Source organism: Marinobacter xestospongiae, from assembly GCF_023156385.1.
GTDB classification, from domain to species: domain Bacteria; phylum Pseudomonadota; class Gammaproteobacteria; order Pseudomonadales; family Oleiphilaceae; genus Marinobacter; species Marinobacter xestospongiae.
Genome location: NZ_JAKZAK010000027.1, coordinates 1 through 81994, shown reverse-complemented (window position 1 = coordinate 81994; position 81994 = coordinate 1). Strand labels below are relative to the sequence as shown.

The following is an 81994-nucleotide window of genomic DNA, read 5'->3' as shown; positions in this document are numbered from 1 at the left end:
TCAAGCGACCGTCGGCTGAAAACAGAACGACCAAATGCAACAAACCCCGGAAAACCGGGGTTTGTCAGCAGTCTGAAACGCCCCTTTTGGGGCGTTTTCTTATCTCGGACACCCGCCAACAACGCTCAAACCGCGCCGTGGCGGCACGGCACGATTTTCGCTTGGACTCTCCTGTCGGCTGCCATCGCAGCCAGGATGTGACCCTTGTCAGCAGGAGCAGTACCTATGACCACCCTAGCCCCCGAACAGAGCTGGTTACTGGACCCGGGTCGGCTCAAGCTGGTTCACCAGTGCCGTCGACTGATTCACTCCGAATTCGGCGTCAAACTCCATCTCACGGAAGACCGGCTGCCCCAGCTGCTCGCGGATTTCGCCGGACGCACCCGATCAACTCAACTGGTCAGAACCTGGGACAGCCTCAAGCATCAGATCCCCGGTTTTGATCCGGAGCACCCGGAGGGAGACAGCAGCCGCCGATACCGTGGCCAGCGCCTGGCGGATGATATCGAGCGCAGTGATCGGGAGCGGGTTGGCGTGGCAGCGGAACCGCCAAGGAACAAGGTGATCTATCGGGGGCAGGTGGTGGGCTGACGGCCCCGGGCTGTGCCGGAGCCGTCTGTCGAGCCTGGTAGGCGACCGGTCAGAACTGTTTGCTGAGCTGTACTGAGGCGCCCCAGGCGTCCAGCTCGTAGGTACCCTGGAAACGGGCGGCGTTGGCCAGCGGCTCGTTGTCCACGTTGTACTCGCGCTCATCCACGTCAACGTCGTCAAACAGCAGCACACCCGCTGCCACATCGACCGTCCAGCCACTGCGGGCATCGGCATACTGGGTACCCAGAGTCAGCCACTGACGGTCGTCAGACGGAATCCGCGCGGTACGGTAGCTCTCGTCCACCGGCGTCTGGTCGTAAGCGTAACCGGCCTTGAATGCCCAGGCAGGGGACGCCTGCCAGATCACACCAACGTTGGCCTGCCAGGTGTCGTTCCAGTTTTCGGAGACGTGGCCGATCATGCCCGGACGACCGAATTTGTCCTGGGCGCCAACGCCGGTGGAGATCGCGCCATTCTGTTCCCGGCTCTCGATGTCCAGCGCCACGAAACGGGACCACTTGGCCCAGGTAGCTCCGGCCAGCAACGTCACGCTGTCGGTCAGTTGATGACGGGCGCCCACGGAGATGCTCTCGGGAATCTCCAGCGGTACCCGGGCGTCTTCCTCCAGGTTGGTGAACGCCATGTTCAGACCACCGGCGCCAATCTGTGGCACCGGTACGTTGGTGAGGGTTGCCTCGCCTTCCAGTTCCAGTTCAGTACCGGTCTGGGCGGTCAGACCAAACTGGGTGCGGTCACTGACCTCCCACAACAGACCAAAGGTAAACGTCATCGCAATGTCGTCACCTTCCACATCGAAATAGCCTTCCTCAAACGCCGGACCGTCATAACCGGATGCCTGCGCCTGCTGGTAGTTCTGGCTGTAGTCCTGGAACTTCGACAGCCGGCCCTCGGCGTAGATCAGGTTGGCGCCGAAGCCCATGGAGAAGCCGTTGCCGTCATTCAGCGCAATGGAGGGGCTGAAGGCAATCGCGGTGAGCTCGGTCTTGTCGGCGAAGTAGCGACCCACGAAGTCGTTGTCGTAGTCGGCGCTGAGGCCGTAGGGGGCGTGAATGCCGAAGCCGACATCAACGCTGTCGTTCACCTCATAGGTCATGTACAGGTTGGGCAGGACCGCCAGGGGAGCAAAGTCACCACCACTGCTGCCATCCACCGGGGCGCCGGCAGCGCCGGTGGCGGAGCCGGTCGGACGGTCCAGCTCGGCGTCAATGTTGAGGATGGCGGCACCGAACGACAGGTTGTTGCCTTCCAGTTGACTCATGCCGGCGGGATTGAAGAACACCGTGGTGGCGTTTTCCGGGTTGGCGGCAGCCCCCGCGTTGGCCACACCCATGGCGCTGGCGCTTTGCTCATTGAGCGAGAAACCACCAGCGGATGCCACGACAGGCGCGGAAATCAGGGCGGCAGAGACGAGATAACGTGTTGTTTTGTACATAACTCCCCCTTTTTGGAATGCGGCGGAGTATACGCACGACACGGTAATGGCCTCAAATGCCAATACTATTCATTCAGGGACACAACCAACTACGACTAAAGTCGCAAGCCAGATAAAAGGGAGGAGGATCGCAGCCAGGCCGCCCGCACTGGCTGCGTTACAGACGACTCAGTCGCCCTGGATCGACAGCTTGTCGACGGAGGAGGACAGCTTGTCGGCGCCCTGGGCATCGGTCCCCAGCTTGATCATCAGACGCAGGTCGTTGGCCGAGTCGGCGTGCGCGAGGGCATCCTCGTAGGTCACCAGGCCGTCGGCGTAGAGCCGGTACAGCGCCTGGTCGAAGGTCTGCATGCCAGACTCGGTGGACTTGGTCATCAGCTCCTTGAGCTTGTGAACCTCACCCTTGCGGATCAGGTCAGACACCAGCGGGGTGTTGATCAACACCTCGATAGCCGCGCGGCGTCCCTTGCCATCCGGGGTCGGCAGCAGTTGCTGGGCGACGATGGCCTTGAGGTTGAGGGACAGGTCCATCCAGGTCTGGTTATGCTGGTCCGGATTGAAGAACTGGATAATCCGGTCCAGGGCCTGGTTGGCGTTGTTGGCGTGCAGCGTGGCCAGACAGAGGTGACCGGTCTCGGCAAACTGCACCGCGTACTCCATGGTCTGCTTGGTGCGGATCTCGCCGATCAGGATCACATCCGGCGCCTGTCGCAGGGTATTCTTCAGCGCCACCTCGAAACTCTCGGTATCGATCCCCACTTCCCGCTGGGTCACGATGCAGCCCTGGTGCTGGTGAATAAATTCGATCGGGTCCTCAATCGAGATGATGTGGCCCCGGCTGTTGCGGTTACGGTGCCCCAGCATCGCGGCCAGGGAGGTGGACTTACCGGTACCGGTGGCCCCCACAAAGATAATCAGACCGCGCTTGGTCATCGCCAGATCCTTGACGATCTCCGGCAGCGACAGGTCATCGATCTGGGGAATCTTCACCTCGATTCGCCGCAGCACCATGCCACACAGGTTGCGCTGGAAAAACGCGCTGACCCGGAAACGGCCGATGCCGCGGGCACTGATGGCAAAGTTGCACTCGTGGGTCTCGTCGAACTCGGCCCGCTGCTTGTCGTTCATCGCGCCGTAGACCAGCTCCCGGGTCTGCTCCGGGGTCAGGGCATTCTTGGTCACCGGCAGCACCTTGCCGTGAACCTTCATGCTGGGGGGCACGCCAGCGGTGATGAAGAGGTCGGAGCCGCCCTTGTCCACCATCAGGCGCAGTAGTTTTTCAAATTCCATGACTGTTCCCTGTACTTAGCAATCAGAAGTTGTCCGGCATCTTGGCCTTCATCCGGGCCGCCTCGCGGGAGATCAGGCCTTTCTGCAGGAGCCGTTCCAGACACTGATCCAGGGTCTGCATGCCCAGCGAGCCACCGGTCTGGATCGCCGAGTACATCTGCGCCACTTTGTCTTCCCGGATCAGGTTTCGGATGGCCGGGGTCCCGATCATGATTTCGTGGGCCGCGATCCGACCACCGCCCATCTTCTTCATCAGGCTCTGGGAGATAACCGCCTGCAGCGACTCCGACAGCATCGACCGCACCATGGACTTCTCTTCCGCCGGGAACACGTCCACCACCCGGTCGATGGTCTTGGCTGCCGAGGTGGTGTGCAGGGTACCGAACACCAGGTGACCGGTCTCTGCCGCGGTCAGTGCCAAGCGAATGGTTTCCAGGTCCCGCAGCTCACCTACCAGGATGATGTCGGGGTCTTCCCGCAGTGCCGAGCGCAGCGCCTCGTTGAAGCCGAGGGTATCCCGGTGTACTTCCCGCTGGTTCACCAGACATTTTTTGGAATCGTGGACGAATTCGATCGGGTCCTCGATAGTCAGAATGTGTTCGTAGCGACTGTCATTAATATAGTCCAGCATCGCTGCCAGGGTGGTGGACTTACCGGAACCGGTCGGCCCGGTCACCAGCACCAGCCCGCGGGGTACCGAGGAGATGTCCCTGAACACCTGACCCATGCCCAGATCGTCCATGGTCAGCACCTTGGACGGAATGGTCCGGAACACCGCACCGGCACCACGGTTCTGGTTGAAGGCGTTGACCCGGAAACGGGCCACGCCGGGCACCTCGAACGAGAAGTCGGTTTCCAGGAACTCCTCGAAATCCTTGCGCTGCTTGTCGTTCATGATGTCATAAATCAGTCCGTGGACTTCTTTATGTTCCATCGGTGGCAGGTTGATGCGCCGGACGTCACCGTCCACACGTATCATCGGGGGCAGGCCGGCAGACAGGTGCAAGTCAGACGCGCCCTGTTTCGCCGAGAAGGCAAGCAGTTCAGTAATATCCATAGAGGTCCTCGGAAGGCTTTTTCTTGGTTCCTGCGGACAACCCGGTTGGGGGCAAGGAGATACAGGCCTGGACGGTACGCCTGGCCGAAGGCAGCGCACGCGCTTGGCATTTTCCTGGCCCGGGGGTAACGTGTTGGCCAAACGCCGAATTTTGCCGGATTGACACCATGAGCAGCATAGCAGACAACATAGAGAGCGTAACCCGAAGCATACAAAAAGCAACAATCAGCGCAGGCCGCGAGGCGGGCTCGGTGACGCTGCTGGCAGTGAGTAAAACCCGGCCGGCGGATGACCTGCGCGCTGCGGTGGCGGCCGGGCAACGGGCTTTCGGTGAGAACTATCTGCAGGAGGCGCTGGACAAGATCGAGCAACTGGCCGACCTCCCGGGGCTGGAATGGCACTTCATCGGCCCCGTCCAGTCCAACAAGACCCGCGCCATTGCCGAGCATTTCCATTGGGTGCACAGCGTTGACCGTCTGAAAATCGCCCGCCGCCTCAGTGAACAGCGCCCGACGACACTGCCGCCGCTGCAGGTGTGCCTGCAGGTCAATATTGACGAGGAGGCCAGCAAATCCGGCTGCCACCCCGACCTGGCGATGACGCTGGCCGAGCAGATCCGCGAGCTGCCCCGGTTGCGGCTGCGGGGACTGATGGCGATTCCCGATCCTGATCGCCCGGAGCCGGCACTGCGTCAGAGCTTCCGGCGTCTGGCGGAACTGCAGCAGCGCATCAACGCCAGTACTCCGCAGTTACCGGCGCTGGACACCCTGTCGATGGGCATGTCCGGTGACCTGGAACTGGCGATTGCCGAAGGCGCCACCTGCGTGCGCGTCGGGACCGCCCTGTTCGGCCGCCGGCCGCCACCCGGCGAACCAAGACCGCCGGCATAATCTGCTATCATCGGCCAGACCGTTATCACCCAAACATCCGCGCGACAGACACTGGGAGCCCACCTTGAGCACAGCAACCACCATTTCCTTTATCGGTGCCGGCAACATGGCCAGCGCCATCATCGGCGGCATGATCGCCAATGGGTTCAACGCCGAGAACATCTGGGTCAGTGCCCCGGACGACCAGCACCTGCAGACCATCCGCAAGCGCTTCGGGGTCAGCATCACCACCGACAACCGTTACTGTGCGCAGCAGGCCGACATCGTGGTCCTGGCGGTGAAGCCCCAGGTCATGGCCGACGTCTGCCGCGATATCGCCCCGGTGGCCCAGAACACCCGGCCACTGATGGTGTCCATCGCCGCCGGTCTGGAAGCCGCCACCCTCGACAACTGGCTCGGCGGTGGCCTGCCGCTGGTGCGAGTGATGCCCAACACACCGTCACTGGTGGGCAAGGGAGCCGCCGGTCTGTACGCCAACAGCCAGGTCAGTGACGACCAGAAAGCCAGCGTGGAGGCGGTGTTCAAAAGCATCGGCTCCGCCCAGTGGGTGGCGGAAGAGAAATTGCTGCACGCCGTGACCGCACTCTCCGGCAGTGGCCCGGCCTATTTCTTCCTGATGCTGGAAGCGCTGGAAGCCGCCGCGACCAAGGCCGGCATCGAAGCGGGCACGGCCCGTGAACTGGCGATCCAGACCATGGCCGGCGCTGCCGAAATGGCCGCCCAGAGTGAGCACGACCCGGCCCAGCTCAAACGCAACGTGATGTCGCCGGGAGGCACCACCGAGCAGGCCATCCACACCTTCGAGGACGGTGGCCTGCGGGAACTGGTGGAGAAAGCCTACCAGGCCGCCTTCAGCCGCTCCGAGGTGATGGCCAAAGAACTGGCCGGCGACGACTGAGACTGGCAAGCGGGGTTGCATCCGCCCCGCCCTGCCCACATAACCCAGGAAATCCTTCCGTCAACGGAGACTCGGCTTCATGCTGGCGCACATTCTGATCACTGTCCTGCAGATCGTCTCGACGTTCTATCTGACGATCGTGCTGCTGCGATTTCTGCTGCAACTGGCGCGGGCAGACTTCTATAACCCCATTTCCCAGTTTGTGGTGAAGGCCACCAACCCACTGCTGCGTCCGTTGCGGCGGATCATCCCCGGCTGGGGCGGGATTGATGGCGCATCGCTGGTGCTGGCCGTGCTGATTCAGGCCCTGGCCTACGTGCTGATCCTGTTCACCCTCAATGGCGGCCTGCCCAGCATCAACCCGATCACCCTGCTGACCTGGTCGGCGCTGACGGTGCTGGGGCTGATCATCAAGATCTACTTCTGGTCGGTGATCGCCGTGGTCGTGGTGAGCTGGATCGCTCCTTCCAGCCATCACCCGGCGATCCAGCTGGTGGCCCAGATCACCGAACCGGTGATGCGCCCGGTGCGCAACCTGATGCCACCGATTGGCGGCCTCGACCTGTCACCGATCGTCGTGTTCCTGATTCTCAGCGTGCTGACCGAGGTGGTCCAGCGCATGGCCATGGCCGCCGGCCTTGGCGCGATTGGCGTAGGTTTGTAGAGCCGGTCACAAACCTGCAATCAGTTACAAAGCAACACAATTGGAAACAGTTCGCAAACCCGAATCCAGCCAATTGATTTAACAAAATTTTTCACGCACTATCCCGGATCTTTACAGGTTCATGACTGCCGCCGCCCGACCAGGGTGTCGGGGCGGCAGCAGGTTTCTGTCGGTTTTGCAGTAATATTCTGCTATTGCCCATTACAATCTGGTAAAGGTCGGTGCGATGAAGACATACGGAAGCCTGTCCCAGCAGGTGGAAGCCTACCATTCATGGAAGAAAGAACTGATCCGGCAGATCAGCCGTTACCGGCTTTGGCTGCAGGATAACGACCTGTTCTCGGACGACATCAGCAGCCGCATCCGTCACGGCCTCGAATTGCTGATCGAAGACGAGCTCACCATCGCCTTCGTCGGCGAATACTCCCGCGGCAAGACCGAGCTCATCAACGCCCTGTTCTTCTCGAGCTACGGCCAGCGCATGCTGCCGTCCCAGGCCGGGCGCACCACCATGTGCCCCACCGAGCTGTTCTTCGACCGCAACCAGAATGAAAACTACCTGCTGCTGTTGCCGATCGAGACCCGTCGTCAGGACATCTCGCTGCAACAACTGCGCAAACAGCCCCAGGACTGGGTTCGTCACGAGCTGGACGAGAACAACCCTGAGGTGATGCGGGAAGTGCTGGGAGAAGTCGCCCGTACCAAGAGCGTGACGCCCCTGGAGGCCCGCGAACTGGGCTTCGAGGAAAACATGCTGGAGACCGACCGGGAACAGCCCGGCAAGGTCCTGATCCCGGCCTGGCGCAACGCCCAGATCAGCATTCGCCACCCCCTGTTCGAGCGCGGCCTGCGCATCCTTGATACCCCGGGTCTGAACGCCCTGGGCTCCGAGCCGGAGCTGACCATCAGCCTGCTGCCCAAGGCCCACGCCGTGATCTTCCTGCTCAGCGCCGACACCGGCGTCACCGCCAGCGACATGGCGATCTGGAAGGAACACATCGACACCGAACACGCCGACCATCGCGCCGGCCGCTTTGCGGTGCTGAACAAGGTCGACGTGCTCTGGGACGATCTCCAGGGCGAGGCGCACACCCGCGACGCCATCCAGCGGGTACAGCAATACACCGCCGACCACCTGGGCATCCGCCAAACCGACGTGATCCCGGTGTCCGCCAAGCAGGGCCTGCTGGCCCGGGTTCGCAACGACGAGGCCAAGTTCCAGCGCAGCAATCTGCCGTGCCTGGAACAGCTGATCATCGATCGCATCCTGATGCACAAGGAGCAGTTGATCACCCAGAGTCTGATCAACGACCTGTTGGGAATGCTGCAGAACTCCCAGGCCGCCATCATGGGCCGGCTGGAAGTGCTGGAGGAAGAATACGACGCCTGCTCCGACACCAATGTCGACCGTGACGCCCTGCGCAAGCTGGCGGACCGCTCCCAGCGCGATTACGACTTCTACTACAAGAAGCTGATCACCCTGCGCTCCAGCCGTCGGCTGATGCAGTCCCAGGGCACAGCCCTGAGTCAGCTGGTCAGCGAGGAACGGTTTGAGGCCCACGTTGCCAAGACCCGTAACATCCTGACCACCAGCTGGACCACCGCCGGCCTGACTCGGGGCATGGATCACTTCTTCGAGCTGCTGGAAAGCGATCTCAACAACCTGCTCAGCGAAGGCCAACTGGCCGAGAAGATGGTGTCAGCGATCTATCGCCGCTACAACGAAGACACCCGCGCCCGTCACCTGGAGCCCATTCCGCTGCGGGCCGGCCGCCACGTGATTGCAGTGCGGGAGCTGCGCAAGAAAGCCAACCGGTTCCGGCTCAACCCGCGCAACCTGCTGACCGAGCAGAACCTGCTGATCCGCCGCTTCTTCAACGTGCTGGTCAGCGAGGCCCGAACGCTGCACGCCCGCGTCCGCAAGGATGTCGACCGCTGGCCCAGCGAGGCGCTGCTGCCCATCATGCAGTACTCGATGGAACAGAAGCAGCTGCTGGAGCACCAGGTACGCCGGCTGCGGGACATGGTCCGCAATGAGCGCGACAGCAAGGCCCAGCGCCGCCGCCTGGAAACCACCATCGCCGACCTGCGTCGTCAGCTCGAGCTGGCGGAAAACATGCAGCGGCAGATCCGCAAGCCTGCCCCCACCCTGATCCAGCAGAAAGTGGTGAACATTTCCGGCATCGCCTGATGCCGGCTCATCCCGCCGCCATTCCCACGGCGGTTGCAGGCTGACAGGGCCGCCGATAAACTGCATGGCTGGCAATCGCTTACCCCGTCTACAGGCGGAGGGTTGCCAGCCGTCACTGCCAACGTTTAACGGACCCAACCAGGAAGCCTTACGCGCCGATGCCCGAATCCCTGCCGCCGGACTCTGTCGGGTTAGTGACCCCTCAGACCATTGCTTTCGAAGAGCCCCTGACCCTGGCCTGCGGCCAGACCCTGGGCCGTTACGATCTGGTGGTGGAAACCTACGGCACACTCAATGCCGACGCCAGCAACGCGGTACTGATCTGCCACGCCCTCAGTGGCCATCACCACGCCGCCGGCTATCACAGCCCCGAGGATCGCAAGCCGGGCTGGTGGGACAGCTGTATCGGCCCCGGCAAGCCCATCGATACCAACCGCTTCTTCGTGGTCAGCCTCAACAATCTGGGGGGCTGTAACGGCAGTACCGGGCCGATGTCGATCAACCCGGACACCGGCCGCCCCTACGGCCCCGATTTTCCGGTGATTACCGTGGCTGACTGGGTCCACAGCCAAGCACGGCTGGCGGATCATCTCGGCATTACCCAATGGGCCGCCGTCGTGGGTGGCTCACTGGGCGGCATGCAGGCGCTGCAATGGAGCCTGACCTACCCGGACCGCCTGCGGCACGCGGTGGTAATTGCCTCCACCCCACGTCTGACCGCCCAGAACATTGCCTTCAACGAGGTGGCCCGCAAGGCCATTACCAGCGACCCCGATTTCCACAACGGCCGCTATCATGACTACGGCACCCTGCCCCGACGCGGGCTGATGCTGGCCCGCATGGTCGGTCACATCACCTACCTGTCGGATGCCTCCATGGGGGAGAAGTTCGGCCGTGAGCTGCGGGATCAGGCGTTCAAGTTCGGCTACGACGTCGAGTTTCAGGTCGAAAGCTACCTGCAGTATCAGGGCGAGCGGTTTTCCGAGTCCTTCGATGCCAACACCTACCTGTTGATGACCCGGGCGCTGGACTATTTCGATCCCGCCTATGACTTCGACAACAACCTGTCCGAGGCCCTGAAACAGGCTCGCTGCGAGTTTCTGGTGCTGTCGTTCAGTACCGACTGGCGCTTCACCCCGGCACGCTCCGAGGAGCTGGTGAATGCCATGATTGCCGCCCGCTGCAAGGTCAGTTACGCCGAGATCGACGCTCCCTGGGGACACGACGCCTTCCTGATCCCCACGCCCCGCTACACCGACGCCTTCGGCGCCTATATGAGCCGGGTTGCCCGGGAGGTGAACGCATGAGAACCGATCTGGCCATCATTGAACAATGGATTCAGTCCGGCAGCCATGTCCTCGACCTGGGCTGCGGTGACGGCACCCTGTTGGACTACCTGCAGCGGGAAAAGCAGGCCAGCGGCTTCGGTCTGGAAATCAACCCCGACCACATCACCACCTGCATGGCCCGGGGGGTGGCAGTGATCGAGCAGAACCTGGACACCCAGGGGCTGCAGAATTTCGAAGATCAGAGCTTCGACGTGGTGCTGATGACCCAGGCACTGCAGGCGGTGCGCCGGCCCGACCGGGTGCTGGACGAGATGTTGCGCCTGGGCCGCGAGGGCATCGTGACGTTTCCCAATTTCGCCTACTGGCGACTACGCTGGTATTTGATGCGCCGCGGAAGAATGCCGGAGTCGGAAGCCCTGCCCTACCGCTGGTACAACACCCCGAACATCCACCTGTGTACGTTCAAGGATTTCGAGGCGCTGTGCCATCGCAAGAACATCCGCATCAAGAACCGCACCGTGGTGGATGGCCAGCACCAGGATCGCTGGCTCAGCCGGCTGTGGCCCAATATGCTCGGCCAGATCGCCATTTACCGCATTACTCGCCAGGAGGACTGACCATGATTCCGCTTCCGCGTCTCGCCCGCCGTACCCTGGTGGCTCTTGCCCTGGCCTGGACCAGCGTTGCTGCCCAGGCCGAATCGGTGGCTTTTGACGACTACGAAGTCCACTACAGCGTGTTTCCCAGCACCTTCCTGAAGCCCGAGGTGGCGGCCCAGAACAATCTCAACCGCAGCAAGGCGATCGGCATTCTCAACATCAGCATCATGGAAGAGAACGAGCTGGGAGGCCTGCAGACCGTCAGCGGCCAGGTTGAGGGCAAGGTGCTCAACGACATCCAGCAACCGCGCTTTCTCGCCTTTCGCCGCATCCAGGAAGGCGACGCGGTGTATTTCATCAGTGAGTTCCAGTACCGCCCCGGTGAGCTGCTGACATTCCATGTCACCGCCCGCCCCACCGGCGCTGGTACCGACCTGCCCATCCGATTCGCCCACACGCTGTACGAAGAATGACCGACACCGACAACCGGCTGGTGATCGCCAGCAACAACGCCGGCAAGCTTGCCGAACTGACTGACCTGCTGTCCCCCCTGGGGCTGACCCCGGTGGCGCAGAAAACCCTCGGCGTCAGCGAGGCGGAAGAGCCGGCGGTCACCTTCGTCGAGAACGCCCTGCTCAAGGCCCGTCATGCTGCCCGCAGTACCGGACTGCCAGCGCTGGCCGACGATTCCGGCCTGGCGGTGGACGCCCTGGGCGGGCAACCGGGCGTGCGCTCGGCGCGCTTTGCCGGCGACCAGGCCAGCGACGGCGACAACATCGATGCCCTGCTGGCCGCCCTGGCGGACGTGCCGGAAACCGACCGCGGCGCCCAGTTTCACTGCGTGCTGGTCTACCTGCGCCACGCCGACGACCCCACGCCGCTGATCTGCCACGGCCGCTGGCCCGGACGGATTCTGAGCGAACGCCACGGCGATGGCGGCTTTGGCTATGACCCGGTGTTCTGGGTACCGGAACGGTCCTGCAGCGCGGCGGAGCTGAGTCGCGCCGACAAGGGCCAGCTCAGCCACCGGGGGCGCGCCCTGCGGCAACTGCTGGCGCTGCTGGACAGCTCCGCCGCACCGACGTGAGCAACACCATCCCGGCAGCACCCCGACCGGCGCTGCCGCCACTCAGCCTGTATCTGCACATGCCCTGGTGCGTGCGCAAATGCCCCTACTGCGACTTCAACTCCCACGCCCTCGACGGCACCCCGCCGGAGTCCGACTACCTCGCCGCCATTCTGGAAGACCTGCGGCACGACGCCGACCAGATCCAGGGCCGCAGGGTGGAGACCGTGTTCATTGGCGGAGGCACCCCCTCGCTGATGTCGGCGGAGTTCTATCGCCAGCTGTTTGCCGGCCTGGCGCAACAGCTGGACTTTGCCGACAACGCCGAGATCACCCTGGAAGCCAACCCCGGCACTGTCGAGCAGGGCCGTTTCGAGGGCTTTCGCGCCGCCGGCATCAACCGGCTTTCGCTGGGCATCCAGAGCTTCAATCCCGACCATCTGAAGGCGCTGGGCCGCATCCACGATGACCACAGCGCTCATCGGGCGATTGCAGCCGCCCGCAATGCCGGCTTCGACAACTTCAACCTGGACCTGATGCACGGCCTGCCGGAGCAGAGCGTCGACCAGGCCCTGGCGGACATCGAGGCCGCCCTGTCCTGGCAACCGCCGCACCTGTCCTGGTATCAGCTGACGCTGGAACCCAACACCGAATTCTACAGCCGCCCGCCGGACCTGCCAGACGACGACCGGCTCTGGGAAATCTACCGCCAGGGCGGCAACCGGCTTCGCGAGGCCGGCTTCCGCGATTACGAGGTCTCGGCGTGGGCTCAGCCCGGCCGGGCTTCCCGTCACAATCTCAACTACTGGACCTTCGGCGACTATCTCGCTCTGGGCGCCGGCGCCCACGGCAAGCTCACCAGCACCGATGGCTCGATACGCCGTTACTGGAAAACCCGCCAGCCCGACGCCTACCTCAAGCGCATCGGCAGCCGCACCGCGGGCCAGCAAAGCATAGCGACGGACGAACTGGCACTGGAGTTCATGATGAATGCGCTGCGCCTGCGTCAAGGCGTGGACGAGGCAGTGTTTGAGCAACGCACCGGTTTACCACTGCAATCGATTGCGGTATTACTGGAACAGCTACGATCCGAAGGACTGCTGGAACAGGACCGCCTGCAGGCCACGGAACAGGGTCACCGCTACCTCAACAGTCTGCTGGAGCGTTTTCTTTGAAGCACGAAGCCACCCTGCCGCCACTGCCAAGGTCTCTGAAACTTGGCTTGATGGCCACCCTGGGCCTGTTTCTGACGTTGCTGGCCATCAATCAGCTACTGGTTTCACCGGTGGCCAGCAAGGGCATTGTTGATCTGGAGCTGGCCTCCAACGCCGAGCGAACTCTCGCCATCCTCACCAGCTGGGGTGAACAGGGAATGTTGTGGGCTCAGGTCTCACTGTGGCTCGATTTCCTGTTCATCGCGATCTACGTGTTGAGTCTGCTGGCCCTGACCGGTTACCTGCTGCAAGACCGTCCCGGTATTCGCGAACGCAAGGTGGGCCATTCGGTACGGGCCCTGTTTGTCGGCGCGGGCGTCTGTGATGTGGTGGAAAACGTCCTGCTGCTCAACAACCTGTCAGCACCATCGGACAGCGTCAGCCTGGCGGCCGCGCTCTGCGCGATGATCAAGTTCACCGCCCTGCTGCTGGGCGGTGCCGGCCTGCTGGTGATTAGGGCCGAGCGCCGGCATCCACTGGAAACGTCCAGATAGCCGGCGCCCCGCACCTCACCCGCATATCAATTGGTGCGACGGAACAGCAGATCCCAGACACCGTGACCCAGACGCTCACCGCGCTGCTCGAACTTGGTGATCGGGCGATCGTCCGGACGCGGTGAGAAGCCGCCTTCCTCTACGGTATTGGCAAAGCCTTCCGACGCCTGCATCACTTCCATCATGTGCTCGGCGTAGTTCTCCCAGTCCGTCGCCAGGTGCAGAATGCCGCCAACCCGCAGCTTGTGGCGCAGTCGCTGGACGAACTCCGCCTGCACCAACCGGCGTTTGTGGTGGCGTTTCTTGTGCCACGGATCAGGGAAGAACACCATCACCCGGTCCAGGCTGGCTTCCGGCAGACACAGGTCAATCACGTCGTTGGCGTCGATGTTGTAGACCCGCAGGTTTTCCAGGCCATGATCCTCAACCTCCTTGAGCAGCGCCCCGACCCCGGGCAGGTGCACTTCCACGCCAATAAAGTCCTGTTCCGGCGCCGCCGCGGCCATGGTCGCCAGGGATTTGCCCATGCCGAAACCGATTTCCAGGTTCAGCGGGGCCTCGCGGCCAAAGACCTCACGGGGGTCAATCATGCCCTGCTCCCGGGTCAGGCCGAACTTTGGCCAGCAGCGGTCAAAGGCGTTCTTCTGGCCCACCGTCATCCGGCCCTGACGCAACACAAAGCTGCGAATACCCCGCCGCGTAGTAACCGGAGATGTAACCGGAGATGTAACCGGAGATGTGGCCGGGGATGTGACCGAAGGTTGGTCCGTTTGGTTGTCGCGATCTGTCATCGGCTGTCCTCAACCCGCTGGTTGTCAGTGTGGGAAAGATTACGTCATCAATAACCCGACAGTTTACCAGAACCAGCGGCACCGGCTCATACCGGACTGCGGCGCAATAAGTCAGCGAATGAACCGCACGGAACACTAACCCGCTGGCTTGCGATCGAGCTTGCGATACCCCAACGCTTCCACCAGGTGGCCCTGGACCAGTTGCCCTTCGCCGGCCAGGTCGGCAATGGTACGGGCCACCCGCAGGATACGGTGCAGCGCCCGCGCCGACAGCCCCAACCGTTCAATCGCCTGGGTCAGCAACCGCTCACTGCCAGCGTCGAGTGCGCACCAGGTCTGCAACTGCGCGCCCGCCAGGCGAGCGTTGATCACTCCCCGGTCGGCCTGCCGCTGGCGCGCAGCGATCACCCGCTGGCGAACGGCCGCACTGCTCTCGCCCCCGCCCTGGCGTCGCAACAGCACCTCTCCGGGTTGTACCGGCACCTCAACGTGGAGGTCGAAACGGTCGAGCAGCGGACCGGACAGCCGGCTCTGGTAGCGCTGAACCTGCTGGGGCGTGCACTGGCACTCAATGGCGGGATGGCCACGATAGCCACAGGGGCATGGATTCATCGCCGCCACCACCTGGAACGCCGCCGGAAATGCCACCTGACGGCTGGCGCGGGAGATCACGATGCTGCCGGACTCCATCGGTTCCCGCAGCACTTCCAGCACCTTGCGATCAAACTCCGGCAGCTCGTCGAGAAACAGGATGCCCTGGTGGGCCAGGGAGATTTCTCCCGGCCGGGGTCGGCTGCCGCCGCCCACCAGCGCCGCCGACGAGGCGGTGTGGTGCGGCGAGCGGTACGGCGGCTGGCGCCAGTGCCCGGCGCGGATCGGCAGGCCGGCAATGGAGTGAATGCTGGCCACCTCCAGCGCGGCCTTGTCGTCCAGTGCCGGCAGCAGGCCGGGCAGGCGACTGGCAAGCATGCTCTTGCCGGTCCCCGGCGGCCCGAAAAGCAGCAAGTTGTGGCCGCCAGCGGCGGCGATCTCCAACGCCCGCCGCGGCACCTGTTGGCCCTGGACATCGGCCAGATCGGGCTGATCCGGCGGCGTGGTGTCCTCCGCCATGGGGACGATGTCGGGCAACGGGCCACTGCCGACCAGATGCTCACACACCGCCAGCAGATGATCACCCGCCACCACTCCCTCGGCACCGGCCAGGGAGGCCTCTTCGGCATTGGCCCGGGGAATCAGCAGCGCCCGTCCGGCCTGCCGTACCGCCATCACCGCCGGCAGGATGCCGGTAACACCGCGGAGCGCGCCGTCCAGCGACAGCTCCCCCAGGCATTCCACCTCCGCCAGGGCGGCAGCCGGCAACTGACCGGAGGCCGCCAGGATGCCCAGTGCGATGGGCAGGTCAAAACGGCCACCTTCCTTCGGCAGGTCGGCGGGCGCCAGATTGATGGTGATGCGTTTGGCAGGAAACTCGAAGCCGGCATTGAGCAGGGCGCTGCGAACGCGGTCCTTGCTCTCCTTCACACCGGTTTCAGGTAAACCGACGATGGACAGGGCCGGGAGACCGTTGGAGAGATGAACTTCAACCGTGACCGACGGCGCGGTGACACCCAGGCAGGCCCGGGTATGAACAGTGGCAAGCATGACAACCTTCCCTGGTTGATAAGAGCGAAAAACCCCGGTGTGCGCCTTCCTGGCGCATCGACTCCGGGGCCGGAATCAGGCGGAGAGCACTAGTCGGCGGCAGTACCAGGTTCGGCCTGGCGTTGTTCAAGTTCGGCCACCCGCTGTTCCAGGGCTTCCAGCTTTTCGCGGGTACGCATCAGTACCGCCTGCTGGGCATCGAACTCTTCCCGGGTCACCAGTTCCAGACGGGACAGCACGGACATCACCGTGGCGCGGGCGTGCACTTCAAAGTCTTCCCGGGCGGCGCGCGCCATGTCGGGGACGAACTGGCCAAACTGACCCTGGATCTGGGACAGAAAATCCTGCGGACCTTTCACGAGTCACCTCATTGTTTGCTGTGTGCGGCGGGCATGGCTCTGCCAGATTGCTCTGCCAGAGTGTGGCACGGGATCGCCCCTGCTACCGAAGAGGGAGTGTATCATACCCCCGCGCCTGCCATACTGGGCCAGCCCGCGCCCAGAGGGTCAGCGACACGCTCTGTGATCGCCTCTGGCAGGCTCGCACCAGTATGGTTCACGACCAAAACCGGTGCGCTATAATGGAGCGCCCTGACGTCCCATTTTGGCACAGGGTTTTTCCAACTTTTTGTATAGAAAGAGATTTTTTGCGTTGGCACATCCGATGCTACTGACCTGGTACGCAATCCGCACAATTGGTGTGCGAGGTAGCAGCATCCCGACTGCAACGGCGGGCCCGGCCCCCGATTGTTGATACGGCTTCAACAAGGAGAAAGCAATGAAACTTGTGACTGCAATCATCAAGCCTTTCAAGCTGGATGATGTCCGCGAGGCACTGTCCGAGATTGGCGTTCAAGGTGTCACCGTCACCGAAGTTAAGGGCTTCGGCCGGCAGAAAGGCCACACCGAGCTGTACCGTGGCGCTGAATACGTGGTGGATTTCCTGCCCAAAGTCAAAGTGGAGGTCGCCATCGGCGACAACCTGCTCGATCAGGTTATCGAGTCCATCACCAAGGCGGCCAACACCGGCAAGATCGGCGACGGCAAGATCTTCGTGACCGAACTCGAACAGGCGATTCGAATCCGGACCGGCGAGACCGGAGAAGAAGCGGTCTAAAACCGCCACCGGAATTTTCAAGCCAGCGCAAAAACATCCAGTTACCTGAAAAGCCTCGTGCGGAGGGCTTCACATGGAAAACAATCTCTTTCACCTGCAGTACGCTATAGATACCTTTTATTTTCTTGTTTGCGGCGCATTAGTTATGTGGATGGCCGCAGGGTTCGCGATGCTCGAATCCGGCCTGGTGCGTGCCAAGAACACCACTGAAATTCTCACCAAGAACGTCGCGCTGTTTGCCATTGCCTGCACCATGTACCTGGTGTGCGGCTACGCCATCATGTACGACGGCAATGTCTTCCTCTCCGGCATGGGCGCTGTTGACGTCGACGGCGTGCTGGGGGATTTCGCCGGTCGTGAAGGCGGCTTCGAGGGCGGCTCCATCTACTCCGGTGCCTCTGACTTCTTCTTCCAGGTGGTGTTTGTGGCTACCGCCATGTCCATCGTCTCCGGCGCGGTTGCCGAGCGCATGAAATTGTGGGCCTTCCTGCTGTTCGCGGTGGTCATGACCGGCTTCATCTACCCGATGGAAGGCGCCTGGACCTGGGGCGGCGCGGAAGTGTTTGGCCTGTATTCCCTGGGTGACCTGGGCTTCAGTGACTTCGCCGGTTCCGGCATCGTACACATGGCCGGTGCGGCCGCTGCCCTGGCGGGCGTTATCCTGCTGGGTGCCCGTAAAGGCAAGTATGGCCCCAACGGCGAAATCCGCGCCTTCCCGGGTGCCAACCTGCCACTGGCGACCCTGGGTACCTTCATCCTGTGGATGGGCTGGTTCGGCTTCAACGGTGGCTCCGTACTGAAACTCGGTGACGTAGCCAGCGCCCACTCGGTTGCCATGGTGTTCCTCAATACCAACGCTGCGGCCGCCGGTGGTGCCATCGCCGCCCTGATCACCGCCCGCCTGATGTTTGGTAAAGCGGATCTGACCATGCTGCTCAACGGTGCCCTCGCCGGTCTGGTGGTGATCACCGCTGAGCCGTCCACTCCGAGCGCCCTGACCGCCACGTTGTTTGGTGCCCTCGGCGGTGTACTGGTGGTCCTGAGCATTGTGACCATGGACAAGCTGCGGATCGACGATCCGGTCGGTGCCATCTCAGTCCACGGTGTCTGCGGTCTGTTGGGTCTGCTGCTGGTGCCTTTCACCAACGACGGTTCCAGCTTCAGCGGCCAGATCATCGGCGCCATCACCATCTTTGCCTGGGTCTTCGTAGCCAGCCTGATTGTCTGGGGCATCATCAAGGCCGTCATCGGCCTGCGGGTCAGCGACGAGGATGAGTACGAAGGTGTGGATCTGTCCGAGTGTGGCATGGAAGCCTATCCGGAGTTCGTCAGCACCAAGTAATCCCATAGCAGCCGGCCCCGCCGGCTGCGCAAAACAGAAAAGGGCGCCATCACAACGGCGCCCTTTTTTATGATCGGTACGGCAACAAGGCTCAGTCTTCCAGCAGCTCCCGCATGAACTGTGGCTGCGCCAGGGCACCATGATGCGTGGCCTCATTGTAGTAGCGGGTCACAAACGGTCGCTCGGCAGCATCGGCCTCGCGGAAATACCGCAACGGGTTATCCTTGCTGCCCATGGTGCAGCTCCACCAGCCGGTGGGATACACCGGTTGCGGGAATGGCAGCGTCACTACATGGCTCAGACCGGCTTTCTTCATATCGTTGTGGATGTCGCGGATGATGGTATCGGCATGCAGCAGCGGCGACTCGCTCTGCTGCACCACTATGCCGCCATCCCGCAGCGCCAGCATGCAGTCGCGGTAGAAATCCAGCGCGAACAGGCCCTCGGCTGGACCGACCGGATCGGTGCTGTCGATAATGATCAGGTCGATGCTGTTGGGCTCAATGTCCCGCATCCACTGCACCCCATCGCCAAAGAAGAAGTTGGCCCGGGGGTCGCCGTTGGACTCACACAGTTCGGGGAAGTATTGCTCGGACAGCTTGGTGACCCGCTCATCGATCTCCACCTGCCAGGCCTCTTCCACATCGGGATGCTTGAGCACTTCCTTCAGGGTGCCACAGTCCCCACCGCCAATGATCACCACTTTCTTCGGCGCTTTGTGGGTAAACAGTGCCGGGTGGGTCATCATCTCGTGGTAGAGGAAGTTGTCGCGGCTGGTGAGCATGACGCAGCCGTCGAGCACCATCAGGTTACCGAAGGTGTCGGTCTGGTAGATTTCCAGCTTCTGGAACTCACTCTGTTCCTCGTGCAGCTTCTCCCGCACTTTGAGGGAAAACGCAGTGCCCTCGTTCTGGAATACCTCGGTGAACCAGCCTTCATTCAGTGTTGTCATGACGGACCTCCCCTTGCCAATGACAGGCCCCGACGGGGCCGAACTGGCGGTATTGTAGGTGTCCTTTCAGCATAGCTGAAGCGGTCGCCGCGAATATTGCCACGCCTATTGCCACTCCGTCATCGCTACCCTCTTTGCGAGGCCAGGGTGAAGCCCTACAATGGCGCCATTCCCGACCTCCGGGAGAGAACTTCCATCCCGCCTTCACGCCCGGGTCCACCGGCACCCGTCCAGAGGCAGGTTGCACACATTGCACAGGGTTGCGCCCGATGACCGATCTTGTCTCCACCAATGCCCGTCACACCTACAACATTCCCCACTGGAGCGACGGCTATATCGACGTCAACGGTAACGGGGAAGTCTGTATTCAGCCCGACCGGGGTGAAACCGGCGCTGCCATCAGCCTGCCAGCACTGGCCAGCGACCTGGTTGCTCGGGGCAGTCAGCTGCCGGTGCTGGTGCGATTCACCGACATCCTCCACGACCGGGTCAACCGGCTGTGCAACGCCTTCAACCAGGTGGCCGCAGACCAGGGCTATCAGGGGGGCTACACGGCGGTTTACCCGATCAAGGTCAACCAGCAGCGCCGGGTGGTGGAGGAGCTGATCCGTGCCGAACCCGCCGCCAGTCGTCAGCAGATCGGTCTGGAGGCCGGCAGCAAGCCCGAACTGATGGCGGTGCTGGCGCTCAGCCAGGTCGGCTCGGTGATCGTGTGTAATGGCTACAAGGACCGGGAGTACGTGCGCCTGGCACTGATCGGCCAGGCCCTCGGTCACCGGGTCTACATCGTGGTGGAGAAGCAGTCCGAGCTGGCGCTGATCCTGGAAGAGGCCCGCCAGCTCAAGGTCAAGCCGCTGATCGGCGTACGCGCACGCCTGGCCACCATTGGCAAGGGTAACTGGCAGAACACCGGCGGCGAGAAATCCAAGTTTGGCCTGTCCGCCAGCCAGGTGCTGGCTCTGATCCAGACCCTTGAGCAGGCGGATGCCCTGGATTCACTGCAACTGCTGCACTTCCACCTGGGTTCCCAGATCGCCAACATCCGCGATATCCAGACCGGGTTGCGGGAGTGCGCGCGCTTCTACAGCGAATTGCGCCAGCTGGGAGCCCCCGTTACCACCGTCGATATCGGTGGCGGCCTCGGGGTGGATTACGAGGGCACCCGCACCCGCAGCAGCTGCTCGATGAACTACAGCGTGGAAGAGTACGCCTACAACGTTATCCACACCCTGCAGGCCGAGTGTGACCGCGCCGGCATTCCCCACCCGGACCTGATCAGCGAATCCGGCCGCGCCCTGACCGCCCACCATGCGGTGCTGATCACCAACGTGATCGATCGCGAAAGCGCCGACAGCGCCGACCCCGTGGCCCCGCCGGAACCGGCCCCACAGCCACTGCAGGACCTGTGGCAGGCGCTGGAGGAACTGCAGGCACAGCACAGCCCGCGCTCGCCGGTGGAGCTGTACCATGACATCCTGCATGCCCTGAGCGATGTCCACGCCCAGTTTGCCCACGGCCTGCTGGGGCTGGCCCATCGTGCCGCCGCGGAACGTACCTACAGCCGCTGCTGCCAGCAGTTGCGCCAGCGCCTGAACGGCAGCAACCGGGCCCACCGGGAAATCATCGACGAGCTCAATGAAAAGCTCGCCGACAAACTGTTCGTCAATTTCTCGCTGTTTCAGTCACTGCCGGATGTGTGGGGCATTGACCAGGTGTTCCCGATCCTGCCGCTGCGGGGGCTGCAGCGGCCACTGACACGGCGGGCGGTGATTCAGGACATCACCTGCGATTCCGACGGCCGTATCGATCTCTACGTTGATGGCCAGGGCCTGGAAACCACCCTGCCTCTGCCAGAGGATGACGGCGAGCCACTGCTGCTGGGCTTCTTCATGACCGGTGCCTATCAGGAAATCCTCGGCGACATGCACAACCTGTTCGGCGATACCCACTCGGTGGATGTCCGGCGAGACGAGGACGGCAGCTACCGCATCAGCGAGACCATCGCCGGCGATACCGTGGCGAAGATCCTGCGCTACGTGAACTTCGAGCCGGAGCAGCTGCTACAGGCCTACCGCCGCAAGTTTGCCCGCAGTGACCTCGACGCCCTGAGCCAGGAGCGGCTGCTGGCAGAGCTGGAAAGCGGGCTTCACGGCTACACTTACCTGGAAGACTGACTACCTGGAAGACTGACGGGCGCGATAGGCGGAGGGGGACACCCCCTCCCATTTGCGAAAGGCACGGCCGAAGTTGGATGGATCGCTGTAGCCCAACCGGTCGGCAATGTCATCAATGGTGGCCGCGGATGCCGTCAGCAACTCCAGCGCCCGGGCATGACGTACCCGATCCAGAATGGCCTGGAACCGCACGCCTTCGGCGCTGAGTTGCCGCCGCAGCGTCCGGGAGGAGACCCCGAGACTGTCGGCCACCTGCTCCAGCGCCGGCAGCCGCCCGGTACGCACCGATTCCAGCAACCGCCGCACCCGGCCCGCCGCCGAGGCGGTCTGGGACTCCAGCTGGCGCTGCTCTTCCTCACACTGCTGCTCCGCCACCCGCCGTGCCACCGGGTTGGACAGGGCGATGGGCAAATCCAGAAACTGCCGCCGGAAGCGCAGCTGATTGGCGCAAGCGTCAAACCGCACCTGATCGGCGAACAATCCCTGATAGGCCTGCCAATGGGCGGGTCTGGGGTAGGTCAGCCGGCACGAGCCGCCTTCCAGCAGACGGGTGCCGAACAGCAGCAGATTGACCTCCATGATCGACGCCAGCACCACCTCAACGTTGAACACGTACAAATCCTGCAGATCGTGTTCCACCTTCAGCTCAATCACGGCGTCATCGCCATCGGTGTAGAAATCCAGCCCCATGTAGGGAAAGCGGATACGGAAGTACTTGATCAGCACTTTCAGCGCTTCTTCGATGGTGTCGCTGCTGATCGCCGCCTGGGACAGAGCGCCGTGGGTGGTGAACTTGAGCCGGCGGCCAAACGCCAGACCCAGGGCCGGATCGCCACTGTGCTCCAGCGCCGTCCGGCTGAGTGCAACAAACTGCTTGATGGTGATGAGATTGTCCGGATGCTCCAGAGCCGAAGACCGGATCGCCGCCGCCTTCAGCAATGGCTGACGCCGGATACCCCGCTCCTCCAGCAACTGGCAGAGGATGTCAGCGTAATGCGCTTTGATCACCGGCAGATCCACTGCCAATTCGGATGAATACCTGGACATTCCGAAACCCTGAATCGCAAACCGCAACAACACTAGACTGCATTGATCAAAACGGCAATCACCTGTCTGCCCCGGCGACAGTGTAGAAATGGTCAAAACAGCATCACCGTTCCCCCCCCGCCATGAATCCAATAGCCACGACCGGACGTAAAGCTTTTCACCAGTAGCCACTGACAGACGCCGGACGAGTGCCTAGAATGATGACTCAAACCGTAACAAGCCACGCCAAAGCCAAGGAGCGTCCAGTGACGACGCTGGAGCCAACTGCCCACCGGGCAGATAGTCCCCGTGACCCCTGGAGCCAGCTGCTGGAAAAGGTGGGCAAACACCAGGACCGGGAAGCCTTCCAGTCGCTGTTTCAGCACTTCGGGCCACAGATCAAACACTACGCCATCGCCAACGGTCTGCCCCATCAGGCAGAGGAGCTGGTGCAGGAGGTCTTTATCTCGATCTGGCGGCGCTCCTGCCTGTACGACTGGCGCAAGGCCGCGGCCTCCACCTGGATCTTCACCATCGCCCGTAACCAGCGGGTGGACCTGCTGCGCAAGCTCCGCCGTACCAATAAGGAAATCACCGTGGAGACCGAGGACCTGTGGCAGGTACCCGGAGAGCAGGAGGACGAACCGGTAACGTCCCTGCACCGGCTGATGTCGGAACGGCGGATTCGGGAGTCCCTGGTGCATCTGCCGGAAGAGCAAATCACGGTGATTGCCAAGGTCTACATGGAGCAGAAGTCCCACCAGACCGTGGCGGAAGAGCTGGACATCCCCCTGGGCACGGTGAAAAGCCGGGTCCGCCTCGCCCTGAAGAAACTGAAAGTACTGTTGCAGGACCAGAAGTCATGACGTCGCATCACCCCGACACCCTGAGCCTGATGGAGTACAGCGCCGGGACCCTGAGCGATCCCCATGCCCTGTGCATCCGCCTGCACCTGGATCACTGCCCCCACTGTCGCAGCCGCGTTGATGCCCTCGACAGCCTGGGTGCGATGATCGTTGAGAGCCAGCCCAGGGAACCGGTAGCGGCCGGTACCTTTGACGCCATTCTCGACCGCATAGACGCCGAGCCGGCGCCGGGAGCAATCGTTATGCCACGGGACCCGCGCGATGCCCTGCACAAGCTGCTCGACACCGACGACCTCAACAGCCTGCCCTGGAAACGGCAACTGGCGGACGCCAGCGTGTTCGACATCAGCGACTATTTTCCGGAGCAGTCCGAACGGGTGGTGCTGCAGAAGCTGACCGCCGGCGGCAAGGCCCCCAGCCACACCCACCGGGGCACCGAGACCACCATCGTGCTGCAGGGGGCGTTTGTGGATCACAGTGGCGTGTTCAACCAGTGGGACTTCGTGGTGCTGGATCAGAACGACACCCACAAACCGGTGGCCGTCGGCCACGACGACTGCATCTCGCTGTCGATTCTGAGCGCGCCGCTGAAGCTGACCGGTACCTTCACCCGTCTGCTCAATCCGTTTATCCGCTGAACTGAAGGCAGTTCACTGGTACCGGGCACGGCTCCGCGCTCACTTACCAAGGCAATTCGGTGCCGTCCCAGTTAAGGAAGCGGCCATTATCATCACTCCCCAAACCACTAAGGATGCGCAGCAGGTTGACCGCCGTGTCCTCCGGATCGTGCACCTCCAGCTGTCGCAGCGACTCCTGAAACGGCGCACTCAACGCGGTCCGGGTGGTGCCGGGATGCACCGCCACACAGGCCACGGAGCGATACTGGCGCTGGAGCTCGATGGCCAGATTGGCCACCAGCATGTTCAATGCCGCTTTCGACATCCGGTAGGCGTACCAGCCTCCCAGACGGTTGTCGCCAATCGATCCGACCTTGGCTGACAAGGCCATCACCCGCAGCAGCGGCACCCGACCCAACCAGGGTCGCAACGCCTGCATTACCAACGCCAGCCCCACCGCGTTGATCTGGAACGCTTTCACCAACGCCCCCGGGTCAACATCCTGCAACCTCTTCTCGGGGGCCAGGTCGTGATCGTGGAGCAGACCGGCGGCGTATATCACCGTGTCGATCCGGAGGGCCGGCGCCAGCACCCCTGCCAGTGCCTGCTGCACCTCGTCGGCGCTGGCAGCCAGTGGGTCCCAGGCCAGCGAGTGTACCCGGGCGTCGGACGAGCTGAGCGCCTGCCGCGACAGGGTGATCACCCGCTCAACCCCGGCATCCGCCAGCAACGCATTCAACAGCGCCCGGCCAATGCCGCCACCTGCGCCCACCAGCACAACGTTGTGGATCGAACGGTCGGTCATAGCGGAATCTCCTCTGCGGGCATCAATCGGGCCAAAGCCGGGCAGGGCCCGGGGTTACCAGAACGGTACGGCCGGCTGGTGAATTCCGACCACCACGTACCGGCCGGCGTGGCCGAAAATGACCGACAGCTGTCAGCTTCTGACCTTCTCCAGCCCCGGCCGATAGCAGAGAATGATTACGTTGATTAGTGTCTCTGAACTAGTCCGGCTCACCCCTCTGGGGTCGAGCAATACTGCTTTCGGCCACGCATTGCGTGGCCTTTTTCGTTTCCCGCCACACCGCTCCGGTGCTGCCCAGTACATCACTCAGCACACAGATCGTCAGCTTTTTTTACATCTCTGGAAATATTGCCCCGTCCGCCCCCGGCATTTGCCTCAAGGCCGTCAAATCAAACAGCTACAACGAACCGGCCATCGCCAGGTCCAGCGAACAGTCCGCCAGACGCAACGAAAAGTGCAAATAGCGCAACGTTATTAAAAAGAAACCTGACCTATTCTTCGATGTTAATGCGACCAGCTCCCAGGCCCATCCAGGTTCGTCAGCTTTCTTTACATGCAAAGCCACCAAGTCACCTGAAATCAACAATTTACATCGTTTAACATTTGTTTCACCCCGTATCTGCCTACCCCGTCACACACCTGCAAGGTGCGGTTATCAAGGCCCGAGCCGATGTCCGGATACTGCGAACCAGGCCAACCCAAAATTTCCTGACGAAGTTGGCACACCTTCTGCTTATGAGCCCGCCGTCATTCCACCCGGGATTGGCGCTTCTGGCCCCCAGAGCGCCGGGGCTGTCCCCGGGGCCGGGCAATCAGGAAGCAGTCGAGGACGACGGAGATAACGGCAGTATGAAAATCAGCATTCTTGGTCTGGGGTATGTGGGCGCAGTCTGTGCCGCGTGCCTGTCGAGTCGGGGTCACCACATCATTGGTGTGGATGTGTCCGAGGCAAAAATCGACATCATCAACCAGGGCCGTTCGCCCATTGTCGAGCCAGGTCTGGAAGAACTGATTCGCGAGGGCGTCCGCGACCACCTGATCAGCGCCACCACCGATGTCCAGCAGGCGGTGCTCGACAGTGACCTGTCGATGATCTGTGTCGGCACCCCCAGCAAGGCCAATGGCGACCTCGACCTGACCTACGTCCGCACCGTCTGCCAGCAGATCGGCCAGGCCCTGCGCTCGAAGGACAGCCGCCACACCGTGGTGGTGCGCAGCACCGTGTTGCCCGGCACCCTGCGCCAGGTGGTGATCCCGGAACTGGAACAAGCCTCCGGCAAGCGTGCCGGCAGCGACTTTGGCGTCGCCATGAACCCGGAGTTCCTGCGGGAATCCAGCGCCATCGCTGACTACGAGCAGCCGCCGATGACCGTGATCGGGGAACTGGACGAAGCCTCCGGCGAACCGCTGGTGCAGATCTACCAGGAACTGGACGCCCCGCTGATCCGCCGGCCCATCGAAATCGCCGAGATGATCAAGTACACCTGCAACGTCTGGCACGCCACCAAGGTGGCCTTCGCCAACGAGATTGGCAACATCTCCAAGGCCGTGGGCATCGACGGCCGCGATGTGATGGACGTGGTCTGCAAGGACACCGCCCTCAACATTTCACGCTATTACATGCGCCCGGGCTTCGCCTTCGGCGGTTCCTGCCTGCCCAAGGACGTTCGCGCCCTGACCTACCGCGCCCGGCAGCTCGACCTGTCCCAGCCGCTGCTGAACGCTCTGATGCCCAGTAATGCGCTGCAGGTGCAGTACGCCCTCGACCGCATCCTGGGCTACGGCAAGCGCCGGATCGCCCTGCTGGGCCTGAGCTTCAAGTCCGGCACCGACGATCTGCGTGAAAGCCCGCTGGTGGAGCTGGCGGAACGCCTGATCGGCAAGGGTTACGAACTGAAGATCTACGACGCCAATGTCCATTACGCCCGCATCCACGGCTCCAACCGGGACTACATCGAGTCCCGGATTCCCCATCTGTCGTCGCTGCTGGTGGACGACATGCAGGCGGTGATCGATCACGGCGAGATCATCGTGCTCGGCAACAGCGAGCCCGCGTTCCAGGCCCTGGTGGAACACCCACCGGAGGGCAAACGGGTCTTCGACCTCGTCGGCTTCATGCCGTCAGCCAGCTCCGACAGCCTCGAAGGCGTCTGCTGGTAAGTCACCCCGTGCCGAACCCGCCGACCGTCCCGGTCGGCACTCGCTGTTTGAGAAGGACCCGCAGACATGACCGCATCCCCTCCCGGCACCCAGCCGGCACCGGGCGCACGCCGCTTTATGGCGTGGATGCTGCTGTTCGGCGCCATCGCGCTGATGGCGGACTCGGTGGACGCCCGTTACCTGGACCCGGACCACAAGAAGTTCATCTTCCTGCTGGGCGTTATCGGTACCTGGCGCTACGGCAATGCCATCATGCATTACCTGCGGGGCATGTACTTCCTGTACTGGCGCTTCCCCCGAATGCGCCGGGCGGTGGAGCGGCTGGGAGACCGGGCGCTGCCCTCGGAGGTGTTCATGGTGGTCACCAGCTTTCGCATTCCCACCCACACCACCTTCAAGGTCTACCGCTCGGTGTTCCAGGAAGTGGAACGGCTGGAGCGGCCCGTTACGATCATTGCCTCCATCGTGGAGAAAGCCGACGAAGTCTTTATCAAGGACATCCTGCGCCAGACCTGCCGCCATCCTGATCGCATCAAGCTGCTGATCGTCCGCGCCCGCGGCACGGGCAAACGGGACGGTCTGGCCCACGCCTTCCGCGCGCTGTCACGGCAGATGCCGGCAGAGGACGCGGTTGTAGGGGTGGTGGACGGTGACACCCTGATGCTGCCGGGCTGCGTTGCCAACGCCATCAAATTCTTCAGCTACCTGCCCAATGTCGGCGGCCTCACCACCAATGAGTATTGCGAGGTGGAGGGCAGTGAGCTGATGCGCCAGTGGCACGCCCTGCGATTCGCCCAACGCCACGTCAACATGTGTTCCATGGCGTTGTCCCAGCGGGTTCTGACCATGACCGGGCGACTGTCGTTCTTCCGCGCCACGGTGCTCACCGATCCGGACTTCATCCGCGATGTCGAGGCGGACCACCTGGAGCACTGGCGCCTGGGCCGCTTCCAGTTCCTCACCGGTGATGACAAGTCCTCCTGGTTCAGCCTGATGCGGGCCGGCTGGGATACCTTTTATGTGCCCGACAGCCTGACCCTGACCGTGGAGCACCCGCCGGAGCCCCGTTTCCTGAAGGCCACCCGGCAACTGATGTACCGCTGGTACGGCAACTCCCTGCGCCAGAACTTCCGCACCACCCGCCTGCTGGGCCGGCGACAGCTGGGTCTGTTCACCATGTACGTGCTGTACGACCAGCGCGTGTCGATGTGGACCTGCCTGCTCGGTCTCACCGCCTCGCTGGTGGCGTCCTTGCTGTTCGGGGCCCAGTACCTGCTGCTCTACCTGCTGTGGATACTGATCTCCCGCACCATCGCCACGCTGCTGTACGGCCTGTCCGGACACGCCATCAACCCGTTGTACCCGCTGGTGCTCTACTACAACCAGATCGCCGGCTCGGCGATGAAGGTCTACTCCATGTTCCATATGGACCAGCAGAGCTGGACCCGGCAAAAAACCAAGCTGGCCGGCGGCGGCAACCTCGACGCCGCCCTCAACGCGCTGTCCTCGAAAGCCATGCTGGTTGCGTCAGTGGGCATCTTCGCGGGCGCCGTGGCCGGCCTCATTTACCTGTCACACAGCCCCTCGCTCTGAGGAATACGTCATGACTACCACCCAACAACCACACATCGTCCACGAAGCCATTGATGAGCGCCAGCACGTGCGTACCCGGGTACCGGCCAAGGCCCTGCTGATCGGCAATACCGACGTCATCGAATGCCAGATCCAGGACATCTCCCTCGGCGGACTGGGGCTGGTGTCGGAGCAGCCGCTGCACGAGGGCCAGCTGTTCAAGGCCCAGGTCACCCTCGATATCCACAACGCCAGCCTCAACCTTGAGGTCGACGTCAAAGTGGTCAAGCAACGGGGCGAGGTGACCGGCGTGGCGTTTATCGATCTGACGCCGGGCAAGCGCGACATTCTCCGCTACGTCATCTCCGCCTACCTCGCCGGTGACATCGTCGACGTCAACGGCGTACTCACGGTGATGCAGCGGGAAAACTACATCAAGCAGCGCAAGACCAAGGCCGATAACAGCCGCGACTGGGCCGGCCGCCTCAAGGCCGCACTGGGTACCCTGGTGTATCTGCTGGTCGGGCTGGGCATTCTCGGCGCCCTGGGCTACAAGCTCTACCTGTACCTGTTCCGGGTGGAGGCAGTGCAGGCCCATGTCGACACCAACGCCTACCACCTGAACATGCCGGACAACGGCTTTGCCCGCTTCCTGCTGCCTCCGGACCAGCTCAGCGTCAGCCCGGGCACGCCGGTTGCCGCGGTTTCCGGCCAGCTCGCCAGCCGTCAGGAGCTGCCGGAGCAACTGCCGGCCCTGGCCCGGCTGAGTGCCGAGGAACGCGCTCTGCTGCTGGGTGAACAGCCGCTGGAGACCGTGATCACCAGTCCCTGCGACTGCGACGTCTACTACCCCCAGGCTGCCACCGACCGCTATGCCTACCGTGGCGACAGCCTGGTGCACCTGCTGCCAAAGGATCAGCCGCTGACGGTCAGGGCCCAGATTCCCTACCGGGTGATCGACCAGATCAACACCATCGATCAGGTCTCGCTGCAGGTGTACGGCGTGGACGGGCCGCTGACCGGCGACATCGTTGGCACCCGGCTGCTGCCGCAACAGGGCACCATCGAGCTGACCATCCAGCCGGACACGCCGCTGCCGCGCAGCAGCTACCTCAGCCCGGTCACGGTGGATCTCTACCGCGGCCTGCCGTTTGGCCTGTGAGCAAGACCGCCGCCATGATCCGAGCCGTCTCCCTCCCATCCCTGGCAGTGGCGCTGTTGTTGCCGGCGCTATTGTTGCCGGCGCTGACCGGCGCCGCCGTGACCGGCCTGCCCCAGGTGCGCTACCAGCTGCATCAGGACCCGGACACCGAGGTGATCGAGCCGTTGCGACGGTTTGCCGAGCGCGGTGATCGGCCGTCCATGCGTCTGCTCGCCAGTCGGCTGGTGTCGCAGGAGCGGCTGGATACCACCCACGAGGCCATCGGCTGGTACTGGCGCGCCTTTGACCGTGGCTATGGCAAGCCCCTGGCACTGGCCGGGATGTCGGAGATTGCCGATCGCATGCCGCTGTTCCGCGAGCAGATCCGCGCGCTGCTGGAGCAGGGCCTGAACCAGCTTGACCCGCTGGCCAGCGACGAGACCCTCAACAGCGTGCTCGACCTGTTCCTGGTGTACCCCGAACTGCTGCCTTCTGATCAGGTAGAGCACCTGATCGGGCAATACCAACGTGCCTGCGTACTGGACTGCCGTGCCCTCACCTACCAAGCCCGATTACTGGAAGCCCGAGGCCAGTTGGAGCAGGCAGAACGGCGCTACCGGCAGGCTATGCTCTTGGACGCCCGGGCGGTTGGGCTGTACTCCCGCATGCTCGGCGACGACGCCTTCGATGGCCTGCTCTCGGTCGCCCAGGCCCACCAAAGCCGTTTGCCGGAGCTGCCCGCCGAGGTGGTGGAAATGCTCGCTGTGACCCTGACCCGAACACCCCGCCAGCACGACAACGCTATTCTGCTCTGGCTCGACCAGGCCATAGCCTGGGGCTCGTTTCAGGCACTGCTGGCCAAGGCCGGCTACCTGCTGGACCACCCCGATGTATTCGACCACCAGGCCGCCTTCCGGTTGATTGAACAGATTAGCCTCCGGGACCCGGACGAGGCCGGCTTTCTCCGGGCCCAGGCACTGCAGGTTTACGATTGGCCGAGCCTGGACCCGGAAGCTGCGCAGCGGCAGCTCCAGACCCTGGCACCGCGCCACCCTGACCGGGTACAACTCGCAATGGCACAGCTATACAGCAGCGGTGGCCTGGACGAACCCGATCACCGCGCCGCACTGGCGCTCTACCAACCCCTGTTAACCCGACCCAACGCCGCCGCCCATTACCGCGTCGCTACGCTGTATGCTGGCACCCGCGCCATGTGCCCGGACCCGGTCAAGGGCTATGGTTACGCCCGCATTGCGGAGCTGCTGGGCAGTGCACGCGCCCGGCTGTTACGGCAACAGCTGGAAACCCGTCTGAGCCCTGAGCAACACAGCCGCGGTCAGGCCCTGGTTCACGTTCTTCGACAACGCCTGGAGCAGTCGATATGAGCCGCCTTCACTTCCGATCTGTCTGGTTGTTCCTGCTGCTCCTGACACTGCCGGCGCTGGTCCGGGGCGCCGCCAACACTATCACCACCGAACAGCCCCGTTATCAGCTTCAGCACAAAGTTACCGCCCAGCTCGGCTATGGCCCCGGTGACGCCCCGCTGGGGAGTGACAACCGCGGATTCGACCAACTGCGCTACCAGCCGGCACTGACTGCTTACCTGCCCCAACGGGCCTGGCCCGACTGGCAGTTTCACACCCGACTGTGGCTGACCTACACCGATGACGACAGCAACAGCGCGCTGTTTGAAGGCACCAGCCCGGAGGGTGACAGCCTGGAACTGCGGGATGCCTACCTCCGCCGCGAGCGGCTGCTGGACGATCCCCGCCTGTCCCTGACCGTCGGGCGCCAGCCCTATCGGTCGCCGTTGGCGCTGTGGTGGGACACCAGCCTGACATCGGCGCGACTGCAGTGGCAGGACACCTTCGAGCGCGGCTTCGTCGCCCTCGGACAACGGCCACACAGTTTCAACAGCGTCGAGGGCCGGCTCGACCCGGAGGACAGGGACATCGGCTATCTGCTCTCGGAAGCTGCCTGGCGCTGGGCGCCACAGGGATGGACCGGGGTCCGGCTGATGGCAGAGCTCGATCACTCCGGCGCCGACTGGCGCAACGATCGGGAAGACATCCGTGCAGTCCGCACCGGGGTATTCATCGGTGAGCGCCAGCGTGAAGACCGGGCTCTGGTCACCGACTACCACCTTGAAGCGCTGTGGCTGCAGGGACAACGGCAAGACGCCAATGGTAAGGACAGTGTCCGCGGCTGGGTCCTAGCAGGCGAGGCCGGCAAACGCTTCCGCCAGCAGCCCTGGCAACCCAGGCTGGCGGTGCGGGCAGTGATAACCGACGACCGCGCTCAGGGCTTCTACCTCAACGGCCTGCAGAGCGACCGCCTTCAGTTTGAGCCAAGGGAGCGGGGGGCCATGGCGGGATCACTGGTTAACCTCAGCCTTCGCAACACGCTGTTCTACGGCCTTCGCCTGGAAGTCCACCCGGCAACTCGCCAACGGCTGGCCGTTATGCTCAGCAATCTGCACTGCCGCTCCGCCAGCGGCCCGCTGCCCCTGGAACGCATCAGTGACCGAAACGACCGCTGCCAGGGGCATGATCTGGGACAAACTTTGGACTTGGACTATCGCTGGCGGATGTTCCCACTCGCCTTCGCCGGAAGTCAGCTCAACTGGCAGGTAAGCGCCAGCCTGGGCCTGTTCCATGCAGGGTCGGCGCTGACCGAAGGTGGTGATGACCAGCAATGGCTGATCAATACCGAGATGAGCTGGTAGGGCACGCCGATGATCTTCGCTTCCAACGTCTTCCTATTCCTGTACCTGCCGCTGTTCCTGGCGGTGTACTACTTGGCACGGCCACAGTGGCGATCGCTGGTGATCCTCGCCGGCAGCTACCTGTTTTACGCCTGGTGGCGACCGGATTTCCTATTGCTGTTCGTCGCCGTCAGCTACTGGAACTATGCGTTTGGGCGCTGGCTGCACCAGTACCGCCAGTCCGCCCCAAGGCTGGCGTTTCGTCTGCTCACTGTTGCGGTCATCGGTAACCTGGCGGTGCTGGGATACTTCAAATACGCCAACTTCGGCGTCGAGGTGCTGAACGACCTGCTGCAGCCGCTGGGCATCGATACCTTTACTCTGGAACACATCATCCTGCCACTGGGGCTGTCGTTCTATATCTTCCAGGCCATCAGTTATGTGGTGGACGTGTACCGCGGGCACGCCCAGCCGGCCCGTCATTTTGTCGATTTTGCCGCCTATATCGCGCTGTTTCCCCAGCTGATTGCCGGCCCCATCCTGCACTACCGCACCATCGACCGGCAGCTGCGCCAGCGCGAACACAGCTGGGAGCTGTTCTCCCTGGGCGCCAGCCGGTTCATGCTGGGCTTTATCAAGAAAGTGCTGATTGCCGATTCCCTCGCGCCCCTGGCCAACCGCTTCCTAAGCAACCCCGACCCCGGCTTTGCCGATGCCTGGCTGGGCACCGCGGTGGCGTTCATCCAGCTCTACTTCGACTTCTCCGGCTACAGCGACATGGCCATTGGCCTGGGCATGATGATGGGCTTCCGCTTCGCCGAGAATTTCAACCAGCCCTTCCTGGCCATGAGTTTCACCGAATTCTGGCGGCGCTGGCACCTGACCCTCGCCGACTTCCTGCAGAACTATGTCTACCGTCCGCTGGTGAAGGCCTGTGGCGTCAACGCCGGCCGGGCGCTGTTCGTTACCATGCTGCTTTCCGGTATCTGGCACGGCGCCAGCTTTGCGTTCTTCTTCTTCGGGCTGGTGACCGCACTGATGATGCTGCTGGAGCGACGGTTCCGCTGGGTCACCACCCCACGCACGCCCTACAACGGCTGGCGTCACCTGCTGAACCTGCTGTTGATGATCATGATGATGGGGTTCTTCACCACCGGCGACCTGGCCCACTCGCTGCAGATTCACCAGGGCATGCTGGGCCTATCCGGCCCCGGCTATCTGGAACCCTACCTGCTGGCCAGTTCCCGCCTGACGCTCGCGTTCGTACTGGTGGCGGTGGTTTGGCTGGTGATCGCCGGGCGCACCAACCTGCGGTTCTACGCCCGTGAAGGTGCGCCCTACCTGATGCAGGAGGTGCGCGGCTGGCAGGCCGGGCTGCTGTGGTTGGGTTTTGCCCTGGCAGTCAGCCGGCTGGCGGCCAACTCCTTCTCACCCTTCCTGTACTTCCAGTTCTAGGAGCCGCCGATGTTTCCCGTGATGACTCGCGCCAGCCGCTGGAACGGCTACCTGTTCTGCCTGCTGCTGGTCGCCATGATGATCTACGGCGTGCCGCAACTGCTGCGCTACGCCGTCAGCCAGGACCAGGCCCTGACCCTGTACCTGGATGGCGAACTGGCACGGGATTTTGAAGGCGAGTTCGACCAGCAATTGCCGCTGCGGGATCTAGCGATCCGATTCTGGGGCAACCTGCGCTACCTGGTGTTCCGGGAAGGCGAAAACGGCGTTGTCCTGGGCCAGCAGCACTGGCTCTACACCACCGAGGAGCTGGTGTACCCCAGTCGCCTGGACACGGTGCTCACCGGCCACCTGAGTCGCATCGGGGAGTTCCGCGAGGCCCTCGCCCGGCGTCAGCAACAACTGATTCTGGTGCCGGTGCCCATGAAGGTGGCCACCTACCCGCAATACCTCGGCCGCACCCTGCCGGCGCCGGTCGCCCGTCTCTACCCCCGCCTGATTGAAACGCTGAACCAGCGCCAGTGGCCCCATGTCGACCTGGCCACGGCATTTCACCAGCCAGTCGGCGATGACGAGCGCCTGTTTCTGGCCCGAGACACCCACTGGAGCCCCCGCGGGGCCCGACTCGCCGCCGACACCATTGCCCGGACCTGGCCCGAACTGCAGGGCGACCGGTCATTCCGTACCGAACGTCTGGACGAAAGCCGCTATCAGGGCGACCTGACCGGCTTCATCCTCACCAGCGATGGCCTTGCCGAGGGCTACAAGGCCAGTGAGGTGGTGCCCCGCTTTGAGACCCACGGCGACCTGACCACCGTCACCTCGGCTGCGCTGTTTGGCGACCAGGGTGATCGCGGCATCGACCTGGTCGGCACCTCCTACAGCAAGATCGAGCGCTGGCACTTTGCCGGTTTTCTGCAACAGGCGCTGGCGCGGGAGGTGAGCACCTTTGCGGTGGAGGCCCGTGGACCTTACGCCGCCATGGAACGCTACCTGGCCGACACCCACCGGGATGCCCAGCCGGACACCGTGATCTGGGAATTCCCGGTGCGGGCCCTGTTGCAGCCGCTGGACCAGCGCAAGAGCTGGCAGCAATCCCTGGATGAACAGTTCTGATGAGGAGAACCCTGATGCTGTACCGGTTACCCCAACTGGCGGCCCTGCTGCTGATGACCCTGGCCTCGCTGGCCTGGGCCGACGACAACGCGGCACTCTATGACGATGCCCTGCCGGCGGACGCCGGCTTCGTCCGCCTGCTCAACCTGGCCTCGGCGCCGGCGGAGCTGAGGGTACCGGCTCACGCCCTGAGCCAGGCGGTGGGCGGCACCCAGCTGGGGGACTTTCTGGTGCTGCGCGAGGGAGAGTACGAGGTGACCGTCAACGGCGACGCGCTGACCGTTGCAATCAGCGCTGGCCAGGCCACCACCCTGATCAGTGATGGCCAGCAGCTGCGGCAACAACAGGCACCGCTGCCGCAGAATCCCCGCAAGGCCCAGATCTGGTTCTACAACTTCAGCACCCAGCCACTGGCACTGAAAACTGCCGATGGCCAGATTGCAGTGGTGGATACTCTAGCGCCCGGAGAACAGGGAGAACGGCTGATCAACGAGGTCAAACTGGGCTTTGCCGCCTACCAGGGCCAGCAGGCCGTCGCCGAGTTTGCCCCCTTGCTGCTGCGCAAGGGACGCAGCTACAGCTACCTGGTGATGGCCACCGACCAGGGGCCGGTGGCCCAGGCCAAACTCAACACCGTGGCGCGGAGGGACCCATGATCGCCGCCAGAACAATGGCGCCCTGGCTGGCGGCACTGGCACTCGCCACGACGCCCACGGGTGCCAACACCAGCACCAGCAACAACAACGGCCTCGCCACACCGGCCGGCGCTCCCAATGCACTGCTGATGTCACCCGCCGACGCCTGCGACCAGGGCTGCCTCGCCTGCCCCGGTCTGGCGGACCCGGAACACTACGCCGAAGGCTCCATGAAAGCGCTGCGGATGATCACACCAGGGCAGGAGCGCTGGCTGTTTCGCAGCGAAACCGATCTCGCCACCGACTTCGGTTTTCCGGATGCCCGGGCCGAAGCCTGGTTCCGGCAGTTGGTGTCGACCCTCGCCCGGCAGGGCACCGCCCTGGTAATGATTCTCCAGCCCACTCGCGGCCTGATGCATCAGGACCGCCTGCTGGCCGACGACCGCGCCGGCTTCGATGCCGAGCGGGCGCGTCAGGGCATGGCACGGTTCCAGACCCAATTGCGGCAGGCCGGCGCCATTGTGCCCAATATGCTGCCACTGGTGGACCAGCCGCCGGAGGCCGACTACTTCTTCCGCCGCGATCATCACTGGACCCCCGCCGGCGCCCGCGCCACCGCCGAGCGTGTGGGCAAGGCCCTGGCCGATCATCCGTTGCGCCAGCGACTGCCACCACAGACCTTCGTCACCGAGCCTGGGGCGGTGATCCGCAAGCGCGGCTCCCTCAACAGTGGCCTGGGCCAGATCTGTGGCAATCACTATGGCCACCAGTACCTGCGCACCTACCAGACCCGGCCGGCGCAGCAGCAGAACCAGGCGGCACTGTTTGGTGACCCGCCAAGGCCCGAGGCCGTACTGGTCGGCACCAGCAACTCCGCCGCACGGGACGACGACCAGAAGAACTACAACTTCGACGGTTTCCTCAAACAGGCCCTGGCCACCGACGTGCTCAACCATGCCCTGCCGGGGGCTGGAGCCGCCGGCGCGCTGCAGCAGTTTCTCCACTCCGCCGACTACGACCCGACACAGCCACCGGCGGCAATTCTGTGGGAGCTGCCGCTGAACTACCGGCTAGATGACCCGCTGATGTATCGCCAACTGCTGCCCGCCGTCAGCGGCCGCTGCCGCGGCGACCGCCAGATTCGTCGCCAGACCCTGCCATTACCGGCGCTCCAGGTGCATCAGCGATACGAGGTGCTCAGCAACACCGGTGACCAGTACCGCGACCTGCGTGGTCTCGACGGTTACCTGGATCTGCGTTTCAGCGACCCGGACCTCAAAGCGTTCTACATTATTACCTACTACGACAACGGCGAGCGGGATAAGGTCTGGATACGCCGCCCGGCAGCAGTGGCCGGCGGCCAGTACTATCTGGCGCTGTCCCGCTCACCCCGCCTGGCCGAAGCCAACCTGCTGTCGGTGTTCATCGAACCGACCCAGACCACGGCCGCAGCCTCGGAGATGGAGATTCGACTATGTCGCTGAACCGCACCCTGAATGCCCTGCTACTGACCAGCTTGTGGGTACTGCCCCAGGCGCCGGCACAGGCGGTGCCGGCGGGCGTGCCCACCCAGCCGGTCAGCGCCGACTGCCCGCGGGAGGTGGTGGTGCCCTACACCGGCCACCTGCAACTGCCCAGCAAGTACGACCAGAGCGATGCCAGCAAATCCACCCTGAGAACCGAGCTGGCGGCAGAACCGGAAGCCATCAAGGCGCAGATCCAGGCCTACAGCAAGCAGGTGGTGGGCTTTGCCGACTATTACCTCAGCCATACCGGCGACCGCCACCGGCGCGGCGCCCTTGCCTGTCTCCATGGCGCTCTGGGTAGCTGGGCCGACGCCGGCGCGCTGCTGAGCACCGACGCCAGCAAGACCGGGGTGGCGGTGCGCAAGTGGAGCCTGGCGGCCATCGCCACCGCCGCCTGGAAGCTGCAGCGCCTGAGCACCGACGCCCAGCCATTCCGCCTCACCGGCCCGGAACGGGCGTGGCTCGCCGCCCTGGCCACCCAGGTGGAACGGGAGTATGCGCCCCGGCTTGATCCTGACTTCCGTTATTTCAACAACCACGACTATTGGGCCGGCTGGGCGCTGGTGGTGACCGCCATGGCCCTGGAGCAACCGGCCTTCGGTGAACTGGGCTACCGGATCTTTGACCGGGCGCTGAGCCAGATTGAGCAGGACGACAGTGGCCAGCTGGGCTGGCTGCCCAACGAGGTGGCCCGCGCCCACCTCGCCACCAACTACCTCAACTACGCCCTCAACCCCCTGGCGCTGCTGGCCCGGCACGCTGCCGCCAACGGCCATGCGATGTCCGCCGATCAACGCCAGCGCCTGCGCTCACTGGTGCGGTTTGTGGTGGCCGCCGAACTGTCCCCCACCCGCCTGCCGCCGGTGCTGGCGCAGGAACAGGAGCCGGTGCCCGACTACAAGTTTGCCTGGCTGCTGCCGCTGCTGGATCTCGACCCCCGCCCCTCGGTGGCGTGGACCCTGTACCAGCGCAAGGCCGGCAACGTCGACGGCTACAGCCAGGCCGGTGGCCGGCTGGCCCCGCTGTATCCCGCCGCCAGCCTGGGGCCTCAGCCATGAGGTGGTGGAAAGCCATTGGCCGGCGGACCGGCATGCGCCAAAACAGGATCACAGGCCGGCAGGCCAGCCAGGGCCTTCGCGCGACCCTGGCCAGCGCGCTGCTGGCGCTGCTACTCGCCCCCGGCAGCGGCCACGCCGACCTGATGGCGGATATCGCCGCCCTCAGCACCAATACCGACAGCCCGGTCAACTGGCCCGAACCACCCCAGCCCCGAAGCCGGTCATCCCGCGGCCAGGCCACCATCGCACCGCTGTTTTCTTCCGAACAGGGCAGCTGGCCGTTCGAGCCGTTTACCCACAATGGCCTGTTCGCGGTCATCGCCAACTACCAGCAGCAGCATCCACGGGGGGTTCACCTGCGTGGTGGCGACGTCGACCTGGCCACCCTGCAGCGGCAGCTGGGTGATTCGCGAGTACTGCGCCCCCACAAGGATGGCTACCTGCTCAGCTACCCGGTGGTGATCGGCGTCGATGCCGGCCTGATCGTCCAGGACACCACCCTTTATCTCGACATCTACGCCGGGGCCGCCATCATCAACCGCGGCGACCTCACCGTTCAGGACGCCACCGTCACGGTCTGGCAGGGCCAGCGTCCCCGCGCCCGCATCGCCCAGTACCGGCCGTTCATCACCGGCTGGGCCGGCAGCCGCACCTGGCTCGACGGCGCCGTGCTCGACCGGCTGGGCTATGACGCCCATCTCAGCCGGGGCCTGACCCTCGCCCGCAGCCAGGCCCAGTCGGCCAATCTGCCACCGGCACGGCTGGTGGCTCGTCACAGCCGCTTTGACAACCTCAGCAGCGGGCTAGAGCTACGCCAGGGCGAAGCCTGGATCAGCGACAGCGAATTCCACCGCAACCGTCACTACGGCATTGATGCCATCGACAGCCGTCTGCGGGTGCGCACCAGCGAGTTTCGCGACACCCGGCTCAACAGCAGCCTGCGTGTCCAGGGCGACAGCCGGCTCCGGGTTACCGACACCCTGTTTGCCGGCGCCCACAAGTCGGCCCTGGAATCCCCCGGCTTCAGCGGCGAGCTGACCCTGCTGCGATCGGTCATCGGCCACAGCGGCAGCCACGGCCTGGCACTCTCCGCCAACGGCCCTGCCCGCCTGCGACTGGCAGATTCGGTGGTCGCGGGCAATCAGCTCAGCGGCGTGCAACTACAGGGGCCAATCCAGGCCACGCTGACCGGCAACCGTTTTCGCCACAACCGGCGGCCGGCCCTGCGGGTAGACGCCCGCCAGCCGGCGGGCGAGGTGGAGCTGCTGCTCTGGCGTAACCACATCGGCCGCAGCGACCAGGCCATGCTGACCGGCGCCGCGCTGGCCCGGCTGGCGATGGCGGACAACCAACTTGAACTGGCGACCATTGAGTACGACTGGCTGCAGGGCTATCTGGCACCGCTGCAGAGCGAACTGGCCCAGCAACTGTTCCGTCACGGCTGTCCGGTGGATATCCGCGCGGACGAACACAACCGGCCCCGATTCCAGGCCACCGGGCGTAGGGGTTGTCCGTAGACGACGTCGGCCCCATGGAGCCGGCCGCCGCCATCAGGTACACTCTGCGCTCCATTGCGGCCACCGATTCACAACACATGGCTGAGAACACGCTTTCCACCGCAGACGCCGATTTCCAGCACCGCTTCGGCGGTATTGAACGGCTCTATGGCCGCCGGGCACTGGCGGCCTTTCGCCAGGCGCACCTGGTCATCGTCGGACTCGGCGGGGTTGGGTCCTGGGCAGCGGAGGCCATTGCCCGCAGCGGCGTTGGCACCATCACCCTGATCGACATGGACGACATCTGTGTCTCCAACACCAACCGCCAGTCCCACGCCCTCACCGGCCAGTACGGTCGAACCAAGACCGACGCCCTGGCGGAACGGCTGCGGGCGATCAATCCCCACGCCCGCATTGAGCCCCATTTCGGTTTCCTGACGCCGAAGAATGTAGCGGACCTGCTGGGGGACGACCTCACCGGTGTGATCGACGCCATCGACAGCGTCAAGGCCAAGGCCGCGCTGATCGCCCACTGCAAACGTCGCAAGATCCCGCTGGTGTGCGCCGGCGGCGCGGGCGGCCAGATGGACCCGACCCAGATCCAGGTGGCCGACCTCAGCCGCACCACCCAGGACCCGCTGCTGGCCAAGGTGCGCAACATGCTGCGACGGGAGTATGGGTTTTCCCGCAATCCCAAGCGTCGCTTCGGCATTGAGGCGGTGTATTCGCTGGAACAGCTCACCTACCCGGCGGCCGATGGCGAGGTCTGCCTGCAGAAGCCCGATACCGACGGCCCGGTGCGCCTCGACTGCGCCACCGGCTTTGGCGCCGCCAGCCCGGTGACCGCCACCTTCGGCTTTGTGGCCGCCTCCCGCCTGCTCAATCGCATTGCAAGGCGGGCCCAGCTTGACGATAGTACAAAGAGCCTCTGATTCGCCCCGAATCACCCCATCCAACGGACACGGACTGATCTCTCTATGCCGAGCATTGTGATGCTTCTTGCCAGCATTGGCGTTCTCTCACTGTTTTGCCAGTGGCTGGCCTGGCGGGTACGGATGCCCGCCATTCTGTTCCTGCTGGCCGGTGGCCTGGCCGCCGGGCCGGTGCTGGGCTGGCTGGACCCGCAACCGCTGTTTGGTGACCTGCTGTTTCCGGTGATCTCGCTGGCGGTGGCGGTGATCCTGTTCGAGGGCAGCCTGACGCTGCGTTACCAGGAGATCCGCGACCACGGCAAGATGGTCCGCAACCTGATCCCGGTGGGCTCGGCGGTCACCTGCCTGATCGGCACCCTCGCCGCCCGCTGGGCGCTGGAGGTGTCCTGGGAGGTTGCACTGCTGTTTGGCGCCATTTCCATTGTCACCGGCCCGACGGTGATCGTGCCGCTGCTGAGGTCCGTGCGACCGACCGCCAAGCTGGCCAACATCCTGCGCTGGGAAGGCATCATCATTGATCCGGTGGGGGCACTGCTGGCGGTACTGGTGTTCGAGGGCATCGTGTCCTGGGGCCAGGGCAACGTCTTTGGCCACTCCCTGTTCATTTTTGCCAAGACCCTGGCGGTGGGCTTCCTGATCGGTGCGGTGGCCGGTTACCTCAACGGCATCGCCCTGCGCCGCCACCTACTGCCACAGTACCTTCACAACGCCGGCACCCTGACCTTCATGCTGGGGGTCTATGCCCTGTCCAACGAGCTGGCTCATGAGTCCGGTCTGCTGACGGTCACCGTGATGGGTATCTGGATGGCCAACATGAAGCAGGTGCCCATCGACAGCATCCTGGAATTCAAGGAATCCCTCAGCGTGTTGCTGATTTCCGGGCTGTTCATCATTCTGGCGGCGCGGGTGGAGTTCGACGCCATGGCGGCCCTGGGCTGGGATATGGTGATTGTGCTGGCGGCGCTGATCCTGCTGGCGCGGCCGGCCAGCGTGTTCCTGGCGGCCATTGGCACCACCCTGAACTGGCGGGAAAAACTGTTCCTGAGCTGGGTGGCGCCCCGTGGCATCGTGGCCGCCGCGGTGTCGGCGCTGTTCGCCTACCAGCTGCAGAAGCTCGGCTACGAGAGCGCCGGCGCCCTGGTGCCACTGGTGTTCATGCTGATCATCACCACCGTCACCCTGCAAAGCCTCACCGCCCGCCCCATCGCGCGATTGCTGAAGGTGGCGGAGCCGGCGGATTACGGTTACCTGATCATCGGCGCCAACCAGATGGCCCGCAAGATCGCCGCCGCCCTGCAGAAACACGAGGTGCCGGTCACCCTCACCGACACCAACTGGGAGAACGTCCGCCAGGCCCGTATGGACAACCTACAGGTCTACTTCGGCAACCCGGTGTCGGAACACGCCACCACCCACCTGGACTTCACCGGTCTGGGCAACCTGCTGGTGATCTCGCCCTACAAGCAGCTGAACACCCAGGCGACCTACCACTTCCTCGACTGGTTCGGCAAGAACAGCGTGTTCAGCCTGTCGGAAGGCGACCAGGACCAGCAGGCCGCCCGGCACCAGACCGCCGAGAAAGTGCAGCGGACCCGGGGACTGTTTGGCGGGGTGAGCTACGCCAAGCTGGCCAGTCTGGCCAGCCAGGGCTATGTGGTGAAAACCACCCAGCTGAGCGAGGCATTCAGTTACGACGACTTCGAGGCCCAGTACGAACGTCAGGCCCTGCTGCTGTTCGTGATCGACAACCGCGGCCGTATCCAGCCGGTCACCGGCGCGCTGGAGAAGAAGCCCGGCAAGGACTGGACCCTGATCAGCCTGATCCCGCCGCAACCGCCCAAGGAGCGCAAGGAGAAAGACGTCGACAGCGAGTCCACCGTCTAACCTCCGGCTCGATTGATCCGCTGACTGTCTGCGCCGCTCAGCGGCAGTCCAGCACCAGCTTGCCACGGCCGTGGCCACGTTCCAGCTGTTGCTGGGCGGCCCCGGCCTCCGCTAGCGGGAACACCCGCTCGACGTGGACCCGGACATCGCCGTCCTCGATCAGTTCGGCGATTTCTTCCAGGTGGAACACCTCTGGCCTGACCGTCATACCGTGGGCCTTCAGGCCCATGGCTTCGGCACTGGAAATGATCTCGTCAGCGGTGACGGTGGGAATAGTGACCAGCACCCCGTGCTCACTGAGGGTGTGCAGGGAACGCCGGCCGATGTCGCCACCCACCAGATCCAGCACCACGTCGAGGCCATAGCACTCGTCCACGAAATCCATGGTGGCGTAATCGATCACCTCATGAACCCCGAGGGCGTTGAGGAAATCCCGGTTGGCAGCCGAAGCAGTGGCGATCACATGCGCCCCCCGCTCCAGCGCGAACTGCACCGCAAAGTGACCAACACCGCCGGCACCGGCGTGAATCAGCACCTTCTGCTCCGGCTCCAGTTCCGCCACTTCAAACAGTCCCTGCCAGGCAGTCAGCGCCGCCAGCGGCACCGCTCCAGCGCTGACCAGATCCAGCTCCTCCGGCACAATCGCCAGCTCATCGGCCCGGGCCAGGGCGTACTGGGCATAGCCGCCACCGTCGCCGGGAAAACCAATCATCCCCATCACCCGGTCTCCCCGCGCCAGGGTGGTGACGTCATCGCCCACGGCAATGACCTCACCGGCCATATCGTAACCGGGCGTCCAGGGCAGGTGTGACTCGATCTGGCGGGCGGCAAAACCCAGCCCCTTGCGGGTTTTCCAGTCAATGGGATTGAGGCCGGCGCCGGCCACACGAACGCAGACCTGGCCTGTACCGGGCAGGGGAACCGCCGCGGTTTCCAGACTCAGCTCATCGGCCTCACCGAACCGGTGGTACACGATGCGCTGCATCTCGCGGGCCTCTGGGGGCAGGGAATCGTGGGCCATGACGGCTCTCCTGATCGGCAGTGGACGGGGTTCTTTCTCCAGCCTAGCAGAAGCCGGCCGGAGCGTGTCAGTTGCTTATGACCAGGCCCTGGCCACCCTCGGTCAGTGCGCTGACCAGGATGTCGCCGTATTCCTTCGGCACCCGGGTGGGCCGCTGGCTGCGCAGGTCGACACAGGCGTGGGTCGATAGCGCCCGCATCAGCGTCTTGCCATCGCCCGGACGTACCAGCTGGAATTGCCGGGCAGAGCGGAAACGGCCGTCAAAGGCGGTCAGCCAGGTGCCCATCAGCAGACGGTCACCGGCGTTGGCCGCCGCCAGGTAGTCGATCTCGGTGCGGGTAATGGCCATCGCCTTACCGGTGGCCTCATGGCGATCCCAGGTCATCCCCAGGCTTTCGATGTGGGCCCAGCTGATGTCTTCCAGCCAGCGCACGTAGACCACGTTGTTGGCATGACCCAGGCGGTCGGTGTCGGCGTCGGTGACGTCGATCTCGAGGATAAAGGGGGTGGCCAGGTCCCAGTCGATGGCCGCCGTTGCTGTCATTTGCCGAACTCTCCCAATCCAGGCACGGAGCGCAACGCTAGCCGACCGATGCGGTCATTGTGAAGTGAACCAAAGTATAGGTAACCGTTGCTGGGATTGACCGAGGTGATTTCCTGCAGGTGGGTGCCCTTGGGGTCGTGCAGGCTGGTAATCACCCTGCCCTGCTCATCCAGCGCCACCACCAGGCCGTAGGGCTCCGGTTTGGGCTGCAGACCATCGGGCAGTTTCGCCACCAGATCCTTGAGCCAGGGCAGGCTGTGCATCATGTCGATCTGGCCATTGCGCAGGGAGGGAAACGCCACCCAGTAACGCCCGACCTCGTCCACCGCCAGGTTGTCCGGAAACCCCGGCAGGTTGTCGGCAAAAATCTCCGCCTGGCCGGCGTCGCGACCGGCAATCCAGTACTTGAGAATGCGGTACTTCCAGGTTTCGTTGACCAGCACGTATGTGCCATCAGGGGACACCGCAACGCCGTTGGCAAAATGCAGGTTCTGCAGCAGCACTTCGGTCTTGCGGGTTTGCGGATCGTACCGCAACAGACGGCCGTGGGGACGCATCTCCAGCAGATCCAGCTTGTAGTCCGGCTGGTGGAAACGGGAGCTGGCGTCGGTGAAGTAGATTCGGCCATCGGGCGCGATGTCGACATCGTCGGTAAAGCGGAACGGCAAGCCTTCGGCTTCCCTGGTCAGCACCGTGACCTTGGCCTCCGGCGACACCTGCAGCAGGCCCTGCCAAGCATCAGCAACAATCAGGTTGCCGGCGGCATCGAACACCATGCCCAGAGGGCGACCGTCGGTCTCAAGCCAGGTTTCCACCCGGCCATCCGGCCAGATCCTTACAATCCTCCCATCCTGGGTACCGGCGTAAAGACGGCCCTGATCATCCTCGGCGGTGTCTTCCGGGCCGTACACCTGGCCCCGGGCCAGCAGCTCCGCCAGCCGCAGTTTCTGGTTTGGTGCCAGGGCATCGGTCAGCGCTGGCGGCGGCGGCGCCTGCCAGGCCTTGCTGTCCACCGGCGATGGCGACAGCAGGAATCCCCCCAGAACCACAAAAAACAGCAACAGACTTGCCAGCAACCACCTCATAGAATCCTTCCAGTTGTGTTCGAGTTAGCCCTCAGCACGTACCTACCATAGCAAACCCTGACGATGGTCTTGGCGCCAACGCCATCCGGCTGTCCAGCGGCATCGATGTTGGCCCGCAATCACTGCTCCGCCAGAAACTGGCGGCACAGGGCGGCGAAGGTGTCCGGCTTCTCGGCATGCAACCAGTGGTCGGTACCGCTGATGATGCGCAACTGGGCTTTCGGGAACAGTGACATCACCGCCTCGCGATGCTTATCCTGGATGTAGGCGGACTCGCTGCCCTTGAGAAACAGCACCGGCCCGGTGAACGGCCCCTCCCCTTCCGGCGCAGCAGCCAGGTTGTTGTAGCTGGCCTCGATCACCGGCAGGTTGATGCGCCAGCGGAAAGCCGCCGGGGCGGCTTCGGTGCGCTCCTCCTCCGGCACCCGCTGCAGGTTCTTCAGCAGGAACTGGCGAACGGCAGGCGTCTCGACGTAACGGGCCAGCGCCCGGTCGGCATCCTGGCGCGACGCCAGACTCGCCAGGTCGAGCCCGGTCATCCCTTCCAGAATCACGTCGTGATGGGGCGGGTAACTCACCGGAGCAATGTCCGCAACGATCAGACGTTCCACCCGTTCCGGCGCGCTCAGCGCCACCTGCATCGCCGCCTTGCCGCCCATGGAGTGGCCCAGCAGTGAGGCCCGCTCCAGGCCGGCCTGGTCCATGTAGGCCAGAATGTCCGCTGCCATGGCCGGGTAGTCCATCTGATCGGTGTGAGGAGAACGGCCGTGGTTGCGGTGATCCAGAGCGTGGATCTGGTATTCATCCTGCAGCCGCTGGGCCACGCCGCCCAGATTCTCCAGTGAGCCAAACAGCCCGTGCAGCAGGATCAGCGGTTCGCCTTCGCCACTGACCCGATAGTTGAGCGCCACTGTCATGCCCATCGCTCCGTTGTTCGGCGGTTACCCGCGGGTGTCGTCATACGTTTGTTTTCTCTGCATCAAACCCTGGAAATGTGGAAGCCTTCGCGCTTTCCCAGCGATCCACAGGCTACAGTGAGCGAACATTTTCCGCCAGTCATGAGGACCCGCGCCATGCCCGCTTTCCCTCAGCAGGAACGCCGTCGCCATCGCCGCATGCCCGCCGCCGAGCTCACCCTGGAGTGGCGCCGTCGCCGGGGTCTTTTCTCACGCTTCCACCCGGCTATCGGTGAGGATTTTACCCGCGAAGGCCTGTCGATGGTGGTGGAACCGGACCGGGAGCCCGCCCCCGGCGACACCCTGGAACTGCGTGCCGCGTTGTCGATGGAAGCCGGCCAACTGGATCTGGAGAAGATACTGGCAGTGGTAAAAAACGTCCGCCGGGAATCCGGCCACTGCCGGGTCGGGCTGGCGTTCGATTTCGCCGCCAACCGCACCATGCGCGCGGAATCCACGGTGGCGCAACTGGCAAGGATTGAGGGCCTGCTGGCCCGCAGCGCCAAGCTACGGCAACGATTGCTGGCAACACCCTGAGGCGGGTTGGCCTGGTGGCCAACCCAACTGTGCTGTGGCTGGATGTGAGCAGAACTTAGTAGTTGATCAGAGGCTCCCTTGGTACCAAACCAACCCCATACTGACCACGGCAACCAATACACAAAGGCTTAACCAGTGGATGTAGGCCACCACCGGAATCCGCAAATGATCAGGCAGTTGCCTCAGGTCAACGGGCAAAGGGTTCAATCTGCGGGCTCGTTTGCTGGTAATCGCCGCCGCATACTCATTCAAACGCAGGATCTTTAACTTCAGGTTATCAGGATACCGGGCGTTGGCCGTGCGCTCCGGGTAAACCAGCCGATCGATTTTTGGGAGTACTTTCTTCCCCAGAATCGCCATGTAAATCAGCCAACAAAAGATGCCAATAAAGGACAGACTTGCAAGCAGTATGACCAGAGCATCCAGCGACCACTGTATGCCCTGAAAGAAGGCCCAGAAATTGAACCCCGCCCACAACAGAATCCACATCAGCAATACAACATACATCCAGACCAACGAACCATTCTCATTGCCTGATAGATTCATGCCACCACGCCTTGTATTGGTGTCAGAGTTTGCTGGAGCGCATGCATTAGAGCAGGTTATACAAATTTGTCGACAGCAATTCGCCCAAACTTAACCACTGGTTAAATTTCGGCGCATCAGATGAACACCAAAACTGCATGTTCTGGCACATCAGTTTTGTGCAATCCCGAAAGAAAATAGGCTTCCTTTTCAAACGACCCCGTACATCTTCGCAACAACCACTCTTTCAGCGCCTCCGCCACAACCCGGTCGCCATAAGCTCCTTTCAATTCGACTTTGTACACTGTTCCCGGCACTCGACCGGTAACCTCGTCTATAACAACAACGACGCCTCTACCTGTGATCTCGAACTTCTCAGCTATTGAATATTGCTCAGTCATAGGCTTTGAAATCTAACGCCACATTCAACGGCTTGTCAGCTTCACCCACTTGGCTATGCCGCATGTATCGGTTTAATCCGTTCCACTTCGTCCTTGACCGACTGCGCCGCCGTCCAAAGATCAACAGATCGCTGCGCATTCAGCCAGAACTCCGGGGAGTTGCCAAAAAAGCGGGCGAGCCGAAGCGACATTTCCGGACTGACAGCACGGCGCTCACGCAGTAATTCATTCACTGACTGGCGCGAGACACCCAGAGATTCAGCCAACCCCGAAACAGTCAGGCCATAGTCCGACAGGAAATCTTCTCTCAGCATTTCACCCGGGTGAGTTGGCTTACGCTGCATGCCGGTAGTATTAGGAATAGCCATAGTCATCACCTCACTCAGTGGTAGTCACACACTTCGACCTCATAGGCATCGCCATCCTCAAAACGAAAACAGATGCGCCACTGATCATTTATTGAAATTGCGTGCTGCCCAATCCTGTCTCCCGACAATGGATGGAGGCGATTGCCGGGCGGCACTTTCAAATCCTCCAGCTGCAAGGCCAGATTCACGTATTCGAGTTTCCTGGCCGCTCTCGAAGCAACGTCCGCAGGAAATCTCTTTGATTTGCCCTCGGAGTAAAGCTCTTGAGTTCTTTTGTCAGCGAAAGACTTGATCATGAGCCAAAGCGTATTGCGTCACGTGACGCGTGTCAACGCAGGCTTGATAATGCCTGCGTAACGTCTTTAGCAAGGGAGACGCTGAAGCACAGCGGGATCTTTGTCCCTGTGGCTCCGAATGCCACCGTGTCCCTGTACCAGGAGGGGCTCTAAGAGAACCCAGACATGCCGAGATATACAGGCACAACAGTACGGACATGAAATAAACATCAGCATAAAAAAACCGGCGCAGGCAAAGGCCTGTGCCGGTTTTCGCTATCGTTTGAGCAATCGCTGTTACTGACTGACGACCCGCTCCGCCTCCTCCATTGAGGTGTGGCGAACGTCTTCTCCCTTGACCATGAAGATGACGTTCTCGGCGATGTTGCAGGCGTGGTCGCCCACCCGCTCCAGTGCCCGCAGCACCCACATCACCGACATGCAGCGGGAGATGTTGCGGGTGTCTTCCATCATGAAGGTCAGCAGGCTGCGGATTGCCGCCTGATACTCTTCATCCACCCGCTTGTCTTCCTTCATCACCTGCAGCGCCAGCTCGGAATCCAGCCGGGCAAAGGCGTCCAAGGCGTCGTGCAGCATACCGCCCACGTGGTTGCCGATGTGGCGCACTTCCACGTAACCGCGCGGCGCCTTGCCTTCCTCGGACAAGCCCATGGCGAACTTGGCGATTTTCTTGGCTTCATCCCCGACCCGCTCCAGGTCGGCCACCATCTTGATCACCGACACCACCAGGCGCAGGTCGCGGGCGGTGGGCTGGCGACGGGCGATGACCCGGGTGGACTCCTCGTCGATCTCCACTTCCATCCGGTCCACGGTCTTGTCGCGGGCGCGGATTTCGTCGGCCAGGTGGCCGTCGTTGTCGATCAGGGCCTTGACCGCGTCAGCCAGCTGCTGCTCAACCAGTCCGCCCATTTTCAGGAACTGGGTCTTGAGCTCCGCCAGTTCTTCGTTGAACTGGTGGGAGATGTGATCACCGTAGACGTCGTCTTTCTGGTTCGGCATTGCCTGTATTCTCCTTCTCTGGTCCACCGTGGCCGGCGTTAGCCGAAGCGACCGGTAATGTAGGACTCGGTCAGCTCATGCTCCGGGGCGGTGAAGACCTTGTTGGTCTCATTCACTTCCACCAGGTGGCCCAGGTGGAAGTAGGCGGTGCGATGGGAGACCCGGGCCGCCTGCTGCATCGAGTGGGTAACGATGATGATGGTGTAGCTTTGCGACAGTTCGGCAATCAGCTCCTCGACCCGCGCCGTGGCGATGGGGTCCAGCGCCGAGCAGGGCTCATCCATCAGCACCACTTCGGGGCTTACGGCGATGGTACGGGCAATACACAGCCGCTGCTGCTGACCGCCGGACATGCCGGTGGCCGGGGCATCCAGGCGATCCTTCACCTCGTCCCAAAGACCGGCCTTGCGCAGGCTGTTCTCAACAATGTCGTCGAGCTCTGACTTGCGGTTGGCCAGGCCGTGAATGCGCGGTCCGTAGGCAACGTTGTCGTAGATCGACTTGGGGAACGGGTTGGGCTTCTGGAACACCATGCCCACCCGGGCCCGCAGTTCCACCACGTCGTTCTTGGGATCGTAGAGATCCTTGCCGTCCAGCTGCAGCTGGCCCTTGACCCGGCAGATGTCGATGGAATCGTTCATCCGGTTGAGGCAACGCAGGAACGTTGATTTACCACAGCCGGACGGACCGATAAAGGCGATGACCTCGTTCTTGGCGATGTCCAGGCTGATGCCCTTGATGGCCTGGGTATCACCGTAGAACACCTCCACATCCCGCAGGGTGAACTTGGGATCGTCGGAGAACGGTGTGCCCACGGTTTTGCCGTATTCGATGACGCTCTCGGCCGGTTTCTCCGGGGCAGCGGCAGGAGCTGACGCTTCGGCCAGATCACGCTGGGCCTGTTCGTTGGAAAGACTTGCGTTCAGGGTACTCATGGGATTCTCCTTACCACCGGCGCTCGAGACGTTTACGCAGCCAAATGGCCAATGCATTCATACTGATCAGGAAGGTCAGCAGCACCATAATGGCCGCCGACGCGCGTTCGATAAAGCCCAGCTCCGGGCTGCCTGCCCACAGGAAGATCTGGACCGGCAAAACCGTGGCGGAATCGAAGAAGCCATCCGGCACATCCACGATAAACGCCACCATACCAATCAACAACAACGGCGCGGTTTCGCCCAGCGCCTGGGCCATGCCGATGATCGAGCCGGTCAGCATGCCTGGCAGCGCCAGCGGCAGGACGTGATGCAACACCACCTGCATCTTCGAGGCGCCAATTCCCTCGGCCGCTTCGCGGATCGACGGCGGCACACTTTTGATGGCGGCGCGGCTGGAAATGATGATGGTGGGCAGGGTCATCAGCATCAGTACCAGACCACCCACCACCGGCACCGACCGGGGCATGCCAAACAGGTTGATGAAGATCGCCAGACCCAGCAGACCGAAGATGATCGACGGCACCGCCGCGAGGTTGTTGATGTTGACTTCAATGAAGTCAGTGAGCTTGTTCTGGGGCGCAAACTCCTCCAGATAGATGGCCGCCGCCACCCCGATCGGGAACGACAGGAACAGGGTCACCAGCATGGTCAGCAGGGAGCCCACCATTGCCCCCAGCACACCGGCATTGCCCGGCTCACGGCTGTCGCCGTGGGAGAAGAACACGTCGTTGAAGGAGTTCTCGATGACGCCCTTCTCCACCAGTTGGTCGGCCCACTGCTGCTGGCGCTCGCTGAGCTTGATGGAGTAGGTGGTGTCGCCCTTGTGCTTGACGTAAACATCCACATCGTCGCTGGCCAGGAACGTCATCGTCTGGGTGGTCCCCAGAATTGACGGATCGGCCTTGAGGGCGTCTTTCAGCTCGTTGGTGGCGTAGCTGGACACCAGGCCGTTAAGGGCACGCTGGTCCTCGCGCTCGGACGTAGCCTGGGGCACCTCTTTCTGCAACGCCGCCAGCAGCGGCGCCTTGAAATCGGCCATGCGCAGGGCTTTATCGTCGGTGGCGTCTTCCAGGTACATCAGGTCCTGGTCCAGGGTCACCTCCAGGGTCACCGTGGTCTTCAGGAAACCGGTGTAGCCTTTGCTGATGATGTCGGTAAACAGCGTTACCAGGGCCAGCAGAGCCACGGCGATGGCGGCAATGCCATAGGCCCGGAAGCGCCGTTCCTTGCGATAGCGCCGCTTCAGCGACTGGCGGACGATCTCCGCCTGAGAAGTTGGATTAGTCATACTGTTCCCGATATTTGCGAACCACATGGAGGGCGATGATGTTGAGCACCAGGGTGACGATGAACAGCATCATGCCCAGGGCGAAGGCGGCCAGTGTCTTGGCACTGTCGAACTCCTGGTCACCCACCAGCAGGGTCACGATCTGAACGGTGACGGTGGTGACAGCATCCAGCGGGTTGGCGGTAAGGTTGGCGGCCAGACCGGCAGCCATAACCACGATCATGGTTTCACCAATGGCCCGGGACACCGCCAGCAGGATGCCCCCCATGATGCCCGGCAGGGCCGCGGGGAAGATAACCTTCTTCATGGTTTCGGACTGGGTCGCGCCCAGCGCCAGGGAACCATCCCGCAGGGACTGGGGCACGGCATTGATGACGTCGTCAGACAGTGACGACACGAACGGGATGATCATCACCCCCATCACCAGACCGGCGGCCAGCGCGCTCTCCGCGGACGCCTGCAAACCCAGCGCAGCGGCCAGGTCAGTAATGAACGGCGCCACCGTCAGCGCGGCGAAGAAGCCGTAGACCACGGTGGGAACCCCGGCGAGCATTTCCAGCAGCGGCTTGACGATACCCCGCACCCGCTTGGTGGCGTATTCGGACAGGTAGATGGCGGACATCAGCCCCACCGGCACTGCCACCACCATGGCAATGGCGGAAATCAGCAGGGTACCGACAAACAGCGGGATCATGCCGAAGGCGCCTTCCGCGCCCACCTGGTCCACCCGGATGGCGGTCTGCGGACTCCAGGAAGAACCGAACAGGAATTCGGTCATCGGCACCTTGTCGAAAAACCGGATGGTCTCGAAGATCACCGAGAACACGATGCCAACGGTGGTGAGAATGGCCACTGCGGCACAGGCAAAAAAGATCCGCCGCAGGGTGGTCTCGAACTTCTCCCGCGCGTTGATATGGGGTGCAATCCGCAGCCAGGCCAGGAAACCGCCCAGCACCGCAATCACCACCACCAGCAGAGTCATCATCAGCTTGCTGTCTTCACGCAGGGCGGTCAGGCGGGTGGCCGCCTCGGCGATGGGCTCGGGGACAAAATCCGCCGACAGCGCACCGGAAGCCACGTTGCTGATCTGCGACAGAATCAGGCTGGCCTCACCAGCCGACTCCGGTCGCAGGTCGTCGGGCAGGCTGCCAACGATCAGGGTTTGGATCACTTTGCCTTCAAAGCCGAGCCAGCAGGCCAGAATCAGCAGCGCCGGCAGGCCACACCACATGGCCGCCCGGGCTGCGTAATAGAACGGTAGGGACTTGAGGTGTCGGATGCCACCCAGCGGCGCCGCCAGGGCCCTGGATCGGGCATAGCCCAGGGCGAACGCGATGGCGATCAACACCACCAGCAGTGGTATCAGGTTGGCAGGTTGCATGAATTCTCTCTTTGTCTGGCGCTTGGCAAAGGCTTTAGGGGCCTCCGCGCAACTCCGAATCCGCTCTGGCTTTCAGAGCGCCCCGCAATCAAGGCGCGACGTTGCAGTAAGGCTGGCTGCCTTTCAAAACGTCGCAACACCGATTGAGGGTCGCTCTGAAGGCCCTAAAAGGCTTGCAGAGGTGATTCGGAGTTGCTCGGAGGCTCCTTATACTAGCGCGTATAAACTGGTTTCTCAGGGCTTTCCTTACAGACGAGAAAAGTGCGAGACCGCCGGCCCCGCACTTTTCTTGGTCATTCTGCCTTGTCCTGGCGGAGCTTACAGCTCGTTGCCAGTCATGGTTTGCATGCTGTTGGCGTTCTCGGACGCCTGCATGCGGGCAGAGCGGGCCAGCGGGATCAGGCCAACGTCAGCCAGGTAGCCGTTGTCGCCCCAGGTACCTTCACTGGTGAACTCAGCCACGTACTCGGCGATGCCGGGAACCACACCTACGTGGGCTTTCTTGACGTAGAACCACAGGGAGCGGGCAACCGGGTAAGCGTCGGAGCTGATGTTCTCCATGGTCGGCTCCATGCCGTTGATGGTGGCAGCCTGCAGAGTACCGGAGTTCTCTTCCAGGAAGCTGTAGCCGAAGACGCCGTAAGAGGTGGAGTCAGAAGCCAGCTTCTGCACGATCAGGTTGTCGTTCTCGCCGGCTTCAACGAAGGCACCATCTTCACGAATGCTCTGGCAGACCTGCTCCTTGGCATCTTTCTCCATGGCGTCGATCATCGGGATCTCTTCACAGCCACCCTCAAGTGCAAGCTCGTTAAACGCATCACGGGTGCCGGAGGTTGGAGGCGGACCCATCACACGGATCGGCTTGTTCGGCAGGCTAGCGTCGATGTCGCTCCAGTTCTGGTAAGGGTTGGCGACCAGACGGTCACCGCCGTTGGGGTCCGGAACTTCCTTGGCCAGGGCCAGGAACAGCTGCTCCAGGGAGATGTCCAGATTCTCGGCTTCTTTGGAGCTGGCCAGAACGATGCCGTCGCTGCCAATCTTGACTTCAACGATGTCCTTGACGCCATTGCTCTGGCACAGTTCAAACTCGCTGGACTTCATGCGACGGGAGGCGTTGGTGATGTCCGGATGCTGGGTACCGATACCGGCACAGAACAGCTTCAGACCACCGCCAGAGCCGGTAGACTCAAGTTTCGGGGTCGGGAAGTCGGTGTTACGGCCGAAGCGCTCAGCAACCACGGTCGCAAACGGATAAACGGTTGAGGAACCGACGATATTGATCGTGTCGCGGGCCAGGGTCGGGGTAGATACGGCTGCCATGGCACCGGCTACGGCAACGCTGGCGAGAGCTGCTTTCAGTTTAATCACGGTACGTCTCCATCACTTGAGCTGTTAGCTGCTTTTTGGTGGCTGATCGGGTCGGATCGCGTCCAAGTCCTTACCGGAATGAGTAAATCCTGCCCCGCAGTCAAACGGCATGGGTGAGCCGATGGTTGGAGAATACGGCGGGACTGTGACAACTTTGTTACAGCCACTGAAATACACAGCAACGCCTTTTAATGGGATGATGCCGTTATTAACTTGCAGCGACGGCGTGGATCGCTACCATGCCTCCAGCCATCAAAATCTACAAAAATTGCAAAGGTAGGCTTCATGACTTCCCTTGACGACGATAAACCCGCCCCCAAAGGCGAGCTGGTATTACAACTGGTGCCACTGCCCGGTGACACCAACGCCAACGGCGACATCTACGCCGGCTGGCTGGTGAAACAGATGGACCTGGCGGCCGCCACCGTGGCCGGTCGCGTCTCCCTCGGCCGCAGCGCCACCGTGGCCATCGACCGGATGGAGTTCCTGTCTCCGCTGCGGGTGGGGTCCCAGGTCAGCTGTTACTGCGATCTGGTGGACATTGGTCGCAGCTCGATGAAAATCCAGGTGGAGGTTTGGACCCTGGACCGGGGCGCCAAGCGCCAGCGCAAGGTGACCGAGGGCCTGTTCGTCTATGTCGCCATCGACGAGCATGGGCGTATTCGGGAAGTTCCGGACCAGTAGCCGGCAACCTGATCGCACCGCTGAACGGCTGTCACCGGGCACCCACATAGGCTCCCGGGGGGGGCACAACAGGCCTATTAACGCGACGGATCTGGTCGCGCTACGGTTCTGGGCACACTATAGTTCTGATCACAGACTATCGTTCTGATAAAAAATCAGTCATCAGGAACCTTAACGCGTGACAAGCCCCCAAAACGGCCCGGAATTCCTGGACCGGCACCTGTTGACCGGCATGATGGACATCATGACCGACCACGTCTTCATCCTGCGTCGGGAGGGCCCGCGCTACCGCCTGGTTTATTGCAATCAGGCAATGGCAACGTTCATGCGCCTTCAACCGGCAGACCTTTGCGGACGGCGGCTGGATGAGATTATTCTCGACCCGGACCTGTACGAACGCATTGCAGGCAACTATGACAAGGTCCTCGACGCAGGCCACATCCTGCGCTTCGAGGAGACCACCGAAGGCTTCGAGGCCAACCAGGTCCGCATCTTCGACACCTGCCTCTCGCCCATGCCCGACACCGATGGTAACGCCCTCTATATATGTGGTATCTCCCGCGACACCACCGCCCGGCGTGAGGCCGAACTTGCCCTGCAGCAGGCCAACGAGACCCTGGAGACGCAGTTGGCGGAGAACCGGGAACTGCACCGGCAACTGGAAGAGGAAGCCATCCGGGACCCGCTCACCAATCTGTTCAACCGGCGCTATTTCCTTGAAAGCCTGACCCGGGAACTCAGCCGCGCCCATCGGGAAACCTATCCGGTGACGCTGATGATGCTCGACATTGATCACTTCAAGGAACTCAACGATAGCCATGGCCACTCTGTGGGTGACCAGGTTCTGGTGGAGGTCAGCCAGCGGCTGTGCGCCGGGATGCGAAAGGAGGATGTGGTCTGCCGCTGGGGCGGGGAGGAGTTCCTGATCATGATGCCGGGGCTGTCGCTGGCGGACGCCCACGTGCGGATCATGAGCTGGCGCCGGGATCACAGCCCGATGGCGGTCCAGCTCCCCGGCCTGAGCCTGGCGATCAGCTTTTCCTCAGGTCTGGCAACCGCGCCACACCATGGCACCACCACCGACGATGTGATCAACGCCACCGACAAGGCGCTCTACGAGGCCAAGACCAATGGCCGCAACCAGGTCCGGCTGTATCGCCAGCCGGCCTGAGCCGGCAACAGTGCGCCCGCCCTGGTCTCAGCAGGCCTCCAGCGGGGCGTAGGCCAGCACCAGCCATTTGGCGCCGTCATCGAAGTTGACCTGCACCCGGGTATGGTGACCGCTGCCTTCGCAGTTCATCACAATGCCCTCACCAAACTTGGGATGCCGTACCCGCTGGCCAAGACGGAAACCGGCCTCGGCACTGGCGTCGTTGCTGAACAGACTTTCGTTGGCACGCCCCACCATGGCCGGACGACTGACGGTGTTGCGCAGGCGAACCTCCTGCAGGCAGTCCGACGGAATCTCCCGCACAAATCGGGACAGCGCGTGGAACTTCTCCTGACCGTAGATGCGACGGGACTCGGCGTAAGTCAGCACCAGACGTTTCATCGCCCGGGTAATGCCGACGTAGGCCAGCCGGCGCTCCTCTTCCATGCGGCCGGGCTCCTCCAGCGACATGCCATGGGGGAACAACCCTTCCTCCACTCCGGCCAGGAACACCACCGGGAACTCCAGGCCCTTGGCCGCGTGCAGGGTCATCAGCTGGACGCTGTCTTCGTGGGCCTCGGCCTGGGACTCCCCGGCATCCAGCGCCGCCTGGGCGATGAACTCCGACAGCGGGTCCACCCCCTCTTCCACCTCAAAATCGGAGAGGGCGTTGACCAGTTCCTCCAGGTTCTCCACCCGGGCCTGGGCCTTCTCCCCTTTCTCGTTGGCGTGATGGTCCTTGAGACCACTGTCTTCGATGGTCTGCTTCATCAGCCCCTGCAGCGAAGCGTTGGGGACCAGTTCCGACAGCGACTCGATGATACCGACAAACCGTTGCAGGCCGGTCTTGGCCCGGCCCTTGACCTGCCCGGCCGCCAACAGCCGCTCTCCGGCCTCCCACAACGAGATGCCCTGCTCGGTGGCGAACTGGCGCAACTCCGCCAGACTCTTGGCGCCAATGCCCCGGGGCGGCACGTTCACCACCCGCTCAAACGCCGCGTCGTCGCGGCGATAGTGCACCAGCCGCAGGTACGCCAGGGCATTGCGGATTTCCTGGCGGTCGTAGAACCGCAGCCCGCCATACACCCGGTAGGGAATGCCCTGGCGCATCAGCGATTCCTCCAGCACCCGGGACTGGGCGTTGGAACGGTAGAGGATCGCCACCTCACTGCGCAGGTTGCCATCCGCCACCCAGCTCTCAATGGTATCGGCGATGTAGTTGGCTTCGTCCTGCTCATTGAACGCGGCGTAGAGGCTGATGGGGTCGCCCTCGGGACCATCGGTCCACAACTGCTTGCCCAGTCGGCCCTGGTTGTTGGCGATGACCGCATTGGCAGCCTTGAGGATGGTCTGGGTCGAGCGATAGTTCTGCTCCAGCCGTACCAGCCGGCCATTGGGGAAGTCCTGCTGGAACTGCTGGATGTTCTCGATCTTGGCTCCGCGCCAGCCGTAAATGGACTGGTCGTCGTCACCCACGATGGTCAGCGGCACCCGCTGGCCGGCCAGCACCTGCAGCCAGGCGTATTGCACGGTGTTGGTGTCCTGGAACTCGTCCACCAGGATGTGGCGGAACCGGCGCTGGTAGTGGGCCAGCAGCTCCGGACGCTGTAGCCACAGTTCGTGGGACCGCAGCAGCAGTTCGCCAAAGTCCACCAGGCCGCTTTGCTGGCACAGGCGCTGGTAGTGCTCGTAGATTTTCACCATCACCGAGGTGAAATGGTCACTGGGATTGGCCTGGATGTGCTCCGCCCGCAAGCCTTCGTCTTTCTGGCTGTTGATGTACCACTGCACCTGCTTTGGCGGCCAGCGGGTCTCATCGATCTGCAGCTCCCGCATCACCCGCTTCACCAGCCGCAGCTGGTCGTCACTGTCCAGCACCTGAAAGTTCTCCGGCAGGCCGGCATCCTGCCAGTGGGAACGCAGCAAGCGGTGGGCGATGCCGTGGAAGGTACCAAACCACATGCCCCGGGACGGCAGGTTGAGCATCTGCTCAATACGATGCCGCATTTCCCGCGCTGCCTTGTTGGTGAAGGTCACCGCCAGCAGGCTGGTGGGCGGCAACTGTTCCACTTGCATCAGCCAGGCCATCCGGTGCACCAGCACCCGGGTCTTGCCGCTGCCGGCGCCGGCCAGCACCAGCAAGTGGTCGTTGGGAGCGGTCACCGCCTCACGCTGGGCGTCGTTGAGCGGGTCGATGATCGGGGATACGTCCATGGGAAATCGTCACAGGCCTGGCGCCCGGGGGCGCAATGAATGTCAACGGCGAAGTATACCAGCCCGGACCGGATTCGGCTTCAGCGAGCCCAAACAGCCCTCGACACTGACGCCCGTCAATACGACGTTCTGGTCATAAGCGGCCAACCTAGGTAAAATTACGTACCCTTCATCAAAACACTACAGACAGTTACGTTTGCGCACTTTCGGTAGTGTGAACCAAGCTGCAAATAATCTGTAATACGCTGCCTTACGGCCCGGTCAGGAGTCCAAGCCATGCTGTCCGCTCTCAAGATATCCCACAAACTGGCGTTACTGGTGGCCGTGGCCATCCTTGCGTTCAGCATCAGCCAGGGGTTTTCCATCGTCACCGAGCGCAGTAATTCCGAGCGTCTAGCCCAGGTGGAAGAGAGGCTCTCCCCCACCCTGGAACGCACCACCATCAACCTCGGCCAGTTGGCGCTGATGGAGATGCAGCTGAAGAACTCCGTCACCACCGGCGACAAGGACCTGCTGCAGGAAACCCGCGGCTACTACGACACCATCCGCGGCAACCTGACCGACATCGCCCGCCTCAACCCGGCCCTGGCCAATGAGGCCCGGGACCTCGGCAAGCTGCTCGACACCTACTACAACAAGGCGTCCAACCTGGCCACCGGAGTGATCGACGGCACCGCCGATTTCAGCCGTATCGGTGACGAGGCCGCCGCCAACGCTCAACGCCTGGAACAGCTGCGCAGCGACCTGGACGCCATGCGCAAACTGACCCGGTCCCGCTTCCAGGGCGAGATCAGCGACACCGTGCAAGCCGCCAGCCAGGCCGGGGCCGCCTCCCTGACCATCGCCATCGCCGCACTGACGGTGCTGGTGGTGCTGAGCGTGGTGATTGCCCGCTCCATCACCGGCAGCCTGCAGCGCATTATCGAGCCACTGCGTGACATGGCCTCCGGCGAAGGCGACCTGACCGCCCGCATTGACTACCACGGTCGCGACGAGCTGCGGGAACTGGTGGAACAGTTCAACCGCTTTGTGGAAAAGCTCCATACCTCCTTTGCCACCATCCGCAAGGACGTGGGCGAACTCAACACGGTGGCAGAGCTGCTGGCCACCACCAGTCAGGTCAATCTGGAGCGCATCAGCAGCCAGGCCCAGGCCATTTCCTCTACCCGCAACTCGGTGGACGAGCTGGTTCGCAGCGTCGAGGAAGTGGCCGGTTTCGCCTCCAGCGCCTCCGACCAGACCCAGGACGCCGCCAAGTTCGCCCAGTCCGGCCAGACCACGGTGAACGCCAACGTCGACACCATCAAGCAACTGGTGACCGACATCGAGGGCACCGCCCAGCTGGTGAACCAGTTCGACGAGTTCTCCAGCCGCGTTGGCGGCCTGCTGGACACCATCCAGACCGTTGCCGAACAGACCAACCTGCTGGCCCTCAACGCCGCCATCGAGGCTGCCCGTGCCGGCGAGCATGGCCGTGGCTTTGCGGTGGTGGCAGATGAGGTCCGGGGCCTGGCGGTACGCACCCATAAGGCCACTGAAGAAATCCAGACGGTGATTTCGGAGCTGTCCCGACTGTCATCATCGGCGGTGGAAGCCATGGAGCACAGCGTTACCCGGGCCCACGACGGCGTCACCGCCACCAACGAGTCCGGCGACATCCTCACCAAGATCCTCGCCAGTGTTCAGCAGATCAGCGAACTGAACGAACAGATAGCAGCGGCCACCTACGAGCAGAGCACCACCTTCAACGAGGTGACCGGGCATATGACGGACATGCACCGGAACGCCGAGCAGGTGATGGAAAGCACCCACCAGCTCGACACCGCCAGCAAGGACATTCATGACGTAAGCAACGGCCTGCAGTCCGTTGCCGGGCAGTTCCGGGTCTGACGCCCCAGGCTCCAAGCGTCAGAAACAACAAGCCCGCACCGGCGGGCAAACCAGCCACAACGGAGTAGCCTCATGACCCCGAAAATCCTTCGTGCCACCCCACTGGCGCTGTGCCTGGCTGCGGCCGGCGTCAGCGCCCAAACCACCGATGACAAGATCGACCAGCTCGAGCAGCGCCTGAACGCACTGCAACAGCAGTTAACACAATCCCAGAGCGACCGGGTACGCCTCAACGGCTTCTTCAGCACCGGTTTCGCCCGCGCCAGCAACAACGCCGGCTTTGCCGGCATCACCGACAAGGCCGAAGTCAAAGACCTGAGCCTGTTCGCCCTGCAGGGCAGCTTCCAGGTCAATGACAAAACCCAGGCGGTGATGCAGATCATCGGCCGTGGTGAGGAAGACTGGGACCCGGCGCTGGAATGGGCCTACATCAGCCACCGCCCCACCAACAACCTGCAGGTGCGGGCCGGTAAAATGCGCCTGCCGTTCTTCATGTATTCGGACTCGCTGGAAGTCGGCTATTCCCAGCCCTGGGTGCGGCCCTCAGAAGCGGTCTATGAGCCGGCGGACATCACCAGTTATGTAGGTGCCGATGTCGCCCACACCCTGAATTTCGACAGCTCCTCCCTGACCACCACCGTGTTCGGCGGTTTCACCGATGAGGACACCCTCACCGCCGGCCAGCCAGTGGACGTGCGCCTGCGCAACGCCGGCGGCCTGACCCTGCTGTGGACCGATTACATCTGGAGCCTGCGGGCGGTGGCCGCCACCGCGGAAACCACCATTGAGGGCCAGGGCTTCTTCATTGCCGATTCCGACCGCAGCAACTTCTACGGCCTCGGCTTTGGTTACGACGATGGTAACTGGCAGGTGCTGTCGGAGGTGACCCGGGTGGAAGTGGACGGCATTTTCGCGGACACCGATTCCGCCTACCTCTCTGTTGGCCATCGTTTTGGCAGCGTGACACCTTACGCCAAGGTTGGCTGGATTGAATCCGTCGACAACGACGACCGTCCGCTGGCCGTGGACCCGACGCTGGCAGCCCTCAACACCCGCCGTGACGAATACAGCCTGGGCCTGCGCTGGGACGTGATCCCCGGTATCGCCATCAAGGCGGACGTGACTCACGCCCGTGGCTTCGACGGCAAGCCCGGTGGGCTTGGTAACCCGATGACCACCGAATCCAGCACCAATGTCTACACCGTCAAGATCGATTCGGCGTTCTAAGGAGGCGACCCATGAAGACCCTGTTTGCAGCAGTACTTGCCCTGAGCTGTGTCGCCACCCAGGCACTGGCCGACGTGGTGGTGATTGGCAACCCGGCGGGCCCGGACAGCATCAGCGCCAGCCAGGTCCGCGATATCTACCTCAACCGCAGCCAGCAGCTGCCGGATGGCCAGAAAGCCGTGCCGTTTGAGCTTCAGAGCGGCAACCCGGTACGGGCCGACTTCCACGGCAAGATCACCAACCGCAACGACGCCCAGCTCAAGGCGTTCTGGTCCCAGCAGGTGTTCACCGGTCGTGGCCAGCCCCCCCAGGAGCTGGCCAACGCCGGCGCGGTGAAGAACTCCGTCGCTTCCACCCCAGGCGGTATCGGCTACATCGATGCCGCCGAGGTCGACGATACCGTCAAGGTCATCCTCACCCCCTGAGTAACCAGCGCCCCCGCCCAGCGGGGGCGTTTCTCGCCAAACCTTGCACACCAGCCCCTGAGTGTCATAGCCATACTCTCAAGCCGCGTTTTCTGAGAGGATGTCACGTGCCTGAATTCTGCTGCGTTCAGATTGACAGGCGTCAGACACCACCCCACAGGAACGCTGACCATGCCCCAGATCCAGCCCACGGAACTGCCACAACACGCACTTTCGGCCCCCTACCAGGAACAGCAGGCCTACCTGGACTGCCTGACCACCGAGGTGGCCGGACAGGTCAGCCTGGCGGACTATATTGAGGCGTTCTACACCACCCCACTGTTCAAGCTCGAACGGCGACTGCTGGCGCTGGCCCGCAAACCGGCATCCGATGCCGATGCCCGCGCCCTGGCGCAGGCCGAGACTGAGCGTTTCTCCGCCTGGACAGTGGAGGGCCGGCATCCCGACCAACTGCTGCTGCGGGACTTTACCGGTCGCACCCGTTCCTGGTTGATGGTGGCATCAACCGGGCCGCAAACCACCCGCCTGTACTTCGGTTCCGTCGTGGTTCCGCTGGCCTATAACGAAGCCGGCGAGCCCCGTTTCGGCCCGCTGTTCGGCCTCCTCCAGAGCTTCCACGACCGGTACAGTCGTGGCCTGCTCAAGGCCGCCGCCAAAGCCATCGGCAAACGCGGACCGGGTACTAACCGCTAGCTCAGGCAGGCAGCAGACGTGGAAACTTCCAGCTTGTGGCGTCACCCCGATCATCCCGGCATTGAGCTACTGTCGGCCCGCTACACCCGCTTTGAGTTCAGCCGCCACTGGCACGATGAGCTGGCCATTGGCGTGATTGAGGCAGGCGCCGAAGGCCTGGACTACCGCGGTGACCGGCTGCTGATTCCGGAGCGGCACATCGTGGCGATCAACCCGGCGGAGGTCCACACCGGGTTTGCCGGCGCCGATCAGGGCTGGACCTACCGCATGTTCTACTTTGATCCCCAACTGCTTGGGCAGCTACTGGAACACGCCGGAGGCCCGCCACTTGAACCCATCATCGAGCGCCCGGTGATCCACGACCCGGCGCTGTTTACCCTGCTGCTGGCGCTGCACCGCGCCCTCGAACAGCCAAGCCTGAGCCTGACCCGGGACACCCTGTTGAGCCAGTGTCTGGAGCAGCTGTTCCGTCGCCACGGCCAGCGATCATCAACGCCCACACCGGCACTCGACCGGCCCGCGGCACAGTGCGCCCATGACTACCTGCACGACCACTGGCACAGCAACGTCTCGCTGGATACCCTGGAAACCGTCACCGGTGTCAGCCAGTTCCAGCTGATCCGCAGCTTCCAGGCCCGTTACGGTCTCACGCCCCACCAGTTCCTGCTGTTGCTCAAGGTTAATCACGCCAAGCGCTCCCTGGCGGCGGGCTGCAGCCAACTGGACACCGCCCTGGCCTGCGGCTTCTATGATCAAAGCCACTTCTCCCGCAACTTCAAACGTGCTTTCGGGGTGCCCCCCTCCCACTACCGCACCGACTGACCGGCTGCCTGCAATTCTGTACAAGCGACCAGCGGCCGTTGCGCCGTACCCTGAACCTTCAATCTGGAGGAGTCGCTATGAGTTTACTGATGCCCTGGCTGGGCGTGATGTTTCCACTGGTGTTCAGTCCCGGCCCCGCCAACATCGTCTTTGCCGCCTGCGGCGCACAGCTGGGCGTGCGCCGCTCGCTGCCGTTCCTGGTGGGCGTGGATACGGTATTCCTGGTGCAGTCGCTGGTGGTGGGCTTCGGACTCGCCCAGGTGGTTGCCCGCTACCCGTATCTGGTGCCGCTGTTGCAACTCGCCGGCGCGGCCTATCTGGTTTATCTGGCTACAGGCTTCCTGCGCAGCGGGTCCTCCGCCCAGGCGGATGCCCGGCCGGCCCTGGGCTTTTTCGAAGGCGTGACGATTCAGACCCTGAACGGCAAGGGCTGGCTGTTGGTGGTGCTGATGTTTTCGCTGTTCGGCGAAGCCGCCCGCTCCCAGTTCGGAGCAGCCGGCACACTGGTGCTGGTGGCGTGGCTGGCGGTGCTGAACGTGGCTATGCACCTGGTGTGGATCAAGGCGGGGGCGCTGCTGGCGCGACTGGGCAGCGGCCAGCGTTTCGCCCGCAACCAGAACCGGCTGTACGGTACCTGCCTGTTGCTGGTTGCGGTTTGGCTGATCGTCGACAACGACCTTTGGCCACTGTCGCTCTAGAGGACGGAGGTCAGTCGCCGCGAGGAATGGTCTGGGGTTCGATGAACTCGAACAGGCCTTCCAACCCGCCTTCACGACCAATACCGGATGCCTTCATGCCACCAAAGGGAGCCTCAGGGGTGGGACCGGTGCCGGTGTTCCAGCCGACATGGCCGAAACGCAAACCCGCCGCCACCCGCTGGGCGCGCTCGGCGTCGGCGGTGAAGACGTAGGCTGCCAGACCGAACTCGGTGTCATTGCCGGCAGCCACCACCTCGTCCTCGGTACGGAAGCTCGCCATGGGCACCAGCGGACCGAAGGTTTCTTCCCGAAAGCACGCCATGTCCGACGTGACACCAGCAACCACACTGGGCGGATAGAACAGGTTATCGCCGCTGAGGCTGTCCGGCGCCGGACCGGCCACCAGCTGGCCGCCCTTGTCCAGGGCGTCACTGACGTGGCGGTGCACCTTGTCCCAGCCGGCCCGGTTGATCAGCGGGCCAATGTCGATGCCGTCGTCCATCCCATTGCCCACGGTCATCCGCTCGACCCGCTCCGCCAGTTTCTGGCCAAACGCCGCCATCGCCTCATCCTGGACAAAAATGCGGTTGGCGCAGACACAGGTCTGGCCACCACCACGGAATTTGTTGGCGATCAGATTGTCAGCAGCGGCATCCAGATCGGCATCGGCGAAGACGATGAAGGGGGCATTGCCACCCAGCTCCAGGGACAGTTTCTTGACCTGCTGGGCGGTATCGAGAATCAGCTGACGGCCTACTTCGGTGGAGCCAGTAAACGACAGCATCGGCACTTCGGGGCTGTCGCACAGCACCTTGCCAATCACCGACGCCTTACCCATCACCAGATTGACCATACCTCGCGGAATCGACGTGTGCTGATCCATCAGGCTGAACAGCGCAATCATCGTCAATGGGGTTTCGCTGGCCGGCTTGATCACCGAGGGGCAACCGGCGGCCAACGCCGCCGACAGCTTCTTGGCGATCATGCCGATGGGGAAGTTCCAGGGCGTGATCAGGCCCACCACGCCGATTGGCCGGTAGTGCACCGTCCAACTGCAGTTACGGGCCCGCTCCGGCAGTTCGTGAGGCTCCAGCGCACCAATGTGGCGGGCGCAATAGTCAAAGAAACCGGCGGCGTAATCGGCTTCCCCTTTGGCTTCGGCCAGGGGCTTGCCATGCTCGGCACAGAGTATGCGGCCAATCTCGTCCCGGTGTTCAGTCAGGGCATCGCGGATCTCTTCCAGCCAGCGACGACGGGTTTCCAACGGGTATGGCTGCATCAGCCTGAGCGCCGACTGACCGGCCTCAATAGCCTGGCTCACCTGGTCCGCCGACAGGGATGCCACCTCGGCGATGACATCACCGGTGGCGGGATTGAATACCTGAAACCGGTCGTCGGTCTGGGGCGTCCATTGGCCGTCGATGTATCCGGTGAACTGAGTCAACAGGGGGGACTGAATCATCTTCGCTCCTCACGGGTTCGGTGCACGACGGCGGACTGCACCGGGCTCCTGGAATCGAAGGCGGGGTGCAATCCGTCCTCAGGAAACCACTGCCGGCTTCCTGTCCGGGTATACCCGACTCATCTTGGTCGTTGACCGCGCCGGTGTAAAGCCACCTGGCGAGAAATTCATCAGCACAAAAAAACGGTTGGCCGCCTTGACCTTAGGTCGATTTCCCTGCCTATACTCGAACTACCATGGAACGTCAGGAGGTCGGTCAATGAAAGCCTATTTCCACCCGTCACAGGATCTGCACATCCCCAAGACGTACTTTACCCGGGGCCAGATGCGTAAGCCTCAGGAGGTGCCGGACCGTACCGGCGAGATGCTTGCAGGCCTGCGGGCCATGGACGTTCCGGTGCTGACTCCGGCCGACCAGGGCTCCGGCACCATCGCCCGGGTTCACGACCTGAGTTACCTGAGATTCCTCAAGTCCGCCCACCCACGCTGGCTGGAGATGGGCGACGACTGGGGCGATGAGGTCATGTCCAACATCTTCGTCCGCTCCCCCAACGCCCTGCGCGGCATTCTCGCCGAGGCCGCCCGCTACCTCGCCGATGGCAGTTGTCCCATCGGCGCCAACACCTGGGAGGCCGCCTACTGGTCGGCGCAGACCGCTCTCGGCGCCGCCGACGCGCTGATGGCCGGCGAGCGCACCAGTTACGCGGTATGCCGCCCACCCGGCCACCATGCCCGCCGTGATGCCGCCGGCGGGTTCTGTTACCTCAACAACGCCGCCATCGCTGCGGAGAAGCTCACCGCCCGTTTCCCGCGGATCGCCATCCTCGACACCGACATGCACCACGGCCAGGGCATTCAGGAGATTTTCTACCATCGCAACGATGTGCTGTACGTCTCCATCCACGGCGACCCCACCAATTTCTACCCGGTGGTCAGTGGCTACGAGGACGAACGCGGTGAGGGAGAAGGCCTGGGCTACAACATCAATCTGCCGATGCCCCACGGCTCTCCGGAGGAGGTCTTCTTTGACAAGCTGACGGAAGCCCTGAGCGCCATCAAGCTGTTCCAGCCTGATGCCCTGGTACTGACACTGGGCTTCGACATCTACCGCAACGACCCTCAGGCCAAGGTGGACGTGAGCTCAGAAGGTTTCTGTCGCCTCGGCAACCAGATCCGCCTGGCCGGCCTGCCCACCCTGGTGGTTCAGGAGGGCGGCTACGACCTGGAAGCACTGAGCACGAACGTGCAGCAGTTCTTTAAGGGGCTGGAGGGTTAGGCGTTCGGCGCATAGACCTTGACGTTGCTATAGCCTTCGGCCCTGAGATGGCCGGCGTGCATGCGGCTCATGGAGCCGCGGTCGCAGTACAGCAGGTACTGGCGATCCTTGGGCAGCTGGCCGATCTGCTGGTTCAGTTCGTAGAAGGGAATGCGCAGGATCTCGTTGCTGGGCAGATCCAGCGGCGCCCGCTCCTCTTCGGAGGGGTGACGCACATCGATGATCACATCCGCCACCGCCGGTGTCGGCACCAGCTCCACGTCCTCCGGCGTGGTGAGGGTATCCATCAGGTCGGCGACCGAGGTCTCGGTACGCTGCTCAATCGCCTGCTGCAATACCGCCGGGTCCATCTGGGATTCGCAGTACTCTACCCGCACCAGCTTGGCTCGGGTCGCCGGTTTCTGGGAGATCACGCCGCAGTATTCCGGCATGGTGCGGGCGAACGACTCGGTGCCGATGTCACGGGCCACCTTGATGATCTGCTCCTTGTCCATCGCAATCAGCGGCCGCAGCACCACCTGCTCGCTGGCCCGGTCGACCACGTTGAGGTTGGTGAGGGTCTGACTCGACACCTGGGCCACCGCATCGCCCATCACCAGGCCTTCGGTGTTCTGGCCGTCGGCAATCGCAGACGCCGCCCGCAGCATTTCCCGCTTCAGCACCACGCCCCAGTGGCGGTTATTCACCGACCGCATGATTTCCGCCACCACGCCATCAAACGGCACCGAGATGAACTTGGCATGGTGGGACGAGCCGTACCGCTGCCACAGATAGTGCACCACCTGGCGCACCCCCACTTCATGGGCTGTGCCGCCCAGATTGAAGAACAGGTAGTGGGTACGCAGGCCCCGGCGCAGCATCAGATAGGCTGCCACCGAGGAGTCATAGCCACCGGAGATCAGTGTCATGACCGACTCGATACTGCCCAGGGGGTAGCCGCCCATACCCCGGTGACGGCGACGGGCCACCATGAATTCTTCCTGCTGGACCTCGATACGCACCTCAACTTCCGGTGCCTTGAGACTCACCCCGCGAGCTTCGGAAGCGCTCAGCAGTGCGCCACCAACATGACGTTCCAGATCAAGGGAGTTGAAACTGTGGGTGCCGGTGCGCTTGGCCCTGACTGCGAAGGTCTTGCCAGCCAGCTCGGCGGCAAAGGCCTCCACCGTTTTGGCGGCGACGTCGTCCATATCCACCAACGGAAACGCGGCCACCTCCTGGATGGTGGAGATGCCGGGAATCCGCACCAGCTCATCGACCACCGGTCCGGCCAGGCTGCGGTCGTCCGGCACATCCACATTGATGCGGTCCCAGCTGCCCTCGACAGCGATGTCCGGGTCCAGCCGGATCAGGATCTTGCGGACATTCTGGCGCAGTTGGCGCATCTGCTGGCGGCGGACAGGCTTGCTTTTGATCGCAACTTCCGACGCGGGACGAATCAGGAATTTCATGACGGGAATCGACTTCTGGCTGGGTGGCGTAAAGAGGAGAAAGCGCTTAGTGTAACCTGTTCCGGCAGAGCCTCAAAATCAGCGCCCACGGAAATGGGCTAAGTTAGAGGTAAGGACCGGTACTCTTCGCCTGACAGGAGCACGTCTGTTCATGAGTGAACCCACCATCAACGCACTGGTATCCCCGGAGGGCAGTCTCGAAATACTGTCCAACCACGAAGTCAACCGCCTCAAGGACCGCAGTGAAGGCGGTCTCTATCGGCTGTTCCGGCAATGCGCCCTGGCGGTGCTCAACACGGGCGTCGAAGCCGACGACTGCAAGAGCCTGATGGAACAGCACGCCGATTTCGACATCCGCCTGGTGCCCCAGCCCCGGGGGCTCAAGCTGGAACTGATCAACGCCCCGGCGAGCGCCTTTGTCGACGGCGACATGCTGCGGGCCAACCGGGAACATTTATTTTCAGTGCTGCGGGACATCGTCTATTCCCACTCCATTCCCAGCTCCGCCGCCGGCTTTCGCCGCGACGACCCGGAGGACATCACCAACCTGATCTTCCACATTCTCCGCAACGCCCGGGTGCTGCAGGCCGGTCGCCAGCCCGATCTGGTGGTGTGCTGGGGCGGCCACTCCATCAACCGCGAGGAGTACACCTACAGCAAGGACGTCGGGCATCAGCTCGGCCTGCGCGGCCTGAGCATCGTGACCGGCTGTGGCCCCGGTGCCATGAAGGGACCGATGAAGGGCGCTACCATCGGCCACGCCAAACAGCGGGTGAAGGATGGCCGCTACATCGGCATCACCGAACCGGCGATCATTGGCGCCGAGGCCCCCAACCCGATCGTCAACGAACTGGTGATCATGCCGGACATCGAGAAACGGCTGGAGGCCTTTGTGCGCGCCGGACACGGCGTTATCGTGTTCCCCGGTGGCGTCGGCACGGCCGAGGAAATTCTCTACCTGCTGGGCATTCTGCTGCATCCGGACAACCGCGACCTGCCCTTCCCGGTGGTGTTCACCGGTCGCAAGGAGAACGCCGACTATTTCGAGATGATCGACCGTTTCATCCGCAATGCCCTGGGCGAAGAGGCGGCGAGCAAATACGAGATCGTGATTGATGACCCGGTGCGGGTGGCGCAGATCATGAAGAAAGGTATGGACGACGTGGCGGTGTTCCGACGCGCCATGCAGGACGCCTACCACTTCAACTGGATGCTGAAAATCGATCCGGTGTTCCAGCTGCCGTTTGAACCCACCCACGAGACCATGCGGGCGCTGGAGCTGCACCAGAACCAGCCGGTTCACCTGATCGCCGCCAATCTGCGCAAGGCCTTCAGTGGCATTGTCGCCGGCAACGTCAAGGAACAGGGGATTCGTCAGATACAGCAAAAGGGGCCGTTCGAGATTGCCGGAGACCCGGCCCTGCTGGAGCCCCTGGAGGAAATGCTGGCGGCCTTCGTACAGCAGAACCGGATGAAACTGCCCGGCTCGGTGTCCTACCACCCCAGCTACCGCATCATTCGCGGCGCCGCCTGAGTGGCCAAGGCCGGAGCCCGGGCTCCGGCCATTCCACCAGGATTAACCGCCGGCTGGCAGGCTGGCGAAGTAGGCCGCCAGGTTGGCAATATCCTCATCGCTCAGTGCCGCTGCCTGAGCCTGCATCACCGCTGCCTGGCCGCCATTGCGCTCCTTGGAACGGTAGGCTTTCAGGGAGCTGACCAGATAGGCCTCATTCTGGCCCGCCAGATTCGGGTACATGGGAATCTGTGCAACACCATTCTGGCCATGGCAGGCTGCACAAACCGCCGCTTTGGCCTGCCCTGCTGCGGCATCGCCGGCTGTCGCCAAACCTGGAACCGCCGCCAGTGCAACGGCGCCTGTCAGAACAAAGTGTTTCAGCTTCATGGGTGCTACCCTCTCATCGGTTTTTATGTAAGCCCTGGGGCCCGAGGGCCGGATTTATAACATAGCCCCCTAACCGCTCAAATGCGATAGATCAAGTTACGACTTTGGAACCGTTGTCGTATCACCCCCAGGGGGTCACCAGACCCATACGTAACCGGCGGGCAACAGGATTTTGGCAGCACCGCCCGCAATCGACGTTTGTCCCCTTCCCCGGGCCCTGCGCTACCGTCACACTCGGGGACAGGATAAGCTCGCAGTGTTCCAGCGTCCCGAGCGGGTAATTCGCTGATCTAGTGCGAATTAACCGCTCGGGACACGAGGGAGCCTCTGATCAACCAACGGAGAAGTGTGAATGTCCATCCTGGTAAACGAACTGGCCTGCCAGCAGGGCCGCCTTGGTCACCTGACCCTGGATGCCCCTGCCAGCCTCAATGCACTCAGCGAAACCATGCTGGATGATCTGTTGTCGGCGCTTGACCGCTGGGAGCAGGATGAGCAGGTGTGCCTGGTGCTGCTGGACAGCCGGGATGACACCGCCTTTTGCTCAGGCGCCGACCTGAAAACCCTTTACCGGGCACTGTGCGAGGGCGACAGCCGCACCGTCGAAGGCATCTTCTCCCGCGAATACCGGCTGATGTACCGGCTCCATCGCTACCCCAAGCCGGTGGTGGCGCTGGCTGAAGGAGTCGCTTTCGGCGCCGGCATGGGGCTGCTGTCCGCCTGCCGCTACCGGCTGGTGGGCCCCGAGGTGGCACTGGCGATGCCGGAAGTCCGCATTGGCCTGCTGCCGGATGTGGGCGCCAGCTGGTTCCTGAACCGGCTGCCGGCGGGCCTGGGGTTGTTTCTGGGACTGACCGGGGCGCAACTGAACGCCAGCGATGCCCTGCGGGTCGGGCTCGCCGATCTGGCGGTGCCAGCACAGTCCCGCCAGGCACTGGTGAGCCAGATTCAGGCTCAGGCCTGGACCGGGCGGGTGGCCGCCGACGACAACCGGCTCCACCGTCTGATCAACCAGTTCGCCAGCCAGCACCCGACCGCGCTGCCGGACAGCCAGCTGGCGCAACACGAACAGGCGATCGCCCACCTGTGCCGTCAGGGCGCCCTGCCGGACATTGTCGATCGCCTGCTGGCGGCGGATGAGGGTAATGACTGGTGGCAGGCCTGCATCGCCAACCTGCGTCAGGGCTGTCCGGTCACCCCCTGGCTGGTGTCGGAGCAATTACAGCGGGGCCAGCAGATGTCGCTCAGGGACAGTCTGACGATGGAGCTGGCACTGGCGCTTAACTGCAGCCAGGCCGCGGATTTCCGGGAAGGCATTCGCGCCCGCCTTATTGATCGCGACCAGTCACCACGCTGGCAGCACGGCAGCGTTCGGGAGGTGCCCGGAGAGCTGGTGGAAAGCCGTTTCGCGCCTCCGTGGGGCCACCAGCCGTCGCCACTGGATCTGGTTTAGTAACTAGTGCGCCCAGGGGCACCCACCTCAGGTTTCCGCGCCAGCCTGGATCAGCAGCATCTCGATGTCGCGGAAACCGCCGGCCCGGGCCAGGTCCAGAGCGGACCGGCCCTGATCGCCGCGATAATTGACCTCCGCGCCCGCCGCAATGACCGCCTCGGTGGTCAACAGATCGCCGCCGGAGACCACGTGCATCAGCAGCGAGCGGCCATTCTGGCTGACGTTGACGTTGGCACCGGCAGACAGCAGCACCTTGACCACCGCCAGGTGGCCGCCACGGGCCGCCAGCAGCACCGGAGTCTGCCCGTTCTGGCTTTCAGCGTTGACGTTGGCGCCAGCGGAGAGCAACAACTGCACCAGCCGCCGTTCACCATCCGCCGCCGCCAGCATCAGTGGTGTCATGCCGTCCGCGCCGGCGTAGTCCGGTGAGGCCCCCCGACTCAGCAGGTACCAGGCAATCCGGTCTTCACCACGCCGTACCGCCAGTGCCAGCGGCGTTCCCTGTTCGGTCAGGGTATTGAGGGCCGCGCCCTGGTCCGCCAGGGTCTGCACCCGTGGCAGATCTCCACTGGCCACCGCGGCCATCAACGGCGTTTCCGCACTGCCGGCCTGGGCCCGGTCGAGGTTGGCCGGTTGCGGCTGACCGGCACAGGCGGCCAGCTGCAGTCCAATCACCAGGAGTAGAAGTCGTACAAGATGTCGCAGGGCTGTTCCATTCGCCGCCATGTTTGAGGGTCTCAGTCACGATGAAGTCGTAGCCTGCATTCTGGACAGTTAGCTTTGGCAGTTAAATCGAGCGGTTCACAAGTTCCGCTCAGAGCCGGTCTGAATGCGGCAGAAACTGCCTGGTCACAGCCCGCAGACGCTGCTCAGCATCCCGGCGGCCATGGCAGAGGCCAGCTGACTGGGCCTGCGCCGGGGACCAGCCCTGCAGCACCAGCCGACACCAGAGCCCGGCAACCTCATGGTGCCCCAGCGACGTGGCCACGTCCGGGCGGGCACTGAGCAGCCGCAGCACCGGCAGCGAGAGTTCAAGCCCCCGGTGCCCCTCGGCAAAGGCGGCCAGCTCCCGTCGATCCAGAGCCGACAGCACCGGCGCCGGAGGCAACTGAGCGGTCACCGCCAGCGTCAGTTCCGGGGCCAGCTGCGGCCAGACTACCGGTAACAGGATCAGCCAGTGCTGCGAGAAGCGCTCGGCGATGGCTTCCACCAGAGTCTGGCCGTCCGCGCTCAGGCCACTCAGCATCTGAACGGTAAACTCGCCACTGCTGGCCTCCCGGTGCAACCCCAGGCGCACCGTGCGCAAACCACAGCGCTGCCAGAACGCCAGCAGGTCCGGACTGGCGCCGTAGCTGGTACCGAGGGCATCCAGACCGGCCTGTTTACTGTGCTCCCGGGCTGCCGCCACCAGCGCCTGCCCCACACCACTACGGCGGCAGCCGGCGCTGACGGCGATCCGCACCACCCGCAACAGGGTGCAGGTCGCAGCCTCGGCAAAGCCGCTGTGATTGGCCAGGGACTGGGGCAGCAAGTGCCCGCGCAGGCGCCGGCGCCCCGCCATCACCTCCTCCGCCAGCCGGCAGGACAGCCCGCCCTCGCGGGCCGCCCACAGCACACCAACCAGCCGGCCCCCCAGCCAGGCCCGCCAGCTCACGGCGGTGGGATCATCCAGCCACTGGCGAAGGTCCCCTGGCGAGGTGCGGTAATGGGCATCCACCAGCAGACCAAAAGCCTGCTGTCGTTCGTGCTCGCTGGCATCGGCCGGAGACCAGCGCTCCACCCGTACCGCTTCGTCCATCGGCACCGCGTCCGGGCCTGAGGCCTGCAGCAGGAACAACTGGTCCACCAAACGCTCCAGGGGGTCATCCGGGCACCAGCGGATCGGGGCCGAAAGCTGACGCTGGCGCCACTGCGGAGTCTCCCGCTCCAGCACCCCGCGAAAGCGGATGTTAAAACCGCGACCAGTACCCTCATAGCCATGGATGGTGGTGGCGAACACGCAGCGGGGCCAGCCCAGCAGGATGGCCCGCAACTGCGGTGCCGGAATCGCTGCAGCTTCGTCCACCAGCACCAGTTCCGCCTCGGGGCGCTCTGCCAGCAACCGGTCCGGCGGCAGGAACAGCAGTTCGGCGCCATCCGCCAGCCGCAGGTGATCCGCTGCGGCCACCGCCGGCGCCTCCTCCGTCGCCAGACGGGCATGGTGGAACAGGGTCGCCACCGCTTCGGCTCTGGGCGCGGTCACCAACACCCGGCGCCGGCCCTGCTGCAACAGGGCCATCGCCGCCATGCCCAGGGCGGCAGATTTGCCGCGGCCACGGTCAGCGCTGACCACCAGGGGGCGTCGACGCCGCCCCAGCCCTACCCGGATGACATCCGCGACCAGTTCCGACTGCTCGGGGGTAGTGCCAGGACAAAACGGTGCCTCGGAGACCGGCAACTGCGGCGGCGTCATCGCCGAGCAGCCGGGGTCGATCCGCAGCACCTCGGCATCGTAGGCAACCAGGGTCGCCAGCCGGGCGGCAAACGGGTGATCGGGAGCGTTATCAAGGCCGGTACGGGGGTAATCCGGATCGGCAAAGCGGCCCCAGTCCTCGCAAGGTGGCATCAGCCAGAACCACAGTCCGCCTGCGGCGAGAGTGCCGCTGAGTGCGGCCAGAGCGTCCGGCGGGTTGCCGTGCCAGCCATCCCAGACCAGCAGCGCCACATCCCGTCCCAACCAGTCCCGGGCGCGGGCCGGGCGCACTGGGGTGAGGTCAAGCTCGCCCGCGGCCGCTTGCGGTCCCAACCACAACCGGGGCTCGCCATCCAGGCCGGGCAACAGTTGCCGCAGCCAGGCCATGGCGGCGTCACGGTCCCCCTCCAGCAGAACCAGACGGCGCTGGCCGAGATTCCGCAAACGCTGCTGGAAACGCTGCCAGGCCGGCAGATCGGGAGAGGGCCAGGCGGGCATGATCAGCTCAGGTCGATGGCGTGGCGTTTCAGGTCAGCCAGCTCACACACGCTCAGGGTGTCCTGGTGCGTGGCCCGCAACCGCACCCGTGGCGCCGCGCCCGCCGCCAGCGCTTCCTGCCAGCGGCCGGCACACAGGCACCAGCTGTCGCCGGCCTTGAGACCGGGAAACCCGAACGCCGGCACCGGCGTGGACAGGTCATTGCCGCGCGCCTGGGAGAACGCCAGGAACTCGTCCGTCACCACCGCGCAGACGGTGTGCTGGCCAGCATCGTCAGGACCTGTATTGCAGCAGCCGTCACGGTAGAAGCCGGTGACCGGATCATTGCCACAGGCTTCCAGGGTCTCCCCCAGCACGTTGATCGGTTCTGCCATTACTTCGGTCATTTCGCCTCCTCGGGATACCAACAAGTAGCCGACCATTATGGTGTACGGGTGACCGCCATACCAGTTGCCGACTACAATGGCGCCATGCCAACCGACCTGCCCGATTTCCTCACCAACGAACAGCGCGCCATCATCACCGCGCCTTACGAACACGCCGTCATTACCGCCGTCGCGGGCAGTGGCAAGACCTTCACCCTGGCCTGGCGCATTCGCCACCTGCTGGCCCAGGGCCACGATCCGGCGCGGCTGCTGGTACTGATGTTCAACCGCAGCGCCCGCCGCGACTTCGAGCGCAAGCTGCAGGACGTCACCCGCGACACCGGCCTGACGCTGCCGGAGATCCGCACCTACCACGCCATGGGCCTGCGCCTGTACCGGCGTTTCGTCCGCGACGGCTACCTGCCGGCCTTCTCCGAGGCCATCCTGAGCGAGCAGGAAATCCAGTTCCAGGCCTGGCGACTGACCCGTGAACTGGCGCCCGCGGAACTGGCGGACGAGATCCGCCGCAACAAGAAGGACTACGTGGAAACCGCCGTCAGTTTCATTGATCGGGTCAAAACCACCCTGTCGCCGGTGGACGTGGTGTTCGAGGAACTCGAATACACCGAAAAGCACCGCTACCTGATCGAGCTGTTCCACAGTTTTGAACAGTGGCGCAAGGGCCAGGCCCGGATCAGCTACGCCGACATGCTCTATGAGCCGGTTCTGGCGATCCACCAGATCCCCCAGCTGCAGAAGCTGGTCGCCAACAAGATAGACCTGATCCTGGTGGACGAATACCAGGACACCAACGAGATCCAGCACCTGCTGCTGCGTTACGTTGCCGGCGACCGGGCCCGCGTCACCGTGGTGGGAGACCCGGATCAGACCATCTACGAATTTCGCGGCGCCCGGCCGGAATTCATCCTCAACCGCTTCAGTGAGGAGTTTGACAGCCCTCTGGAGCAGACCCTGAGCTACACCTTCCGCTACGGTCACCGGGTGGCGCTGCTGGCCAACCACCTGATCCATCACAACAGCGGCCGCAAGGACGTGCTGTGCCATGCCCATCCAGGCACCCCTGCCACCGAGATCCGGCTGCACGAGTGCGAGCAGGATGGCGACGCGGTGCTGACCATCCTGGCCCAGCTGTCACCGGAGCAGCTGGCAGACACCGCCATCCTGTTCCGGGTCTGGAGCCAGAGCGTGGCGCTGGAACTGCAGCTGCTGGCCCGCCAGTTGCCCTACCGCATCGATGCCGGCAAGGGCGCCCTGTTCAGCCGCGAAGTCCAGGCGATTACCGGCCTGCTGCACCTGGTGGCCGGCAACCTGGCGCAGATGCCCGACGCCGACCGGCTGGACATCGCCCGTCAGTTGCTGCGTTTCCCCCACGTTGGTCTGAAGGAAACCGAGCTGGACCAGATCGCCCAGTTCCTCGCCAGGATGCCCGGGCAATGGGGTCAGCGGCTGCTGGCGATGGAGTTTGATGCCCTGCCACCGATGGCCGGGCGCAAGCTGCGCCGGCTCGGCGAAACCCTGGTCAAGCTGGAGGGCCACCAGAGCCCGGTGGCGTCGCTGATCAAGCGCTACGCCGAGGATACCGAACTGTTCGAGGGACTGCGCAGCCTGGCGCTGACCCACGAGACCGCCGATGAACGCATCGACACGGTGGTGGGCTTTCAGCGTTACCTGGCCAGTCTCGACATCGGCGCCGCCGAGGCGGTGATCCACCTTCAGGCCCTCATGACTCAGGCCGGCCAGAATCGCGATGGGGGCGTCTTGCTGTCCACCATTCACCGCACCAAGGGGCTGGAATGGCCGCGGGTGATCGTGCCCGGGCTACAGGAGAAATACCTGCCCTACAGCCCCCGTCAGGGCGAGAATCTGAAAGTGCTGGTGGAGAGCGAGCGCCGACTGCTGTATGTCGCCATGACCCGCTGCCGAGAGCAGTTGCACCTGATCACCCGCCCCCGTGGCCAAGCCCCCCACCTGGATGGTGACCAGGGCCCCAGCCGCTTCGTCGACGAGCTTTGCTTTTCCCTCAGCGACCAGCTCGGCGGCCACTTGGAGCAGGCCTGTGACGCCCAGACCCTGACCCTGGACCACCCTCTGACGCCGGTCAGCCAGCGCTATGCTGAACGCGAGGGCCTGGAGTTGGCCACCACCAATGCCCAGCCCGCCCGGCGCGACGGGCCGTTGTGGACGCTGCCCCGGCTACGACATGTGATTTTCGGTGCTGGTACGGTGATGACCGAGGAGGAAAGCGCGTTCGAGGTCCACTTCGACTCCGGTGAACAGCTCAACTTCTCGAAAAAGAGCGCCCACCTGTACTTCTCCCCGGCCGACTGAGGGGCGTGCCTCATCGCATGGAGAATCAATGGCTTCGTCACGGATAGTCAATTACCGAATTATGGCCTAGCTTTCATGATTGAGGCTCTGTGGAAACGCTAGGATTGTATAGAACAACATAATGACGAATGGAATGGACAGGAGGTACTGCATGACCGTCATGCGCCCATTTGCTGCTGCGGCGCTCGCCGTGGCCGTAGCCACCCCCGCGGTGGCCGAGGAAACCAACCAGTACATCTACCTCAACCCGTTTGCCGGCTACCAGCTGTTTGACGACAAGCGCGACCTGAGTGAAACCGGCACTTACGGCTTTGGGGTGGAATTCCGCTTCGCGCCACGCTGGGCCCTCGAAGGGGTGTACTCCAAGGCTGACGCCGACCGCAAGTACGTCAGCGGCGACAGTGATTTCAACGAGTACCGGCTCGATGGTCTGTACTACCTGGCCGATGCCGAAGAGGCCTGGAACCCGTACCTGGCCGTGGGTGCCGGTCACGCCGATTTCGGTGACGGCCCGGTCCGCACCGCCGGTACCAGCCATGACGAGACCCGGGTCAACGTCGGCGCCGGGGTGCGCTACAACATCAGCGACAGCGTGTCTCTGCGGGGCGATCTGCGGGAATTCCACGGCATCGATGAAAGCACCTTTGACACCCAGGTATCGCTGGGCCTGAGCCTGGCCTTTGGCCGCACCATCGGCACACCGGACCCGGTGGATTCCGACATGGACGGCGTCTACGACGACAGCGACCAGTGCCCGGGCACCCCCGCCGGGGTGCCGGTGGACCGGCTCGGCTGCGCCCTGGACGACGACAACGACGGCATTGCCAACCACCTCGATCGCTGTCCGGACACCCCGGCCGGCGCCACCGTCAACAGCCGTGGCTGTGAACTCGATTCCGACCGTGACGGCGTGGTGGACAGTCAGGACAAGTGCCCGGATACCACCGCCGGTGCCGATGTCGATAACGAGGGCTGCGAAGGCGTCACCGAGACCATCGAAACCATCGACCTGCGGGTCCAGTTCCCGCTGGACAGCGCCCGGATCGATGACGCCTACGACGCCGAGATCCGGCGGGTCGCCGAGTTCATGGAGAAGCACCCGGATACTTCGGTGGAAATCGCCGGCCACACTGACGCCAGCGGTCCCGCCGAGTACAACCAGAAGCTGTCCCAGCGGCGCGCAGAAGCCGTGGCCCAGCGTCTGACCGATGCCCTGGGCATCGATGCCAGCCGGGTGACGGCAGTGGGCTATGGTGAAAGCCGGCCGCTGCAGGACGACGACAGCGCCGGTGGGCGTGCCCAGAACCGGCGGGTGGAAGCCCACATCCAGGTACGCTACTAAGTGCCAGCAACCGCACCTGCCCGGGCGGATCGGCCCTGGCGCCGGTTATCCCGGGCAGTGCGGGTTGGCAGCCTGGTAACGGCTGGTTTGTTATGCAGCAGCGCCGGTGCTGAACCGGTGTACCGCTGCGACAACGGCAACGGGGTGACCTTTGCCGACCAACCCTGTGGTGATGACGCCACCCGAATCCAGGTTCCGGACAACCGTCTGGGCGGGCGCCTGGACAGCAACCTGCCCCGCGATGACGTCGAGCCGAAACCGCCCCCCGAAGCCACCCCGCCGGTACCAGACAGTGTTGACGACTCGCCCTGCCGTTACATCAACTCCACTCAACTGCGCACCTATCTTGCCCGTAACCAGGTGGTCCGGGGCATGACCCGGGAGCAGGTCCGCAAAGCCTTCGGGCCGCCACCGGAAACCCACAGCGTGCCCCAGGAGGCCTGGGTCTATCACACCGATTACTACGGTCGGCTCTACGAACTCACCTTCGTCTATTTTCGCGACGGTTGCGTCGACAGCGTGCAGTACCGCAAACCCTGATCAGCCGCGGCGGGCATCCAGCAGCAGGTTACGGGGCGTCAGTGGGCGCTGGCAGAATTCCCGCAGGCTGACCCGGTACCCCTGCTCTTCCAGATACAGGGCATAGTCCAATACCAGCCAAAGCTCCAGCGGGCGGCGGAACAAATGGCGAACCAGCTCGTGACAACGCACCTGATGCAGGCGCCGCCAGCCATGGGCCAGCCAGTACTGGTAATCGATATCGACCGGCAGCGCCAGCGCCTTGCGCTCCGCAGCCCAAAGGCAGAAATCGCGGAAGTCGGCACGGTTCAGCGCTGCAGGATGGGGCGGCACCGGCAGGTAATGGTCCTGGCCCCGCACCTGTCGCTGCAGGCCATCGAACCCCAGCCGCCAGGCGGAAACGGTCTGGCGCAGGCGCCGGACCCGGGCCGGCGCGGTCACCGTTTCCTGCACCACCACCCGCATCTCGCTGGCATTCAGGCTGACCCGCGCCGCCTCGCGGGCACGCCGGGACAACAACGGATAAGGCCCCTCAACCCCCAGGTGGTAACAGCAGGGGGACACGCTGAGCCGGGCCAGACCGTCCTCGCTGCCCTGCCGCAACAGCTGGCGGTGGAGCTCGCCACAGGCGTGCAGGGCAACGACCTGGTCGGCCTCTGGCAGGGACCAGCCACTGGCCAGCACATCCTGCTGGCGGATGGTCACCGCGGCGCCATCCCGGGCCGCCAGCGTATTGCCGTCAACCACCAACTCCTGATCCCACTCCAGCCCGGTCACCGCCTCGGCACCGCAGGCCACCAGGGTTCGCCCCAGGTGGCCCTTGCCGCAGCACCAGTCGATCAGCCGGGACTCCAGTGGCGTCAACGCCGCCGCAAAAGCACCGGCCTGCAGACGCTTGCGGCCGGGCATGTCCCGGGCACGGGATTCCGCCAGCGGCGTGGCGGGCGCCTCGGCGACCGGTACCGCCAGCAGCGACGCCCGCTCGGCCAGTTCCGGCCAGAACGGGCTGAGGTCCTTCGCCAGCGCCGGTAGATCCTCGCTGTATTGCTCACAGGCAGCTTCATCCAGCGCCTCCAGCCAGCGGGCGGCCGCCGGCTGCGCCCTGAGCCAGTCTGGCTCGGGGGTGCTGAACGGCACCGTGGCCCACAACGGCCGATACTGCGCCAGCCAGTGATCCAGGGCCTGCCAGCGCGACCACCAGTCCTGCGTCATCATCACACCCGGAAACGGTCGGGCCGGAACGGGTCGAGGGACAGGGCCGTGGGTTCCTGATCGATCACCTGGGCAATCAGCTCGGCGCTGGCCGCCGACAGGGTCCAGCCGAAGGTGCCATGACCGGTGTTGAGGTAGAGGTTGTCACGACTGCCGCGACCGATGATGGCAGGGCCGTCCGGCGTCATTGGCCGGAATCCGGTCCAACGACTAGCTTGGTCCAGGTCGGCACACCCGGGGAAGCGGGATTCCACCGACTTGCGAATGGTGGCCAGCCGGGCTTCCGGAATGTCCCGGGCAAAATCCGCCAGCTCGACAAACCCGGTCGCCCGCAGGCGATCCCCCAGGCGGGTCGACACCACCTTGAAGTTGTCATCATGCACGGTGGAGCGGGGCGCCCGTTCCGGGTCCAGCAGGGGCGCGGTCAGCGAGTAGCCCTTGACCGGGTAGATCGGCAACCGCATATCCAGCGGCGCCACCAGGCCCGGCGACCAGCAGCCAGCCGCCACCACGCAGGCATCCACCGCCAGGCTGTCGCTGCGACCGTCCGGGCCGGTCATTTCCACCGCCTGAACCCGCCGGTCGTCCGCCACCAGGCGCTGCACCTGTTGCTGGAAACGGAAGCTCACGCCATGTTGCTCACAGGCCCGGGCCAGGGCCCGGGAAAACAGGTGGCAGTCGCCGGTGCCGTCGGTCTGATAGCGGATCGCACCGTGGAGCGGGCCATCACCGGTCATGCCGGGTTCGTAGTCCCGGACCTCACGGGGGCCCAATAACTGATAGGGCACTCCCAGCTCGTCCAGCAGTTCGCCGGTTTTGCGGTACTCGGCCATCTGGGCCGGCGAACTGGCCAGGTGCAGCAGGCCGTCGTGGCCGCCGTCGAAGTCGAGGTTCAGCTCCTGCTCCAGATCGAGAAAACAGCGGCGGCTGTAGGTGCCAAGGTGCACCATGGCACGCTTGTTGAGGCCATACACCCCCGGTGCCAGGGCAAAGCGCAGGGTGGCCAGCAGGAAACGCAGGGTGTCGAAGGACGGCGGCACCGCCATTTTTAGCGGGCCATCCGCCTTCACCAGCCATGGCGGGGCCCGGCGCACCATGGCCGCATCCGCCCAGGGGTACACCACACCGTAGGAGCGCTGGCCGGCGTTGCCAAAGCTGGTTTCCCGACCGGCATCGTCATGGCGTTCGATCACCGTCACTTCGTGACCACGCTTGCCCAGTGCGTAAGCCGTCGTCACCCCGACGACCCCTGCCCCGATCACCGCTATCCGCATTGACTGTTTCCTCCTGATCGATCAACCGTGCGCTGGCGCACGAACGTACGTGCCTCAAGACTGGCATGAGTGACCGACGGCACGGCTTCGCAATTGTACCTACCGGCCCCGCCTGCCTTCACCAACCTGTCAGCGAACCACCCAGACCAGTGTCCCGTCTGGTTAATTCGTTAACTGACTGCTTGTCTCTGAGGGTTCTGACCAAGGCGCCGCTGTGCCGATG

The 81994-nt window shown here is 63.5% G+C and carries 76 protein-coding genes; 45 read left to right on the top strand and 31 right to left on the bottom strand.

Going from position 1 to position 81994, the window contains the following annotated elements; genetic code table 11:
• Both MLD24_RS17895 and MLD24_RS17890 read left to right on the top strand, forming a co-directional pair.
• Window positions 1-201, top strand: a 201-nt coding sequence (locus MLD24_RS17895) for a hypothetical protein (protein ID WP_248168434.1), incomplete at its 5' end; no start/stop codon positions are given.
• Window positions 202-225: 24 nt separating this feature from the next.
• Window positions 226-591, top strand: coding sequence for a hypothetical protein (locus MLD24_RS17890; RefSeq protein ID WP_248168433.1), 366 nt, complete (start codon window positions 226-228; stop codon window positions 589-591).
• 49 nt (window positions 592-640) lie between these two features.
• Here MLD24_RS17890 and MLD24_RS17885 read toward each other — a convergent pair whose 3' ends face one another.
• From MLD24_RS17885 to MLD24_RS17875, 3 genes are all read right to left on the bottom strand, one after another.
• Window positions 641-2044: an OmpP1/FadL family transporter gene (locus MLD24_RS17885; RefSeq protein WP_248168431.1), complete on the bottom strand. Its 1404-nt coding sequence runs from the start codon at window positions 2042-2044 to the stop codon at window positions 641-643.
• Window positions 2045-2212: 168 nt separating this feature from the next.
• A complete protein-coding gene (locus tag MLD24_RS17880; RefSeq protein ID WP_227172608.1) occupies window positions 2213-3334 on the bottom strand; it encodes a PilT/PilU family type 4a pilus ATPase in 1122 nt (373 codons plus the stop codon).
• 22 nt (window positions 3335-3356) lie between these two features.
• A complete protein-coding gene (locus MLD24_RS17875) occupies window positions 3357-4391 on the bottom strand; it encodes a type IV pilus twitching motility protein PilT (protein WP_227172609.1) in 1035 nt (344 codons plus the stop codon).
• A 167-nt stretch (window positions 4392-4558) separates the two neighbouring features.
• Here MLD24_RS17875 and MLD24_RS17870 point away from each other — a divergent pair, with 167 nt between their 5' ends.
• The 10 genes from MLD24_RS17870 (at window position 4559) to MLD24_RS17825 (ending at window position 13696) form a co-directional block, all read left to right on the top strand.
• Window positions 4559-5281: a YggS family pyridoxal phosphate-dependent enzyme gene (locus MLD24_RS17870; protein ID WP_248168429.1), complete on the top strand. Its 723-nt coding sequence runs from the start codon at window positions 4559-4561 to the stop codon at window positions 5279-5281.
• A 64-nt stretch (window positions 5282-5345) separates the two neighbouring features.
• Window positions 5346-6179 carry a pyrroline-5-carboxylate reductase gene (gene proC, locus MLD24_RS17865; protein WP_248168427.1) on the top strand — a complete coding sequence of 278 codons (834 nt, stop codon included), beginning with the start codon at window positions 5346-5348 and terminating at the stop codon, window positions 6177-6179.
• A 79-nt stretch (window positions 6180-6258) separates the two neighbouring features.
• Complete coding sequence (locus tag MLD24_RS17860) at window positions 6259-6843, top strand: YggT family protein (protein ID WP_227172612.1); 585 nt, start codon at window positions 6259-6261, stop codon at window positions 6841-6843.
• Window positions 6844-7069: 226 nt separating this feature from the next.
• Window positions 7070-9034, top strand: a complete 1965-nt coding sequence (locus MLD24_RS17855) for a dynamin family protein (protein ID WP_248168426.1) — start codon at window positions 7070-7072, stop codon at window positions 9032-9034.
• 158 nt (window positions 9035-9192) lie between these two features.
• The gene (gene metX / locus MLD24_RS17850) at window positions 9193-10341 is read left to right on the top strand and encodes a homoserine O-succinyltransferase MetX (RefSeq protein WP_248168424.1); all 1149 of its coding nucleotides are present in this window, start codon (window positions 9193-9195) and stop codon (window positions 10339-10341) included.
• Window positions 10338-10940 (top strand): methionine biosynthesis protein MetW, encoded by a 603-nt coding sequence (gene metW / locus MLD24_RS17845; RefSeq protein WP_227172615.1) that lies wholly within the window; start codon window positions 10338-10340, stop codon window positions 10938-10940. The genes metX and metW overlap by 4 nt, the downstream gene beginning before the upstream one ends.
• 2 nt (window positions 10941-10942) lie before the next feature.
• Entirely contained in the window at window positions 10943-11395 is a 453-nt protein-coding gene (locus MLD24_RS17840; RefSeq protein WP_227172616.1) for a DUF4426 domain-containing protein, read from the top strand.
• Window positions 11392-12009 carry an RdgB/HAM1 family non-canonical purine NTP pyrophosphatase gene (gene rdgB, locus MLD24_RS17835; protein ID WP_227172617.1) on the top strand — a complete coding sequence of 206 codons (618 nt, stop codon included), beginning with the start codon at window positions 11392-11394 and terminating at the stop codon, window positions 12007-12009. The genes MLD24_RS17840 and rdgB overlap by 4 nt, the downstream gene beginning before the upstream one ends.
• Entirely contained in the window at window positions 12006-13163 is a 1158-nt protein-coding gene (gene hemW / locus MLD24_RS17830) for a radical SAM family heme chaperone HemW (RefSeq protein WP_344816928.1), read from the top strand. Before rdgB ends, hemW begins: the two co-directional genes overlap by 4 nt.
• Entirely contained in the window at window positions 13160-13696 is a 537-nt protein-coding gene (locus tag MLD24_RS17825) for a hypothetical protein (RefSeq protein WP_248168422.1), read from the top strand. Before hemW ends, MLD24_RS17825 begins: the two co-directional genes overlap by 4 nt.
• A 26-nt stretch (window positions 13697-13722) precedes the next feature.
• Here MLD24_RS17825 and trmB read toward each other — a convergent pair whose 3' ends face one another.
• The 3 genes from trmB to MLD24_RS17810 all read right to left on the bottom strand — a co-directional run bounded on the left by trmB (window position 13723) and on the right by MLD24_RS17810 (window position 16487).
• Window positions 13723-14487, bottom strand: coding sequence for a tRNA (guanosine(46)-N7)-methyltransferase TrmB (gene trmB, locus MLD24_RS17820; protein ID WP_248168420.1), 765 nt, complete (start codon window positions 14485-14487; stop codon window positions 13723-13725).
• Window positions 14488-14622: 135 nt separating this feature from the next.
• Complete coding sequence (locus MLD24_RS17815; RefSeq protein WP_248168418.1) at window positions 14623-16128, bottom strand: YifB family Mg chelatase-like AAA ATPase; 1506 nt, start codon at window positions 16126-16128, stop codon at window positions 14623-14625.
• 89 nt (window positions 16129-16217) lie between these two features.
• Entirely contained in the window at window positions 16218-16487 is a 270-nt protein-coding gene (locus tag MLD24_RS17810; RefSeq protein WP_248168416.1) for an accessory factor UbiK family protein, read from the bottom strand.
• A 418-nt stretch (window positions 16488-16905) separates the two neighbouring features.
• On the opposite strand from MLD24_RS17810, the gene glnK reads away from it, so the two are divergent.
• Both glnK and MLD24_RS17800 read left to right on the top strand, forming a co-directional pair.
• Complete coding sequence (gene glnK, locus MLD24_RS17805; RefSeq protein WP_004578958.1) at window positions 16906-17244, top strand: P-II family nitrogen regulator; 339 nt, start codon at window positions 16906-16908, stop codon at window positions 17242-17244.
• Between the two features lie 73 nt (window positions 17245-17317).
• Window positions 17318-18586 (top strand): ammonium transporter, encoded by a 1269-nt coding sequence (locus MLD24_RS17800; RefSeq protein WP_248168414.1) that lies wholly within the window; start codon window positions 17318-17320, stop codon window positions 18584-18586.
• A 91-nt stretch (window positions 18587-18677) separates the two neighbouring features.
• On the opposite strand, the gene speE is transcribed toward MLD24_RS17800, so the two are convergent.
• Window positions 18678-19538: a polyamine aminopropyltransferase gene (gene speE, locus MLD24_RS17795; RefSeq protein ID WP_227172624.1), complete on the bottom strand. Its 861-nt coding sequence runs from the start codon at window positions 19536-19538 to the stop codon at window positions 18678-18680.
• Between the two features lie 269 nt (window positions 19539-19807).
• On the opposite strand from speE, the gene speA reads away from it, so the two are divergent.
• Window positions 19808-21712: a biosynthetic arginine decarboxylase gene (speA, locus tag MLD24_RS17790; RefSeq protein ID WP_248168413.1), complete on the top strand. Its 1905-nt coding sequence runs from the start codon at window positions 19808-19810 to the stop codon at window positions 21710-21712.
• On the opposite strand, the gene MLD24_RS17785 is transcribed toward speA, so the two are convergent.
• Window positions 21713-22759 carry an AraC family transcriptional regulator gene (locus tag MLD24_RS17785; RefSeq protein ID WP_248168411.1) on the bottom strand — a complete coding sequence of 349 codons (1047 nt, stop codon included), beginning with the start codon at window positions 22757-22759 and terminating at the stop codon, window positions 21713-21715. It abuts the gene before it with no gap.
• Window positions 22760-23004: 245 nt separating this feature from the next.
• Between MLD24_RS17785 and MLD24_RS17780 the strand changes: the two genes are divergently transcribed.
• Both MLD24_RS17780 and MLD24_RS17775 read left to right on the top strand, forming a co-directional pair.
• Window positions 23005-23604, top strand: a complete 600-nt coding sequence (locus MLD24_RS17780) for a sigma-70 family RNA polymerase sigma factor (RefSeq protein WP_248168409.1) — start codon at window positions 23005-23007, stop codon at window positions 23602-23604.
• Entirely contained in the window at window positions 23601-24242 is a 642-nt protein-coding gene (locus MLD24_RS17775) for a ChrR family anti-sigma-E factor (protein WP_248168407.1), read from the top strand. Before MLD24_RS17780 ends, MLD24_RS17775 begins: the two co-directional genes overlap by 4 nt.
• Window positions 24243-24285: 43 nt before the next feature.
• On the opposite strand, the gene MLD24_RS17770 is transcribed toward MLD24_RS17775, so the two are convergent.
• A complete protein-coding gene (locus MLD24_RS17770; RefSeq protein ID WP_248168405.1) occupies window positions 24286-25026 on the bottom strand; it encodes an SDR family NAD(P)-dependent oxidoreductase in 741 nt (246 codons plus the stop codon).
• Between the two features lie 849 nt (window positions 25027-25875).
• On the opposite strand from MLD24_RS17770, the gene MLD24_RS17765 reads away from it, so the two are divergent.
• The 13 genes from MLD24_RS17765 (at window position 25876) to MLD24_RS17705 (ending at window position 42705) form a co-directional block, all read left to right on the top strand.
• Window positions 25876-27186, top strand: coding sequence for a nucleotide sugar dehydrogenase (locus tag MLD24_RS17765; RefSeq protein WP_248168404.1), 1311 nt, complete (start codon window positions 25876-25878; stop codon window positions 27184-27186).
• Window positions 27187-27252: 66 nt separating this feature from the next.
• On the top strand, window positions 27253-28779 hold the full coding sequence (locus MLD24_RS17760) for a glycosyltransferase (protein WP_248168402.1): 1527 nt from the start codon (window positions 27253-27255) through the stop codon (window positions 28777-28779).
• 10 nt (window positions 28780-28789) lie between these two features.
• Window positions 28790-29920, top strand: coding sequence for a PilZ domain-containing protein (locus MLD24_RS17755; protein ID WP_248168400.1), 1131 nt, complete (start codon window positions 28790-28792; stop codon window positions 29918-29920).
• A 14-nt stretch (window positions 29921-29934) separates the two neighbouring features.
• Entirely contained in the window at window positions 29935-31284 is a 1350-nt protein-coding gene (locus tag MLD24_RS17750) for an SEL1-like repeat protein (RefSeq protein ID WP_248168398.1), read from the top strand.
• Window positions 31281-32624: an alginate export family protein gene (locus MLD24_RS17745; RefSeq protein ID WP_248168397.1), complete on the top strand. Its 1344-nt coding sequence runs from the start codon at window positions 31281-31283 to the stop codon at window positions 32622-32624. The genes MLD24_RS17750 and MLD24_RS17745 overlap by 4 nt, the downstream gene beginning before the upstream one ends.
• Before the next feature lie 9 nt (window positions 32625-32633).
• Window positions 32634-34058 (top strand): MBOAT family O-acyltransferase, encoded by a 1425-nt coding sequence (locus tag MLD24_RS17740; RefSeq protein WP_248168395.1) that lies wholly within the window; start codon window positions 32634-32636, stop codon window positions 34056-34058.
• A gap of 9 nt (window positions 34059-34067) precedes the next feature.
• Window positions 34068-35174 (top strand): alginate O-acetyltransferase AlgX-related protein, encoded by a 1107-nt coding sequence (locus tag MLD24_RS17735; RefSeq protein WP_248168393.1) that lies wholly within the window; start codon window positions 34068-34070, stop codon window positions 35172-35174.
• A gap of 14 nt (window positions 35175-35188) precedes the next feature.
• On the top strand, window positions 35189-35830 hold the full coding sequence (locus MLD24_RS17730) for an alginate O-acetyltransferase AlgF (protein WP_248168392.1): 642 nt from the start codon (window positions 35189-35191) through the stop codon (window positions 35828-35830).
• Window positions 35827-37293, top strand: coding sequence for an alginate O-acetyltransferase AlgX-related protein (locus tag MLD24_RS17725; RefSeq protein WP_248168391.1), 1467 nt, complete (start codon window positions 35827-35829; stop codon window positions 37291-37293). Before MLD24_RS17730 ends, MLD24_RS17725 begins: the two co-directional genes overlap by 4 nt.
• Window positions 37284-38393, top strand: coding sequence for an alginate lyase family protein (locus MLD24_RS17720; protein ID WP_248168390.1), 1110 nt, complete (start codon window positions 37284-37286; stop codon window positions 38391-38393). Before MLD24_RS17725 ends, MLD24_RS17720 begins: the two co-directional genes overlap by 10 nt.
• A gap of 32 nt (window positions 38394-38425) precedes the next feature.
• Window positions 38426-39910: a right-handed parallel beta-helix repeat-containing protein gene (locus MLD24_RS17715; protein ID WP_248168389.1), complete on the top strand. Its 1485-nt coding sequence runs from the start codon at window positions 38426-38428 to the stop codon at window positions 39908-39910.
• Between the two features lie 77 nt (window positions 39911-39987).
• A complete protein-coding gene (gene tcdA, locus MLD24_RS17710; protein WP_227172641.1) occupies window positions 39988-40821 on the top strand; it encodes a tRNA cyclic N6-threonylcarbamoyladenosine(37) synthase TcdA in 834 nt (277 codons plus the stop codon).
• A gap of 45 nt (window positions 40822-40866) precedes the next feature.
• Complete coding sequence (locus MLD24_RS17705) at window positions 40867-42705, top strand: cation:proton antiporter (protein WP_227172642.1); 1839 nt, start codon at window positions 40867-40869, stop codon at window positions 42703-42705.
• 37 nt (window positions 42706-42742) lie between these two features.
• Here the strand turns inward: MLD24_RS17705 and MLD24_RS17700 are convergent, their stop codons facing one another.
• The 4 genes from MLD24_RS17700 to MLD24_RS17685 all read right to left on the bottom strand — a co-directional run bounded on the left by MLD24_RS17700 (window position 42743) and on the right by MLD24_RS17685 (window position 46272).
• Window positions 42743-43726 carry an NADP-dependent oxidoreductase gene (locus MLD24_RS17700; RefSeq protein WP_248168388.1) on the bottom strand — a complete coding sequence of 328 codons (984 nt, stop codon included), beginning with the start codon at window positions 43724-43726 and terminating at the stop codon, window positions 42743-42745.
• 67 nt (window positions 43727-43793) lie between these two features.
• On the bottom strand, window positions 43794-44270 hold the full coding sequence (locus tag MLD24_RS17695; protein ID WP_248168386.1) for an acyl-CoA thioesterase: 477 nt from the start codon (window positions 44268-44270) through the stop codon (window positions 43794-43796).
• Window positions 44267-45355: an SMP-30/gluconolactonase/LRE family protein gene (locus MLD24_RS17690; RefSeq protein WP_248168384.1), complete on the bottom strand. Its 1089-nt coding sequence runs from the start codon at window positions 45353-45355 to the stop codon at window positions 44267-44269. Before MLD24_RS17690 ends, MLD24_RS17695 begins: the two co-directional genes overlap by 4 nt.
• 119 nt (window positions 45356-45474) lie before the next feature.
• Entirely contained in the window at window positions 45475-46272 is a 798-nt protein-coding gene (locus MLD24_RS17685; RefSeq protein WP_227172646.1) for an alpha/beta fold hydrolase, read from the bottom strand.
• Window positions 46273-46428: 156 nt separating this feature from the next.
• On the opposite strand from MLD24_RS17685, the gene MLD24_RS17680 reads away from it, so the two are divergent.
• A complete protein-coding gene (locus tag MLD24_RS17680) occupies window positions 46429-46848 on the top strand; it encodes a hypothetical protein (RefSeq protein ID WP_248168382.1) in 420 nt (139 codons plus the stop codon).
• Window positions 46849-46914: 66 nt separating this feature from the next.
• Here MLD24_RS17680 and MLD24_RS17675 read toward each other — a convergent pair whose 3' ends face one another.
• The 9 genes from MLD24_RS17675 to MLD24_RS17635 form a co-directional block, all read right to left on the bottom strand.
• On the bottom strand, window positions 46915-47394 hold the full coding sequence (locus MLD24_RS17675) for a hypothetical protein (protein WP_248168380.1): 480 nt from the start codon (window positions 47392-47394) through the stop codon (window positions 46915-46917).
• 116 nt (window positions 47395-47510) lie between these two features.
• Window positions 47511-47774 carry a hypothetical protein gene (locus tag MLD24_RS17670; protein ID WP_248168378.1) on the bottom strand — a complete coding sequence of 88 codons (264 nt, stop codon included), beginning with the start codon at window positions 47772-47774 and terminating at the stop codon, window positions 47511-47513.
• Between the two features lie 53 nt (window positions 47775-47827).
• Window positions 47828-48142: a HigA family addiction module antitoxin gene (locus MLD24_RS17665; RefSeq protein ID WP_248168376.1), complete on the bottom strand. Its 315-nt coding sequence runs from the start codon at window positions 48140-48142 to the stop codon at window positions 47828-47830.
• 14 nt (window positions 48143-48156) lie between these two features.
• Window positions 48157-48438 carry a type II toxin-antitoxin system RelE/ParE family toxin gene (locus tag MLD24_RS17660; protein WP_248168374.1) on the bottom strand — a complete coding sequence of 94 codons (282 nt, stop codon included), beginning with the start codon at window positions 48436-48438 and terminating at the stop codon, window positions 48157-48159.
• Between the two features lie 276 nt (window positions 48439-48714).
• On the bottom strand, window positions 48715-49437 hold the full coding sequence (gene phoU, locus MLD24_RS17655; RefSeq protein WP_227172651.1) for a phosphate signaling complex protein PhoU: 723 nt from the start codon (window positions 49435-49437) through the stop codon (window positions 48715-48717).
• Window positions 49438-49475: 38 nt separating this feature from the next.
• The gene (gene pstB / locus MLD24_RS17650; RefSeq protein WP_227172652.1) at window positions 49476-50372 is read right to left on the bottom strand and encodes a phosphate ABC transporter ATP-binding protein PstB; all 897 of its coding nucleotides are present in this window, start codon (window positions 50370-50372) and stop codon (window positions 49476-49478) included.
• Between the two features lie 10 nt (window positions 50373-50382).
• Window positions 50383-51663 (bottom strand): phosphate ABC transporter permease PstA, encoded by a 1281-nt coding sequence (gene pstA / locus MLD24_RS17645; protein ID WP_248168372.1) that lies wholly within the window; start codon window positions 51661-51663, stop codon window positions 50383-50385.
• Window positions 51656-53044 (bottom strand): phosphate ABC transporter permease subunit PstC, encoded by a 1389-nt coding sequence (gene pstC, locus MLD24_RS17640; protein ID WP_248168371.1) that lies wholly within the window; start codon window positions 53042-53044, stop codon window positions 51656-51658. Before pstC ends, pstA begins: the two co-directional genes overlap by 8 nt.
• A gap of 318 nt (window positions 53045-53362) precedes the next feature.
• Entirely contained in the window at window positions 53363-54412 is a 1050-nt protein-coding gene (locus tag MLD24_RS17635) for a substrate-binding domain-containing protein (protein ID WP_248168369.1), read from the bottom strand.
• A gap of 285 nt (window positions 54413-54697) precedes the next feature.
• Here MLD24_RS17635 and MLD24_RS17630 point away from each other — a divergent pair, with 285 nt between their 5' ends.
• Together MLD24_RS17630 and MLD24_RS17625 are read left to right on the top strand one after the other, a co-directional pair.
• Window positions 54698-55096 carry an acyl-CoA thioesterase gene (locus tag MLD24_RS17630; RefSeq protein ID WP_248168367.1) on the top strand — a complete coding sequence of 133 codons (399 nt, stop codon included), beginning with the start codon at window positions 54698-54700 and terminating at the stop codon, window positions 55094-55096.
• 178 nt (window positions 55097-55274) lie between these two features.
• Window positions 55275-56267, top strand: a complete 993-nt coding sequence (locus MLD24_RS17625; RefSeq protein WP_248168364.1) for a sensor domain-containing diguanylate cyclase — start codon at window positions 55275-55277, stop codon at window positions 56265-56267.
• 27 nt (window positions 56268-56294) lie between these two features.
• Here MLD24_RS17625 and uvrD read toward each other — a convergent pair whose 3' ends face one another.
• On the bottom strand, window positions 56295-58460 hold the full coding sequence (gene uvrD / locus MLD24_RS17620; protein ID WP_248168362.1) for a DNA helicase II: 2166 nt from the start codon (window positions 58458-58460) through the stop codon (window positions 56295-56297).
• 276 nt (window positions 58461-58736) lie between these two features.
• Between uvrD and MLD24_RS17615 the strand changes: the two genes are divergently transcribed.
• The 6 genes from MLD24_RS17615 (at window position 58737) to MLD24_RS17590 (ending at window position 64215) form a co-directional block, all read left to right on the top strand.
• Window positions 58737-60350, top strand: coding sequence for a methyl-accepting chemotaxis protein (locus MLD24_RS17615; RefSeq protein ID WP_248168360.1), 1614 nt, complete (start codon window positions 58737-58739; stop codon window positions 60348-60350).
• A 72-nt stretch (window positions 60351-60422) separates the two neighbouring features.
• Window positions 60423-61577 (top strand): porin family protein, encoded by a 1155-nt coding sequence (locus MLD24_RS17610; protein WP_248168358.1) that lies wholly within the window; start codon window positions 60423-60425, stop codon window positions 61575-61577.
• A gap of 11 nt (window positions 61578-61588) precedes the next feature.
• A complete protein-coding gene (locus tag MLD24_RS17605) occupies window positions 61589-62002 on the top strand; it encodes a type 2 periplasmic-binding domain-containing protein (protein WP_227172661.1) in 414 nt (137 codons plus the stop codon).
• A 171-nt stretch (window positions 62003-62173) separates the two neighbouring features.
• Complete coding sequence (locus tag MLD24_RS17600) at window positions 62174-62695, top strand: hypothetical protein (protein WP_227172663.1); 522 nt, start codon at window positions 62174-62176, stop codon at window positions 62693-62695.
• A gap of 18 nt (window positions 62696-62713) precedes the next feature.
• The gene (locus MLD24_RS17595; protein ID WP_248168356.1) at window positions 62714-63517 is read left to right on the top strand and encodes an AraC family transcriptional regulator; all 804 of its coding nucleotides are present in this window, start codon (window positions 62714-62716) and stop codon (window positions 63515-63517) included.
• A gap of 77 nt (window positions 63518-63594) precedes the next feature.
• The gene (locus tag MLD24_RS17590; protein ID WP_248168354.1) at window positions 63595-64215 is read left to right on the top strand and encodes a LysE family translocator; all 621 of its coding nucleotides are present in this window, start codon (window positions 63595-63597) and stop codon (window positions 64213-64215) included.
• A 10-nt stretch (window positions 64216-64225) separates the two neighbouring features.
• On the opposite strand, the gene MLD24_RS17585 is transcribed toward MLD24_RS17590, so the two are convergent.
• A complete protein-coding gene (locus MLD24_RS17585; protein ID WP_248168352.1) occupies window positions 64226-65677 on the bottom strand; it encodes an NAD-dependent succinate-semialdehyde dehydrogenase in 1452 nt (483 codons plus the stop codon).
• 259 nt (window positions 65678-65936) lie between these two features.
• On the opposite strand from MLD24_RS17585, the gene MLD24_RS17580 reads away from it, so the two are divergent.
• A complete protein-coding gene (locus tag MLD24_RS17580; RefSeq protein ID WP_227172667.1) occupies window positions 65937-66953 on the top strand; it encodes a histone deacetylase family protein in 1017 nt (338 codons plus the stop codon).
• Here the strand turns inward: MLD24_RS17580 and thiI are convergent.
• Complete coding sequence (gene thiI, locus MLD24_RS17575) at window positions 66950-68404, bottom strand: tRNA uracil 4-sulfurtransferase ThiI (protein ID WP_227172672.1); 1455 nt, start codon at window positions 68402-68404, stop codon at window positions 66950-66952. The genes MLD24_RS17580 and thiI overlap by 4 nt on opposite strands.
• Before the next feature lie 151 nt (window positions 68405-68555).
• On the opposite strand from thiI, the gene ppnN reads away from it, so the two are divergent.
• The gene (gene ppnN / locus MLD24_RS17570) at window positions 68556-69938 is read left to right on the top strand and encodes a nucleotide 5'-monophosphate nucleosidase PpnN (RefSeq protein ID WP_228752824.1); all 1383 of its coding nucleotides are present in this window, start codon (window positions 68556-68558) and stop codon (window positions 69936-69938) included.
• Window positions 69939-69980: 42 nt separating this feature from the next.
• Here the strand turns inward: ppnN and MLD24_RS17565 are convergent, their stop codons facing one another.
• A complete protein-coding gene (locus MLD24_RS17565) occupies window positions 69981-70307 on the bottom strand; it encodes a c-type cytochrome (RefSeq protein ID WP_227172673.1) in 327 nt (108 codons plus the stop codon).
• Window positions 70308-70659: 352 nt separating this feature from the next.
• Here MLD24_RS17565 and MLD24_RS17560 point away from each other — a divergent pair, with 352 nt between their 5' ends.
• Window positions 70660-71760 carry an enoyl-CoA hydratase/isomerase family protein gene (locus tag MLD24_RS17560; RefSeq protein WP_227172674.1) on the top strand — a complete coding sequence of 367 codons (1101 nt, stop codon included), beginning with the start codon at window positions 70660-70662 and terminating at the stop codon, window positions 71758-71760.
• 27 nt (window positions 71761-71787) lie between these two features.
• On the opposite strand, the gene MLD24_RS17555 is transcribed toward MLD24_RS17560, so the two are convergent.
• The 3 genes from MLD24_RS17555 to MLD24_RS17545 all read right to left on the bottom strand — a co-directional run bounded on the left by MLD24_RS17555 (window position 71788) and on the right by MLD24_RS17545 (window position 75096).
• Window positions 71788-72486, bottom strand: coding sequence for an ankyrin repeat domain-containing protein (locus tag MLD24_RS17555; protein ID WP_227172675.1), 699 nt, complete (start codon window positions 72484-72486; stop codon window positions 71788-71790).
• Between the two features lie 88 nt (window positions 72487-72574).
• Window positions 72575-74710: a tRNA(Met) cytidine acetyltransferase TmcA gene (locus MLD24_RS17550; protein ID WP_248168348.1), complete on the bottom strand. Its 2136-nt coding sequence runs from the start codon at window positions 74708-74710 to the stop codon at window positions 72575-72577.
• 2 nt (window positions 74711-74712) lie between these two features.
• Entirely contained in the window at window positions 74713-75096 is a 384-nt protein-coding gene (locus MLD24_RS17545; RefSeq protein ID WP_248168347.1) for a DUF2237 family protein, read from the bottom strand.
• 84 nt (window positions 75097-75180) lie between these two features.
• On the opposite strand from MLD24_RS17545, the gene MLD24_RS17540 reads away from it, so the two are divergent.
• The 3 genes from MLD24_RS17540 (at window position 75181) to MLD24_RS17530 (ending at window position 79306) form a co-directional block, all read left to right on the top strand.
• Complete coding sequence (locus MLD24_RS17540; protein WP_248168436.1) at window positions 75181-77424, top strand: ATP-dependent helicase; 2244 nt, start codon at window positions 75181-75183, stop codon at window positions 77422-77424.
• A 151-nt stretch (window positions 77425-77575) separates the two neighbouring features.
• On the top strand, window positions 77576-78766 hold the full coding sequence (locus MLD24_RS17535) for an OmpA family protein (protein ID WP_227172678.1): 1191 nt from the start codon (window positions 77576-77578) through the stop codon (window positions 78764-78766).
• Window positions 78767-79306: an outer membrane protein assembly factor BamE gene (locus MLD24_RS17530; protein WP_248168345.1), complete on the top strand. Its 540-nt coding sequence runs from the start codon at window positions 78767-78769 to the stop codon at window positions 79304-79306.
• Here the strand turns inward: MLD24_RS17530 and MLD24_RS17525 are convergent, their stop codons facing one another.
• Window positions 79307-80497, bottom strand: a complete 1191-nt coding sequence (locus MLD24_RS17525) for a methyltransferase (RefSeq protein WP_248168343.1) — start codon at window positions 80495-80497, stop codon at window positions 79307-79309.
• Between the two features lie 2 nt (window positions 80498-80499).
• The gene (locus MLD24_RS17520) at window positions 80500-81771 is read right to left on the bottom strand and encodes a D-amino acid dehydrogenase (RefSeq protein WP_248168342.1); all 1272 of its coding nucleotides are present in this window, start codon (window positions 81769-81771) and stop codon (window positions 80500-80502) included.
• Between the last annotated feature and the right edge of the window lie 223 nt (window positions 81772-81994).

Coding starts and splice junctions, on each gene's coding strand:
- MLD24_RS17890 (WP_248168433.1), top strand. CDS start 226: ATGACCACCCTAGCCCCCGAACAGAGCTGGTTACTGGACCCGGGTCGG.
- MLD24_RS17885 (WP_248168431.1), bottom strand. CDS start 2,044: ATGTACAAAACAACACGTTATCTCGTCTCTGCCGCCCTGATTTCCGCG.
- MLD24_RS17880 (WP_227172608.1), bottom strand. CDS start 3,334: ATGGAATTTGAAAAACTACTGCGCCTGATGGTGGACAAGGGCGGCTCC.
- MLD24_RS17875 (WP_227172609.1), bottom strand. CDS start 4,391: ATGGATATTACTGAACTGCTTGCCTTCTCGGCGAAACAGGGCGCGTCT.
- MLD24_RS17870 (WP_248168429.1), top strand. CDS start 4,559: ATGAGCAGCATAGCAGACAACATAGAGAGCGTAACCCGAAGCATACAA.
- MLD24_RS17860 (WP_227172612.1), top strand. CDS start 6,259: ATGCTGGCGCACATTCTGATCACTGTCCTGCAGATCGTCTCGACGTTC.
- MLD24_RS17855 (WP_248168426.1), top strand. CDS start 7,070: ATGAAGACATACGGAAGCCTGTCCCAGCAGGTGGAAGCCTACCATTCA.
- metX (WP_248168424.1), top strand. CDS start 9,193: ATGCCCGAATCCCTGCCGCCGGACTCTGTCGGGTTAGTGACCCCTCAG.
- metW (WP_227172615.1), top strand. CDS start 10,338: ATGAGAACCGATCTGGCCATCATTGAACAATGGATTCAGTCCGGCAGC.
- MLD24_RS17840 (WP_227172616.1), top strand. CDS start 10,943: ATGATTCCGCTTCCGCGTCTCGCCCGCCGTACCCTGGTGGCTCTTGCC.
- rdgB (WP_227172617.1), top strand. CDS start 11,392: ATGACCGACACCGACAACCGGCTGGTGATCGCCAGCAACAACGCCGGC.
- trmB (WP_248168420.1), bottom strand. CDS start 14,487: ATGACAGATCGCGACAACCAAACGGACCAACCTTCGGTCACATCCCCG.
- MLD24_RS17815 (WP_248168418.1), bottom strand. CDS start 16,128: ATGCTTGCCACTGTTCATACCCGGGCCTGCCTGGGTGTCACCGCGCCG.
- glnK (WP_004578958.1), top strand. CDS start 16,906: ATGAAACTTGTGACTGCAATCATCAAGCCTTTCAAGCTGGATGATGTC.
- MLD24_RS17800 (WP_248168414.1), top strand. CDS start 17,318: ATGGAAAACAATCTCTTTCACCTGCAGTACGCTATAGATACCTTTTAT.
- speE (WP_227172624.1), bottom strand. CDS start 19,538: ATGACAACACTGAATGAAGGCTGGTTCACCGAGGTATTCCAGAACGAG.
- speA (WP_248168413.1), top strand. CDS start 19,808: ATGACCGATCTTGTCTCCACCAATGCCCGTCACACCTACAACATTCCC.
- MLD24_RS17785 (WP_248168411.1), bottom strand. CDS start 22,759: ATGTCCAGGTATTCATCCGAATTGGCAGTGGATCTGCCGGTGATCAAA.
- MLD24_RS17775 (WP_248168407.1), top strand. CDS start 23,601: ATGACGTCGCATCACCCCGACACCCTGAGCCTGATGGAGTACAGCGCC.
- MLD24_RS17770 (WP_248168405.1), bottom strand. CDS start 25,026: ATGACCGACCGTTCGATCCACAACGTTGTGCTGGTGGGCGCAGGTGGC.
- MLD24_RS17765 (WP_248168404.1), top strand. CDS start 25,876: ATGAAAATCAGCATTCTTGGTCTGGGGTATGTGGGCGCAGTCTGTGCC.
- MLD24_RS17760 (WP_248168402.1), top strand. CDS start 27,253: ATGACCGCATCCCCTCCCGGCACCCAGCCGGCACCGGGCGCACGCCGC.
- MLD24_RS17755 (WP_248168400.1), top strand. CDS start 28,790: ATGACTACCACCCAACAACCACACATCGTCCACGAAGCCATTGATGAG.
- MLD24_RS17750 (WP_248168398.1), top strand. CDS start 29,935: ATGATCCGAGCCGTCTCCCTCCCATCCCTGGCAGTGGCGCTGTTGTTG.
- MLD24_RS17745 (WP_248168397.1), top strand. CDS start 31,281: ATGAGCCGCCTTCACTTCCGATCTGTCTGGTTGTTCCTGCTGCTCCTG.
- MLD24_RS17740 (WP_248168395.1), top strand. CDS start 32,634: ATGATCTTCGCTTCCAACGTCTTCCTATTCCTGTACCTGCCGCTGTTC.
- MLD24_RS17735 (WP_248168393.1), top strand. CDS start 34,068: ATGTTTCCCGTGATGACTCGCGCCAGCCGCTGGAACGGCTACCTGTTC.
- MLD24_RS17730 (WP_248168392.1), top strand. CDS start 35,189: ATGCTGTACCGGTTACCCCAACTGGCGGCCCTGCTGCTGATGACCCTG.
- MLD24_RS17725 (WP_248168391.1), top strand. CDS start 35,827: ATGATCGCCGCCAGAACAATGGCGCCCTGGCTGGCGGCACTGGCACTC.
- MLD24_RS17720 (WP_248168390.1), top strand. CDS start 37,284: ATGTCGCTGAACCGCACCCTGAATGCCCTGCTACTGACCAGCTTGTGG.
- MLD24_RS17715 (WP_248168389.1), top strand. CDS start 38,426: ATGCGCCAAAACAGGATCACAGGCCGGCAGGCCAGCCAGGGCCTTCGC.
- tcdA (WP_227172641.1), top strand. CDS start 39,988: ATGGCTGAGAACACGCTTTCCACCGCAGACGCCGATTTCCAGCACCGC.
- MLD24_RS17705 (WP_227172642.1), top strand. CDS start 40,867: ATGCCGAGCATTGTGATGCTTCTTGCCAGCATTGGCGTTCTCTCACTG.
- MLD24_RS17700 (WP_248168388.1), bottom strand. CDS start 43,726: ATGGCCCACGATTCCCTGCCCCCAGAGGCCCGCGAGATGCAGCGCATC.
- MLD24_RS17695 (WP_248168386.1), bottom strand. CDS start 44,270: ATGACAGCAACGGCGGCCATCGACTGGGACCTGGCCACCCCCTTTATC.
- MLD24_RS17690 (WP_248168384.1), bottom strand. CDS start 45,355: ATGAGGTGGTTGCTGGCAAGTCTGTTGCTGTTTTTTGTGGTTCTGGGG.
- MLD24_RS17685 (WP_227172646.1), bottom strand. CDS start 46,272: ATGACAGTGGCGCTCAACTATCGGGTCAGTGGCGAAGGCGAACCGCTG.
- MLD24_RS17680 (WP_248168382.1), top strand. CDS start 46,429: ATGCCCGCTTTCCCTCAGCAGGAACGCCGTCGCCATCGCCGCATGCCC.
- MLD24_RS17675 (WP_248168380.1), bottom strand. CDS start 47,394: ATGAATCTATCAGGCAATGAGAATGGTTCGTTGGTCTGGATGTATGTT.
- MLD24_RS17670 (WP_248168378.1), bottom strand. CDS start 47,774: ATGACTGAGCAATATTCAATAGCTGAGAAGTTCGAGATCACAGGTAGA.
- MLD24_RS17665 (WP_248168376.1), bottom strand. CDS start 48,142: ATGGCTATTCCTAATACTACCGGCATGCAGCGTAAGCCAACTCACCCG.
- MLD24_RS17660 (WP_248168374.1), bottom strand. CDS start 48,438: ATGATCAAGTCTTTCGCTGACAAAAGAACTCAAGAGCTTTACTCCGAG.
- phoU (WP_227172651.1), bottom strand. CDS start 49,437: ATGCCGAACCAGAAAGACGACGTCTACGGTGATCACATCTCCCACCAG.
- pstB (WP_227172652.1), bottom strand. CDS start 50,372: ATGAGTACCCTGAACGCAAGTCTTTCCAACGAACAGGCCCAGCGTGAT.
- pstA (WP_248168372.1), bottom strand. CDS start 51,663: ATGACTAATCCAACTTCTCAGGCGGAGATCGTCCGCCAGTCGCTGAAG.
- pstC (WP_248168371.1), bottom strand. CDS start 53,044: ATGCAACCTGCCAACCTGATACCACTGCTGGTGGTGTTGATCGCCATC.
- MLD24_RS17630 (WP_248168367.1), top strand. CDS start 54,698: ATGACTTCCCTTGACGACGATAAACCCGCCCCCAAAGGCGAGCTGGTA.
- uvrD (WP_248168362.1), bottom strand. CDS start 58,460: ATGGACGTATCCCCGATCATCGACCCGCTCAACGACGCCCAGCGTGAG.
- MLD24_RS17615 (WP_248168360.1), top strand. CDS start 58,737: ATGCTGTCCGCTCTCAAGATATCCCACAAACTGGCGTTACTGGTGGCC.
- MLD24_RS17610 (WP_248168358.1), top strand. CDS start 60,423: ATGACCCCGAAAATCCTTCGTGCCACCCCACTGGCGCTGTGCCTGGCT.
- MLD24_RS17605 (WP_227172661.1), top strand. CDS start 61,589: ATGAAGACCCTGTTTGCAGCAGTACTTGCCCTGAGCTGTGTCGCCACC.
- MLD24_RS17600 (WP_227172663.1), top strand. CDS start 62,174: ATGCCCCAGATCCAGCCCACGGAACTGCCACAACACGCACTTTCGGCC.
- MLD24_RS17590 (WP_248168354.1), top strand. CDS start 63,595: ATGAGTTTACTGATGCCCTGGCTGGGCGTGATGTTTCCACTGGTGTTC.
- MLD24_RS17585 (WP_248168352.1), bottom strand. CDS start 65,677: ATGATTCAGTCCCCCCTGTTGACTCAGTTCACCGGATACATCGACGGC.
- MLD24_RS17580 (WP_227172667.1), top strand. CDS start 65,937: ATGAAAGCCTATTTCCACCCGTCACAGGATCTGCACATCCCCAAGACG.
- thiI (WP_227172672.1), bottom strand. CDS start 68,404: ATGAAATTCCTGATTCGTCCCGCGTCGGAAGTTGCGATCAAAAGCAAG.
- ppnN (WP_228752824.1), top strand. CDS start 68,556: ATGAGTGAACCCACCATCAACGCACTGGTATCCCCGGAGGGCAGTCTC.
- MLD24_RS17565 (WP_227172673.1), bottom strand. CDS start 70,307: ATGAAGCTGAAACACTTTGTTCTGACAGGCGCCGTTGCACTGGCGGCG.
- MLD24_RS17560 (WP_227172674.1), top strand. CDS start 70,660: ATGTCCATCCTGGTAAACGAACTGGCCTGCCAGCAGGGCCGCCTTGGT.
- MLD24_RS17555 (WP_227172675.1), bottom strand. CDS start 72,486: ATGGCGGCGAATGGAACAGCCCTGCGACATCTTGTACGACTTCTACTC.
- MLD24_RS17550 (WP_248168348.1), bottom strand. CDS start 74,710: ATGCCCGCCTGGCCCTCTCCCGATCTGCCGGCCTGGCAGCGTTTCCAG.
- MLD24_RS17545 (WP_248168347.1), bottom strand. CDS start 75,096: ATGACCGAAGTAATGGCAGAACCGATCAACGTGCTGGGGGAGACCCTG.
- MLD24_RS17540 (WP_248168436.1), top strand. CDS start 75,181: ATGCCAACCGACCTGCCCGATTTCCTCACCAACGAACAGCGCGCCATC.
- MLD24_RS17535 (WP_227172678.1), top strand. CDS start 77,576: ATGACCGTCATGCGCCCATTTGCTGCTGCGGCGCTCGCCGTGGCCGTA.
- MLD24_RS17525 (WP_248168343.1), bottom strand. CDS start 80,497: ATGACGCAGGACTGGTGGTCGCGCTGGCAGGCCCTGGATCACTGGCTG.
- MLD24_RS17520 (WP_248168342.1), bottom strand. CDS start 81,771: ATGCGGATAGCGGTGATCGGGGCAGGGGTCGTCGGGGTGACGACGGCT.